The following is a 104077-nucleotide window of genomic DNA, read 5'->3' as shown; positions in this document are numbered from 1 at the left end:
TCCCGAACTCAGCAGTGAAACGATGCATCGCCGATGGTAGTGTGGGGTTTCCCCATGTGAGAGTAGGTCATCGTCAAGATTAAATTCCGAAACCCCTATCTGCGTATGCAGGTAGGGGTTTTGTTTTGTCCGCAGGAAAACTGCCCTGTAGGGTTTCTATGCAATGGCGCGGGGCATGGCTATCATGCGGGCCTCATTGTGAGGCGAGACTTGCATGCTGACATTGTTAAAGCTTCTTAAAGATGGCCGATTCCATTCGGGTCAGGCCTTGGGTGTCGCCTTGGGTGTCAGTCGTAGTGCCGTTTGGAAGCAGCTTCAGCATTTAGAAGCTGAGCTGGGGTTATCCATTCATAAGGTGCGGGGTCGCGGCTATCAACTGGCTGCGCCATTGACGCTGCTTGATCCTGTCGAGATAAGAGAGCAGGCGCCTTCTTGTGATTGGCCCATCCTGGTTTTCGATTCAATTGACTCCACTAATGCCGAGGCTTTGCGCGCCATAGAGCGGGGGCAGGCGGCACCCTTTCTGGTGCTTGCCGAACGGCAAACTGCAGGGCGCGGGAGGCGTGGACGTAAATGGGCGAGTCCATTCGCGGAAAACATCTATTACAGCCTCGTGTTGCGTATTGAAGGTGGGATGCGTCAGCTGGAAGGCTTGAGTCTTGTTGTTGGGCTCGCCGTCATGCAGGCCCTGCGTGAGCTGGGTATTTCGGGGGCTGGATTGAAGTGGCCCAACGATGTTCTGGTTGGTCAGAAGAAGATCGCCGGGATATTGCTCGAGCTGGTGGGAGATCCTGCTGATGTGTGTCACGTTGTGCTGGGTGTGGGAATTAATGTGAACATGCAGATTACCGATGAGGTAGATCAGCAGTGGACGTCTATGCGGCTAGAGTCGGGTAAGGTGTTTGATCGAAATCACTTGGTCGGGGAGTTGGGCGCGATGCTCCAGGCATATCTGTCTCGTCATCAAGTCGACGGATTTTCAGCTATCCAGGCAGAGTGGGAGCAAAATCATCTCTGGCAGGGGCGGGCCGTGTCGTTGATCGCAGGTGTTAACCATATAGATGGCGAAGTGCTGGGTATTGATAGTCAGGGTGCTCTGCGCTTGAAGGTGGGTGGTGTGGAAAAAGTCTTTAGTGGTGGTGAGCTCAGTCTGAGGTTGCGTGATGATTCTTGAGCTCGACTGCGGAAACAGTTTTATCAAGTGGCGTGTGCTCGACGCGGATGTTCGGCGGGTGGTTGGCGAGGGCGTCGTTGATTCGGATCTCGCTTTGTTGGAGAGCTTGAAAACGCTCAAGGGGCTCGCCCTCAAGTTTTGTCGGTTGGTCAGTGTCAGGACCGCAGAAGAGACCGGTGCACTGATTTCTCTGCTGACAGAAGCTTTTGGTGTGTCGGTGGTATGTGCAGCGCCGTCCCGCGAGATGTCCGGGGTTCGTAATGGCTACGAGGAGTTCGAGCGGTTAGGGCTCGACCGTTGGCTAGCGATGCTTGGGGGATTCCAACTGGCTTCGGGTGCGTGCCTTGTGCTTGATTTTGGTACGGCTGTTACTGCGGACTTCATCTCTAGGGATGGAGAGCACCTCGGAGGGTTTATATGCCCGGGAATGCCTCTGATGCGAAACCAATTGCGTACTCACACCCGTAGAATTCGTTATGGCGATCTAGCGGCTGAGCGCGCTCTGGAAAGTCTTGTTCCTGGTCGGACAACTGTCGAAGCGGTCGAGCGGGGATGCTCGTTGATGCTGAGAGGCTTTGTCCTGACACAGCTAGAGTTGGCGCGTAGCTATTGGGGGGATGATTTTGCTGTGTTCCTCACTGGAGGAGATGCAGGCCTGGTTTCCGAGATCGTGCCTGAGGCCAGGGTGGTTCCTGATCTGGTGTTTGTAGGTTTGGCTATGGCGTGCCCCTTGTCGTGAGGTTTTTATGCGTTGGTTGTTTCTGCTGCTGCTTGTTCTCAATGTGTTCTATTACATCTGGCACCAACAAGAGGCTCCTCTGCGTGCGAAGGATGTAACCCCTTTGAATTTATATAGGGGTTCGCAGCAGGATATTCGCTTGTTGAGTGAAACGACTGACGCGGCTCGTGATAAAGGAAAGCCTGCCCAGGCAGACGATGGATGCCTCTATCTTGGCGGTTTTACTCGTCAGGAGGCAGCTCAGGCGGTTGAGCGGCGATTGAGCGGCATGGAAATCAAATTTGAGTCCTTGCTGAGGCCTCCAGCCGACTCTGATGGTTACTGGGTGCGTGTGGCACCAGAAAGCCGGCGTTGGCTGGATGACTCGCAGCTGAAAAACCTTTCTAGAGAATTCAATGAGTTAAAACATAAAATAATGCCGTGCGAGGGGGTTGCGCCCGCCGAATAGTTTGCATAGAATGGCGCCCGCTTCGCAGTGAAGACCTTTAACGGTTAGCACTGCAAGGTGATGTCAACGCAGCTAACCTCAGGTTTTTAATGAGAAAATGCTTGACAGAAGGCTGGCATGATATAGAATGCCGGCTCGCTTAGGAGGGGTTCCCGAGCGGCCAAAGGGATCAGACTGTAAATCTGACGTCTACGACTTCGAAGGTTCGAATCCTTCCCCCTCCACCATTTTTAGCGAGAGCTGCAAGCTCGCGGGTATAGTTTAGTGGTAGAACCTCAGCCTTCCAAGCTGATGATGCGGGTTCGATTCCCGCTACCCGCTCCAAGTTTGCAGATCCTGCGCGGCGTTACGCTCTTGTAGCTCAGTTGGTAGAGCACACCCTTGGTAAGGGTGAGGTCAGCGGTTCAAATCCGCTCAAGAGCTCCATATAACAAGGCAGATATGAAAATATCTGCCTTTGTTTTAATGGCTTGTTTGACCTGCTCAATTCTTCTCCTAGGGGTGATTTTGATGGCTAAGGAAAAGTTCGAACGTAATAAGCCTCACGTCAACGTTGGTACCATTGGTCACGTCGATCACGGTAAAACTACTCTGACTGCTGCTTTGACCCGCGTCTGCTCCGAGGTTTTCGGTTCGGCAAAGGTTGACTTCGACAAGATCGATAGCGCCCCTGAAGAAAAAGCTCGTGGTATTACCATCAACACCGCTCACGTTGAGTACGATTCGGCTGTGCGTCACTACGCGCATGTTGACTGTCCAGGTCACGCTGACTACGTAAAAAACATGATTACCGGTGCTGCTCAGATGGATGGCGCGATTCTGGTTTGCTCGGCCGCAGATGGTCCGATGCCGCAAACCCGTGAGCACATCCTTCTGTCTCGCCAGGTTGGCGTTCCGTACATCGTTGTCTTCCTGAACAAGGCTGACATGGTCGATGATGCTGAGCTGCTGGAGCTGGTTGAGATGGAAGTGCGCGACTTGCTGAGCACTTATGATTTCCCAGGTGATGACACTCCGATCATCATTGGTTCGGCGCTGATGGCGCTGAACGGTCAAGACGACAACGAGATGGGCACTACTGCCGTCAAGAAGCTGGTCGAGACTCTGGATAGCTACATTCCGCAGCCTGAGCGCGCTATTGATAAGCCGTTCCTGATGCCGATCGAGGATGTTTTCTCGATCTCCGGTCGCGGTACTGTTGTGACTGGTCGTGTTGAGCGTGGCATTGTCCGCATTCAGGAAGAAGTTGAGATTGTTGGTCTTCGTGACACTGTCAAAACTACTTGCACTGGTGTTGAGATGTTCCGCAAGCTGCTCGACGAGGGTCGTGCTGGCGAGAACTGCGGCGTATTGCTGCGCGGTACCAAGCGTGATGATGTTGAGCGTGGCCAGGTACTGGTCAAGCCGGGCACTGTCAAGCCGCATACCAAGTTCACCGCTGAAGTTTACGTTTTGAGCAAGGAAGAGGGTGGTCGTCATACGCCATTCTTCAAAGGCTACCGTCCACAGTTCTACTTCCGGACCACTGACGTGACCGGTAACTGCGAACTGCCGGAAGGCGTTGAAATGGTGATGCCAGGTGATAACGTCCAAATGACGGTCACTCTGATCAAAACCATCGCAATGGAAGATGGTCTGCGTTTCGCCATTCGTGAAGGCGGTCGTACCGTCGGTGCTGGTGTCGTTGCTAAGGTTATCGAGTAAATTGTTGTAATGTCTTTTTCGGGCCGGCATAATGGTCGGCCTGATTTTGTTTTAGGTCAGTAGCTCAATTGGCAGAGCGACGGTCTCCAAAACCGTAGGTTGGGGGTTCGATTCCCTCCTGACCTGCCAGATTCACTTGGTGTGTCTGGCTTTCTTTTCACAGGATCTTCATAGATGACTCCTAAAGCTGAAGCTCAAGGCTCTCGCTTCGATCTGCTCAAGTGGCTAGTAGTAGTTGCTTTGGTGGTTGTTGGCGTTGTTGGCAATCAGTATTACTCTGCTTCGCCGATCCTGTACCGCGTACTTGCTTTGCTCGCCATTGCTGCTGTAGCTGCCTTTGTAGGCCTGCAGACGGTCAAGGGCAAGTCTTTCTTTGTACTGGTTAAGGAAGCTCGCACCGAGATTCGTAAAGTCGTATGGCCAACTCGCCAAGAAACCACGCAGACCACGTTGATTGTTGTGGCTGTTGTTCTGGTTATGGCGTTGCTGTTGTGGGGGCTTGATTCCCTGCTCGGCTGGCTTGTTTCCTTGATTGTCGGCTAAGGGTGTCCCGTGGCTAAGCGTTGGTACGTTGTGCATGCTTACTCCGGTTACGAGAAGCATGTCATGCGCTCGTTGGTAGAGCGCGTAAAGCTGGCTGGCATGGAAGATGGCTTCGGCGAAATTCTGGTTCCCACTGAAGAAGTGGTTGAAATGCGTAATGGCCAGAAACGCAAAAGCGAGCGCAAGTTCTTCCCAGGTTATGTGCTGGTTCAGATGGACATGAATGAGGGTACTTGGCACTTGGTCAAGGATACTCCTCGGGTGATGGGTTTTATCGGCGGTACTGCTGATAAGCCTGCACCTATTACAGATAAAGAGGCAGAAGCGATTCTGCGTCGCGTTGCTGATGGTAGCGACAAGCCGAAGCCGAAGACGTTGTTCGAGCCAGGTGAGTCGGTACGCGTCAATGACGGTCCGTTTGCCGACTTTACCGGCACGGTCGAAGAAGTTAACTACGAGAAGAGCCGGATCCAAGTGGCGGTGCTCATTTTCGGTCGCTCTACTCCGGTAGAGCTAGAGTTCAGCCAGGTCGAAAAAGTCTAGCTGAGCAAGCATCCCAACCCCGCAGCCCTAGGCTGTGGGGTTTTGTCGTCACTGGGATAAACGCGCAAGTAACCGGGGAGCCTTTCGAGGCGTTCGAACCCGTAATTGGAGTGCCTCATGGCCAAGAAGATTACCGCTTACATCAAGCTGCAAGTGAAGGCCGCTCAGGCTAACCCAAGCCCACCTGTTGGTCCTGCTCTGGGTCAGCACGGCGTGAACATCATGGAATTCTGCAAGGCTTTCAACGCCCGTACTCAGGGTATTGAACCAGGTCTGCCGACTCCAGTGATCATCACTGTCTACAGCGACCGTAGCTTCACTTTCGAAACCAAATCCACACCTGCTTCGGTTCTGCTGAAGAAAGCTGCTGGCCTGACTAGCGGTTCCGCTCGTCCGAACACAGTTAAGGTTGGCACCGTTACCCGTGCTCAGCTGGAAGAAATCGCGAAAACCAAAAACGCGGATCTGACTGCAGCTGATATGGACGCGGCCGTGCGTACTATCGCCGGTTCTGCTCGTAGCATGGGCCTTAACGTGGAGGGTGTGTAATGGCTAAGTTGACCAAGCGTCAAAAGGCTATCGCCGGCAAAATCGAAGCAGGCAAGTCCTACAACTTTGTAGACGCTGCTGCTCTGCTGGCTGAGCTGTCGACCGTCAAGTTCAGCGAGTCGTTCGACGTTGCTGTAAACTTGGGTGTTGACCCGCGTAAATCCGACCAGGTCGTTCGTAGCGCTACTGTGCTGCCACACGGCACTGGCAAGACCGTTCGCGTTGCTGTGTTCACTCAGGGTCCAGCTGCTGAGGCCGCTTTGGCTGCCGGCGCTGACCGTGTAGGTATGGACGATCTGGCTGCCGAAATGAAAGGCGGCGACCTGAACTATGACGTAGTTATCGCATCCCCGGATGCAATGCGCGTTGTTGGTCAGTTGGGTCAGATCCTGGGCCCACGTGGCCTGATGCCTAACCCTAAAGTCGGCACCGTAACGCCAGACGTAGCTACCGCGGTTAAGAACGCCAAGGCTGGTCAGGTTCGTTATCGCACCGACAAAAACGGCATCATCCACACCTCCGTTGGCAAGGTTGGCTTCGACGCCGTCAAGCTGAAGGAAAACGTTGAAGCCCTGATCGCTGATCTGAAGCGTATCAAGCCTGCTTCCTCGAAAGGTATTTACGTCAAGCGCGTTACCCTGAGCACCACCATGGGTCCAGGTCTGGTCATCGACCAAGGCTCGCTCGACGCGTAAGACACAGGTTGGCGCAAGCGATTGCGCCAATTGAAAGATTGGGGTCCCTGCCTGGCGGGGGCTATCCAAGACCGTAGGCGACGCAAGTCTTAAACCTCAAGCCTACGCAGATGGTGCTCCCGGTTCCTTACCGAATCAGACACCAAAACGACATCTGGCCTCGGTTGGATGAAACGGTAACAAGCAGGAGTTTTTCCCGTGGCAATTAAACTTGAAGACAAGAAGGCCATCGTCGCTGAAGTCAACAAGGCTGCCCAAGTTGCTCTGTCCGCTGTCGTGGCTGATGCCCGTGGCGTAACAGTAGGCGCTATGACCGGACTCCGTAAAGAGGCTCGTGAAGCTGGCGTTTACGTACGTGTTGTACGTAACACCCTGCTCAAGCGCGCCGTTGCTGGCACTCAATATGACGTGCTCAACGACGTGTTCACCGGCCCGACCTTGATTGCATTCTCCAAAGATCATCCGGGCGCTGCTGCTCGTATCTTCAAAGAGTTCGCAAAAGGTCAGGATAAGTTCGAGATCAAGGCAGCTGCGTTCGAGGGCAAGTTCCTCGCAGCTAATCAGATCGACGTACTGGCAAGCCTGCCGACCCGTGACGAAGCAATTTCTCAGCTGATGAGCGTGATTCAAGGCGCAACCAGCAAATTGGCTCGTACTCTGGCGGCTCTTCGCGACCAGAAAGAAGCTGCCGCAGCCTAAGGCTGAGCGACTCCTTTCAGCGTTTATTGTTTATTTCGATGGCCGCGTAGGCTGTCACCCCAATACAGGAATTTATAGTCATGTCTCTGACTAACGACCAAATCATCGAAGCAATCGGCGAAAAATCCGTTCTGGAAATCGTTGAGCTGATCAAGGCCATGGAAGAGAAGTTCGGCGTTTCCGCTGCCGCTGCTTCCGCTGGTCCAGCTGCTGTCGCTGCCGTTGTTGAAGAACAAACTGAATTCAACGTCATGCTGCTGGAAGCTGGCGAGAAGAAAGTTAACGTGATCAAGGCAGTACGTGAACTGACCGGTCTGGGCCTGAAAGAAGCCAAGGCTGTAGTTGACGGCGCTCCTGGCGTTGTTCTGGAAGCTGTTTCGAAAGACGCAGCTGACAAAGCAAAAGCCACTCTGGAAGAAGCAGGCGCTAAAGTCGAGCTGAAGTAAGCATCGACTTTGCGTCTCCAGCCCGAGCGTTAAGCGAAAGGCTGATGGCTGGTGGCTCTTGCCACCGGCCTTTTTCCGTTATTGGCAGCCGACTGGGTCGGTGCTGATAACGAGCTGTAACCACCCGATGCGGTGGCGCAAACCATGGGGTTTGCACGATTTTCTGGCTGCTCCCGTCGGGAGGGGCCAAACAAGCAGGTGACCAAGCTGGGGAACGCTGATGGCTTACTCATATACTGAGAAAAAACGTATCCGCAAGGACTTTAGCAAGTTGCCGGACGTCATGGATGTGCCGTACCTCCTGGCCATCCAGCTGGATTCGTATCGTGAATTCTTGCAAGCGGGAGCGACTAAAGATCAGTTCCGCGACGTGGGCCTGCATGCGGCCTTCAAATCCGTTTTCCCGATCATCAGCTACTCCGGCAATGCTGCGCTGGAGTACGTCGGTTATCGCCTGGGCGAACCGGCATTTGATGTCAAAGAATGCGTATTGCGCGGTGTAACTTACGCCGTACCTTTGCGGGTAAAAGTGCGCCTGATCATTTTCGACAAAGAATCGTCGAACAAAGCGATCAAGGACATCAAAGAGCAAGAAGTCTACATGGGTGAAATCCCCCTGATGACTGAGAACGGTACCTTTGTAATCAACGGTACCGAGCGTGTAATCGTTTCCCAGCTGCACCGTTCCCCGGGCGTGTTCTTCGACCACGACCGTGGCAAGACGCACAGCTCCGGCAAACTGTTGTACTCGGCACGTATCATTCCTTACCGCGGTTCGTGGTTGGACTTCGAGTTCGACCCGAAAGACTGCGTATTCGTGCGTATCGACCGTCGTCGCAAGCTGCCTGCATCGGTACTGCTGCGCGCGCTCGGTTATACCACTGAAGAAGTGCTCGACGCGTTCTACACCACCAACGTCTTCCACGTGCAAGGTGAAAATCTCAGCCTGGAACTGGTGCCTCACCGCCTGCGTGGTGAAATTGCTGTCCTGGATATCCTGGATGACAAAGGCAAGGTTATTGTCGAGCAAGGTCGTCGTATCACTGCTCGCCACATTAACCAGCTGGAAAAAGCCGGGATCAAAGAGCTGCAAGTGCCTCTGGACTACGTCCTGGGTCGCACTACCGCCAAGGTCATCGTGCATCCGGCAACCGGCGAAATCCTGGCAGAGTGCAACACCGAGCTGAACACCGAGATCCTGGCGAAAATCGCCAAGTCCCAGGTTGTTCGCATCGAAACTCTGTACACCAACGATATCGACTGCGGTCCGTTCGTTTCCGACACTCTGAAGATCGACTCCACCAGCAACCAATTGGAAGCGCTGGTCGAGATCTATCGCATGATGCGTCCAGGCGAGCCGCCAACCAAAGACGCAGCCGAGACTCTGTTCAACAACCTGTTCTTCAGCCCTGAGCGCTATGACCTGTCTGCGGTCGGCCGGATGAAGTTCAACCGTCGTATCGGTCGTACCGAAATCGAAGGTTCGGGCGTGTTGTGCAAGGAAGACATCGTCGCGGTTCTGAAGACTCTGGTCGACATCCGTAACGGTAAAGGCATCGTCGATGACATCGACCACCTGGGTAACCGTCGTGTTCGCTGCGTAGGCGAAATGGCCGAGAACCAGTTCCGCGTTGGCCTGGTACGTGTTGAGCGTGCGGTCAAAGAGCGTCTGTCGATGGCTGAAAGCGAAGGCCTGATGCCGCAAGACCTGATCAACGCCAAGCCAGTGGCTGCGGCGGTGAAAGAGTTCTTCGGTTCCAGCCAGCTTTCCCAGTTCATGGACCAGAACAACCCGCTGTCCGAGATCACCCACAAGCGTCGTGTTTCTGCACTCGGCCCTGGCGGTTTGACTCGTGAGCGTGCTGGCTTTGAAGTTCGTGACGTACACCCGACTCACTACGGTCGTGTATGCCCGATTGAAACGCCGGAAGGTCCGAACATCGGTCTGATCAACTCCCTGGCCGCTTATGCGCGCACCAACCAGTACGGCTTCCTCGAAAGCCCGTACCGTGTGGTGAAAGACGCTCTGGTCACCGACGAGATCGTGTTCCTGTCCGCCATCGAAGAAGCTGATCACGTGATCGCTCAGGCTTCGGCCACGATGAACGACAAGAAAATGCTGATCGACGAGCTGGTAGCTGTTCGTCACTTGAACGAGTTCACTGTCAAGGCGCCGGAAGACGTCACTTTGATGGACGTTTCTCCGAAGCAGGTAGTTTCGGTTGCAGCGTCGCTGATCCCGTTCCTCGAGCACGATGACGCCAACCGTGCGTTGATGGGTTCGAACATGCAGCGTCAAGCTGTACCAACCCTGCGCGCTGACAAGCCGCTGGTCGGTACTGGCATGGAGCGTAACGTAGCTCGTGACTCCGGCGTTTGCGTCGTGGCTCGTCGTGGTGGCGTTATCGATTCCGTCGACGCCAGCCGTATCGTGGTTCGTGTTGCTGATGATGAAGTTGAAACCGGTGAAGCTGGTGTCGACATCTACAACCTGACCAAATACACCCGCTCCAACCAGAACACCTGCATCAACCAGCGTCCGCTGGTGCGTAAAGGTGATCGGGTTCAGCGTAGCGACATCATGGCTGACGGCCCGTCCACCGACATGGGTGAACTGGCGCTGGGTCAGAACATGCGCATCGCGTTCATGGCCTGGAACGGTTACAACTTCGAAGACTCCATCTGCCTGTCGGAACGAGTTGTTCAAGAAGACCGCTTTACCACGATCCACATTCAGGAACTTACCTGTGTGGCACGTGACACCAAGCTTGGGCCAGAGGAAATCACTGCAGACATCCCGAACGTGGGTGAAGCTGCACTGAACAAACTGGACGAAGCCGGTATCGTTTACGTAGGTGCTGAAGTTGGCGCAGGCGACATCCTGGTTGGTAAGGTCACTCCGAAAGGCGAGACCCAGCTGACTCCGGAAGAAAAACTGCTGCGTGCCATCTTCGGTGAAAAAGCCAGCGACGTTAAAGACACCTCCCTGCGCGTGCCTACCGGCACCAAGGGTACCGTCATCGACGTACAGGTCTTCACCCGCGACGGCGTTGAGCGTGATGCTCGTGCACTGTCGATCGAGAAGACTCAACTCGACGAGATCCGCAAGGACCTGAACGAAGAGTTCCGTATCGTTGAAGGCGCCACTTTCGAACGTCTGCGTTCCGCTCTGGTCGGCCACAAAGCCGAAGGCGGCGCCGGTCTGAAGAAAGGTCAGGAAATCACCGACGAAGTTCTCGACGGTCTTGAGCATGGTCAGTGGTTCAAACTGCGCATGGCTGAAGATGCTCTGAACGAGCAGCTCGAGAAGGCTCAGGCCTACATCGTTGATCGCCGCCGTCTGCTGGACGACAAGTTCGAAGACAAGAAGCGCAAGCTGCAGCAGGGCGATGACCTGGCTCCAGGCGTGCTGAAAATCGTCAAGGTTTACCTGGCAATCCGTCGCCGCATCCAGCCGGGCGACAAGATGGCCGGTCGTCACGGTAACAAAGGTGTGGTCTCCGTGATCATGCCGGTTGAAGACATGCCGCACGATGCCAATGGCACCCCGGTCGACGTCGTCCTCAACCCGTTGGGCGTACCTTCGCGTATGAACGTTGGTCAGATCCTTGAAACCCACCTGGGCCTCGCGGCTAAAGGCTTGGGTGAGAAGATCAACCGGATGATCGAAGAGCAGCGCAAAGTCGCTGAGCTTCGTAAGTTCCTCGACGAGATCTACAACCAGATCGGCGGTCGTAACGAAGATCTGGATAGCTTCTCCGACCAGGAAATCCTGGATCTGGCGAAGAACCTGCGTGGCGGCGTTCCAATGGCCACTCCAGTGTTCGACGGCGCCAAGGAAAGCGAAATCAAGGCCATGCTGAAACTGGCAGACCTGCCAGAAAGCGGCCAGATGCAGCTGACCGACGGCCGTACCGGCAACAAGTTCGAGCGCCCGGTTACTGTTGGCTACATGTACATGCTGAAGCTGAACCACTTGGTAGACGACAAGATGCACGCTCGTTCTACCGGTTCGTACAGCCTGGTTACTCAGCAGCCGCTGGGTGGTAAGGCGCAGTTCGGTGGTCAGCGTTTCGGGGAGATGGAGGTCTGGGCACTGGAAGCATACGGTGCTGCTTACACTCTGCAAGAAATGCTCACAGTGAAGTCGGACGATGTGAACGGCCGTACCAAGATGTACAAAAACATCGTGGATGGCGATCACCGTATGGAGCCGGGCATGCCCGAGTCCTTCAACGTGTTGATCAAGGAAATTCGTTCCCTCGGCATCGATATCGATCTGGAAACCGAATAACACGTGACGCGAATCGAGAGCGGGGCAGGATTGCCCGCTCTCTGCTCCGCCAGGAGGAAAGGCCTTGAAAGACCTACTGAATTTGCTGAAAAACCAGGGTCAAGTCGAAGAGTTCGACGCCATCCGTATTGGATTGGCATCGCCTGAGATGATCCGTTCGTGGTCGTTCGGTGAAGTTAAAAAGCCGGAAACCATCAACTACCGTACGTTCAAACCTGAGCGTGACGGCCTGTTCTGCGCCAAGATCTTTGGCCCGGTAAAGGATTACGAGTGCCTGTGCGGTAAGTACAAGCGCTTGAAGCACCGCGGTGTGATCTGCGAGAAGTGCGGCGTTGAAGTCGCGCTGGCCAAAGTTCGTCGTGAGCGCATGGCGCACATCGAACTGGCTTCCCCGGTTGCCCACATCTGGTTCCTGAAATCGCTGCCGTCGCGTATCGGCTTGCTGATGGACATGACCCTGCGTGATATCGAACGCGTTCTCTACTTCGAGAGCTATGTCGTTATCGATCCAGGCATGACCACCCTTGAAAAAGGTCAGCTGCTCAACGACGAGCAGTACTTCGAAGCGCTGGAAGAGTTCGGCGACGATTTCGATGCCCGCATGGGTGCCGAAGCTGTCCGTGAACTGCTGCACGCTATCGACCTGGAACACGAGATTGGCCGTCTGCGTGAAGAAATTCCGCAAACCAACTCCGAAACCAAAATCAAGAAGCTGTCCAAGCGTCTGAAGTTGATGGAAGCCTTCCAGGGTTCCGGCAACCTTCCAGAATGGATGGTGCTGACCGTTCTGCCGGTTCTGCCGCCAGATCTGCGTCCACTGGTCCCGCTGGATGGCGGTCGCTTCGCGACTTCCGACCTCAACGATCTGTATCGTCGAGTGATCAACCGTAACAACCGCTTGAAGCGCCTGCTTGATCTGTCCGCTCCGGACATCATCGTGCGCAACGAAAAGCGTATGTTGCAGGAAGCTGTCGATGCACTGCTCGATAACGGTCGTCGTGGCCGCGCTATCACCGGTTCCAACAAGCGTCCTCTGAAATCCCTGGCTGACATGATCAAGGGTAAACAAGGTCGTTTCCGTCAGAACTTGCTCGGTAAGCGTGTTGACTACTCCGGTCGTTCGGTAATTACCGTAGGTCCGACCCTGCGTCTGCACCAGTGCGGTCTGCCGAAGAAGATGGCTCTCGAGCTGTTCAAGCCGTTCATTTTCGGCAAGCTGGAAATGCGTGGTCTCGCTACCACCATCAAAGCTGCCAAGAAGATGGTCGAGCGCGAGCTGCCAGAGGTTTGGGACGTTCTCGCTGAAGTGATCCGTGAACACCCGGTTCTCCTCAACCGTGCACCGACCCTTCACCGTCTGGGTATCCAGGCGTTTGAACCGGTACTGATCGAAGGTAAGGCTATCCAGCTGCACCCGTTGGTCTGTGCTGCGTACAACGCCGACTTCGACGGCGACCAAATGGCCGTGCACGTACCGCTGACACTGGAAGCCCAGTTGGAAGCGCGTGCGTTGATGATGTCGACCAACAACATTCTGTCGCCAGCCAACGGTGAGCCAATCATCGTTCCGTCGCAGGACGTTGTATTGGGTCTGTACTACATGACTCGTGAAGCGATCAACGCCAAGGGCGAAGGTCGTGTGTTCGCGGATCTGCAAGAAGTTGACCGTGTGTTCCGTGCCGGCGAAGCCGCACTGCACGCTAAAGTCAAAGTGCGGATCAACGAAACCGTCAACGACCGTGATGGCGGCAGCGTGAGCGGCACTCGTATCGTCGACACCACTGTCGGCCGTGCGCTGTTGTTCCAGGTTGTTCCACCTGGCCTGTCGTACGACGTCGTCAACCAGCCGATGAAGAAAAAGGCGATCTCCAAGCTGATCAACCAGTGCTACCGCGTGGTTGGTTTGAAAGAGACCGTGATCTTCGCTGACCAGTTGATGTACACCGGTTTTGCCTATTCGACCATTTCCGGCGTTTCCATCGGTGTTAACGACTTCGTTATCCCGGATGAAAAAGCCCGCATCATCAATGCTGCTACTGATGAAGTGAAAGAGATCGAAAGTCAGTACGCCTCCGGCCTGGTAACCCAGGGCGAGAAGTACAACAAAGTAATCGACCTTTGGTCCAAGGCGAACGACGAAGTTTCCAAGGCGATGATGGCCAACCTCTCGAAAGAGAAAGTCATCGACCGCCATGGCGTCGAAGTCGACCAAGAGTCTTTCAACTCGATGTACATGATGGCCGACTCGGGCGCACGGGGTTCTGCTGCGCAGATCCGTCAGCTCGCCGGTATGCGTGGCCTGATGGCCAAGCCGGACGGTTCCATCATCGAAACGCCGATTACTGCGAACTTCCGTGAAGGTTTGAGCGTACTTCAGTACTTCATCTCGACTCACGGTGCTCGTAAAGGTTTGGCGGATACCGCGTTGAAAACTGCGAACTCCGGTTACCTGACTCGTCGTCTGGTAGACGTGGCGCAGGATCTGGTAGTGACCGAGATCGATTGCGGCACCGAGCATGGCCTGGTAATGACTCCGCACATTGAAGGCGGTGACGTTGTTGAGCCGCTGGGTGAGCGCGTATTGGGTCGTGTTATTGCCCGTGACGTGTTCAAGCCAGGTACCGAAGAAATCATCGTTCCTGCCGGCACACTGGTAGACGAGAAGTGGGTCGAGTTCATCGAGCTGAACAGCATCGATGAAGTGATCGTGCGTTCGCCGATCAGCTGCGAAACCCGCTACGGCATTTGCGCCAAGTGCTACGGCCGTGATTTGGCTCGTGGTCACCAGGTGAACATCGGTGAAGCGGTCGGCGTTATCGCTGCCCAGTCCATCGGTGAGCCGGGTACCCAGTTGACCATGCGTACGTTCCACATCGGTGGTGCGGCAAGCCGGACCTCCGCAGCCGACAGCGTTCAGGTGAAGAATGGCGGTACCGTCCGTCTGCACAACCTGAAGCACGTTGAGCGAGTGGATGGTTGCCTGGTTGCTGTGTCCCGTTCCGGTGAGCTGGCAATCGCTGATGACTTCGGTCGTGAGCGCGAGCGTTACAAGCTGCCGTACGGTGCTGTGATTTCGGTTAAAGAAGGTGACAAGGTCGACGCTGGCGCAATCGTGGCCAAGTGGGATCCGCACACTCACCCAATCGTTACCGAAATGAAAGGTACCGTGACCTACGTGGGCATGGAAGAAGGCATCACGATCAAGCGTCAGACTGACGAATTGACCGGTATGACCAACATTGAAGTACTCGACGCCAAAGACCGTCCAGCTGCCGGTAAAGATATCCGTCCTGCTGTGAAGATGGTTGATGACAACGGCAAGGATCTCTTGCTGCCGGGTACCGACGTAATTGCTCAGTACTTCCTGCCTGCTAACGCCCTGGTCGGTGTAGCGGACGGTGCGAAAATCGCGATCGGTGATGTTATCGCTCGTATTCCGCAAGAGACTTCGAAGACCCGTGACATCACCGGTGGTCTGCCGCGTGTTGCCGACTTGTTCGAAGCCCGTCGTCCGAAAGAAGCCTCGATTCTGGCTGAAGTCAGCGGCACCATCGCGTTCGGTAAAGAGACCAAAGGCAAACGCCGTCTGGTTATCACTCCGAACGACGGCACCGATCCGTACGAAGAGCTGATTCCGAAGTGGCGTCACCTGAACGTCTTCGAAGGCGAACAGGTAAACCGCGGCGAAGTTATCTCCGACGGCCCGAGCGATCCACACGACATCCTGCGTCTGCTGGGTGTGAGTGCGCTGGCCAAGTACATCGTGAACGAGATCCAGGACGTTTACCGTCTGCAAGGCGTGAAGATCAACGACAAGCACATCGAGACCATCCTGCGTCAGATGTTGCGTAAGGTTGAAATCGCTGAATCCGGCGACTCGACTTTCATCAAGGGTGACCAGATGGAGTTGACTCACGTTCTGGTAGAGAACGAGCGTCTGGCTGGCGACGAGAAATTCGTTTCCAAGTTCACTCGCGTGCTGTTGGGTATCACCAAGGCGTCGTTGTCCACTGAATCGTTCATCTCGGCGGCTTCCTTCCAGGAAACCACTCGCGTTCTGACCGAAGCGGCGGTAACCGGCAAGCGCGATTACTTGCGCGGCCTGAAAGAAAACGTGGTCGTGGGTCGTCTGATCCCGGCTGGTACCGGTCTGGCTTATCACAGCGAGCGCAAGCGCCGCCGTGATGCTGACAAACCGTTGCGCGTAAGCGCCAGTGAAGTGGAAGCTGCACTGACCGAAGCGCTGAACTCGAGCGGTAACTGAGTTCTGCGATAAATGAGCGTAAGGCCCTGGCCGTCCCGTTCATCGAATCGAGACAATTTGTCGAGGTTCGATGAGCGGGGAGGTCGGGGCCTTGCCTTGACTGGGGGCAAGATCCTCTTTAGACTCTTGTACCCCTAAATTTGGCGGGAATTCGTTCCTGCCATTTTGCTTTTCTTGCAAGACAATAGCGTCGCAAGACAACAGTGGAGCTAGTAGATGGCAACTATCAACCAGCTGGTACGTCAGCCGCGTAAGCGTATCGTCGAGAAATCCGACGTGCCTGCGCTGCAGAACTGCCCGCAACGTCGTGGCGTATGCACCCGTGTGTATACCACCACGCCGAAAAAACCTAACTCGGCACTGCGTAAAGTATGCCGTGTGCGTCTGACCAACGGTTTCGAGGTTTCCTCGTACATCGGCGGTGAAGGCCACAACCTGCAAGAGCACAGCGTGGTACTGATCCGCGGCGGTCGTGTAAAAGACTTGCCAGGTGTTCGTTACCACACCGTACGCGGTTCGTTGGATACTTCCGGCGTTAAAGGTCGTAACCAGGGTCGTTCGAAGTACGGTACCAAGAAGCCTAAGTAGTAGTGGCTTTTTGTAAAAACTGATTTTCTATTTTTCTGAGTCGATAAGAGTAAGGTCGGAGGCGTCCCGAAAGGGCACCGATTCCGAGCGAACCTGAAGACCGTTTGAGGGCTTATCCATGCCAAGAAGACGCGTAGCAGCCAAGCGCGAAGTGCTTGACGATCCAAAATACGGCAGCCAGATCCTGGCCAAGTTCATGAACCACGTGATGGAAAGCGGCAAGAAAGCCGTTGCCGAGCGTATCGTTTATGGCGCGCTGGAAAAAGTTAAAGAGCGCAAGAACAGCGATCCCCTGGAAATCTTCGAGAAAGCTCTCGACGCCATCGCTCCGCTGGTCGAAGTAAAGTCGCGCCGTGTAGGCGGTGCTACTTACCAGGTTCCGGTCGAAGTTCGTCCGTCCCGTCGTAACGCTCTGGCAATGCGCTGGTTGGTAGACTTCGCCCGCAAGCGCGGCGAGAAGTCTATGGCTCTGCGTTTGGCTGGCGAACTGCTGGACGCCGCTGAAGGCAAAGGTGCTGCAGTTAAGAAGCGTGAAGACGTGCACCGTATGGCTGAAGCCAACAAGGCTTTCTCGCACTACCGCTTCTAATTTTAGCGTCACTAATTTTGCGAGGGCTTTATGGCTCGTACTACACCGATTAATCGCTACCGTAACATTGGTATCGTTGCTCACGTGGATGCTGGTAAAACCACCACCACCGAGCGCGTCCTTTTTTACACTGGCAAAAGTCACAAGATGGGCGAGGTGCATGACGGCGCCGCGACCACAGACTGGATGGTGCAGGAGCAGGAGCGTGGTATTACCATTACTTCTGCTGCTATTACCGCCTTCTGGCAGGGTTCCGAGAAGCAGCACAAGGACCAATACCGCTTCAACGTTATTGATACCCCGGGCCACGTTGACTTCACTATTGAAGTTGAACGTTCCCTGCGTGTACTCGATGGCGCGGTCGTTGTGTTCTGCGGCACCTCGGGCGTTGAGCCTCAGTCGGAAACCGTATGGCGTCAAGCCAACAAATACGGCGTTCCACGTCTTGTTTACGTAAACAAGATGGACCGTGCTGGTGCGAACTTCCTGCGCGTGATCGGTCAGATCAAGCAGCGTCTGGGTCACACCCCGGTGCCAATCCAGTTGGCTATCGGTTCCGAAGACAACTTCCAGGGTCAGATCGATCTGATGGCAATGGAAGCTGTTTACTGGAATGACTCTGACAAAGGCATGGTTCCAGTTCGCAAGCCTATCCCTGCTGAACTGCAGGAATTGGCTGACGAATGGCGCGGCAACATGGTTGAAGCTGCGGCTGAAGCCAGCGAAGAGCTGATGAACAAGTACCTCGAAGGTGAAGAGCTCACCAACGAGGAAATCAAGGCCGCTCTGCGTCAGCGTACTATCGCTGGTGAGATCGTTCTGGCTGTTTGCGGTTCTTCCTTCAAGAACAAGGGTGTTCCCCTGGTTCTCGACGCCGTTATCGACTACCTGCCTGCTCCAAGCGACATTCCTGCCATCAAGGGTACTGACCCGGATGACGAGACCCAGGAAATGGAGCGTCACGCAGACGACAGCGAGCCGTTCTCGGCTCTGGCGTTCAAGATCGCTACCGACCCATTCGTGGGTACCTTGACCTTTGTTCGGGTTTACTCGGGCGTGTTGGCCTCCGGCGACGGCGTGATCAACTCGGTTAAAGGCAAGAAAGAGCGCGTGGGTCGTATGGTGCAAATGCACGCAAACGCCCGTGAAGAAATCAAGGAAGTGCGCGCTGGTGACATCGCGGCCTTGATCGGCATGAAGGACGTCACCACTGGTGAAACTTTGTGCAACGCTGACAAGCCAATCATCCTGGTTCGCATGGACTTCCCGGAGCCGGTTATTTCGGTTGCCGTAGAGCCTAAGACCAAGGACGACCAGGAAAAAATGGGTATCGCTCTGGGCAAGCTTGCTCAGGAAGATCCATCTTTCCGCGTCAAGACTGATGAAGAGACTGGTCAAACGATCATCTCCGGCATGGGCGAGTTGCACCTGGACATCCTGGTTGACCGGATGCGCCGTGAGTTCAACGTCGAAGCCAACATCGGTAAGCCTCAAGTTTCGTACCGTGAGCGCATCACGAAGAGCTGCGAAATTGAAGGCAAGTTCGTTCGTCAGTCCGGCGGTCGTGGCCAGTTCGGTCATTGCTGGATTCGTTTTGCTCCTGCTGACGAAGGTCAGGAAGGTCTGCAATTCCTGAACGAAGTAGTGGGTGGTGTGGTTCCTAAGGAATACATCCCGGCTATCCAGAAGGGTATCGAAGAGCAGATGAAGAACGGCGTTGTTGCCGGCTATCCGCTGATCGGCCTGAAGGCTACCGTGTTTGATGGTTCCTACCACGACGTCGACTCCAACGAGATGGCGTTTAAGGTGGCTGCTTCCATGGCAACCAAGCAACTGGCCCAGAAGGGTGGTGGTGAGTTGCTTGAGCCGATCATGGCGGTAGAGGTTGTTACACCTGAAGACTATATGGGTGACGTGATGGGCGACCTTAACCGTCGTCGCGGCATGATCCTGGGTATGGAAGACACGGTTTCCGGCAAAGTGATTCGCGCTGAGGTTCCGTTGGGTGAGATGTTCGGTTACGCAACCGACGTTCGTTCCATGTCCCAAGGTCGCGCAAGCTACTCTATGGAATTCAAAAAATACAATACAGCTCCGTCGCATATCGTCGAAACTGTTACCAAAAAACAAGGCTGATTCAGCCCCTTTAGGCTAGGAGTTAATTGTCGTGGCTAAAGAAAAATTTGACCGTACCCTCCCGCACGTCAACGTTGGCACCATCGGTCACGTCGACCACGGTAAAACCACGCTGACCGCTGCTCTGACTCGCGTCTGCTCCGAAGTTTTCGGTTCGGCCGTTGTTGCTTTCGACAAGATCGACAGCGCTCCGGAAGAAAAAGCTCGTGGTATCACCATCAACACCGCGCACGTTGAATACAACTCGCTGATCCGTCACTACGCTCACGTTGACTGCCCAGGTCACGCTGACTATGTGAAGAACATGATCACCGGTGCTGCTCAGATGGACGGCGCTATTCTGGTTTGCTCGGCCGCTGATGGTCCGATGCCACAAACCCGTGAGCACATCCTGCTGTCCCGTCAGGTTGGCGTTCCGTACATCGTTGTCTTCCTGAACAAGGCTGACATGGTTGACGACGCTGAGCTGTTGGAACTGGTTGAGATGGAAGTGCGCGATCTGCTGAGCACTTACGACTTCCCGGGTGACGACACTCCGATCATCATCGGTTCGGCTCTGATGGCTCTGAACGGCCAAGACGACAACGAAATGGGCACCACTGCCGTTCGTAAACTGGTTGAGACTCTGGATAGCTACATCCCGGATCCGGTCCGTGTTATCGACAAGCCGTTCCTGATGCCAATCGAAGACGTATTCTCGATCTCCGGTCGCGGTACTGTTGTAACTGGCCGTATCGAGCGCGGTATCGTCAAGGTTCAGGATCCACTGGAAATCGTTGGTCTGCGTGACACTACCGTCACCACCTGCACCGGTGTTGAAATGTTCCGTAAGCTGCTCGACGAAGGTCGTGCTGGCGAGAACTGCGGCGTGCTGCTGCGCGGCACCAAGCGTGACGACGTTGAGCGTGGCCAGGTTCTGGTCAAGCCAGGTTCGGTTAAGCCGCACACTACCTTCGAAGCTGAAGTGTACGTGTTGAGCAAAGAAGAAGGCGGTCGCCACACTCCGTTCTTCAAAGGCTACCGTCCACAGTTCTACTTCCGGACCACTGACGTGACCGGTAACTGCGAACTGCCGGAAGGCGTTGAAATGGTAATGCCAGGCGACAACATCAAAATGGTTGTCACCCTGATCAAAACCATCGCAATGGAAGATGGTCTGCGTTTCGCTATTCGTGAAGGCGGTCGTACCGTCGGCGCTGGCGTCGTAGCCAAAATCATCGCTTAATAAGTGATGACTTGAAAAAGCCCCCGCCTAGCGGGGGCTTTTTTATTGGGTTGACACTGTAGTAGCCCGTCTATAGAATTGCGCCTCCTTTTAACGGGCGTATTGCGCTCGCTGGGAATAGCAGCCGGAGTCTGAAATCCAATGCAAAATCAGCAAATCCGTATCAGGTTGAAGGCTTTTGACCATCGCCTGATCGACCAATCCACCCAGGAAATCGTGGAAACCGCGAAACGTACTGGTGCTCAAGTGCGTGGTCCAATTCCACTGCCTACCCGTAAAGAGCGGTTCACCGTTCTGGTCTCCCCGCACGTCAACAAAGACGCGCGTGACCAGTATGAGATCCGTACTCATAAGCGCGTTCTGGACATCGTCCAGCCAACGGATAAAACCGTTGATGCTCTTATGAAGCTTGATCTTGCGGCCGGTGTGGAAGTGCAGATCAGCCTCGGCTAAGACTCGGTCTTAGTCGTGTAACGCTCTGAAATGGGCGGCCATAGCGGGTGAAAGCCCCGTACACTCATGAGGTTTACAACATGACTATTGGTGTAGTCGGTCGTAAATGCGGTATGACCCGTATTTTCACCGAAGAAGGTGTCTCCATTCCGGTCACGGTCATTGAGATCGAACCGAATCGCGTCACCCAGTTCAAAACTGAAGAGACCGATGGCTATCGTGCAGTGCAAGTCACTGTAGGCGAGCGTCGTGCTTCGCGTGTTACAGCTGCTCAAGCTGGCCACTTCGCTAAAGCGAACGTTGCCGCTGGTCGTACCGTAATGGAATTCCGTCTTGAAGAAGGCGAGTACCAGGCCGGCGATCTGATCAACGCTGAAATCTTCGCCGCTGGCCAACTGGTTGATGTAACCGGTCAGTCCAAAGGTAAAGGCTTCCAGGGTACGATCAAGCGTTGGAATTTCCGCGGGCAAGATAATACCCACGGTAACTCCGTATCCCACCGCGTTCCAGGCTCTATCGGCCAGTGCCAGACTCCTGGTCGTGTATTCAAGGGCAAAAAAATGTCCGGTCATATGGGCGCTGAGCGCGTGACCGTGCAGTCCCTCGAAGTAGTGCGCGTGGACGCTGAACGCAATCTGTTGTTGGTCAAGGGCGCTGTTCCTGGCGCTACTGGCGGCAACTTGGTTGTACGTCCAGCAGCCAAGGCTCGCGGTTAAGGGGAAGCTGACATGCAATTAAATGTAAATGACGCTCAAGCGATCGAAGTTTCCGAACTGACATTTGGCGGCGAATTCAACGAGACGCTGGTTCACCAAGCAGTCGTGGCCTACATGGCCGGCGGCCGTCAAGGTAGCAAGCAGCAAAAGACCCGTTCCGACGTTCGTGGTGGCGGTAAGCGCCCATGGCGTCAGAAAGGTACTGGCCGTGCTCGTGCCGGTACTATCCGTAGCCCAATCTGGCGTGGCGGCGGTACCACTTTCGCAGCTCGTCCTCAGGATCACACCCAGAAGCTGAACAAGAAGATGTATCGCGCAGCAATGCGCTCCATCCTTGCTGAGCTGGTGCGTACTGATCGTCTGGTTGTGGTTCAGGACTTCGCTGTTGATGCACCGAAGACCAAAGATCTGCTGAACAAACTGACCGGCATGGGCCTGACTGACGTCTTGATCGTGTCTGAAGTGGTTGATCAGAACCTGTACCTGGCTGCTCGTAACCTGCCACACGTTGATGTACGTGACGTGCAAGGTTCCGATCCAGTTAGTCTGATCGCATACGACAAGGTGTTGATCACCGTGTCGGCCGTGAAGAAATTCGAGGAGCTGCTGGGATGAACCAGGAACGCGTATTTAAAGTTCTGCTTGGCCCGCACGTTTCCGAGAAGGCTACGGTTCTGGCTGACAAGAAAGGCCAGTTCGTTTTCAAGGTTGCAACTGACGCAACCAAGCTGGAAATCAAGAAGGCCGTCGAAAGCCTGTTCAGCGTGAAAGTAGAGCGTGTTACTACCCTGAATGTTCTGGGTAAGAGCAAGCGCACTGCTCGCGGTCTGGGCAAGCGTAATGACTGGAAGAAGGCAGTTATCTCCCTTCAGCCAGGCCAAGATCTCGATTTCAGCAGCAGTGCTGAGTAAGGAAGGGGTGCATCATGGCAATCGTTAAATGCAAACCGACTTCCCCTGGCCGCCGTTTTGTGGTCAAGGTGGTCAACCAGGAGCTGCATAAAGGCGCTCCTCACGCACCGCTGCTCGAGAAAAAATCGAAGACTGGTGGTCGTAACAACAATGGTCGTATTACCACTCGTCACATCGGTGGTGGCCATAAGCAGCATTATCGTCTGGTCGATTTCCGTCGCAACGACAAAGATGGCATCTCTGCCACTGTCGAGCGTATTGAATACGATCCAAACCGTACTGCTCACATCGCTCTGCTGCTGTACGCAGATGGCGAGCGTCGCTACATCATCGCCCCTAAAGGCGTGAGTGCTGGCGACCAGCTGATCGCAGGTGCTCTGGCACCGATCAAGCCGGGCAACGCTCTGCAACTGCGTAACATTCCAGTTGGTAGCACCGTACACGGCATCGAATTGAAGCCAGGTAAAGGCGCGCAAATCGCTCGTTCCGCTGGTGCTTCGGCTCAGCTGATCGCTCGTGAAGGTGTCTACGTGACCCTGCGTCTGCGTTCTGGTGAGATGCGTAAAGTGCTGGCTGAATGCCGCGCGACCCTGGGTGAAGTCTCGAACTCCGAGCACAGCCTGCGTTCGCTGGGTAAAGCTGGTGCCAAACGCTGGCGTGGCGTTCGCCCAACCGTTCGTGGTGTTGCCATGAACCCGGTTGACCACCCACATGGTGGTGGTGAAGGTCGTACCTCTGGTGGTCGTCATCCGGTATCGCCATGGGGCTTCCCGACTAAGGGCGCGAAGACTCGTGGTAATAAGCGTACCGACAAAATGATCGTCCGTCGTCGCAAGTAAATAGAGGGATACGACAGTGCCACGTTCTCTGAAAAAAGGTCCTTTTATTGATCTTCACCTACTGAAGAAGATCGAAGTGGCGGCGGAAAAGAACGATCGCAAACCAGTTAAAACCTGGTCGCGTCGTTCGATGATCCTGCCACAAATGGTCGGTTTGACCATTGCAGTGCATAACGGTCGTCAACATGTTCCAGTTCTCGTGAACGAAGACATGGTCGGCCACAAACTGGGCGAGTTTGCCGGTACCCGCACATATCGTGGGCACGTGGCAGACAAGAAAGCCAAGCGTTAAGGGGTAAGGAACGATGGAAGTAGCCGCTAAGTTGTCGGGCGCTCGAATCTCCGCCCAGAAAGCCCGCTTGGTCGCCGACCAGATCCGCGGGAAGAAGGTGGGCGAAGCGCTCAACCTGTTGGCTTTCAGCAGTAAGAAAGCCGCCGAGATCATGAAGAAAGTGCTGGAGTCGGCCGTAGCCAACGCCGAGCATAACGAAGGCGCAGACGTTGATGACCTTAAAGTCAGCACCGTTTTCGTCAACGAAGGGCGTTCGCTGAAGCGAATCATGCCACGTGCCAAAGGCCGTGCTGATCGCATCGTCAAGCGGTCTTGCCATATCACTGTCAAGGTTGCTGACAAGTAACGGAGTCGAAGAGATGGGTCAGAAAGTACATCCCATTGGCATTCGCCTGGGAATCGTCAAGGAGCACACCTCCGTCTGGTACGCAGACGGTCGGACTTATGCGGACTATTTGTTCGCTGATCTGAAGGTGCGCGAGTATCTCCAAGACAAACTAAAAAGCGCGTCCGTAAGCCGTATCGATATCCATCGTCCGGCTCAGACTGCACGTATCACCATCCACACCGCTCGTCCAGGTATCGTTATCGGGAAGAAAGGTGAAGATGTTGAGAAACTGCGTCAGGACCTGACCAAGCAAATGGGTGTGCCTGTGCACATCAATATCGAAGAGATCCGCAAGCCGGAACTCGACGGTATGCTGGTTGCGCAGAGCGTAGCTCAGCAGCTGGAGCGTCGTGTAATGTTCCGTCGCGCTATGAAGCGCGCTGTTCAGAACGCCATGCGCATTGGTGCCAAAGGCATCAAAATCCAAGTGAGCGGTCGTCTCGGCGGTGCTGAAATCGCACGTACTGAATGGTATCGCGAAGGTCGTGTGCCACTGCACACCCTGCGTGCCGACATCGACTATGCCAACTACGAAGCTCACACCACTTACGGTGTGATCGGTGTAAAGGTTTGGATCTTCAAAGGCGAAGTAATTGGTGGTCGCCAAGAAGAACTGAAACCACAAGCACCAGCGCCTCGTAAAAAAGCTGCTAAGTAAGGGGTACGCCAAATGTTGCAACCAAAGCGTACGAAGTTCCGCAAGCAGATGACAGGCCACAACCGTGGTCTGGCACAGCGCGGTAGCAAAGTCAGCTTCGGCGAGTTCGCGCTGAAGTCTGTAGCTCGTGGTCGTCTCACCGCTCGTCAGATCGAGTCAGCGCGTCGTGCTCTGACCCGTCACGTTAAACGTGGCGGCAAGATCTGGATCCGTGTATTCCCGGACAAGCCTATTTCCAAAAAGCCACTCGAAGTTCGGATGGGTAAAGGTAAGGGTAGTGTGGAGTACTGGGTTGCCCAGATTCAGCCAGGCAAAGTCCTGTATGAAATCGAGGGTGTTACTGAAGAGCTGGCGCGTGAGGCTTTTGCCTTGGCTGCTGCAAAGCTGCCGCTCGCCACTGCCTTCGTTAAACGGACGGTGATGTGATGAAAGCGAACGAACTTCGTGAAAAAGACGCGCCGCAGCTTAACGAGCAACTGCTCGGCCTGCTGCGCGACCAGTTCAATCTGCGCATGCAGAAAGCAACTGGCCAGTTGGGGCAGTCTCACCTGCTCCGGCAAGTTAAGCGTGACATCGCTCGCGTGAAGACTGTGCTCAAACAGCAGGCAGGTAAGTAATCATGGCTGAAGCCGAAAAAACCGTCCGTACGCTGACTGGCCGTGTTGTCAGCGACAAAATGGACAAGACCATCACCGTTCTGATCGAGCGTCGCGTTAAGCACCCGATCTACGGTAAATACGTTAAGCGTTCGACTAAGCTGCACGCGCACGACGAAACCAATCAGTGCCACATCGGCGACAAAGTCACTATTCGTGAAACTCGTCCTTTGGCCAAGACCAAGTCTTGGGCGCTGGTTGATGTTCTCGAACGCGCTGTGGAAGTCTAAGGACTAGGGGTCGGAGAAATTATATGATTCAGACTCAATCCATGCTCGATGTGGCCGATAACAGCGGCGCTCGCCGTGTTATGTGCATCAAGGTGCTGGGTGGCTCCCATCGTCGTTACGCTGGTATCGGTGACATCATCAAAGTTACCGTGAAGGAAGCAATTCCTCGCGGTAAAGTGAAAAAAGGCCAAGTGATGACTGCTGTTGTAGTCCGCACTCGTCACGGCGTACGCCGTGCTGATGGCTCCATTATCCGCTTTGATGGCAACGCTGCTGTTCTTCTGAACAACAAGCAAGAGCCGATCGGCACCCGTATCTTTGGGCCAGTGACCCGTGAACTTCGTACTGAGAAGTTCATGAAGATCGTCTCGCTCGCCCCAGAAGTGCTGTAAGGAGATCCGACATGCAAAAGATTCGTCGTGACGACGAGATCATCGTGATCGCCGGCAAAGACAAAGGTAAGCGCGGTAAGGTGCTTAAGGTTCTCGCTAATAACCGTCTGGTTATTGGTGGTCTGAATCTGGTTAAGCGTCATACCAAGCCTAACCCGGCGTCGGGCGTACAAGGCGGTATCGTCGAAAAAGAAGCTCCACTGGACGCTTCTAACGTCGCCATTTTCAACGGCGAAACCAACAAGGCTGACCGCGTTGGTTTCAAAGTAGAAGACGGCAAGAAAATTCGTGTCTTCAAGTCGACCCAAAAAGCGGTTGATGCTTGAACACTGCTAGGTAGAAGACCATGGCACGACTAAAAGAGATTTACTGGAAGGAAATCGCACCGAAGCTTAAGGAAGAACTTAAGCTTTCGAACGTGATGGAAGTTCCACGCGTTACAAAAATCACCCTGAACATGGGTCTGGGCGAAGCGGTCGGTGACAAAAAAGTCATCGAGCACGCTGTTGCCGACCTGGAAAAGATCACCGGCCAGAAAGTCGTTGTGACCTACGCTCGGAAATCCATCGCTGGCTTTAAAGTCCGTGAAGGTTGGCCGATCGGCGTCAAAGTGACCCTGCGCCGTGAGCGTATGTACGAGTTCCTGGATCGTCTGCTGTCGATCTCCCTGCCTCGGGTTCGCGACTTCCGCGGCCTGAATGCCAAGTCCTTCGATGGTCGTGGTAACTACAGCATGGGCGTTAAAGAGCAGATCATCTTCCCGGAAATCGACTACGACAAGATCGATGCTCTCCGCGGTCTGGACATTACCCTGACCACCACTGCCAAGAACGATGATGAAGGTCGCGCCCTGTTGCGTGCTTTCAAATTCCCGTTCCGCAACTGATTGGAGTAGGAAAATGGCCAAGATGAGCATGAAAAACCGCGAGCTGAAGCGTCAGCTCACGGTTGCCAAGTACGCCAAAAAGCGTGCAGCACTGAAAGCTATCATCGTTGATCTGAACGCAAGTCCAGAAGCGCGTTGGGAAGCTACAGTAGCTCTGCAGAAGCAGCCACGTGACGCAAGCGCCTCGCGCATGCGTAACCGCTGCCGCCTGACCGGTCGTCCACACGGCGTTTACCGCAAGTTCGGCCTTGGCCGTAACAAACTGCGTGAAGCTGCAATGCGTGGTGACGTACCTGGTCTGGTTAAAGCCAGCTGGTAAGCACTATCAAAGTCTCGGTGTTCGGGGTCGCAAGATCCTGACCACCGGTGACCTTGAACTTGAATCAAGCCCCTTTTGGGGCTTGATTCATTTGTGGGGTGTGTCTAGAATACCCGGCTCGCCTGAGCCCGTGCTTTTTCCGCATGGATGAGCTCGGCGACAAGTAGTAGCCGCAAGGCTAATTTTTTTGTATTAGGAGCGTCTAGCCCATGAGTATGCAGGACCCGTTAGCGGACATGCTAACTCGAATCCGTAATGCCCAGATGGCTGAAAAGTCCGTCGTAAGCATGCCATCTTCTACTTTGAAGGTAGCTGTTGCCAAAGTCCTGAAGGACGAAGGTTACATTGCGGGTTATCAGATCAGCAGCGAAATCAAACCACTGCTGTCCATCGAGCTGAAGTACTTCGAAGGCCGTCCGGTCATCGAAGAAGTGAAGCGCGTTAGCCGTCCAGGCCTGCGTCAGTACAAGTCCGTCGATGATCTGCCAAAAGTTCGTGGCGGTCTCGGTGTGTCTATCGTCTCCACCAACAAAGGTGTGATGACGGATCGTGCTGCGCGCGCTGCCGGTGTCGGCGGCGAAGTTCTTTGCACTGTGTTCTAAGGGGGGATAAGCATGTCACGCGTCGCTAAGAACCCCGTTAAGCTGCCAGCCGGTGTCGAAGTCAAATTCGCAGGCCAACAGCTTTCGGTGAAGGGTGCCAAGGGCACTCTCGAACTGAACATCCATTCGTCCGTTGAGATCGTTGAAGAAGCTGGTGAGCTGCGTTTCGCTGCTCGCAATGGCGATCAACAAACTCGCGCAATGGCTGGTACCACTCGTGCGTTGGTAAACAACATGGTCCAAGGCGTAAGCCAAGGCTTCGAGCGCAAGCTCCAGCTGGTCGGTGTTGGTTACAAAGCGCAAGCAAAAGGCACAGTGCTGAACCTGGCTCTTGGCTTCTCGCACCCAGTGGATTATGAACTGCCGGAAGGCATCACCGCTGAGACTCCTAGCCAGACCGATATCCTGATCAAGGGCATCGATAAGCAGCTGGTAGGTCAAGTGGCCGCCGAGATCCGCGACTTCCGTCCACCAGAGCCGTACAAAGGCAAAGGTGTGCGCTACGCGGACGAAGTCGTCCGTCGTAAAGAAGCCAAGAAGAAGTAGGGCATAGCAAATGACCGACAAAAAAGTTACTCGACTGCGTCGCGCTCGCAAAGCACGCCTGAAAATGCACGAACTCGAAGTCGTGCGTCTCTGCGTGTTCCGCTCGTCGCAGCACATCTACGCCCAGGTCATTTCGGCCGACGGCAACAAAGTCCTGGCATCTGCCTCGACTTTGGATAAAGAACTGCGTGATGGCGCCACTGGCAACATCGACGCGGCCACTAAGGTTGGCCAGCTGGTCGCTACGCGTGCTAAAGCCGCTGGCGTCTCGCAGGTGGCTTTCGACCGCTCTGGCTTCAAGTACCACGGCCGCGTCAAGGCGCTGGCTGATGCTGCTCGTGAAGCTGGGCTGGAGTTCTAAGTTATGTCAAATAACGACCAAAAGCGCGACGAAGGCTACATCGAGAAGCTGGTTCAAGTTAACCGCGTAGCCAAAACCGTTAAAGGCGGCCGTATCTTCACTTTCACCGCGTTGACCGTGGTTGGTGATGGTAAAGGGCGTGTTGGCTTCGGCCGTGGCAAGTCGCGTGAAGTGCCTGCTGCGATCCAGAAGGCAATGGAAGCTGCTCGCCGCAACATGATCCAAGTTGACCTGAACGGCACCACTCTGCAGTACGCAATGAAGTCCGGTCACGGCGCTTCGAAGGTGTACATGCAGCCTGCTTCTGAAGGTACCGGTATCATCGCTGGCGGCGCTATGCGTGCTGTCCTCGAAGTTGCTGGCGTTCAGAACGTTCTGGCCAAGTGCTACGGCTCGACTAACCCGGTAAACGTGGTTCACGCCACTTTCAAAGGTTTGAAAGCTATGCAGTCTCCTGAATCCATTGCCGCCAAGCGTGGCAAAAGCGTCAAGGAGATCTTCTGATCATGGCTACCGTTAAAGTTACGCTGATCAAAAGCATGACCGGCCGCATCCCTAACCACAAACTGTGCGTTAAGGGTCTGGGTCTGCGTCGCATCGGTCACACTGTAGAAGTACTTGATACTCCCGAGAATCGCGGGATGATCAACAAGGCTTACTACATGCTGCGTGTCGAGGGTTAATCGATGAAACTCAATGATCTGAGTCCAGCGCCGGGTTCCCGTCGCGAAAAGCATCGTCCGGGCCGTGGTATCGGTAGTGGTTTGGGCAAGACCGGTGGCCGTGGCCACAAAGGTCAGTCCTCCCGCTCCGGTGGCACCATTGCTCCAGGCTTTGAAGGTGGTCAACAGCCGCTGCATCGTCGCCTGCCGAAGTTCGGTTTCGTTTCCCTGAAAGCCATGGACCGCGCAGAAGTGCGTTTGTCCGAGCTGGCTAAAGTGGAAGGCGACATCGTCACCGTGCAGTCCCTGAAAGATGCCAACGTGATCAACGTCAACGTACAGCGTGTGAAAATCATGCTGTCCGGCGAAGTTACTCGCGCTGTTACCATCGGAAAGGGAATCGGCGCCACCAAAGGTGCGCGTGCGGCTATCGAAGCAGCTGGCGGCAAGTTCGAGGAATAAATGGCTAAGCAAGGTGCTCTCTCTGCGCTCGGCAAAGGCGGTATGTCTGAACTCTGGGCTCGTCTGCGTTTTCTATTCTTGGCGATTATCGTCTACCGAATAGGCGCACACATCCCGGTTCCAGGTATCAACCCGGACCGACTCGCGGACCTGTTTCGACAGAATGAGGGGACCATTCTTAGCTTGTTCAACATGTTTTCCGGCGGTGCGCTGGAACGGATGAGCATCTTTGCACTGGGGATCATGCCGTACATTTCGGCATCGATCATCATGCAGCTGATGACCGCCGTCAGCCCGCAGCTGGAACAGTTGAAGAAGGAAGGTGAAGCTGGGCGTCGCAAGATCGCTCAGTACACCCGCTACGGCACTGTCGTCCTCGCTCTCGTTCAGGCAATTGGCATGTCCATTGGTCTGGCAGGGCAGGGCGTTGCGTTCACTGGTGACTTTGGCTTCCATTTCGTCGCGGTATCCACTTTTGTGGCTGGTGCGATGTTCATGATGTGGCTGGGTGAGCAGATTACTGAGCGTGGTGTTGGCAACGGTATCTCGATGTTGATTTTCGCAGGTATCGTCGCCGGTCTTCCGAGAGCGATCGGGCAGTCTTTCGAGTCTGCGCGTCAGGGTGATATCAACATTTTTGCCTTGGTTGCCATCGGTTTGCTGGCAGTAGCGATTATCGGTTTCGTGGTGTTCATTGAGCGTGGTCAGCGTCGTATTGCTGTTCATTACGCCAAGCGTCAGCAGGGCCGTAAGGTCTTTGCTGCGCAGACTAGCCACTTGCCGTTGAAGGTGAACATGGCCGGTGTTATTCCGGCCATTTTCGCGAGCAGCATTTTGCTGTTCCCGGCTTCGTTGGGTACCTGGTTTGGTCAGTCTGAAGGTATGGGCTGGCTGCAGGACATCTCGCAGTCGATCGCTCCTGGTCAGCCGTTGAATATTCTGCTGTTTAGTGCAGGGATTATTTTCTTCTGCTTCTTCTATACGGCGTTGATGTTCAATCCGAAAGACGTAGCGGAAAACCTGAAGAAGTCCGGTGCCTTTATTCCGGGCATCCGTCCAGGTGAGCAGTCTGCGCGCTACATTGATGGCGTTCTGACTCGTTTGACCCTGTTCGGTGCTCTATATATGACGGCCGTGTGCCTGTTGCCCCAGTTCCTGGTGGTTGCAGCAAACGTTCCGTTCTACCTTGGCGGGACCTCGTTGCTGATCGTCGTCGTGGTTGTGATGGACTTCATGTCCCAAGTACAATCGCACCTCGTTTCGCACCAGTACGAATCCCTGATGAAGAAAGCCAACCTGAAGGGTTACGGCAGCGGCATGTTGCGCTGAGTACCCATAAGGTTCGAGGAGTTGGTGATGAAAGTTCGTGCATCGGTGAAAAAGCTGTGCCGTAACTGCAAGATTATTCGCCGCGAAGGTGTTGTTCGAGTAATTTGCAGCGCGGAACCGCGTCACAAACAGCGCCAAGGCTGAGTGTGATTGTGCTTCAAGCCCGGCAGCTAGTGCGCTGCCGGGTTGATTATTTGTTATTACAGCGATATTATCTCGCGCCCTATTTCTTGGCTTCCGGGGCGTAGGTAGCTGTCAATTGGAGTCCCACTGAATGGCCCGTATTGCAGGCGTTAACATTCCAGATAACAAGCATACTGTTATCTCGCTGACCTACATCTATGGTGTTGGTCGCACTACTGCACAGAAGATCTGTGCAGTGACTGGGGTAAACCCAGCCGCAAAGATCAAAGATCTGAGCGACGAGCAGATTGAACAGCTGCGTGGCGAAGTGGCGAAGTTCACCACTGAAGGTGACCTGCGTCGCGAAATCAACATGAAAATCAAGCGTTTGATGGACCTCGGTTGCTATCGCGGTCTGCGTCATCGTCGTGGTCTTCCAGTGCGCGGTCAGCGTACCAAGACTAACGCGCGTACCCGTAAAGGTCCGCGTAAGCCGATCCGCAAGTAATCGCCCCAGCGAATCGACAGGAAATTAATCATGGCTAAACCTGCTGCTCGTCCTCGTAAAAAAGTTAAAAAGACAGTGGTTGATGGCATCGCCCACATCCATGCATCTTTTAACAACACAATCGTGACCATCACCGACCGTCAAGGCAACGCTCTTTCCTGGGCTACCTCCGGTGGTTCGGGTTTCCGCGGTTCCCGCAAGTCCACCCCGTTTGCTGCTCAAGTAGCTGCTGAACGTGCTGGTCAAGCTGCGCTGGAATACGGCCTGAAAAACCTCGACGTTAACGTCAAAGGTCCAGGTCCAGGTCGTGAATCTGCAGTCCGCGCTTTGAACGGCTGTGGCTACAAGATCGCCAGCATCACCGACGTGACGCCAATCCCGCACAACGGGTGCCGTCCGCCGAAGAAGCGCCGCGTGTAATCCAGGAGATTGTAAAGAATGGCTCGTTACATTGGTCCAAAATGCAAACTCGCTCGTCGCGAAGGCACCGATCTCTTCTTGAAGAGCGGCGTGCGCGCGATCGAATCGAAGTGCAACATTGAAGCAGCACCTGGTATCCACGGCCAACGCCGCGGTCGCCAGTCCGATTACGGCACCCAACTGCGTGAAAAGCAGAAGGTCCGTCGTATCTACGGCGTTCTCGAGCGTCAATTCAGCGGCTACTACAAAGAAGCTGCTGGCAAGAAAGGCGCAACTGGCGAAAACCTGTTGCAACTGCTCGAATGCCGTCTGGACAACGTTGTATACCGTATGGGTTTTGGCTCTACTCGTGCCGAATCCCGTCAGCTGGTATCGCACAAATCCGTAAGCGTTAACGGTCAGACCGTAAACGTGCCGTCGTACCAGGTTCGTGCTGGTGACGTGGTCGCGATTCGCGAGAAAGCAAAGAACCAACTTCGCATTGTCCAAGCTCTCGATCTGTGTGCCCAACGTGGCCGCGTAGAATGGGTAGAAGTAGACACTGAGAAGAAGTCGGGCGTTTTCAAGAACGTTCCTGCTCGCAGTGATCTGTCCGCCGACATCAACGAAAGCCTGATTGTCGAGCTCTACTCCAAGTAAGGGCTAGAAAATAGGTGCATCCATGCAGATTTCGGTAAATGAGTTCCTGACACCCCGCCATATTGATGTGCAGGTTGTCAGTCCAACCCGCGCCAAGATCACCCTCGAGCCTCTCGAGCGTGGTTTTGGCCACACCCTGGGCAACGCGCTGCGCCGCATCCTGTTGTCCTCAATGCCCGGCTGCGCAGTAGTCGAGGCCGAGATTGACGGTGTGCTCCATGAGTACAGCGCCATCGAAGGTGTACAGGAAGACGTAATTGAAATCCTGTTGAACCTTAAAGGTCTGGCTATCAAGCTGCACGGCCGTGACGAAGTTACGCTGACCTTGTCGAAGAAGGGTTCGGGGGTGGTTACCGCTGCCGATATTCAGCTGGATCATGATGTCGAGATCGTTAACCCCGATCACGTAATCGCTAACCTGGCGTCTAACGGCGCCCTGAACATGAAGCTCACCGTAGCTCGTGGTCGTGGTTATGAACCGGCAGACTCGCGTCAGAGCGATGAAGACGAAAGCCGCAGCATCGGTCGCTTGCAGCTTGACTCTTCGTTCAGCCCGGTTCGCCGTATCGCATACGTGGTGGAAAACGCCCGTGTCGAACAGCGTACTAACCTGGACAAGCTGGTTATTGATCTGGAAACCAACGGTACTCTGGATCCTGAAGAGGCTATTCGCCGCGCTGCAACCATTCTGCAACAGCAGTTGGCTGCGTTCGTCGACCTCAAAGGTGACAGTGAGCCAGTGGTTGTCGAGCAGGAAGACGAGATCGATCCGATCCTGCTTCGCCCGGTTGACGATCTGGAACTGACTGTACGTTCGGCTAACTGCCTTAAGGCGGAAAACATCTACTACATCGGTGACCTGATTCAGCGTACCGAAGTAGAGCTGTTGAAGACTCCGAACCTTGGCAAGAAATCCTTGACTGAAATCAAGGACGTTCTGGCCTCCCGCGGTCTGTCCCTCGGCATGCGCCTCGACAACTGGCCGCCTGCAAGTCTTAAGAAGGACGACAAGGCGACTGCCTGATCGTCGTAATCACCGAACGTTGTGTTTGGTAAGGAATGAACCATGCGTCATCGTAAAAGTGGTCGTCACCTGAGCCGCACTAGCTCGCACCGCAAGGCCATGTTTCAAAACATGGCAGTGTCGCTGTTCGAGCACGAGCTGATCAAAACTACACTGCCGAAAGCTAAAGAACTGCGTCGCGTTGCTGAGCCGCTGATCACTTTGGCCAAGACAGACAGCCTGGCTAACCGCCGTCTGGCTTTCGATCGTACTCGTTCGAAAGCTATCGTTGGTAAGCTCTTCAACGACCTGGGCAAGCGTTACGCTACCCGTGAGGGTGGCTACCTGCGCATCCTCAAGTGCGGTTTCCGCACTGGCGACAACGCGCCTATGGCGTACGTCGAGTTGGTTGATCGTCCTGCCGGTGGTGAAGCTGTATCCGCTGAGTAAGACGTCAGTCTGAAACGAAGAACCGGGCCTAGTGCCCGGTTTTTTGTGCGCGCTCGAAAAGTATCGAAAAGCCTAGGCGACAAAGCTTCATTAGTATTTATCTATCGATTCTCACAATTTAATGAATTTGATGGTGTCATGTGGATGGTCAATACTCCCTCAAAGCCGATTAGCCGGCAGTAGGAAAGACTGACAGAGGAAGACATCGCATGAGCCAAAGTAAAACACTTACCACCGCCAGTGGCGCTCCTGTCGCTGATAACCAGAATTCCCGTTCCGCTGGCCCTCGTGGCCCGCTGCTGCTCGACGACTTTCACCTGATTGAGAAGCTTGCCCACTTCAACCGTGAAAACATCCCTGAGCGCCGCGTACACGCCAAAGGTTCGGGTGCTTACGGTACGTTCACCGTAACTCGGGACATCACCGAGTACACAAGTGCCAAACTGTTTGAGTCTGTCGGCAAGCAAACCCCAACCTTCCTGCGGTTTTCCACCGTTGGCGGTGAGCGTGGTTCGGCCGACACCGAGCGCGATCCACGTGGTTTCGCTCTGAAGTTCTACACCGAAGAAGGTAACTGGGACATCGTCGGCAACAACACGCCAGTGTTCTTCATCCGTGATCCTTTGAAATTCCCGGACTTTATTCACACTCAGAAACGTCTGCCGCAAAGCAACCTGAAAAGCGCGCAAATGATGTGGGACTTCTGGTCGCACTCACCTGAGGCGCTGCACCAGGTCACCATTCTGTTCTCGGACCGTGGCATCCCCGATGGCTACCGTCACATGCACGGCTTCGGCAGTCACACCTACAGCCTGATCAACGCCAGTGGCGAACGTCACTGGGTGAAATGGCACTACAAGACCAAGCAAGGGATTAAAAACCTGGCGCCATCAGAAGCGGCACGCCTGGCCGGTACCGATCCTGATTACGCACAGCGTGATCTGTTCGGCGCGATCGAGCGCGGTGATTTTCCGAAATGGCGCGTGTGCATCCAGATCATGACTGAGGCTCAGGCCGCAGAGCACTACGAGAACCCGTTTGACGTGACCAAAACCTGGTCGCAGAAAGAGTTTCCGCTGATCGAAGTGGGCGAGCTGGAGCTTAACCGCAACCCGCAGAACTATTTTGCTGAAGTCGAGCAAGCGGCGTTCGGGCCGAGCAACATGGTCCCAGGTGTCGGCTTGTCGCCTGACCGCATGCTGCAAGGTCGAGTGTTCGCTTACGCAGATGCTCACCGCTACCGCATTGGCACCAACCACCAGCAGCTGCCGGTGAACGCGCCTCGCAGTCCGGTAAACAGCTATCAGCGCGACGGTTCGATGGCGTTTGGCAGCAACGGCGGTGCAACACCTAACTACGAGCCGAACAGCTACATCGAATCGCCGAAACAAGCGCCTCGCTATGCAGAGCCAGCACTGGCGCTGAGTGGTGCAGCTGATCGTTACAATCATCGCGAAGATACTGACTACTACAGTCACGCGGGTGCGCTGTTCCGTCTGATGAGCGATGCGCAGAAAACGCTGCTGATCAACAACATTGCCGGCGCGATGGCAGGGGTTTCCAGCGACGTGATTGATCGTCAATTACAGCATTTCTTCAGGGCCGACCCGGCGTACGGAGAAGCAATCGCAACGGCGTTGGGCGTACAGCTTAACGAAGTCTAAACGAGAAGCAGAACCGCCCTCACTTGGGCGGTTTTTGCGTTATTTAAACTACTTTTCTCAGAATATCTTCGCTTTTATCGCGCAAGCAGAGTGACCAAACAGTCTGCTTGGTTCAAACTACAGACTTTCAAGCAGGGAGATGTAGGGCGATGCAAGGCCACCCAGACGTAATCGATTACCTCAACACGTTGCTGACCGGCGAACTGGCGGCGCGTGATCAATATTTCATCCATTCGCGGATGTACGAGGACTGGGGTTTCACCGAGCTCTACGAACGTATCAACCACGAGATGGAAGAAGAGGCCGGGCACGCTGATGCCCTGATGCGCCGAATTCTGATGCTCGAAGGTACGCCGCGCATGCGTCCGGACGACCTTGATATCGGCACTACCGTGCCGGACATGCTCGCCGCTGACCTGCGGCTGGAATACAAAGTCCGCGCCGCGCTCTGCAAGGGCATAAAGCTCTGCGAACAGCACAAGGACTATGTCAGTCGCGAGATGCTGCGGGTTCAATTGCATGACACCGAAGAAGACCACACCTACTGGCTTGAAAAGCAGATGGGTCTGATCAAGTTGATCGGTCTCGAGAACTACCTGCAATCTCACGCCTGATTGCACCGATACAAAAAGCCCCTGTCGCTGAGCAAGTGACAGGGGCTTTTTTGTGCGCTGAATTCAGGCCCGATCGCGCTCCAGCAGCGGCTTGAGGTAGAAGCCTGTGTGAGATTGCTTCATCTCCGACACTTCTTCCGGCGTACCGACGGCAATGATCTGGCCGCCCTTGGAACCGCCTTCCGGCCCCAGGTCCACCAGCCAGTCGGCCGTCTTGATAACGTCCAGGTTGTGCTCGATCACCACCACAGTGTTGCCGTGGTCGCGCAGTCGATGCAATACGTCGAGCAGTTGCTGAATATCCGCGAAGTGTAGGCCGGTCGTCGGCTCATCGAGGATATACAGCGTCTTGCCGGTATCGCGCTTGGACAGTTCACGGGACAGTTTCACTCGTTGGGCTTCTCCACCAGACAGCGTGGTCGCTGACTGCCCGAGCTTGATGTACGACAGGCCGACATCCATCAGCGTCTGAAGCTTGCGCGCCAGGGCCGGAACCGCGTCGAAGAACACCCGCGCCTCCTCGATCGTCATCTCGAGGGTTTCGTGGATGCTCTTGCCCTTGTACTTGATCTCCAGAGTCTCGCGGTTGTAGCGCTTGCTCTTGCAGACGTCGCATGGGACATAGATGTCCGGCAGGAAGTGCATTTCCACCTTGATCAGGCCATCGCCCTGACACGCTTCGCAACGCCCGCCCTTCACGTTGAAGGAGAAGCGTCCAGGACCATAACCGCGGGAGCGGGACTCCGGCACACCGGCGAACAGTTCGCGAATCGGTGTGAACAACCCGGTATAGGTCGCCGGGTTGGAGCGCGGAGTTCGGCCGATCGGGCTCTGGTCGATGTCGACAACCTTGTCCAGATGCTCCAGACCTTTGATGCTGTCGTGAGCGGCAGCCTCCAGGGTTGTTGCGCCGTTGAGTGCTGTAGCGCTCAAAGGAAACAGCGTGTTGTTGATCAGCGTCGACTTGCCCGAGCCGGACACGCCGGTCACGCAGGTCAGCAGGCCGATCGGAATGTCCAGATCGACATCGCGCAAGTTGTTGCCACGAGCGCCCTTGAGGGACAGCGACAACTTCTTGTTGCGCGGCGTGCGTTTGGCCGGGACTGCAATCTTCACCCGGCCCGACAGGTATTTGCCGGTCAACGAATCAGGGTGAGCCATGACTTCGGCCGGTGTACCTTCGGCGACGATATGCCCGCCATGCACGCCCGCACCTGGACCGATATCCACCACGTAGTCAGCCAGGCGAATCGCATCTTCGTCGTGCTCGACCACAATCACCGTATTGCCGATGTCCCGCAGGTGCTTGAGCGTACCGAGCAGCCGATCGTTGTCCCGTTGGTGCAAACCAATTGACGGTTCGTCGAGGATGTACAGAACGCCCACCAGGCCGGCGCCAATCTGGCTGGCCAGACGGATACGCTGCGCTTCACCACCGGACAAGGTGTCCGCACTGCGATCCAGCGACAAGTAGTCCAGGCCTACGTTGACCAGGAACTGCAGTCGCTGGCGAATTTCCTTGAGAATCTTGTCGGCAATTTCGCCACGTCGGCCGGTGAGTTTCAGCACGCCGAAATACTCACAGGCATCGCCAATCGGCAGATTGGTCACCGCCGGCAGCGTCTTCTCGCCAACCCACACATGCCGCGCCTCACGACGCAGACGAGTACCACGGCAATCCGGGCAAGGCTGGGTGCTGAGGAACTTGGCCAGCTCTTCACGCACCGAGGCGGATTCGGTTTCACGGTAGCGACGGTCCAGATTCGGCACGATGCCTTCGAACGGGTGCGAGCGTTTGACGATGTCGCCGCGGTCGTTCAGGTATTTGAAGTCGACGTTTTGCGACCCGCTGCCGTGCAGGATGAACTTCTGCTGATCGGCCGTCAGTTCGTTGAATGGCACTTCCAGGCTGAACTTGTAGTGCGAAGCCAACGACCCGAGCATCTGGAAGTAATAGACGTTGCGCCGGTCCCAGCCACGAATCGCGCCCTCGGCCAGCGTCAGTTCACCATTGACCAATCGCTTGATGTCGAAGAACTGCTTAACACCCAGGCCATCACACGTCGGGCAAGCGCCGGCCGGATTGTTGAAGGAGAACAGCTTGGGTTCCAGCTCGCTGATGGCATGGCCGCAGATCGGGCAGGCGAAGCGCGCGGAGAAGATGATCTCTTCGCCGGGCTCGTCGTCCATCGGTGCGACCAGGGCGATGCCGTCCGCGAGCTTCAAAGCGGTCTCGAACGATTCGGCCAAACGCTGTTGCAGGTCGGCGCGCACCTTGAAGCGGTCGACCACCACATCGATCGAGTGCTTCTTCTGCTTATCCAGCTTCGGCAATTCGTCCAGCTCGCAGAGCCGTCCGTTGACCCGGGCCCGCACAAAGCCTTGGGCGCGCAGTTCTTCGAAGACTGAAAGGTGTTCGCCTTTACGCTCGCGGATTACCGGGGCCAGCAGCATAAGCTTGCTGCCCTCCGGTTGGGCGAGGACCAGGTCGACCATCTGGCTGACGGTCTGGGCTTCCAGCGGAATGTCGTGATCCGGGCAACGCGGAATACCCACGCGAGCGTAAAGCAGGCGCAGATAGTCGTAGATTTCGGTGATGGTGCCGACCGTCGAACGCGGGTTGTGCGAGGTCGATTTCTGCTCGATGGAAATGGCTGGCGACAAACCTTCAATGGTGTCGACGTCAGGCTTTTCCATCATCGACAAAAATTGCCGCGCGTAGGCCGACAGCGATTCGACGTAGCGGCGCTGGCCTTCGGCGTACAGCGTGTCGAATGCCAGGGATGATTTTCCGGAGCCGGACAGGCCGGTGATGACGATCAGTTTGTCCCGTGGCAGGGTCAGGTCGATGTTCTTCAGGTTGTGGGTTCGGGCCCCACGAATCAGGATCTTGTCCAAAGTGGCCTCGCTCGGCGGGCGTCGAAAACGTAGGAGTATACGGCCAAATACTGGATGGATGCACACTATCGAATGAGCGGGTTGCAGCCTTACATGAAGAGTCTGTCAGCAGAGCGCGTCAAAGCGTCGCGATATACCCCGTCAATCGATGGGACTGGTAGAATCGCCGCCGGTTCACATGAGGTTTTTCCATGCACGATCCCCACAGCGAACGCATGAGTGGCAGTGAGACCCGCGCAGCAAGCGGTCTGGCCCTGGTGTTCGCCTTCCGTATGCTTGGCATGTTCATGGTGTTGCCGGTACTGGCGACCTATGGGATGGATCTGGCAGGAGCGACCCCGGCCCTTATCGGGCTGGCGATTGGCGCTTACGGCCTGACCCAGGCGATCTTTCAAATTCCCTTCGGCTTCATTTCCGACCGCATCGGCCGTCGTCCGGTGATTTACCTGGGGCTGATCGTCTTCGCCCTCGGTAGCGTGCTGGCGGCCAATGCCGACTCGATCTGGGGCGTGATCGCCGGACGAATCCTGCAAGGCGCCGGGGCGATTTCCGCGGCGGTGATGGCGTTGCTGTCAGACCTGACCCGCGAACAGCATCGGACCAAAGCCATGGCCATGATCGGCATGACGATCGGTCTGTCGTTCGCTGTCGCGATGGTTGTAGGACCGTTGCTGACCCGCGCCTTCGGCCTGTCCGGGTTGTTCCTCGCCACGGGCGGCATGGCGCTGTTCGGCATCGTGATCGTGATGTTCATGGTGCCGCGCTCTACCGGGCCGTTGCAGCACCGCGAATCCGGTGTGGCGCGCCAGGCGCTGATACCGACGCTCAAGCATCCAGACCTGCTGCGCCTGGACCTGGGCATTTTTGTGTTGCACGCGATGTTGATGTCGAGCTTCGTTGCGTTGCCTTTGGCGCTGGTGGAAAAAGCCGGGCTGCCTAAAGAGCAGCACTGGTGGGTCTACCTCATTGCGCTGCTGATTTCCTTCTTCGCCATGATCCCGTTCATTATCTACGGCGAGAAGAAACGCAAAATGAAACGAGTTTTACTCGGCGCCGTCGCGACGCTGATGCTCACTGAGCTATTCTTCTGGCAGTTCGGCGATAGCTTGCGAGCTCTGGTGATCGGGACGGTGGTGTTCTTTACCGCGTTCAACTTGCTGGAAGCTTCGCTACCATCGCTGATCAGCAAGGTTTCACCGGCAGGCGGCAAGGGTACGGCGATGGGGGTTTATTCCACCAGCCAGTTCCTCGGTTCGGCACTGGGCGGCATCCTCGGCGGCTGGTTGTTCCAGCATGGCGGTCTGTCGGTTGTGTTCCTTGGATGCGCCGGTCTGGCTGCCCTCTGGCTGGCCTTTGCTGTTACCATGCGCGAACCTCCCTACGTGACGAGCCTGCGCTTGCCGTTGTCGCCCGAGGCGATCCGCGAAGCGGGTCTGGTCGAGCGCCTGAAGGCCGTCGTAGGGGTAACAGATGCAGTGATCGTCGAAGATGAAGCGGCGATTTACATCAAATTGGACACAGAACTATTGGATCGCACCACCCTTGAACGCCTGGTGAACAACCCGGCCGGGGCAGCGTGCGTAGCCTAGGAGAACGTTATGGCCCGTGGGGTTAACAAAGTCATATTGGTCGGCACTTGCGGCCAGGATCCCGAAGTTCGCTACTTGCCTAACGGTAACGCCGTGACCAACCTGAGTCTGGCGACCAGCGAACAGTGGACCGACAAGCAAACCGGTCAAAAGGTCGAGAAGACCGAATGGCACCGTGTGTCGATGTTCGGCAAGGTTGCCGAAATCGCCGGCGAGTACCTGCGTAAAGGTTCGCAGGTCTACATCGAAGGCAAGCTGCAGACCCGCGAGTGGGAAAAAGACGGTATCAAGCGTTACACCACTGAAATCGTGGTCGACATGCAAGGCACCATGCAACTGCTGGGCGGCCGTCCACAGCAGGGCGATCAACAAGGCGGGGGCAATAACTACCAGCAGTCCGCCCCAGCCCCACGCCAACAGGCTCCACGTCCGCAACAGTCGGCACCGCAACAGTCGCGTCAGGCTCCGGCTCCACAGCAGGCCGCTCCACAGCCGGCTCCGGATTTCGACAGCTTTGATGACGATATTCCGTTCTAAAAAGCAGCTATCCAGTCAGTAACAAAAAAAGCGAAGCCATCTGGCTTCGCTTTTTTGTTGGCGCTATTAACTGGATAACGCGGTCACATTGGCCCGTGCCGAGTGCAGTTTCTTGTAGCTATCGATCAACCGCAGGTGCCTGTCGAGCCCCTCCAGTTTGATGCTGGTCGGCGTCAAGCCATGGAAGCGCACGCTGCCATCGACCGAGCCGATCACTGCATCCATTCGTTCGTTGCCAAACATCCGGCGGAAATTGGCCTCGTAGTCTTCCAGTTCCAGGTCTTCGTCCAGCTTCATCTCCAGCACCGCGTTGACGGCTTGGTAGAACAAGCCGCGCTCAACCGTGTTGTCGTTGTACTGCAGGAACATCTCCACTGCCTCTTTCGCCTCTTCAAATTGTTGCAAGGCGAGATAAATCAGCAGCTTCAACTCCAGGATCGTCAGCTGACCCCAGGCCGTATTGTCGTCAAATTCGATGCCGATCAGGGAGGTGATGTCGGTGTAGTCATCCAGCTCACTTTCCACCAGGCGCTCAACCAGCGCTTGCAGTTCGTCGTCGTCCAGGCGATGCAGGTTCAGGATATCGGCGCGGAAGAAAAGCGCTTTGTTGGTGTTATCCCAGATCAGGTCGTCCACGGGATAGATTTCCGAATAGTCCGGCACCAGGATGCGGCATGCCGTCGCGCCGATATGCTCGTAGACCGCCATGTACACTTCCTTGCCCATGCCTTCGAGAATGCCGAACAAGGTCGCGGCTTCTTCGGCATTCGAGTTTTCACCCTGGCCGGAGAAGTCCCACTCCACGAATTCGTAATCGGACTTGGAGCTGAAGAAGCGCCACGAAACCACGCCGCTGGAATCGATGAAGTGCTCGACGAAGTTATTCGGCTCGGTCACCGCATGGCCTTCAAACGTCGGCTGGGGCAAGTCGTTGAGGCCTTCGAAGCTGCGGCCCTGGAGCAGTTCGGTCAGGCTGCGCTCCAGCGCCACTTCCAGGCTCGGGTGCGCGCCGAACGAGGCGAACACACCGCCGGTACGCGGGTTCATCAACGTGACGCACATCACCGGGAATTCACCGCCCAGGGATGCATCCTTCACCAATACGGGGAACCCTTGCTCTTCCAGGGCCTGAATACCGGCCAGTATCCCGGGGTACTTCGCCAGCACATCGGCGGGCACATCCGGCAGTGCAAATTCACCTTCGATGATTTCGCGTTTTACCGCACGCTCGAAGATCTCCGACAGGCATTGCACCTGGGCTTCGGCCAGCGTGTTGCCGGCACTCATGCCGTTGCTCAGGAACAGGTTTTCAATCAGGTTGGACGGGAAATACACCACTTCGCCGTCCGACTGGCGCACGTATGGCAGCGAGCAGATGCCGCGCTCTTCATTGCCCGAGTTGGTGTCGATCAGGTGGGAGCCACGCAACTCGCCGTCGCGGTTGTAAATCTTCAGGCAGTACGCGTCGAGGATTTCGGCCGGCAGTTCATCTTTACGGCCAGGCTTGAACCAGCGTTCGTCCGGGTAATGAACAAACGGCGCGTTGGCGATCTCTTCGCCCCAGAACTGATCGTTGTAGAAGAAGTTGCAGTTGAGTCGCTCGATAAACTCGCCCAACGCCGACGCCAGCGCGCCTTCCTTGGTTGCGCCCTTACCGTTGGTAAAACACATCGGCGAGTGCGCATCGCGGATATGCAGCGACCACACGTTGGGAACGATATTGCGCCACGAGGCGATTTCAATCTTCATGCCCAGGTCCGCCAGAATGGCCGACATGTTGGCGATGGTTTGCTCCAGCGGCAGATCCTTGCCCGCAATATAGGTGTGCGCCTCTGAGGCAGAAGCAGGCATCAGCAACGCTTGGGCATCGGCGTCGAGGTTTTCCACCTCTTCGATCACAAACTCAGGCCCGGCCTGGACCACTTTTTTCACGGTACACCGGTCGATGGAACGCAGGATGCCCTGGCGGTCCTTGTCGGAAATATCCGCCGGTAACTCGACCTGGATCTTGAAAATCTGGTTGTAGCGGTTTTCCGGGTCAACAATATTGTTCTGTGACAGACGGATGTTATCCGTGGGGATATTGCGCGTGCTGCAGTACAACTTCACGAAATAAGCCGCACACAACGCCGACGAAGCCAGGAAGTAGTCGAATGGACCCGGTGCCGAGCCATCGCCCTTGTAGCGGATAGGTTGATCGGCCACCACCGTGAAGTCGTCGAACTTGGCTTCAAGTCGAAGGTTGTCGAGAAAGTTGACCTTGATTTCCATGGGGGATTACCAGAATAACGGCTAGACGATTTGGCCGCCATTATCCGGCATTTCAGCTATAAGTCTTGCGGGCATCGTACTTATGTCCACACCGGCGATGGATGGATCAGTCGAGTATCAGGTGCGGCAAAAACCGGCTCGAATCCTTGGTGATCAAACTGTTGTCTTCCCGCACGCCGATCCCTGCTGCCTGGTCGCCGATCACCCAAGAGCCAATCAGCGTAAAGCTGTCGCCAAACTTCGGCAGCGGGGCGAACTCCTGAAGGATAAAAGGTGCGTCGGTGTAGGGGCCGTCCTCTTTCACGATCAGACCGTCAGCGGTTTGCAGTTCGATGTTGGCGCCTTCTCGAGAAAAAAACGGTTTGCGCACCCAACCTTTGGGTACCGCTTTGCCCGGGTCGGTATCCAGGTGCGCCGCGAGCAGATTCGGGTGACCTTTGTTGAACTCCCACAGCAGCGGCAGGATGCCCTTGTTGGAAATGATCGATTTCCAGGCCGGTTCGAAAAATTGCGTATCGCTCTGGGCAATCGCTGCGCCGAACGGTTCGTGGAAGATGAACTCCCAGGCGTGCAGCTTGAACAGGTGAGGAATCCAGCGATCTTCCAGATCGACGAAGCGTCCGTCAGTGGTGAGGCCGATGTCTTCGATGTCGATGTGGCGTGATTCTATTCCGACTTTTTCGGCAATCAGGCGCAGGTAATCGGTGGTGCCCTTGTCCTCGACCGAGTCTTTCATCGAGGCGAAATAGAACGGCTGTGTGAGCTGCAGTTGAGCGAAGGCCTGATGCAGTTTGGTGTCGATGCTATTGAACTGGTCGGTGTGCTTGGGCAGCAGGCCACGTTCGATGCATTGTTCCAGCCAGCCCCATTGGAACGCGGCCGCCTCATAGAGGCTGGTCGGCGTGTCGTAGTTGAGCTCCAGCAACTTGGCCGGCCCGGTGCCGTTGTAAGAGAAATCCATGCGTCCATATAGGTGCGGGTGGCCTTCGAGCCATGAAGTGCGAACCATGTCGAAGAATGGCGCCGGAATGCTCAGGCGCTCCAGCAGCTCCTCGCTCTTAACCACGCGGGCCACCAGGTCCATGCACATCTCATGAATCTCGGTGGTTGGGTCTTCGAGATCGTTCTCGATCTGTTTGAGCGTGAACTGGTAATACGCGCTCTCGTCCCAATAGGGTTCGTCGTCGATGGTATGGAACAGAAAGCCGAGACTTTCGGCGGTCTGTTTCCAGTCATGACGCTCTGCGCAGAGGATTTTCTTCATGGCTCTGTTCCCTTAGCTGCTCGAACCGCCAGAACTCTTGCTCGATCCACCCCAGCCACTGCGTGCGCTGGCTTGGCTGCCGAAGCCGCCACGGGAGGTGGACGATGCAACGGACACCGGCTTGCTGCGGGTGATGTTGTCGGTGTAACTGCTGCTACTACCGTAGCGTGCCTGGTTGGACCTGTTGAAGGTCGAGCCTGACGAGACCCGTTGGCTGAGTGTCGAGGACGAATAGCTGCCGCGATCATCGCGATAGCGGTAGACCGGTTCGGAGTAGTAACTGTTGCGGTTGTTGCTGAGCATGTTGCCGATCAGGAGTCCCGTCAGCAGGCTACTGCCGGAGAAGCCCGAGCCTGCGGCGTTCGCTTCCGACGCGGGCAGTTTGGCCTTGGCCGCGTCCACTTCGGCTTGCGTGACCTCGCCATCGGCGCTCAGCTCGAAACCGCCGAGCTTGGGGATGAATTTTCCGGCGGAATCCTGCTGGCACCAGTCGGCAACGAAGTCGGCGTCGCAATCGGCCTTGTTGTCATACACCGGCGCAATGCTTCGATGCTGAGTCATGGCCTTCATGTAGGCATCAGAACAGATATCGACCGGGAGCTTTTCATCGGCGCACTGCTGAACGGACTGAAAGTTGTACTTTTTGTGTATCTCGTAGGTTTCTTCCGTCGCCCCGCAGCCAGAGATCGCCATTGCGACCGATGCGGCCAGGGAGAGCTGAACGTACTTGCTTCGTTTCATCGGAATCTCCTTGGCGCAATCAGTTCGGGGAAGGGGTCATGCACGCGGCGTTCAGCATGCCAACGCTAATGGCCACTGCCGCGATATAGATACCCGCGGCGATTTCACCCTTTTTAATGCGTTCAGAGGCGCCTTTAAGCACCAGGCTGGTCACCAGGAAAGCCAGCAGTTGTACGAAAGCGGCGATCACTGCCCAGACGACGAAGTCCAGAATGCTGATCGAGTAGGCAATCACATTGCTGGCTGGAATGGCGAAACCGATGATGGCGCCTCCCAGCGCGATCGCGGCTGCAACGTTGCCCGAGCGGATCAGTTCGAACTCCCTGTGCGGCGTGATTCGGGTGTAGATGAACTGGAACAGCGCGAACAGCACGGCGGCGCCGAGGATGTACGAAACAAACCCGAGCACGGCAGCTTTGTTCAGGGAGATGGAGAGCGCTTCAAGCATGGACTTCTTCCTTGTTTAAAAAGTGTTCAGGTCAGTGGTGTACAGCGAAATGCCCAGCGAAGTGCTCAAGCTGACGGTGCCTTCGGCGTCTTCTTCGACGGAAAACAGCAGGAATTCACGGCGATCGGTCAGGCCGGTTTCGCGGGCGTACAGCATCGAACGGTGCTCGATGCGGTAGGACTCATCCGGGTTTTTCAGGTGTTCGCTCAGCGCCACCAGTTCTGTCTGGCCTGCCTCGGTGCCCCATTCGCGGGTGTACTCGACACCGTTGTGGTTGTAGGTCGGCAGCCCGATCAGGCTCTGAGGGCCGGCCAGCCGACTCAGCTCCGCTTCACTGTTGATGGTGACGTAACTGAGGTAATTGAACAGGATCACCGACTCGACCTGTCCGGCGATGTCGCCGGTGGTGTGCACTTGCAGCCAATAGTCTTCGTCGTTCATGTAATAGCGTGACAGCCAGGTCGACTGCCCGAGATCAACAGTGCCAGCGCTCCAGATCTGTTGGGCGCCAGGGATGACCACTGTGGTGTTACCGTCGAGCAACAACTTCAGGGTGGTGTCGAACATCACCTCTTTGCCCAATGCCAGGCCCAGCGGACCGATGGCGGGCAGGGTTTCGTTGGCTGTCCATTTCGATTCTGTATTCGCTTTCGGGGCCTCAAGCCCCATCAACTGTTTAAACCATCCCATTGGTGATGTCCTTGAGGCGAGTGGAGGCGATGTAGAAGAGTTCGCCGCCCTCAACACGAGTGGCGCCGGGCGGGTTGATCGAAGGGTGTCGGGCGCCTTTGGCGCGGTAACCGATAAGGGTCGCGTTGTGATGCTCTTTCATCTGTACATACAGATCGCCGAATGTTGCTTCAAAAGCCTCGGGCAGCTTCATCAGGTACTGGGTGGCGCCTTGACCCACGCACAGCAATTCATTGATGACTACTGACGAGCCCGGATCCTGAGAGGCGCGCACCAACATCTCGATGGCCATGCTTGAGGTGCACTCCAGGCTGGGCGCGTAGGCGCTGGCGAGCGCGGCGATTTCACTGTCATTGAAGTGGGCGACCACATGCCCGACAGGGCTCAGTTGATTGATCGCCAGCACGGTGGCCAGGGTCAGATCGTCTGAATGGGTTCGCACCAGGACGCGCTCGGCACCGGGAACGCCGGCACGCAGCAAAAGCGCGGCAGAGGACAGACTTTCGCCTTTGATAAAGTCTGCTTTGCCCGGCATGGGGTTTTCTTCGAGGTCGCAATCGCAAATGACGATCAAGTTGTCATTGGACGTTTCGTCCTGCAGCAGTAATTCAATGACCCGCTCGCTGGACGCACCTTCCCAGCCGATGAGAACGGTGTGACCGACCTTGCCGGTGAAATCACCTTTGCCCTTCATGCTTTTTCTCCATACATCAATGACGCTGCTGGTGGTTTTGCCGATGGCTGCCGTCAGCAGCGCAATGCCCCCGAGCATGACCCAGGTAGCCACGAAAACCCGTCCCGCCGAGGTTTGGGGCGCAAGATCGCCGTAACCGACCGTCAGCGTGGTGGTGAGGTAGAAATAGGTAAATGTGGCGGGGGCGGTGAGGTGTTGTTCGCCCAGAAGCACCAGGCCGATATAGGCCGTGCTCAGGTGGATGCACAAGGCAATCGCCAGTCCCGCCCAGCCGAAACGGTGGAAGAAGGACGAGGCGTACGTGCGCAATAAAAGGAAAATCGACATTACATCCCTGACTCCATGGGGGGCTCATTCCTGGCGACGTAATCGCTCTGGCGTCTGAGTGCTCAAATGCGGTTACCGGGCGGCATTAAACCTGCTGCGCGGCGTAGATAACAGTACCTTGGCTGCAATAAATCCGGCGATCGCACCAAAGATATGCCCTTCGAAGGACATGCCCTGGCGAGGAAAGAAGCCAAAAATCAGGCCGCCATAGAGCAGGACCACGATACTGGCCGTTATCAGGTTGCTCCAGCTCCTCTGGAACCAGGCGCGCGACAGGAGGTACGCCCACAGCCCGAATACCCATCCGCTGGCACCGATGTGTACACCTGCAAAACCGAACAGCCAGACCAGCGTACCGCCCAGCAGAATAATGATGGCGCTGACGGCCATGAACCGGTTGAGCCCTTCGATAATGACCAGGGTACCGAGGATCAAAAAGGCAATCAGGTTGGCGCTCAGGTGCGCAAAGGACCCGTGCAAGAAAGGCGAGGTGATGATGCCGACCAGTCCCTGCAGTGTTCTCGGAACCAGGCCGAAGGCAGTAAGGCTGTAGCCGGTCGCAACATTGAGCAGTTGTAGCGCGACCATGAAAATGGCCACGCCTGCGATTGTCTTGAAACCCTTCAGGGCATCCATCCGTGACCTCGACTCGAAGGGCAGTGAATGCCCGTTACTTAATCGCAACCCATGTGGGAGCGGCGGTGCGACGATTCGACTTGCTCGCGAAGGCAGTGTGTCAGGCAACATTGATGTCGACTGACACTCCCTCTTCGCGAGCAAGCCCGCTCCCACAGGTTCCGCAGCTCGGCATTAAATGCCCTTCCTGCTGCTGTGTTGCTTACTCAGCCGATTTTTTCTTCAGGCGTTCCAGAATCGCATTGGCGCTGCCTTCGTTTGGCGTGATGCCGGCTTCGCGCAGTTTGCGTTCCAGATCAGTGCCGGTCGATGCATCGGCCAGTTGATCCTGGGCTTCCAGTTCAGCGGCGCGTTGCTGCTGCTTGGCTTGCAGGCGGTTCAGTGTACCGACGGCGGTTTCCAGCTTGCCGTTGGCGCCGCCACTGGCGATCGAAGCGCTGACCTGGGCTTTCTGTACGCTTTCGCGGGCCTTGGCCATGTCCACTTGCTGACGCAGGCTTTTGATGCGGCTTTCGGCCTTGGTGATGTCTTTGCGCATGTTGTCCGCGTAACCGCCGAATTCGGTGGCCTGCTTTTGCTCGACATCAAGCTCATTGGTCAGGGTCGAAATGGCTTCGGCCACTTCCAGCGCCAAGTCTTCGCGGTTGGCCTGAATCGCGGCCATGGCCTTGGATTCGAGGTCCTTGATCTTGGCGTTGTACTCGGCTACACGATCAGCCGACAGCTTGTGCTTGGCCATGATGGTGACCAACTCACGCTTGGCATTGGCCAGGGCGCTGTCAGCATCGCGGATTTCCTGGTCGAGGATGCGCAGGGCCTGTTGGTCGACGATCGATTCGCCGACTTCATTGGCACCGCCACGCAGCGCGGTGAACAATTTGCTCCAGATGGACTGAGTCATTGGATATTTCCTGTTCCCGAAAAATTAGATGAAGAATCGTTCAAAGGCTTCGCTGGCGCGCTGGACGTTGTCGACGAGGGTTTTGACCTCGGTCACGACGTTGGTCAGGCTGGAGTCGGAGCTCAGTGCGCCGAACATGTTGTAAACGATCTGCCCGTTGGGCATGGACTCGATACCGATCGAGGACAGCGGGAACATTTCCCGGCTGCGCAGAACGGCATCGTTGAATGCCGGTACGTCGTTGATGGACTCGACATCAACCAGAACGGTATCCACGATGACCTGATCGCCAACCACGGCGATGTAAATCGGCAGGCCACCGAAATCGTTCATTTCCAGCTTGATGCTGGACTCGGAGCCTTGAACGAGGGAGAGGGTGATGTCGTTCGAAACCACTTCGTCGAGGGCCTGAAGGGCGCTGTAGAGGCGATCGATGTTCCAGTTGTTACCTGCGCTCATGTAATTCTCCGACATGAATGAGCCAGCCAGGATCGGTTGGCGTAGCTGTTTCTCCATCTGCTTGAGCAGGCTTCGGTTTTCGGGAAGCACCCAAGTCTCGTGTTTCACATAACCGGCGGCACCCAGGCCCGCGCGCATCTGCTTCATGTAGAAGCTCGACGGTTTTTTCGCAGACGGTTTCGAGCGCTCTCCCTTGCTGCTCGCGGTATCAGGCTCGGCAGGCGGACCTGATGGAGAGCGGCTTTTCATACTGGTGACTCCGTTGTGAAATCTCACGCGTGAGAAACACTACAGTGATTTTTTACACCTCTCAATAGCTCACGCGTGAGATTTTTAGCGACCGGAAACGCAAAGGCCCGCAACGCGAAAGCGCAGCGGGCCTTTTGTTTATCGAGTTGTTTCAGGGGGGTGTTAGCGCCTGGCCGCGAGAAATTCGTCGGCGGACACCACGCTGGCGTAGGCAAAACCCAGGGCCGACATGAAGGCGGCATGCACGTGGGCTGCCGGAACGGTGACGCCGTTGAACTCCAGATCACGGGTAGCGCAGGCGTCATGAATCACCGTAACGGTGTAGCCAAGATCGGCGGCGGCACGGGTGATGCCGTCGACACACATGTGGCTCATGCTGCCGACGACGACCAGTTCCTTGATGCCTTGCTCGTCGAGGATTGACTGTAGTTCGGTTTCGCGGAACGAGTTGACGAAGTGTTTGAGCACGACCGGTTCGTCGGCGCGATTGAGGACTTTAGGGTGCAGCTTCGCGCCCTCGGAGCCCGGAGTGAAAAAGGGCGCTTCGTCGGAAGTGAATTCGTGACGGATGTGCACCACCGAATCACCCGCATCGCGGAAGGCTTTGAGCAGACGAACGGCGTTGTCCGCGGCGGCATCGGCGCCGACCAGCGGCCACTTGCCTTGGGGGAAGTAGTCGTTTTGGATATCAACTACGATGAGTGCTTGCTTGGCCATGACTGTTTCCTCGAAGTGCTTGTTGGTGTGGAATGAAGTATTGGGTCTGGCAGGCCGTCCGAGGATTGGCCGCACCGACAATAGAAGGGGGAAAACTGACAATGGACGCAGAAAGGCCAATCGCCGAGTTGGGCGTGCTGATCTATCCCGGTGCGCAGATGGCGGCGGTGCATGGATTGACGGACTTGTTCGGGGTGGCGAACCGGATTGCCGCCGAGCATCAGGCGGCGCAGTTGCCGTTGGTGCGGGTCAGCCATTGGCAGGTTGATGGCGATCAGGCGCCCGAGCGGGTCTACGACAGTCATCCCGCTGCGGACGGTGCGTTGGTGGCGGTGTTGATCCCGCCGTCGATTGCCGGTTTTTCCGAAGGTCTGGCACCGCAGGGGCTGATTCGCTGGCTGCGTCAGCAACACGCCAATGGCGCGACACTAGGCGGGGTTTGTGTGGGGTCGATTCTGTTGGCCGAGAGCGGCCTGCTCGACGGTCGTAGCGCCACCACCCACTGGACCTCGGCCAAAGCCTTCGCCGAGCGTTACCCGGCGATCAAGCTCAAAGCCGACACCCCCATCGTTGACGACGGCGACCTGATCACGACCGCCGGGCTGATGGCCTGGTCTGAACTGGGCTTGCGTCTGGTCAACCGTCTGCTGGGGCCGAGCATCGCCACCAGTACCGCGCGGTTTTTGGTGGTGGAACACAGCGACAGCGCGAGTGAATGCGGCAGCAATTTTTCACCCATTCTTAGCCATGGCGACGCCTCGATTCTCAGGGTCCAGCATTGGCTGCAAACCACCGGAGCGACCGATGTGTCACTGGCGACGATGGCCGAGCGGGCAGGGCTGGAAGAGCGCACGTTCTTGCGTCGATTTCGTGCGGCAACCGGACTCAAACCCACTGAGTACTGCCAGCACCTGCGGGTCGGCAAGGCCCGGGAAATGCTGGAGTTCACCAACGGCACCATCGATCACATTGCCTGGACGGTGGGTTATCAGGATCCGAGTGCCTTTCGGGCGACGTTCAAGAAGATTACCGGGTTGGCGCCAAGTGATTACCGGACACGGTTTGGGGTAGGAGCGAGTCAGGGGTGAGCGTCAGTCGTGCAAAATGCCAGAGTTGAAACCCTTGTCGTGCAGAATCAAACAGGCAGGGTGCCATCACGTTTTTCGTAACTGGCTGATTTGAAAAACGTTTGTCTTCGGCCCCCCTTGGCCTGATCTCTGCACCCTTTCAACTACATTCATCAAGCGCAGATTGAAGGGGGACGCATGACCCCAGCAAACCGCAAGAAACTGGTGGTCGCCCACTCCGTGCGCCCCGAGGCTCCGTTGCACGAAGTAGAAACCAATCGTGCGCTGGCGCGTTGGCTGGCACAGATACTGGGGCTTAAATACGGTGGCAGTTACGACCCGGAACTGCACAACGGTCGAGACCTGTATCTGTTGCCGACCCAGACGCTTGTTGGCGCTGCTGCTGCCCGGCAATTGGGCGTCAAAGGGCCTGAGGATTTGTGGGGCGGTTACGTCGACCATGATTTCATCTGCACCAAAGCCATCAGTCACGGGTTGCACAACAAAAATGCTTACGCTCCGGAAGGTTGGTCACCGTTGTTTTCCGAGCGCGTGCGCAGCGTGGTGCTCGACGGTCTCAGTGTTTTTTCCATGGACGATGCGCGTCCTGCGGCGGAGCATCTGCTCTATAGCGGCCCGATTCGCATCAAGCCTATTCATGCCTGCGCCGGACGCGGTCAGGAAGTGATCAAAAGCCTCGACCAGTTCGATGCCATCCTCGCCAAACCCGAGGCCAAAGCGCTGTTCACCGAAGGCGTGGTGCTGGAGCAGGACCTGGACCACGTGATCACCCACAGCGTCGGTCAGAGCTTTATCGGCGACACGGTGCTGAGTTATTGCGGTGATCAATACTTGACCGAAGACGGTCAGGGCGAGCAGGTTTATGGAGGGTCCAACTTGCTGGTTGTGCGGGGTCACTACGACGATTTGCTCGAACTGGAATTGCCGGACGATGTTCAGCTGGCGATCCGTCAGGCGCAAGTGTTCGACCGTGCCGCGGATGAGGCTTATCCCGGTTTCTACGCCTCTCGGCGCAACTACGACATCGCCCAAGGCGTGGACAGCAACGGCAAACAGCGCAGCGGTGTGCTCGAGCAGTCCTGGCGGATGGGCGGTGCCAGCAGCGCCGAAGTCGCCGCCTTGCAGAGCTTCGTCAACGACCCGGGGATGCGCGCGATTCGCGTGTCTTCGGTCGAGACCTACATCGACCAGCCGCTGCCGGCGGACGCCATCGAGGTGTATCGCGGGCCGGCGCAAAACAGTGACTTTCTCCTCAAGTACGTAACGGTTAAATCCTATGACGGCTAGAAGCGAAACCATTCAAATCGACATCGACGATGAACAGATGATCGGGACCTTTCTCAGCCCCAAATCGAAAGTCCCCGGCGTGCTCTTTGTGCACGGTTGGGGCGGCAGTCAGGAGCGGGACCTGGAGCGGGCGAAAGGCATCGCCGGTCTGGGTTGCGTGTGCCTGACGTTCGACTTGCGCGGGCACACCGGCGGCAGGGGAATTGCGCTGAGTCGAGTGACGCGCGAAGACAACCTGCGCGACCTGTTGGCGGCGTATGACCGCTTGCTCGCGCACCCGGCGCTCGATACATCGGCGATTGCCGTGGTCGGCACCAGTTATGGCGGTTACCTGGCCTCGATCCTGACGTCATTGCGTCCGGTGCGCTGGCTGGCGCTGCGGGTGCCGGCGCTGTATCGCGATGATCAATGGCACACGCCCAAACGTGACCTGGACAAGCTCGATTTACGTGATTACCGCAGCACGTTAGTGCGCGCCGACAGCAATCGTGCGCTGCATGCCTGTTCGCAATTTACCGGGGATGTGCTGCTTGTGGAGTCCGAGACCGACGACTATGTGCCCCACTCAACCATCATGAGTTACCGCGCTGCGTGTCAGCAGACCCACTCGCTGACCCATCGGATTATCGACGGCGCCGATCACGCCTTGAGCGAACCTGTTTCGCAACAGGCATACACCTCGATCCTGGTGGGCTGGATCACTGAAATGGTGGTGGGCGAGCGGTTGAGCATCATTCAGTCATCGTAAAAACATCGGCTGTTAATGCCTAATTCCAATCAGTTAAGCCAAAACGCGATCCGTAGCAGCAGGCTTCGCCAGCTGCTACGGATTGTGTCGTTCCTTAACTGACTGGCATTGCTGTTAATGCCTCGGTTTCTTCTCGATCCGCAACGACTTGGCCTTGGCTTCCACGATCAAGTACATCACCAGGGTAATCAGTAGCGGCAAGATGAAATAAATCGCCCGATAGGCCAGCAATCCGGCCACCAGGCTGCCTCGGGACGCTTGATGTTGCAGCAGCGCCACGAATACCGCTTCCAACACGCCAAGCCCGGCGGGGATGTGCGTGATGACCCCGGCAATCGCGCTGATCAGCAATACCCCAAGCACCAGTGGGTAATCCAGCTTGCTCGGCAGCAAGGTGAAAATCACCGCCGCCATCAGCGACCAGTTCAGCGCCCCGAGGGCCAGTTGCAGCACTGCCATGCGCAGGGACGGCAGGTTGATTTCCACCCCGCGTATTGCCCACTCCCGCCGCCTGGAAAACTGACACGCTGCCAGATACCCCGCGCTCACCAGCAGCAACAACACGCCCACACCTTGCAACGCATCAGTGCTCAGCTTCCAGCCTGGCGGCATTCGCACCAATCCGCTGCTGAACACCGCACCGGCAATCACCATGTAACCGAACCAGTTGGTCGCCAGGCTCAACCCGAGAATTTTCGCGATGTTGCCCTTGCTCACCCCGAGTCGCGAATACAGCCGATAACGCATGGCAACACCGCCGACCCAAGCGCTCAGATTGAGGTTGAAGGCATAGCTGATAATCCCCACCGGCAGGATCTGCTTCCACGTCAGGTCCTGGCGAATGTAGGTACGGCCGATCAGGTCGAAGCAGGCGTAGACCAGAAAACTCACCAAGGTCAGACCGGACGCGATGATCAGCGTGCGCACCTTGAAATCTGCGAGGTTGTCGAACACTTCATCCCATTCGATGCGCTGGGCAAGCATCGTGAACAGCACGATCAGCGCCAGGAAAAACAGCATCGTCAGCGGCCGTTTCCAGCGGCTCCAGCGGGATTTGGGCGGGGTGTCGGCGTGGGCCGCCGGTTGTGTATCCGAGTGGCTCATCAGGTGTCACTCCCGGCGGAATGGGAAAAAGGTTTCAGGCGCGGTTTGTGCGCCGGCAGCCAACCGGCCCAGGCCGGGAAGTGCCGCAGAAAGTGAAACACCAGAAAACCGACGGTCATGTGCCAGACCCGCCCACGCGGGGACTTGTCTGCGGACATGACCTTGCAATGGTTGTTACTCAGGTCTTCGAGGCGCTCGAACAGGTCGCGGTTGAAGGCGCGATCACGGATCAACACATTGGCTTCCAGGTTCAAGGACAGGCTCAACGGGTCGAGGTTGCTCGAACCGACCGTGCTCCAATCCTCATCCACCAGCGCGACTTTGCCGTGCAGCGGACGGTCGCAATATTCGTAAATCTGCACGCCGGATTTGAGCAGGTAGTCATAGGTCATGCGCGCGGCGAGTTTGGCCGCCAGCATATCGGGCTGACCTTGCAGGATCAGCCGCACATCGACGCCGCGGCGGGCTGCGTTGCGGATCTCGCGCAGCAGGCGATAGCCCGGAAAGAAGTAGGCATTGGCGATCACCACCCGGCGCTGGGCACTGCGCAGCACCTGTCGGTAAACCTCTTCGATGTCGGTCGGATGTTCGCCGTTGTCGCGGTACACCAGGCGAACCTGGCCGTCATGATCGGTGAACGCCAGCTCCGAGCGCCGTTGCCTGCGTCGTTGCCACCAGTATTTGGCTCGCGCCGGACGACCGCATTGCAGCAGGGCGAAGTGATGGATGTCGGCCACCGCCGGGCCTTGCACTTCAACGGAATAATCCTGCTTGGCCTCAGGGCCGAAGTCAGCCAAATGGTCGGCCGAAAAGTTGATACCGCCGATGAACGCAATCGTGCCGTCGACCACCACGATCTTGCGGTGCAGGCGGCGGAACCAGTTGGTGCGGATGCCCAGATGTTTGGGCGCCGGGTCGAAAATCTGGATGCGCACGCCGGCCTCGCTCAGGGTGGTGAGGTAACCCGTGCTCAGTTCACCGCAGCCAAAGCCATCGAGACTGGCGCTGATTCGCACGCCGCGTTGAGCGGCAGCGATCAGTACTTCCTGCAGCTCATTGCCGACCTTGTCCTCGAACACAATGAAGGTTTCCAGCAGGATTTCAGTCTTGGCCTGACGCATGGCCTCGAACACCCGAGGGAAATACGCTTCGCCGTTTTCCAGCAGCTCTACGCGGTTGTTACCTTGCCAGCCATATTCGACGTCGACCATGCCCGGCTCTCGGATCGGCGGGGTTGTGGATAAGTGCTCCACGTTGGTTTTATCCATCGATGGGCTGCTCATAGCTCGATCTCCACCGATAGCGGTGCATGGTCGGAAAGGTGTGACCAGGGCCGCGCGGCCAACACTTGCGGCTGGCTGGCCTTGAGGTTGCGCACGTAGATGCGGTCAAGGCGCAGCGCTGGCAATCGCGCTGGAAAACTGCGCGCCGGTTTGCCGTGGAGTTCGGCGAAAACCTCCCGTAGACCGCTGGGTTTGAGCAGCGCGTCGGCACGCTGGCGCCAGTCGTTGAAGTCACCGGCAACGATCACCGGGGCATCGCTGGGCAGTTCTTCGAGACGCTGGGCCAGCAACTTGAGTTGTTCGGTGCGGTGGGTTTCGCGAAGGCCCAGATGCACGCAAATGGCATGCACTTCCTGGCCGTCACCGGGCAGGCGCAGCACGCAATGCAGGATGCCGCGGTTCTCGTGACCGCTGATGGACACGTCGAGGTTGTCGTGGCGAATGATCTGGAATTTCGACAGCAGCGCATTGCCGTGATCGCCCGCCGGATAGACCGCGTTGCGCCCATAGGCGAATTGCGGCCAAAGCGTGTCGGCGAGGAATTCGTATTGCGGCATCGCCGGCCAATTGCTGTAGCGCTGGGGATGACGCTCGTGGGTGCCGTGGACTTCCTGCAAAAACACCACGTCGGCGGACACGCTGCGCACCGCTTCGCGCAATTCCGGCAGGATGAAACGCCGGTTGAGCGCGGTGAACCCCTTGTGCGTGTTGACCGTCAGCACGGTAAAGCGACGCACGGAGGTGATGATGGGTTGCTGTTCGTCGGTGGTGCCGACCGGTTCCGAAATGCTCATGACAGCACTCCTTCGGCGGCCAGTTCACCGGGACGGGTGGCGAGGTCTTTATCCAGATGAAAACGCTCCAGCAAGCGGCGGGCATCGAAGGGCGCGCGGACTTTGATGTCGTTGTCGAAGTAGCAAAACACCTCACGGGACTTGCGCGCCTTGGGCTTTTGCCGGGGCGCGATCAGCTGCGGGTCGGGCGGTTGCTGGCCGTGGTACCAGGCCTCGATCCGGTCACCCCAGCGTTTCAGCGCCTCGGGGGTGTAACCGCTGGCATAGAGTTCTTCGGCACCGTGCAGGCGCAGGTAAACGAAGTCGCTGGTGAGGTCTTCGCGGTACGGCCATTTACCGGCGGTGTCGGCGATAACCAGCGCAGCATTGTGGCGTTTGAGCAGGCGGATGAAGGCGGGGTCGATGAAGCTCTCGTTTCTGATTTCTACGGCATGGCGCAACGGCTTTTTCCCGTAGGCCTTCATGCTGGCGTGACCGTTCACGTGCGAATCATGCTGGCGGGCGAGGGCGGCGGCCTCTTCGGTGTTGTGGGGCAACTGCTCCAGAAAGGTCTCGAACAGCTCGGCATCGAATTTGAAATTGGGCGGGAATTGCCAAAGGATCGGGCCGAGTTTTTCTTTGAGTTCCAGCACCCCGGACGCAAAGAAATTCGCCAGGGGTTTATGGACGTCCCGCAGTCGCCTGATGTGGGTGATAAAGCGCGGGGCCTTGACGCTGAAAACGAAGCCCCTCGGGGTTTCGGCGTACCACTGGGCATAACGTTCGGGCCGTTGCAGGGCGTAAAACGATCCATTGATTTCGATGCTGTTGACCGCCCGTGAGGCGAATTGCAATTCGCGCTTGTGGGTCAGCCCCTTTGGGTAGAAATCCCCCCGCCAGGGCGTGTAGCGCCAGCCTGAAATACCGATATGGATCGCCGCCATGTCGCCTCCCGTCTAATGGTTCTCGGACTGCCCTGTCTTCTGATGACTGCGGGGCGGGCGAGAAAGTTTCGACGGGACTACGGACGGTCAACGTCGGTTTATCAGTCACATCAACATTGAATGTGGCGCCGTCATCGCGGGCAAGCCTTGCTCCTACAAAAGCAATCAGTGACCGGCGACAATGCGCGTCGAGCTCTCTGCATACACCGGACCCAACCGATCAAGACGACCGCTCCACATGGTCAGGGCCAACGCGACCAGCACCACCAGCCCACCAATCCATGCGGTGTGGATCAGCCCCATGTGAGCAACGATCAAGCCGCCACCCCACGCGCCACCGGCGATGCCGAGGTTGAACGCGGCGATGTTCAGGCCCGACGCCACATCCACCGCATGCGGGGTGTGATGTTCGGCCTGACGCACTACATAAACCTGCAGCCCCGGCACGTTGCCGAACGCAACCGCACCCCAGACCAGCACGGTGGCCAGGGCCAGCCATGGGTTGCCAGCGGTAAAGGTCAGAACGAACAACACCGCCGCGAGCAGGGCGAAGATGATTTTCAGGGCGCTGATCGGGCCGCGTTTGTCCGCCAGTTTGCCGCCCCAGATGTTACCGACGGCCACCGAGATACCGTAGACCAGCAGCACCAGGCTGACGGTGCTGGCGCTGAAGCCGGAAATGTCCTGAAGAATCGGTGCCAGGAAGGTGAACGCAATGAACGAGCCGCCGTAACCGACTGCGGTCATGGCGTACACCAGCAACAAACGCGGCTGCTTAAGCACCTGCAATTGCTGCAACAGTGAAGCCGGTTTGCTGTGGGCAATGTTTTTCGGCACGTAAAGCAGGCTGCCGATGAACGCGATCACACCCAGCGCAGACACCGCGAGGAAGGTTTCGCGCCAGCCGAAATGCTGACCAATGAACGTCCCCAGTGGCACGCCGGTGACCAGTGCCACGGTCAGGCCGGTGAACATGATGGCGATCGCGCTGGCGGCTTTTTCCTTTGGCACGAGGCTGGTGGCGATGGTCGAGCCAATCGAGAAAAACACCCCGTGGGCCAGACCGGTGACGATCCGCGCAATGATCAGCGATTCGTAGCTTGGCGCTTTCCAGGCCAGCAGGTTGCCGAGGGTGAACAGCACCATCAGCGACAACAGCAGCATTTTGCGCGGGACTTTGCCGGTGAGGGCGGTCAGCACCGGGGCGCCAATGGCAACGCCCAATGCGTAAAGGCTGACCAACAGGCCGGCGGACGGCAGGCTGACGCCGAGGTCGGCGCCAATGGTGGGTAACAGGCCAACGATGACGAACTCGGTCGTCCCGATGGCGAAGGCGCTGAGGGTCAGCGCGAGCAAGGCAATGGGCATGGCTGCAACTCCGGTGGATTGATTGATGGAGCGCAGTGTCCGGGTTTGGGTTATGCGGAAAAATACAGGGATGGGCATTTGATATTTGCGTTGTGAGCAAAGATCAAAAGCTACCCTAACCCTCCCGAAACGTCGGACCGCCCCAAAGGGGCGAGGGGACTGACCGACGTGTCTTTCGAAATACTGCGACCTGAATATTCGGAGTCGAACTCAGGTCCGGAAAGCCATGGAGATCTGCTCCCTTTCCCCCTCTCCCCACTGGGGAGAGGGTTGGGGTGGGTAAAAACCGGGGACATCCTTTACGTTTGAGACCGGGGACATGGTTTACAGGTATCAATCATGGTCAGGAGGTACTGACCATGCCCTGGAATCGAGAGTCCCCGATGGATCAGCGAGTGAAATTAATCCATGACTGGCTTAGCGGCAGTTACAGCAAGAGCCAACTGAGTCGCTGCAAAACGATGGACTTGCATCGGAGCATTCATCGGTGTTCCTGCCGGATCAGCCGAGAACTCAATAGCCTCACACCGCTGATCGTTCCCATGCTCCGCGTGGGAATGCCTCAACGGACGCTCTGCGTCCGCTCTTGGGACGCGGAGCGTCCCGGGCTGCATTCCCACGCGGAGCGTGGGAACGATCAGTGCCGGATCAGTTTGTTGTGTAGCTCGATAGTCGATTGCTGATCCAGCTCTAACCAGAAATGCTGCTTGCCGGCAATCTCGGCAGCGGCTGGCAGACCATCGCGATACACCAATCGATTACTCGCCAATGCCGGTACTTTTGCACCCGGTAAAAGCGTCCCGGCGAGGTTCAGCGGATCAACCCCGCACACAGCAATCAAACTCCCGTCATGCGGCCGTCGCCGCACCTCGCGCAGTAATGGAATGGCCTCGGGCAACGCAAACTGTTCACCGGCCAAACCACTGACAAACCGCCCGCCGCGAATTTCGCCGCGAGCTTCCAGCCGATGGAAAGTGCGCAGCAATTCCCGCCAGCTCGGCAGCCAATCCGCTTCACGTTCCAGCAAGCGCCAGAACACTACGCCGTAGCGCCGGAGCAAGGTCATGGCGATATGTTCAAGGATGTCGGTCGGTGTCGGTGCCGGACGTTTGTTATCCACAACCGGAGCTTGCGCCCCGCGTCGCAGCAAGGCCCAGCGCCCGGCATCGTCCATCCCGCCAACAAACGCTCCGCGCCCGCGTCGGCTGCTGCGATTCTGGCGTTTGCTGGCTGGAGTAATCAGTGCTCGCAGACCGGCGAAGCTGTCGGCATTCACCAACCCGGCGCCGACCAATTCCTGCAAGGCGATTTCCAGTTCAGAGCGCAGCAGATGAGCTTCGTGAATCAGCTCATCGAAAAACAGCGCGCCGTGTTGGCTCAGGGCTTCGTAAACCTTTTGCGTCTTGGGTGATAGTTCGCTGACTGGCGTCTGCTCGGTCAACCCGCTCCACAACCCGACCTGACTGCGCGGCAATAGCAGAATCGGCGTGCTGCGCAGCGCCGTGCTGGTGCTCTTGTTGCGTGCGGTCAGGCGAGTCCAGACCAGTTTGCCGCTGCGGCACAGGTCATCCAGCCAACTTGCCGAATAGTCTTTGATCCGCGCCGGAAAAATATCGCTGTCCCAGGCCGAAGCAGCGGCGGGGTAGCCTTCGAACTGACCGACTATCGCGGGCAACACTGCGTTGCCCTGACCTTGGGTTGCGGCAGACAGGTGCTGCCAGTCGAACAGGAAACGCATGAAATCCTGCAACGCCACGGGCTCGATTTCCCGCCGCAGACGCTTGACGGTGTAGCGGTGAATCCGCGCCAGCAAATGCCGTTCGCACCATTCTTCTTCAGCCGTGCCAGGCGTGAATTGACCGCGCAGCACATAGCCTTCGCGTTCCAGTTGCGCCAACGCCTGGGTGACTTGAGTCGCCGGCAAACCGAGTGGTTCGGCAATCGCGTTCAGCGGCAACGGACCGAACGCGCTGAGCCGTGCACGAATCACTTCCAGCACCGCTTCGTCCGGTGCCCAGACTTCATCGAACCCGGGCAACGCCTCCAGTGGTGGCTGCAAAATCGCTTGTGGATAAATCGCCCGCAGGCAGGTGAGCCGCTCCAGTGCCAACCACAGCGCTTGCCCTGCATTGACTTGCAAGCGGCTGGCGCGACCGCTGTCGGCCAGGGCGTTCAGCCAATCGAGCCAGTCTGGATGGGCCTGGGCCTCGACGTCGGTGATGCACGCGAGGCTCATCAACGCTTCATGCATTTCATCGATGCCAATCGGCGCTGGCCAGGCTTCCTCGCGCACGGCTTGAATCGCGTCCGCATCCAGCGCGCCGAGATCGTCGGTGGACTGCGGATCGCTCCAGCGGCGGTTGAGCACTGCTTGAGTGCGGCGCTCTTCCAGCGGCGCATCGTCGAGAAAGGTGTAGGGCCGAGCACTGAGAATTTCTGCTGCCAGCGGCGAGGGCGCCGGCAGGTCGCGGCTGATCAGGCGGATGTCGCCACGTTCCATGCGCCGCAACAACGCCAGCCAGCCTTCGCTGTCCATGGCTTCGTGCAGACAGTCGTCGAGGGTTTGTTCTACCAGTGGATGGTCGGGAATTTCCCGTTCGCCAGCGAGGTTTTCCACGCAGGCAATCTGATCGGGAAACACAGTGGCGATCAGGTCTTCGCTTTTCATCCGCTGGATCTGCGGCGGGACTTTGCGTCCGCCACTGTAGCGCGGCAGCGCCAAAGCGACCCCGGCATTCCAGCGCCAGCGCACACCGAACAGTGGCGCATCGAGCACGGCTTGAATCAGGCTGTGCTCGGCGCTGTTGCTGTGCAAATAGCGCCAGACGTCATCGAGTTCAAAACTGTGGCTGGCGGACAGCGACAGGACGATGGCGTCTTCGCTGGCGGCAGCCTGCAATTCGAAGTTGAAGGTGCGGCAGAAACGCTTGCGCAAGGCCAGACCCCAGGCACGGTTGATGCGGCTCCCGAACGGCGTGTGAATGATCAATTGCGTGCCGCCGGACTCGTCGAAAAACCGCTCCATCAGCAGCGTGTCTTGTGACGGCAGGGCGCCCAACGTCAGGCGCGCACGGGCCAGGTAATCGACCAATTGTTCCGCGCTGGCGAGGTTCAGACCGAGGGTGTCGGTCAGCCAGTCGGTCGCGGGCTGCAAGTGACCGGGCGTGGCGCCGAGCAGCTCATCGAGTTGCGCTTGCAGGCGGGCCACGGCAAACGACAGTTCAGCACTGCGCCCCGGCGCTTCGCCGAGCCAGAATGGAATGGTCGGCGGTTGGCCCTGAGCGTCTTCGACCCGGACCTTGCCGGTTTCGACCCGCAGAATCCGGTAGGAGGTGTTGCCCAGTTGGAAGACATCCCCGGCGATGCTTTCCACAGCAAAGTCTTCGTTGACGCTGCCGATGTTCAGCCCTTGGGGTTCGAGTAAAACGCTGTAGTCGGCGTTGTCCGGGATCGTCCCGCCGCTGGTCACGGCCGTCAGTTTGGCGCCCCGACGACCGCGCAAGGTGCGGGTCACGGCGTCGCGGTGCAGGTAAGCGCTGCGGATGCCCAAGCGACCGTTGTAGCCTTCGGCGAGCATCTGCAGCAGCGCTTGATAGTGTTTTTCGTCGAGCTCGCTGTAGGGCGAGGCGTTGCGGAACATCTCCAGCAGCGCCTGCTCCTGCCATTCCTGGCAACTGACCTCGGCGATGATTTGTTGCGCGAGTACATCCAACGGTGCCTTGGGGATCAGCAAGGTGTCGAGTTCGCCACGCCGCACGCAGTCGAGCAGGGCGGCGCACTCGATCAGGTCGTCGCGGGTGGTGGCGAACAAACGGCCCTTGGGCGTGCCGCCGACCTGGTGCCCGGAGCGGCCGACCCGTTGCAGAAACCCGGCAATCGAACGCGGCGAGGCAATCTGGCAGACCAGGTCGACATCGCCGATATCGATCCCCAGTTCCAGGGACGCCGTGGCAATCAGCACCTGCAGCTCGCCGCGCTTGAGCCGCTGTTCGGCGTCGAGACGAAACTCCTTGGCCAGACTGCCGTGGTGGGCGGCCACCGCCTCCTTGCCGAGGCGTTCGCTCAAGTGACGGCTCAGGCGTTCGGCGAGGCGTCGGGTGTTGACGAAAATCAGCGTGGTGCGGTGTTCGCGGGCGAGGGCGGCGAGGCGGTCGTAGACCAGTTCCCAGATGTCGTTGGCCATCACCGCCGACAACGGCACGGGCGGCACTTCGATGTCCAGATCCCGTGGGCGGGCGTGGCCGATATCGATGATTTCGCACGCTCGATCACGGCCCACCAGAAACTGCGAGACGGCTTCGATGGGTTTTTGCGTGGCAGACAGGCCGATCCGCATCAGCGGTTGCGCGCATAACGCTTGCAGTCGCTCGAGGCTCAGGGCCAGGTGACTGCCGCGTTTGCTGGCGGCGATCGCGTGAATTTCGTCGACGATCACCGTGCGGGCGGTACTGAGCATTTGTCGGCCGGAGTCGGAACCGAGCAGCACGTAAAGGGATTCCGGGGTGGTCACCAGGATATGCGGCGCGGTTTTGCGCATCGCCGAGCGGTCTTTTTGCGGTGTGTCGCCGGTGCGCACGGCGGTGTTGATCTGCAATTGCGGCAGGCCCATCTCGCGTAACTGCTTGGTGATGCCGGCCAGCGGGTCTTGCAGGTTGATCTGGATGTCGTTGGACAGGGCCTTTAGCGGCGAAACGTAGACCACCAGGGTTTCATCCGGCAGACGGCCGTCGTTGGCCATTGCGCGGTGGACCAGGTCATCGATGACCGCGAGGAACGCGGTGAGGGTCTTGCCAGAGCCCGTGGGTGCGGCGACCAGTGTCGAACGGTGCTGGCGGATCAACGGCCACGCCCGGGCCTGGGCGGCGGTGACCGTCGGGAAGGTGCTGCTGAACCAGGCGCTGACGGCGGGGTGAAAGCCAGCCAGGGCGCTGTCCGTCGGGATTGGCAGATTCATGTTCTGATTTATGCGGGCGAGTCGGAGAAGTTGCAAGTACCGCTCAAGCCCTCTGGTGGTCATTAGGGCCCCTTCGCGAGCAAGCTCAGCTCCTACAGTGGATTTGTGTACGCAGCAGATCCCTTGTGGGAGCGGGCTTGCTCGCGAAGGGGCCGGAACAGGCGCCGCCGTTCTCAGGTATCTACACTTTACGGATGACGGTTGCGCACTAAACCCGCAAAATGCAACGATTCCGGCAACTATCGACGGCATCGCCCGCGAGCGGTGTCGATAAAGCCATTGTTTCAATCAGACTGGGCCTGCTGACTCTATGCGAATGCGCCTTATGTTACTGGGCGGCGGAAATGCCCTTGGGCAGGCGCTGATTCGCCTCGGTGCGGAGGAAGACATCGGCTTCCTCGCCCCCCGCCCACCGCAAGACGGCTGGGACGCCGCGACCCTGACGCAACTGCTCGACGACACCCGTCCAGACGCGTTGATCAACCTCGCCTATTACTTCGACTGGTTTCAGGCGGAGACGGTCAGCGAACAGCGTCTGGCCGGGCAGGAGCGGGCGATCGAGCGTCTGGCCGAACTGTGCCAGCATCACAACATCGTGCTGCTGCAACCGTCGAGCTATCGAGTGTTCGACGGCTCCCGGGCGACGGCCTACAGCGAAAAAGACGAACCGGTGCCTTTGGGCCTGCGCGGTCAGGCCTTGTGGCGGATCGAACAAAGCGTGCGCGCCACCTGCCCGCAACACGTGTTGCTGCGATTCGGCTGGCTGTTGGATGACAGTCCCGACGGCACCCTCGGGCGTTTCCTCGGCCGCGCCGAACTGCCTGAAGAATTGCTGATGGCCGACGACCGTCGGGGCAATCCGACGCCGGTGGATGACGCCGCCCGGGTGATCATCTCGGTCCTCAAACAACTCGATTGCTCGGCGCCGCTGTGGGGCACCTACCATTACGCCGGGCATGAGGCGACCACGCCGCTGGCACTTGGGCAGGCGATCCTCACCGAAGCACGTGCTCTGCATCCGCTGGCCATCGAAGCGCCGACCGCCCAGGCTCACGCCGCGCGACCGGACGCCGCCGAAGAGCCGCAACACGCGGTGCTGGCCTGCAAAAAAATTCTGCACACTTTCGGGATCAAGCCCCGCGCCTGGCGTGCGGCACTCCCGGGCTTACTGGATAGGTTTTATCGCCATGGCTGACGGCCCTGTTTTAATCACCGGCGGCGCCGGTTTCATCGGCTCGCACCTCACCGATGCCTTACTCGCCAAGGGCCATTCGGTACGCATTCTCGATGACCTCTCCACCGGCAAACGCAGCAACTTGCCGCTGGACAATCCTCGCGTCGAACTGATCGTGGGCGATGTCGCCGATGCCGTGCTGGTCGCGCAGGCGATGGTCGGATGCAGCGCTGTGGCGCACTTGGCCGCGGTCGCGTCGGTGCAGGCGTCGGTGGATGATCCGGTGAAGACTCACCAGAGCAATTTCATTGGCTCGCTGAATGTCTGCGAAGCCATGCGCCAGTCCGGCGTCAAGCGGGTGCTGTACGCGTCCAGCGCAGCGGTCTATGGCAACAATGGCGAAGGCGAGTCGATCGACGAAGACACGCCCAAGGCACCGTTGACGCCCTACGCTTCGGACAAATTGGCGAGCGAGCATTACTTCGATTTTTACCGTCGCCAGCATGGTCTGGAGCCGGTGATTTTCCGTTTCTTCAACATCTTCGGCCCGCGCCAGGATCCGTCCTCGCCGTATTCCGGGGTGATCAGCATTTTCAGCGAGCGCGCGCAGAAGGGCCTGCCGATCACTGTGTTCGGTGACGGTGAGCAGACTCGCGATTTCGTCTACGTCGAGGACCTGGTCGACTTGTTGGTGCAAGCGATCGAGAAACCGCAGGTCGAAGTCGGCGCGGTGAACGTCGGCTGGAACCAGGCCACGACCCTCAAGCAAATGCTTGAAGCCCTTGAAGCGGTGGTCGGTCAATTGCCGCCGGTGAGCTATGGCCCGGCGCGCTCCGGTGACATCCGCCATTCGCGAGCAAACAATCAGCGTTTGCTGGAGCGCTTTACCTACCCGGAGCAGACACCGATGCGTGTCGGCCTGGCGCGGTTGTTGGGGCGCTGATCATCGTTGTGACGCGGAGCGTCCCGGGCTGCATTCCCACGCGGAGCGTGGGAACGATCAAAAAAGGCGCCTTTTGAGGCGCCTTTTTTGTGCGGCAATTTTAGAATTTGTAACCCAGGCCAACCATGTAGATGAACGGGTCTACGTCCACATCGACCTTGGCGCGAGTGCCCTGTGCCACTGCGTTATTTTGCACGGTCGCGGTGGTGTCGATGTCGATGTAGCGCACCTGGGCGTTGATCATGATGCTGTCGGTCAGCATGTAGTCGGCGCCGACCTGGAACGCCATGCCCCAGGAGTTATCCGCCTTGAAGTTGCTGAAGCCGTTGGCGCTGGCTTCGCTGCCAACGTGCTCATCGTAGATCCAGGTGTAGTTGATACCGGCGCCGACATACGGCTGGAACGCGGACTTCGCGTCCAGTGGGTAGTACACAATGCTCAGCGTCGGTGGCAGGTGTTTCAGCGTACCGAGTTTGCCATTGGCCGCGCCGAGGGCGGTGCCTTTGAGCTTCACGTCATGCTCGAACGGCGAGGCCGCCAGCAGCTCGATCCCCCAGTGGCTGTTGAGCATGTAAGCGAAGTTCAGACCCAGTTGCGTGTCGCTGCTCATGGTGGCCTTGCCGCCCAGATCGGCACCCTTCAGCGGACCTTGATCAACCTTGACGCTGGAGCTGTCGGCTTTCGGGTTGACGGTGATTGCACCGGCACGAACGATGATATCGCCGGCTTCGTGGGCGTAGGCTAACGGTGCTGCGAGCGCGAGGGCAAACAGCGAAGCGCTGAGCAAGGACTTGTGCATGGAGGGCTCCAAAGGACGTTAAAAATATTCGATGTCCAATGGTACGGAGGCGTCTGATACGGTCTGTTGACTCAGCTCAATGAAACAGTGATGGCCCTGATTTTTGTACTGTGGCTGATGGCCTTTTCGCGGGCAAGCCTCGCTCCTACAAAGACAACGCTGAACCTGTAGGAGCGAGGCTTGCCCGCGAAGGCGTCCTGTCAGGATTCACTCCGGCAATTCATACACATAAATCTTGTCAGCCTGCATCTGATACCCGGTATCCGCCAACTCGCTGGTCGACGCTTTAACCTGCAATGCACCCTCGATCCAGTACGGCTGATACAACTCATCAAGCTTCACACCCACCTCGCTTTTGACGTGCACGATCTGGTTCGACGGCGGTGGCGGCACGTGGATGCAGGCGCCGAAATAAGGCACCAGCAGAAACTCGGTGGTGCGACCTTCTTCACTCACTTCCAGCGGCACGATGTAGCCCGGCAGCCGAATGTTCTGACCGTCGAGGCTTTTCACCACCGGTGCGTTCGGCATGTCTTGCTTGGCCGCAGGCGCCGATTCGGCGGCCAACGCGTTGCCCATCTGCGACAGGTCGTGCAGCGGCGTCATGTTCGGCACTTCCGGTGCGGCGTCTGGCGGGATCATTTCCGACCAGGTCAGGTCTTTCGGCTCGGCCGCCCACAGGGGCAAGGCGACCAGCATCAACAGCGCAAGCACAGCACGGGGCATGTTCAACGTCCTCATAAACGGATCGACAGGCCATCGGCCAAAGATTGGCGATACGCGCGCCAGGCCGGCACGCTGCCCATCAGCAGCGCGGCGATCAGGATGCCACCGAGCAGCGTCCATTCATATTCGCTCGGCCAGGCGAGCGGTAGATACAAGCCGTAATTCGCCTGAACATAGCCTTGAGCCGCCGCGATGCCCACATACAGCAGCGCCACACCGGCAATCACCCCCGACAGTGCCAGGGCAAATGCCTCCAGCACCAGCAAGGTTGCGATGTGCCACGGTCGGGCACCCACCGAGCGCAGAATCGCCATCTCCCGACGGCGCTCGTTGAGACTGGTGAGGATCGCCGTGAGCATGCCGATCAACCCGGTCAGCACCACGAACAGCGACACCACGAACAAGGCTTTTTCCGCCGTGCTCATCAAACTCCAGAGCTCTTGCAGCGCCACGCCCGGCAGGATCGCCAGCATCGGCTCACCCCGAAACTCATTGATCTCACGCTGTAGCGCGAAGGTCGAAATCTTGCTGTTGAGGCCGAGCATGAACGCGGTGATCGCTTGCGGCGTCAGGTCCATGTTGCGTGCCTGATCGGCAGTGATCCGACCGTTGCCGCGCGCCGGCACGCCGTTGTGCCAGTCGATGTGAATCGCTTCCATCCCACCGAGGCTGATGTGTAACGTGCGGTCCACCGGGGTGCCGGTGCGTTTGAGAATGCCGACCACGGTGAACGGTTTGTCGTCGTGCTTGACCAGGCTGATCACTGCCACGCCGTGGGCCAGCACCAGTTTGTCGCCGAGTTTGTAGTGCAGCGCATCGGCCACTTCGGCGCCGAGTACCACTTCAAACGGGTCGGTGGCGAACGCACGGCCGTCGGCCAGTTCCAGGTGTTGCTGATGACCGTATTGGTAATGCTCGAAGTACGCCTCGGTGGTGCCCATCACCCGATAACCGCGATGGGAATCGCCGAGGGACATAGGGATTGCCCACTTCACTTTCGGGTTGTTGGCGAAGTGCTCGAAGCTGTCCCAACGCATGTTGTTGGTGGCGTTGCCGATGCGGAACACCGAGTACAGCAGCAGGTTCACCGAACCGGAACGTGCGCCGACAATCAGGTCGGTGCCGCTGATGGTGCTGGCGAAACTGGCCTTGGCTTCGGTGCGCACTCGTTCTACGGCCAACAGCAGGCAGACCGACAGGGCAATGGCGAACGCGGTGAGGATCGCGGTGAAGCGGCGGTTAGCCAGGCTGGCCATGGCTAGACGAAACAAATACATCTCAGACCTCGGACGGTGTGGCGGCGCGATTGAGATCGGCCAGCGACAGGTGGCGATCGAACAGCGGTGCCAGGCTTTGGTCATGGCTGACGAACAGCAGGCTCGATCCGGCTTCGCGGCATTCGGCGAACAGCAAGCGAAGGAAGTTCTCGCGGGCGTCGTAATCCAGGGCCGAGGTCGGTTCGTCGGCGATCACCAATTCAGGCTGACCGATCAACGCGCGCGCAGCGGCTACCCGTTGCTGTTGGCCGATGGACAGCGAATCGGCGCGGCGACTGAGGATGCTTTCATCCTTCAGACCCAAGTGGGCGAGCAGGGTGGCCGCCGCCTGGTCGACGCTGCCGTGGCGCTGTTTCGCCCGTTCGGCACGCAGTTTGGAGAAGTGGCAGGGCAGCTCGACGTTCTCGCGTACCGAAAGAAATGGCAGCAAGTTGAACTGCTGGAAGATGTAGCCGGTGTGATCGACCCGGAAGCGGTCGCGAGCGCCGGCCGAGAGTTCGGTCAGCTCCTTGCCCAGCAATCGGATGCTGCCGCGATCAGGCTTCTGCACACCGCCGAGCAGACCGAGCAGGGTGGTCTTGCCGCTGCCACTGGGGCCTTTGAGGAACAGGGTTTCGCCTGGCATAAGGCGAAACGCCGGGATATCCAGCAGCGGCGGATGACCGGGCCAGCTGAAGCCCAGGTCGGACAGTTCGATGAGTGCTTGGGTCATGTGAGCCAATTTCTGTGAGAGTGTCAGAATTTCAGGGCGGCAGCCTTGGCCGTCACTTCTACCCCTTGCTGCCCGCTCGGGCTGATCAGTTGTACCTGAATCTTCTGGGTCGCCGGGAAGGTGTTGAAGATGTTCGCCAGGTCCAGGTTTTTCAGTGCGCCGGGTGCCGAGCAGCTGAATTGATAATGAGCGTGGATTTCGCTGTGGTCGTGGTGATGCTCGTCCTTGCCCGCTTCGTCGTGATCATCATCGGCATCCGGCTTGTCACCGAACAACGGGCTTTCCAGTTCCTGAGTCGCAACCACGCAACCGGCGGCTTTCGGCAGGTTGAACAGCACCAGCGGTTTCTCTAGCTGCGCACGAACCGCGGCGACTTTGGCTTTGTCGGCGTCAGTGGTGGCGGCGTGTTCGAAACCCACCAGGTTCATCGCCGGGCTTTCCAGTTCCAGCTCCAGGGTCTGACCGTCCAGCGCTGCGTTCAGGCGCCCGACACCATGTTCGTGGGCGCTGAGGCTGCCGTGCTCATGGTCATGTTCATCAGCGGCGTGGGCGACGGCCAGCGGCAACAGGGCAAACGGCAGAGCGAGAAGCAGACGGCGCATGGCGGGTCTCCGAAAAGTAAAATGAAGAGTTTGTTATGTAATCTTATAACGTAAGCGCCGAGAGTTTGACCGCCTGCTTGGCGTTGCACAAGTCCCATGGGAGCATGCAAGTCAGAAATGTGCAGGAGCAGACTTATGTTGCGTATACGCGGAAGCATCGGCGACTGGCCGGTGGATTTGACGCTGGAGATGGATGACGGTGACTGGGCACGGCTCGGTGCGCAGTTGCAGGTGGTGAAACCGGAGGCCTGTGCAGCGCCGGCAAAACCGATCAATCAGGATGATGCGCTGTGGCAGATCACCAAGGATTTACTGCGCAAGGCCGGGCAATTGAGCGGGCCGGATTTGCTGGATCAGTTGGAAGGACTGACCGGCAGCGCGGCGTCGGGCAAACGCTTGCTGGTGCGTTTGCGCCACTGCTCGGATGTGAAGGTGACGAGCGGCGGGGATACGCCGCTCTACAGCTGGCAAGAGCCAGCGTAGGAGCACAGCTTGCTTGCGATGGCGTCCCTGAGATCGCCATCGCCGGCAAGCCGTGCTCCTACAAGGTTACTTAGTACAGCGCAGCAAACAACTTGCGGCGGTAGGTGGTCACCAGCGGGTGATCGTTGCCCAGCAGTTCGAACACCTGCAGCAAGGTCTTGTGCGGCAAGCCTTCGCTGTAGCTGCGATTGCGCACGAACAGCTTGAGCAACGCATCCAGCGCCGCGTCGTACTGCTGACGAGCCAGTTGCTGGATCGCCAGTTGATAAACCGCTTCATCGTCCTGCGGATTTTTTGCCAGACGCGCTTTCAGGTCTGCCGCATCCGGCAGGTCCTTGGCCTGACCGAGGAACTGGATCTGCGCCTTGGCGCCGGCCAGGGCGGCCTTGTGCTCATCGCTCGTGACCGCATCGAGCACGATTTGCGCTTCGCCCAGCTCGCCACGTTCGGTGAGGCAGCGGGCGTAGAGAATCAGAGCCTTTGCGTTGGTGTTGTCTTCGCCCAGCAGCACTTTCAGTGTGGCTTCGGCGTCGGCAAAGCGGTTGTCATCAAACAGCGCCTGAGCTTGCTCAAACGGATCGCCAGCAGCCGGTGGTGGCATTTGCACGTGAGGTTCGAGCATGGCGCGCACGGCGGATTCCGGTTGTGCACCGGCGAAACCATCCACCGGCTGACCGTCCTTGAACAGCACCACCGTCGGCAGGCTGCGAATGCCGAAGCGCGACACGATGTCCGGCTCGACGTCGCAGTTGACCTTGGCCAGCAGCAACTCGCCCTGATAGCTCTCGGCGATGGTTTGCAGCATCGGCATCAAGGCCTTGCACGGCGCACACCATTCGGCCCAGAAATCCACCAGCACCGGTTTGTGGAAAGAGTTCTCGATCACCGACTGCTCGAAATCGGCAGTCGTGGCGTCGAAGATATACGGCGTTTCCTGACTCATGGGGGATCTCTTGGAAGCGTGAATGGGCTCACTATAAAGCTTCGCGAGGGGCTGCTGAAAGCCGTAACACTGATCGTTCCCATGCTCCGCGTGGGAATGCCTCTTGTGACGCTCTGCGTCACGCCGTACGAAGGGACGCGGAGCGTCCCGGGCTGCATTCCCACGCAGAGCGTGGGAACGATCAAGCTCGGGTGGCGTGGTAGAGGCTCACATGCCGAAACTCTTCGGGCTCGGCCAGATCCGGCAAGGTCATCGCTTCCAGCATCTCTATGCGTTGATACAACGGGTGGCGAAAATCCCTCACGCGTGAATCGGCCACTAAGGCTTCCTGGCCGCGACTCAAGAATTCATCGAGCAACGGCAGATTCGCCCGGTCGTACAGCACGTCTGCCACCAGAATCAGATCAAACCGATCCGCCTCGGCGAAAAAATCCGTCGAATAGTTGAGGTGTACGTCATTGAGTTCGGCATTCGCCCGACAGGCGGCAATCGCCAGCGGGTCGAGGTCACAGGCCACCACTTCCAGCGCTCCGGCCCTGACTGCCGCAATCCCCGCCACCCCGGAACCAGCACCGAAATCCAGCACCCGTTTGCCTTTGACCCACTCAGGGAATTCGGCGAGATGGCGGGCGACCGCCAGGCCGCTGGCCCAGCAGAAACTCCAATAAGGCGGCTCATGCAGAATCCGCCGGGTTTCTTCCGGGCTGAACGCGCGGTCCATGTTGTCGCCGTCGATCAGCCAAAGCTTCAGGTCGGTGTCCGGCAATTCACAGGCAACCAGCTGTGCGTCACCGAGCAACTCACCCAACGCCTGTTGTAGGTCGAGCGGTGCAATCATGGCGCTTTGACGAATTGCAGCTGACCCAGCACTTGCGTCGTTGGCTGGCTGATGACCTGCGACGGCAGATGCAAAATCAGCTGGCCGGACTGGCTGGCGCGGCCACGCAGTTCAACGCGGGCACCGACTGGGAAGGATTCCGGGTTGAAGCGCAGGTGAAACGGCAGAATCTGGTTGGTGCCGATCAGGCTGGAACTGGCCAGCAATTGTTGCGGACGGTCCTTGTCATCGACCACCAGCAGCGCCAGTTCGACTTCGGCGCCGGCCGGCACGCCTTGCAGGGTGCCGCTCAATTCACGCTGATACGCGGGCAGCGGGCCGAGGTTGGCCGATTCCCTGGCTTTCTTCTGTGCCTGTTGCGGCGCGGGGCCTGGCGTCGGCGGCTGGGGCTTGGGCGCATCGCTGCTGCAGGCCACCAGCAGGCTGAAAAGACTGAGCAAAACGAGCGGTCTTAGGGACATTTTCGGCTCCAGCAAGGTGAAATCCATGGATCTAGCTCTATAGCCCGTCTGTATACCGCAAACCCTATGGCTTGTCTTGCCACGGGGATGCGCTACCATGGCCCTCCCTTTTTTTGTTGCCTGCCACCATGCACTGTCCCTTCTGCGGTGCCAACGACACCAAGGTCATCGACTCGCGTCTGGTCGCCGAGGGCGAACAGGTACGCCGCCGGCGTGAATGCCTGGCCTGCGGCGAGCGTTTCACGACGTTCGAGACGGCCGAACTGGTGTTGCCGCGCCTGATCAAAACCGACGGCAGCCGCCAGCCGTTCGACGAAGAAAAACTCCGCGCCGGCATGCAGCGTGCGCTGGAGAAGCGCCCGGTGAGTGTCGAGCGCCTGGAATCGTCGTTGGTGCACATCAAACACAAACTGCGCGCCACCGGTGAGCGAGAGGTTAAATCCCTTGTCGTCGGTGAACTGGTGATGGCCGAGCTGCAAAAGCTCGACGAAGTCGCCTACATTCGTTTCGCCTCCGTGTATCGACGCTTCCAGGACCTCAACGAGTTCCGCGAAGAGATCGATCGCCTGGCCCGTGAGCCGGTGAAAGAATGACCACCTCTGCCGAACAAGCCATCCTCGACGCCCATTACATGGCCCGTGCCCTGGAACTGGCGCGCAAAGGTCATTACACGACCCACCCCAACCCTCGGGTGGGCTGTGTGATCGTGCGGGACGGGCAGATTGTCGGCGAAGGCTGGCACGTGCGCACCGGCGAGCCCCACGCCGAAGTCCACGCCCTGCGCGCCGCCGGCGAAAAGGCTCGAGGCGCCACCGCTTACGTGACCCTCGAACCTTGCAGCCACCACGGACGTACGCCGCCTTGTGCCGATGCGCTGGTACATGCCGGTGTGGCTCGGGTGGTCGCGGCGATGCAAGACCCGAACCCGTCGGTTGCCGGTCGTGGCATGCAGCGCCTGGCCCAGGCCGGCATCGCTACCGAAAGCGGCGTGCTGGAAGGCGAAGCGCGCAAGCTTAATGAGGGTTTCCTCAAGCGCATGGAGCACGGCGTGCCGTTCGTGCGGGTCAAGTTGGCCATGAGCCTCGACGGCCGTACGGCGATGGAAAGCGGTGAGAGCCAATGGATCACCGGTCCTGCGGCGCGTTCGGCGGTACAACGTCTGCGCGCCCAGGCCAGCGTGGTGCTGACCGGCGCCGACACGGTGCTGGCAGACAACGCCCGTCTCACTGTGCGTGCTGATGAACTGGGCCTGGATCCTGAGCAAACCGCCCTGGCCATGAGCCGTCCGCCGCTTCGCGTGCTGATCGACGGCCGCCTGCGCGTGCCGCTGGATGCACCGTTCTTCAAGGCCGGGCCTGCATTGGTCGCCACGTGCATGGCGATCGAAGAGCAATACGCCAACGGTCCGGAATGCCTGATCGTGGCGGGCGAAGATGGCTTGGTCGACCTGCGCAAACTGCTGGTTGAACTCGCCGCCCGTGGGGTCAACGAAGTACTGGTCGAAGCGGGACCGCGTCTGGCCGGGGCTTTCGCTCAGCAAGGGCTGGTCGACGAATTCCAGATTTTCATCGCGGGCAAGTTTTTAGGTTCGTCTGCGCGGCCGCTGCTGGATTGGCCGCTCGCGCAAATGAAGGATGCGCCTGAACTCAAAATCACCGAAATTCGCGCGGTTGGCGATGACTGGCGAGTCATCGCCATTCCTTCGCCAGCGGCGAGCGTATAATTCCGGGCCTGCGCCACGCGACGGCCCTGTTCTCGAGGAGGACTCCATGTTTACCGGCATCATCGAATCCATCGGCAGTATTCGTGCATTGACCCCAAAAGGCGGAGATGTGCGGGTACACGTAGAAACCGGCAAGCTCGACCTGAGCGACGTCAAACTGGGCGACAGCATCGCGGTCAACGGCGTGTGCCTGACCGCGGTTGAGCTGCCAGGCAACGGCTTTGCGGCGGACGTCAGCCGCGAAACCCTCGACTGCACCGCCATGAATGATCTGAAAAGCGGCAGCCCGGTGAACCTGGAAAAAGCCCTGACCCCGACCACTCGCCTCGGCGGGCATCTGGTCAGCGGGCACGTCGATGGCGTGGGCGAAGTGGTTGCCCGTACCGAGAATGCTCGCGCTGTGGAGTTCCGCATCCGCGCTCCCAAAGAGCTGGCCAAGTACATCGCCCATAAAGGCTCGATCACCGTCGACGGCACCAGCCTGACCGTGAACGCGGTCGATGGCGCCGAGTTCTTGCTGACGATCATTCCGCACACCCTGAGCGAAACCATCATGGCGTCGTACCAGCCAGGTCGCCGGGTGAATCTTGAAGTTGACTTGCTGGCACGTTATCTGGAGCGCCTGTTACTAGGCGACAAGGCCGCAGAGCCCAGCTCTACTTCTAAAGAGCCCAGTAACATCACCGAAAGCTTTCTGGCCGCCAACGGCTACCTCAAATCCTGACCCAAGGGGGTGCCTTGTGGCGCTCAATAGCATCGAAGAACTGGTTGAAGACATCCGCCAAGGCAAGATGGTCATCCTCATGGATGACGAAGATCGCGAGAACGAAGGCGACCTGATCATGGCCGCCGAGTGCTGCCAGCCTGAACACATCAACTTCATGGCCAAGCACGCCCGTGGCCTGATCTGCATGCCGATGAGCCGCGAGCGCTGTGAACTGCTGAAGCTGCCCTTGATGGCGCCGCGCAACGGTTCCGGTTTCGGCACCAAGTTCACCGTGTCCATCGAAGCGGCCACCGGCGTGACCACCGGCATTTCTGCCGCCGACCGTGCGCGTACCGTGCAAGCCGCTGCAGCGAAAGACGCCAAGGCTGAAGACATCGTCAGCCCCGGCCACATCTTCCCGCTGATGGCTCAGGCCGGCGGCACCCTCGCTCGCGCCGGCCACACCGAAGCGGCGTGCGATCTGGCGCGCATGGCCGGTTTCGAGCCGAGCGGCGTGATCTGCGAAGTGATGAACGACGACGGCACCATGTCCCGCCGCGCGGAACTGGAAGCGTTTGCTGCCGAACACAACATCAAGATCGGCACCATCGCCGACCTGATTCACTACCGGATGATCCACGAACGTACCGTTCAGCGGATTGCCGAGCAGCCGCTGGACAGCGAACTGGGCCAATTCAACCTGGTGACCTATCGTGATTCCGTGGAAGGCGACGTGCACATGGCCCTGACGCTGGGCACCGTGTGCGCCGAAGAGCCGACCCTGGTTCGGGTGCACAACATGGACCCGCTACGCGACCTGTTGATGGTCAAGCAGCCTGGCCGCTGGAGCCTGCGCGCCGCGATGGCCGCGGTTGCCGAGGCTGGCAGCGGTGTGGTGCTGTTGCTCGGTCACCCGCTTGATGGCGACGTGTTGCTGGCGCATATCCGCGAAACCGCGGAGCACGTACCAGCGAAAAAACCGACCACCTACAGCATCGTCGGTGCCGGTTCGCAGATCCTTCGGGATCTGGGCGTGCGCAAAATGCGCCTGATGAGTGCGCCAATGAAATTTAATGCGATATCCGGTTTCGATCTGGAAGTTGTAGAATACGTGCCCTCCGAATAATGACCGGTTGTTTCCAGTCCTTGATTCGCGGTTAACACATCACTGAGGGACGCGTAGAAAACGCGTCCCGGCTCTTTAAGAGATCTAACGAATGACCCTGAAGACCATCGAAGGTACCTTCATCGCCCCTAAAGGCCGCTACGCTTTGGTAGTAGGCCGTTTCAACAGCTTCGTCGTTGAAAGTCTGGTCAGCGGTGCAGTTGATGCCCTGGTTCGCCACGGCGTGAGCGAAAGCGACATCACCATCATCCGCGCACCTGGCGCCTTCGAAATCCCGCTGGTTGCGCAGAAAGTCGCTCAGAAGGGCGAATACGCGGCAATCATCGCCCTGGGCGCGGTCATTCGTGGCGGTACTCCGCACTTCGAATACGTGGCTGGCGAATGCACCAAGGGCCTGGCCCAGGTGTCCATGGAGTTCGGCGTTCCAGTCGCATTTGGCGTGCTGACCGTTGATTCCATCGAGCAAGCCATCGAACGTTCCGGCACCAAGGCCGGTAACAAAGGTGCTGAAGCTGCCCTGTCCGCTCTGGAAATGGTCAGCCTGCTGGCGCAGTTGGAGGCCAAGTGATTAGCGACGAAAGCGATCGTTTCAACCCGCGCGATCCAAAGCCTGCGGATGCCGGCAAGCCATCGAAAAGCGTCAAGCGTCGCGAAGCCCGTCAGCTCGCGACTCAGGCGCTGTACCAGTGGCACATGGCCAAGCAATCTTTGAACGAGATCGAAGCGCAGTTCCGGGTCGATAACGATTTCAGCGATGTCGATGCCGCCTACTTCCACGACATCCTGCACGGCGTTCCGGCTCACAAGCCTGAGATCGACGCTGCACTGACGCCGTGCCTGGACATCACGATCGAAGAGCTGGACCCGGTTGAACTGGCCGTTCTGCGCCTGTCGACCTGGGAACTGCTCAAGCGCGTCGACGTGCCGTACCGCGTTGTGATCAACGAAGGTATCGAGCTGGCGAAAGTCTTCGGTTCCACCGACGGCCACAAGTTCGTCAACGGTGTACTCGACAAGCTGGCCCCGCGTCTGCGTGAAGCTGAAGTGAAGGCGTTCAAGCGCTAATCCGCGCTTGCAGTGTCCTGTCTCGCCGATACGTTCGTTTTTTAGCGAGTGGCTGGTGTTGCCAGACAAGGCGCCGCGACGAGTCATAGCTGGCTATGGCGAGGAGCGGCAACGCAGTATGGCGACACCAGACGCCGCTAAAAAATGAACAGTATTGGTGAGACAGGACACCCAATGGGCGAGTTTGAGCTGATCCGCAATTTCTTCGCCGCCGCGCCCTGTGCGCAAGGCGGCGAAGGCGTTGCCCTCGGGATTGGCGATGACTGCGCCTTGCTGGCTGTTCCCCCTGGGGAGCAGTTGGCCATTTCCACCGACACACTGGTTGCCGGTGTGCATTTCGCAGATCCTTGCGACCCGTTTCTGCTCGGTCAGCGTTCGCTGGCTGTGGCCGTCAGCGATCTGGCTGCCATGGGCGCCACTCCCGTTGCCTTTACCCTTGCCCTGACCTTGCCGACGGTGACCGCCGATTGGCTGGACGCCTACGCCCGTGGTTTGAACCTCATGGCGCAAAGCTGCGGTGTGGCGCTGGTGGGCGGTGATACCACCCGTGGGCCGTTGAGCCTGACGATGACCGTGTTCGGTCGTGTGCCGGCAGGTTTGGCGTTGACCCGCAGCGGTGCGCAGCCAGGCGACTTGCTGTGCGTTGGCGGTGAACTTGGCAACGCGGCGGGGGCATTGCCGCTGGTGCTCGGTCAGCAGACGGCTGAAGCCGCCATCGCCGATCCGCTGCTGGCACATTACTGGTCGCCGCAGCCGCAACTCGCGTTGGGTCAGGCGCTACGCGGCAAAGCCACCTCGGCGCTGGACATCTCCGACGGCCTGCTCGCCGACTGCGGGCATATTGCCCTCGCATCGAAAGTCGGCATTCAGGTTGAACGGGACACGCTGCCATTATCGAACGCTTTAGTCGCCTTCCTCGGTCAATCGGGTGCAGAAGTCGCGGCCCTGAGCGGCGGTGATGATTACGTGCTGGCCTTTACCTTGCCGTCCGTCGAGCTGCCGCAATTGTTGAGCGACGGCTGGCCGATCCATGTGGTCGGCCGTGTTGTGACGGGGCAGGGCGTGGTGCTGCTGGACGCCGATGGACAAGACATCACCCCGCAAGCCCGGGGCTATCAACATTTTCGGGAGACACCGTGACAGATCATCCCAAACAGGTCCCGGCGGAATTCGTACCGCCGTCGGTCTGGCGCAATCCGTGGCATTTCCTGGCGTTCGGATTCGGCTCGGGCACCTTGCCAAAAGCACCGGGCACCTGGGGTTCGTTAGTTGCGCTACCGTTTATCCCGCTGTGGCAGATGCTGCCCGACTGGGGCTACTGGCTGATGCTCGGCATCACCATGCTGTTCGGCTTCTGGCTGTGCGGCAAGGTCGCCGACGATTTGCGGGTGCACGACCATGAAGGCATCGTCTGGGACGAAATGGTCGGGATGTGGATCACCTTGTGGCTGGTGCCGGAAGGTTGGTACTGGTTGCTGGCGGGGTTTTTGATGTTCCGCTTCTTCGACATCCTCAAGCCGTGGCCGATTCGCTGGATCGACCGGCATGTTCATGGTGGCGTCGGGATCATGCTCGATGACGTATTGGCCGGGGTGTTTGCGTGGTTGGCGATGCAGGGGCTGGTATGGATTTTTGCCTGACGGGCGGCTACGACTTTCAGGATTACCTGCCCAACGTACGCCGCTATAACGAAGTCATGCGGCGTACCGGGATTTTGTCGACCCCAAAGGCTCGCGCCCTGATGGCGCTGTTCGATCAGCGTATGGAGCAATTGGTGAAAAGCGGCCAGCTGAAACCGATCTTCGAGCGCTGGAAACAACCCTATCCGTTCGACTCAAACTGAACACAAACCCTGTGGCGCTTCATTAACCTTGTGGGAGCGAGCCTGCTCGCGATGACGGTGTATCAGTCGACATCAATGGTGAAAGACAGTCCGCTATCGCGAGCAAGCTCGCTCCCACAGGGTGAAGTGGCGCACCTGAGATCTAACTTTTTGATTGTTATGCCCCATAATTCAGCCTAAGCGTCTGTCGGAACGTGCTGTTACAATGCCGCCTCTGCGAATCTCCAGTACTTATTGATCAGGAGCACACCGGTGCCTGTCGTTTTTGTCGCCGCTTCCAAGCTGCCAACGCCTTTTGCGCAATTCACCATGCACGGCTTTCTCGATGAAGAAAACGGGCGCGAGCACGTTGTGCTGAGCCTGGGTGAGTTCGTCGACGGTGCCCCGGTACTCGGCCGGTTGCACTCCGAATGCCTGACCGGCGATGCCTTGTTCAGCCAGCGTTGCGACTGTGGCTCGCAACTTGAAGCAGCCTTGCAGGCCATCGCCCGTGAAGGCCGTGGCGTGTTGCTGTACTTGCGTCAAGAAGGTCGTGGCATTGGCCTGCTGAACAAGATCCGCGCCTATGAATTGCAGGATGGCGGCGCCGATACCGTTGAAGCCAACGAGCGTCTGGGCTTTGCCGCCGACCAACGTGACTACGCCATGTGCCTGCCGATGCTGGAGCACCTGGGCGTGAAATCCCTGCGTTTGATGACCAATAACCCACGCAAGGTCAAAGCCTTGACCGACATGGGCATCGTGGTCGCCGAGCGCGTGCCGCTGCACACCGGCCACAACCCGCACAACAAACTCTACCTGGCCACCAAGGCCAGCAAGCTCGACCACATGATGGGTAACGAGCACCAGGGTGAGGCTGACCGGGCGTGACCCGCGGTCAGGTCCGGCGGCGACTGTCCGTCAATTGGTGGCAATACCTGGCGCTGGCCTTGGTGCCGCTGTTCGTGATCAACGGCGTATTTGGCCAGAGCGAGGCGATCCTGCCGGTGCTGGCAATGCCGTTGTTCATCGCAGGTGTGGCGTCGATGTTTGTCAGCCTGAAATTCTTTGGCGGCTACAAACACGCACTGATCGCCACTCAAAAAGCCCTCGACACCCCTGAAGAACCTGCTGCCTGGATCGCCCTGGCTGCCAAGCGTCGCACGGCATTCCTGGCTGCCGGCCTGCCGGCCTGGATCGGCGCGCTGGCGGTATTCGTCGGTCTCGAAGCCGTGCCGTTGATGCTGCTGTCGCTGTCGACCCTGGTGCTGTTTTACCTCTACCGTATTCCGCGTCAACTCGGCTGATGCGACCCGTCTGGCTGGCGGTTTTGCTGCTGGCCATCAGCGGCCCGGCGGCTGCGGTCGAACGCGTTGTCAGCCTCGCGCCGTCTCTCTCTGAAATCGTTGTTGAGCTGGGTTCAGCCGACTTGCTGGTGGGTGTGCTGGATGCCGGTGAGCGCCCTGCCAAGCTCAAAGATCTGCCTTCGGTTGGCCGCTACGGCCAGTTGGACATGGAGCAGCTGCTCAGTCTCAAACCCGATCTGCTGTTGCTCTGGCCCGGCAGCGTTGGCCCGGCCCAGCGTGAACAGCTCAAGCGGTTGGACATCCCGACCTACGTTGCTGAACCCCACAGCCTCGAACAACTCACGTCGCAGATTGAGGCGATTGCCTCACAGCTCGGCCGTCCGGAACGTGGCGTTTCATTGGCTGAAAATTTGCGTCAGCGACTGGATTCGCTGCGCCAGCGTTATCGTCGGGATGTGCCATTGCGGGTGTTTTATCAGGTCTGGGATCGGCCGCTGTACACCGTTGGCGGCGGGCAGATCATCAGCGATGCGCTTGAGGTGTGCGGGGCGCGCAATGTGTTTGCCGACCTGACGTTGCCAGCGCCGCAGGTCAGTATTGAGGCGGTATTGCAGCGTAATCCGGACGTGATTCTGGCCAGTGACCAGGCGCAGCTCGATGCGTGGAAAGCTTGGCCGCAGGTTGCAGCAGTGGCGCAGGGGCAATTGCTGTTGGTGGCGGATAAGGGGCTGGAACGGCCGAGTGGGCAGATGATCGATGCGACCGCAAAGTTGTGCCAGTTGATCGCACCCGACCGCTGAGACCGAGGTGCTTTCATCGCGGGCAAGCCTTGCTCCTACAGGTTTCGCGTGAACGCCGAAATTGGCGTACGCCACAAACTCTGTAGGAGCAAGGCTTGCCCGCGATGGCGTCAGCCTGGACAACAAATATTTTTGGCTATAGCTCCGGCGTCCACGTCACCCCAAACATCCACGCCCGACCTTCCTCGCGATACCCATACTGACTGCCATCATGGCTGTACAGCGCCCGGCTATAACCCTTGTCCAGCAGGTTATCGACCTTCAGCTCAAACTTGATCTCACGATTCAATTCCCAGCTGCTGCGCAACCCCAGCAACGCGTACCCGCCCAACGGCTGCTGATTGTTCTCATCGTCATAGCTGCTGCTCACCGCTTGCCAGCTGGCGCCGAGCCCTAGCCGGTCAAACTGCCGATCCAGATCCAGGCTCAAGGTCCGCCGCGCGCGCCGAGCCAGGGTGTGCCCACTGTCACGATCCCGCGGGTCGATGATCGCCACGCCGAGGTTGCCCTGCCAGCCGAACAGTTCCTGTTTCAAAGCCGCTTCGAATCCGTTGATCCGTGCCGAGGCCACGTTCTGCGGCCGTGAGTTACTACCGAAAATAATCGCGTCTTCCAGGTCCGTACGGTACAGAGATGCTTCCAGGCGAGCGGTGTCGGTCAGTTGACTGCGCCACTGCAGCTCATAGCTTTTCGAGGTCTCGGGTTTCAGATACGGATTGCTGAAATCGGGGTAATACAGATCATTGAACGTCGGCGCGCGGAAACCTTCGCTGTAGGTCAGCAGCACATCGTTGTCCGGATTCAGCGGCAGGGTGAAAGTGCCGCTCCAGCTGTTCTGACCGCCGAACTGCTGGTTCTGATCCCGGCGCAGGCCCAGCTCGGTGGAGAAGCTGTCCGCCTGGTAATGATGCTGAATGAACGCCGCACGGTTCCAGCGGCTGTCCTCGTCGAATGGCGTGCTGCTGTTGATTCGGTCCTCGTACCAGTCGCCGCCGAGGATCAGGCTGTTGCGCTCGTCGAAGGTCAGGTCGTTCTGCCAGTTCACCGAGTCGCGATACGTGTTGAACACACTGCGTTCGTCACTGAGCTTGTCGAGCGTCTTCTCGCGGTTTTCACTGTGGCCGAACTCGACGCGGGTTTTCCACAGGTCACTGATACGCGCATCGACGTAACTACTGACGCTGCTCACTGCAAAGTCGCTGTAGGGCTGCTGCTGGACTGACTCGAACGTGTCCATGTCGAAGCGGCCGAACGGGTTGTCGAACTCACTTTTGCCACGGTTATCCAGCAGGTTGGCGCCGATTTCGATGTCATCGGTGAGGGCGTGACTCAGGCTCAAGCTCATCGATTTGTTGCGGTATTCATCATGATCGCCGTCGCTGGGATAGGACTCGCGGGTGCGATTGATTCCGGCGGATTCATCAAGGCTGGCGCCGAGATTGAATCGGGTCTGCTCGTCGCCGCCGGACAGCCCGAGGCTGCGTTCCCAGGTCTGGTTGCTGCCAAAGCCCACGTGCATTCGCGGTTGCAAACCTTGCTCGCCGCCGCGACGAGTGAAGATCTGGATCACCCCGCCAATCGCATCACTGCCATAGATCACCGAGCGGGAACCGCGCAGCACTTCCACGCGCTCGACCTGTTCGATGTTGATGTGTTGCAGCTTGCTGTCGCCGGAGGTGGAGTTGCCGATGCGCTGGCCATCGACCAGCACCAGACTCTGGGCTGATTTGGTGCCCCTTATGTAAATCCCCGGCAGACTCCCGCGCCCGCCGGTTTGTCCGACCTGCACACCCGGCACACGACGCAGCAAGTCAGTGACACTGCTCGGTTGCAGACGATCAATGTCTTCGCGGGTGAACACGGTGTTGGCGGCGCTGCTGTCATTGCGCGCTTCGACCTGACGGTTGGCGCTGATCAGCACGTCGGGAAGCTTCAGGGCCTGGTCGCGTTGGAAGGTGTCGGCCAGCAGTTGGCCGGCCGGCAGCAGGGTCAGCGTCAGGGCGAGGGGAGAGAGTTTCATCGGCAGTCCGTTGGCGCTTTAAAGCGAACACAAATTTTGAAAGGTACAGAAAACCAATGTGGGAGCGGGCTTGCTCGCGAATGCGGTGTGTCAGTCAACACTTATGCTGATTGATACACCGCATTCGCGAGCAAGCCCGCTCCCACAAGGGGTTTTGCATAAGCCTGAGGTTTAGATGTTCAGCAGTTGCAAACGCTCACGAACCGAAGCCTCGATCCCGGCCTCATCCAGCCCGCACTCGGCCAGCATTTGCGCAGGCTTGGCGTGCTCGACGTAACTGTCCGGCAGGCCCAGGTGCAGCATCGACTTGAGGATGTTTTCGCGGGCGAGAAACTCGCTGACGGCGCCACCGGCACCGCCCATGATCGCGTTCTCTTCGATGGTCACCAGCAGCTCGTGGCTGCTGGCGATATCGCGAACCAGTGCTTCATCGAGCGGCTTGACGAAGCGCATGTCGACCACGGTTGCATCCAGCGTCTCGGCGACTTTCAGCGCCTCGGCCAGTTGCACGCCGAACACCAGCAGGGCGACTTTGCTGCCCTGACGACGAACCACACCCTTGCCGATTTCGATCGGTTCGAGGTCTTTCTCGATCTTCGCGTTCGGGCCAGAGCCGCGCGGATAACGCACCGCCGCCGGGCCGTTGAACAGGTGGCCGGTGGTGAGCATTTTGCGCAGTTCGTTTTCGTCGCTCGGGGTCATCACCAGCATGCCGGGGATGCAGCGCAGGAACGACAGGTCGAAGCTACCCGCGTGAGTCGGGCCGTCTTCGCCCACCAGGCCCGCGCGGTCGATGGCGAACAGTACGTCGAGGTTTTGCACCGCGACGTCATGAATCAATTGATCGTAGCCACGTTGCAGGAACGTCGAATAAATCGCCACCACCGGCTTCGCGCCTTCGCAGGCCATGCCGGCAGCGAGGGTCACGGCGTGTTGTTCGGCAATTGCCACATCGAAATAGCGCAGCGGGAAACGCTCGCTGAAGGCCACCAGATCGGAGCCTTCCTTCATCGCGGGAGTGATGCCGACCAAGCGCGGATCAGACGCGGCCATGTCGCACAACCACTCACCGAACACACCGGAATACTTCGGCCCGCCAGCTTTCTTCGGCGCGGCGGCCGGAGCGTCCAGCGGTTCGAGTTTGGTGATCGCGTGGTAACCGATCGGGTCGACTTCCGCCGGGGCGAAGCCTTTGCCTTTCTTGGTGACGACGTGCAGGAACTGCGGGCCTTTCAGATCGCGCATGTTGCGCAGGGTGGCGATCAGGGTCGGCAGGTCGTGGCCATCGATCGGGCCGATGTAGTTCCAGCCCAGCTCTTCAAACAGCGTGCCGGGAACCAGCATGCCTTTGGCGTATTCTTCGGTGCGACGGGCGATTTCCCAGGCGCCGGGCAGGCGCGACAGGACCTTTTTGCTGCCTTCACGCATGCTCGCGTAAGTGCGGCTGGAAAGGATCTTCGCCAGGTAATTCGACAGCCCGCCGACGTTGCGCGAGATCGACATGTCGTTGTCGTTGAGAATCACCAGCATGTTGGCGTTCACTTCCGGCGCATGGTTCAGCGCCTCGAAGGCCATGCCGGCGGTCAGTGCGCCATCGCCGATCACGGCAATCGCCTTGCGATCACTGTTTTGCAGGCGGGCGGCAATGGCCATGCCCAGCGCTGCGCTGATCGACGTGCTGGAGTGGCCGACGCCAAAGGTGTCGTACTCGCTCTCGGAACGACGCGGGAAGGCCGCGACGCCGTCCTTCTGGCGCAGGGTGCCCATGCGCTCGCGACGGCCGGTGAGGATTTTGTGCGGATAGGCCTGATGACCCACGTCCCACACCAGCCGGTCGTCCGGGGTGTCGAAGACGTAATGCAACGCGATAGTCAGCTCGATGACGCCCAGGCCGGCACCGAAATGCCCGCCGGTCTGACCGACCGTGTAGAGCAATTCCAGGCGCAACTCATCGGCCAGGGTTTCCAGCTCGGCTTCGCCTAACCGGCGCAGGCCGTCCGGCGTGTTGGCACGGTCGAGCAGGGGCGTGGTCGGGCGCTTGCGGGGAATCTCATGAAACGTCGTGGGCATCAGGCGAATCGTTATAGGTATAAAAGATGCGGCAGTTTACCTGATGCATCGCCCCCTGCCCACGCGTTGCTTTTAACTTGGCGGATACGCCGTCAGCTGCGCCGGTCGACGATATAACGGGCCAGGTCGCGCAACGGCTCGGCCGCCGCGTCAAACGGTCGCAGCGCATGCAGGGCTTGATCGCGCAGTTCCAGGGCGTAGGCCTTGGCGGCGTCGAGGCCGAGCAGGGCCGGATAGGTCGGCTTGTCGCGTGCGATGTCGGCGCCCTGGCGTTTGCCGAGGGTTTCGGTATCGCTTTCGACGTCGAGAATGTCGTCCTGCACCTGGAACGCCAGGCCGATGGCCTGTGCATAAGTCTGCAGGGACTTCAGTTCGTCCTTCTCGGCACGGCCGCTGGCCAGGGCGCCGAGTTTGACGCTGACCTCGATCAGCGCGCCGGTCTTGTGCCGGTGCATGTATTCGAGGGCTTTTTGATCGAGCTTCAGACCGACCGAACCGAGGTCGATGGCCTGACCGCCGACCATCCCTGCCGGGCCTGCGGCCAATGCGAGAGCACTGACCATTTGCAGGCGGATTTCAGCGTCAGAGTTGCTCAGGCGAGGGTCGAGCAGGGCGCTGAAGGCCAGGCTCTGCAAGCCATCGCCGGCCAGAATCGCGCAAGCTTCATCGAATTTTTTGTGAGTGGTCGGCTGGCCGCGACGCAGGTCGTCGTCGTCCATGGCCGGCAAATCGTCATGCACCAGGGAATAAGCGTGAATCAGCTCCACCGCGCACGCTGCGCCGTTGGCTTGCTCAGCCTTGCCGCCCAGCGCTTCACACGCGGCGTAGGCCAGCAGCGGGCGGACCCGTTTGCCGCCATTCATCACGCTGTAGCGCATGGCTTCGTACAGACGCGCGAGCTCAGGGCTCGGCGCGTTGAACAGGGTTTCCAGTGCAGCGTTGACGCGGGCCTGGCTGGTCGCCGAATACGCTGCAATCATTCTGGCTGATCCGCGTCGAAGGGTTCCTCGGCCAGCTCGCCATCACGCTCGAGCAGCACTTGAACCTTTTGCTCGGCCTGGGCCAGCGCCGCCTGGCAATCGCGGGTCAGACCGATGCCTTGCTCGAAAGCTGTCAGCGAGTCTTCCAGCGACAATTCGCCGTTCTCCAGACGCTCCACCAGCGTTTGCAGGTCAGCGAGAGATTGTTCGAAATCCAGTGCAGCTTTTTTGCGGGCCATGGCGGCTATTTCCGGTTGACGTTAAACCGGCGCGACACTAGCAGACATGGGGGTTATGGGCAAATGAGGGCCGCGTTTCGGCCACTGTTTTCAGCAACGACACACGCTATGTAGCAGCTGGCGAAGCCTGCGTCCGGCTGCGCAGCAGTCGTCAATACTGCGTGCACGGTATGCCTGATGTACCGCGAGTTCTGGTTTTACGACCGCTGCGCAGTCGAACGCAGGCTTCGCCAGCTGCTACAGATCGCGGTTTGGTTCAATTAAAGTGGTGAGACATCGGAGTAGTTGATCTGGTATCGAGTACTGCGCCCGCCACCGGGCAGACGTATGAGGCATCCTTTCTCCAACAACTCGGCCAAATGACGGGTGGCGGTAGCTTTGGATACCTTCGCCACAGCCTGATACTGCGCTGCGCTAATGCCATCCACAAAGCCGCGCTCCCCGCCATCAAGCAAGCGATTGAGGACCTTGATCTGGTCAGCCGACAGCGATGACATCCTGTGCGCCTGCCAGAAGCGCGCCTTGCCCAGCACGCTTTCGATCCGGGCCATGGCCTGTTGCAAGCTGCGCAGCAGGGTTTGCAGAAACCATTCCAGCCACTCGGTGATATCCAGAGTGGCTTTCTGGCAGGTTTCGAGCACTCGATAATAGCCGGACCGGTCTTCGAGAATACTCGCCGACATGGCATAGAAACGGATGGCTTGATCTTCACCCTGGGCCAATGCCAGGTCGGTGATCGTGCGCGTCAGGCGCCCGTTGCCATCGTCGAAAGGGTGCAGAGTGACAAACCAGAAGTGCGCGATGCCGGCCCGCAGCAATGGATCGAGTCCCGCCTGATTTCGGCTGGCGGTAAACCAGGTGAGGAAGGTGTCGAGCTGTCGCTCAAGGCCCTGACGAGGCGGGGCTTCGAAGTGAACGGTTGGTCTGTCGAGTCGACCAGACACCACTTGCATCGGATCATCGCCACGTAATGCGCCGACACGGATCGGTCGGGCAGCGAGATCGGTCTCTTGCTCGGGAAACAGCCATTCGTGCCAATCGAGTAATCGCTCCAACGTCAGCGGTTCAGCGAAATGCTGAGTGGCGTCGAGCATCAATTGCGCCAGCCCTTCACTGCGCTGGCTGACATTGTTGCCATCGACCAGCTCCAGCCCCAACCGCCGCGCCAATGACGAGCGAACCGAACCTACATTCAGCTGCTCACCCTCAATGGCGGATGAGGTCACGATGTTCTGCAACAGCGCATCCAGTTCGCTCTGAGCGCTCAGCGAACTGCCCACTGAGCTCGCCATGCCCATCAATCGCCCTTGTGCTTGGACACACTCGCGCAAAAACGGTCCCAACCGCTCTGCTTGCCAGTTGAAATTGGGCCAGTCGGGCTGCTGCCAGATCCAGTGAGGTGCCATGAACTCGGTGCTCTTGGAGTGGGTGAGCCGAATAGAAACGTTATTCGGCTCATATGGTGAGCCGAATATGACGCCTATTCGGCTCACCGTCCACCTGCCAGCGTGAATCCCACCGCAAATATAGATGTATCCGATTGTTAAAAAACCGCCGAATGGCTAATCTTCGCGGCTTCTACGACCCGAAAGTCATGGGTCTTTCTGACGAAACGCAGTTTTTGGATCTGTAACGCGCCGAGGATCGGGCGCAAGGTTTCGTTATGCATGGCAGGAGGCGTCACATGCGTTCATTTCTTCTATTGCTGATGGGGCTCGTCTGCGCGACCGCGGCGTTGGCCGAGCCTTCGGCCGAGGTGTCGGAACCGGTGGGTGGCTGGCGTTATTCCGGCCTGCTGGACCGCAGTGAACATCCTCAAGTCGCCTATCCCACGCCACCCATTGATCGCGGTGTGCAGCGCAATCGCACCATGATCCAGGGCCAACTCAAGGCCATCGGCACTCAGCGAGGGCCGCACACCCTGGCCGTCAACGGCAATCCGCTGAATCTGTACACCGACGACCAGGGGCGTTTCGCCCGGCCGTATGCGTTCGGCGCCGGTTCCAACAGCGTTGAAGTGCGCAGCTCTGAAGGCCAATCGCTCAAGCGCGTTCAATTCTATGAAGCCAACAACCTGCGCACCCCGGCGCGGATTCGCGTGGTGCTGGGTTGGGACGACCCGAAAGCCGAACTCGACCTGCACATCATTACTCCCGACGGCCAACACGCGTTCTGGGCTCGCCCGGCGATGAGCAACGGCGGCGGTCTGGACCCGGACGGCGTCGATGGTCCCGGTCCGGAAATGTTCACCATGACCGCGCCGATGCATGGCACCTATCTGGTTTACGTGAACTATTGGGGCAACTTCGGCAGTGGCGGCTATAACTTCGATGAGACCAGCAACCAGAACGAGGTGATCACCTCGCAGATCAACCTGGTGCTCAACGAAAACACCGTCGACGAAAAACGCGAGACCTTCATCGTGCCCCTGCGGGCCATCGGTGACCTGCTGCTGGTCAAGACTTTCAACTATTAAGCATCCCGCTCCACGGATGACATCGGGTTTTGTGAACATGAGCGATAACACTGTTTCTCCGGCCGCCGAAACGCCAGCAGCCAAAACTCCTCGCCGCTGGCCGGCACTGCTGGTCGGGCTGGCCCTGGTGGCCGGCGTCGCGGCCGGGTTGGGCTGGTTCATGCACAAACCCAAGGCGCCACCGGCGGAGTTGGCCAGCGACAAACTGGGCATGAGCCGGCCGGACGGTCTGCTCGAAACCCACTCCTTGAGCCAGTTGCCCAAGGATTTGCTGGCGGTGCCGTTCCTCAAGGAAACCCTGACCGAAGATTTCGTCTTCTATTACGAAGCGCATGCCGATCGCCTCGGCTTGATCGGCAGTCTGCGGCGGATCATTTACGAACATGACCTGAAGTTGCAGGACAGCCTGATCGAACAGCTCTTCGATCAACCGGCGGATGTGGCGCTGTGGCGTGGGGCGGATGGTCGCCTGAAAGACTTTTTGTTGGTGATGGATCGCGGTGGGCTGGCCAAGGTGCTGGAGCCTTTGGCCAAAGTCGCGCTGGATGATTCGCAGCTGACCAAGCTCGGTGACGTGAAAGTCGGCGCTGACGATGTGGCGCTCTATCAACTCAACTACAACGCCAGCAAAGCCCTGGTGTTCGCCTCCCACGGCGACAAACTGGTGGTGCTGTCCAACCCGACCAAACTCTACGATGCGCAAAGCGGCTCATCGGAAGAGCCCGGCAGCGTTTCGACCAAGGCCATCGCCGCGTTGCTCAATGGCGACAAACTGTTCCCCGAAGCCTTCGGCCTGCCACCCCGCGCGCCAGAGGTGAAGCAACGTCTCTCGGTGAATTCCAGCGTCCTGGCCATGGGATACCAGCGCTTCATCCCGAACTTCGCCGGCCTGCGCTTCGACATGGACGACAAGGGCTGGCACAGCTTCCTGGCCATGGACGAACTGGACGACCAGCCGGACTTCGATTTTAAGCCGATCTGGCAAGCCATGCCGATGGGCGCCAGTGCCTGTGTCGCCTTACCGCTCGCCGCCGAGCAGCAAAAACCATTGCTGGTAAAACTCGGCGCCGAAGAGTCTGTTGCCCAGGCCCTGACCGAACACATGGCCGGTGCCGCCGGCCTGTGCTGGTACGCCGATTCGCGGTTGTACACGCCGTTGCTGGTGGCCAGCCTGAACGATGATGACAGCGCCAAACTCGACGGCGATCTGGGCAACCTGTTCGGCTCGATGGTCGGTGCCTACGAAGGCAACATCGAAGAGCACGCGTTCCCGGTGGTCGAGAAACAGGAAGGCCCAACCCACCAATGGCAGCGCCAGGTCAGCTCCAACTTCGGTCCTTACAAGGCCAAGGACGCCGAGCAACCGGACGCGATCACCGGCAAGGCGTTCATGAAAGTCAGCCTGGCACGCCACGGTTCGACGCTGCTGTTCTCCCTCGACGACAAGCTCGTGGACAAGGCCCTCGATACTCTCGACAAACGCTTCCCGCCGATGGCCGACGTGGTACCAAAAGACCTGCTGATGCCGGTCTACTTCGGCCCGGATTCGATGGCGCAACTGATGCAACAGGAAACCCTCGACAGCCTGCCGCAGGACATGGAGCCAGTGTTCTACAACGCCGCGCAAACCTACCTGATCCCGAAACTGCGCAAGCTCGGCGGCTACGGCAAATATGCGCTGACATTGCCGGAAGGCAGCGAACCCGACGGCCACTGGCAATGGCTGCCGCTGGAATGGAAAGCCCTGTGACAGCACTCATCCGAGGCCTCGGACTGCTGGCATTGCTGCTGGGCACCCGGGCATTTGCCACTGAGGCGCCGCCGCTGGACGTGCAGCAATCCCAGGTGTTCCGTGCCTGGTTCGTGCGCATCGCCCAGGAACAACTGACCCAAGGTCCCAGCCCGCGCTGGTATCAGCAGGACTGCGCGGGACTGGTACGTTTCGCCGCCAACGAAGCGCTGAAAGTTCATGACGATAAATGGCTGCGCAGCAATGGCCTGTCCAACCGCTACCTGCCGCCAGAGCTGCAACTGAGCGAGGCCCAGCGCGGCCTCGCCCAGCAATGGCAGCAGGGCGGCGGCAAGGTCGGGCCGTACGTCAACGCGATCAAACTGATTCAGTTCAACAGTCATTTGGTCGGCCGCGATCTGGCGCAAGCCCGGCCCGGCGACCTGATGTTTTTCGATCAGGGTGACGACCAGCACCTGATGATCTGGATGGGCCGCTACATCGCCTATCACACCGGCACCACCACCCCGACTGACAACGGCATGCGCTCCGCAAGCCTGCAGCAACTCATGACATGGAAGGACACCCGATGGATACCCGACGCAGCCAACCCCAACTTCATCGGCGTCTATCGACTGAACTTTCTCTCCCAATGATCGGTGCCTGCATGCTGCGTTTTCTGCCTCTGCTGTTGGTCTTGGTGTTGCCTTTTTCGGCGGTCAACGCCGAAGACACCGTCGAGCCAAGCGGCTACACGCCGGTGGCCGGTGAAAGCTTTTTCCTGCTGGCCGACAGCAGTTTTGCCAGCGACGAACAGGCGATGGTTCGCCTCGAAGCGCCGGGCCGCGATTATCGTCGGTACCGCATGGAGCCTTACGGCGGCGCCGACATTCGCGTGTACCGCATCGACAAACCGCTGGATTTCCTCAAGCGCCAGAAGAACCTGCACCGCGTGGTCAGCGACGGCCAGTTCAAGGGCGAAGGCCTGTCGAACACCCTCGCGTACCTGTGGGACAACTGGTACCGCAAATCCCGTCGCGTGATGCAGCGAGCGTTCTCCTACGAATCGCGCAAGCAAGTCACCGAGGAAGTGCCGGAACTGAAGATGGGCGCCGCGATGGCTGCGCCAACGCCTTACGACGCTCAGCCGCAATTCGCGCTGATTCCGGGCTTGCCGGTGGTCAGTCAATTCCGTTATCCGCTGTGGCAAGCCAAACCGATCCAGCCGCCTGAAGGCGTGAACCTGGCCGGTTCTTCCAGCGAGTTCGTCAGTGTCTCGCCGGGCAACGTTTACATTCCTTTGGGTAACCTGAAGCCGGGCCTGTACCTGGTGGAAGCGCTGATCGGCAAGTACCGTGCGACCACCATGGTCTTCGTGTCCAACACCGTGGCCGTGAGCAAGATTGCCGGTGATGAATTGCTGGTGTGGGCCGCGCGCAAACACCAAGGCAGTTCGGTGCCGAAGGTGAATGTGCTGTGGACCGATGGCCTCGGCGTGATGAGCAGTGGCGCCACCGATGCCGATGGTTTGCTGCGTCTGAAACACGTCAGCCCCGAGCGTTCGTTCGTGATTGGCGAGGACGAAGAGGGCGGGGTGTTTGTCTCCGAAAACTTCTATTACGACAGCGAAATCTACGACACCAAACTCTACGCCTTCACCGACCGGCCATTGTATCGGCCGGGGGATTGGGTGTCGCTGAAGATCGTCGGTCGTGAGTTCAAGAACGCCCGCGACTCTGTGCTGCCGACGGCAGCTGACGTCAACGTGACCGTGCTCGATGCCACCGGTACGGCGCTGCAATCGTTGGCGCTGAAACTCGATTCCAAGGCGGGCACTCAAGGTCGGTTCCAGTTGCCGGACAACGCGGTGGCGGGCGGTTATGAGCTGCGTTTCAGCTACAAGGATCAGGCCTACAGCAGCGCCTTCCGTGTCGCCGAATACATCAAGCCGCACTTCGAAATTTCCCTGAACCTGGCCAAGCAGGACTACCGCACCGGCGAACCGGTGAAGGGCAGCCTGGTGCTGCTTTACCCGGACGGCAAACCGGTGGCCAACGCCAAGTTGAGCCTGAGCCTGCGCGCCCAACAACTGTCGATGGTCGACAACGAACTGCAATACCTCGGGCAATTCCCGGTGGAATTGACCAGCACCGAACTGACCACCGATTCCAAGGGCAACGCGACGCTGGATCTGCCGGCTGCCGAGAAGCCGAGTCGCTACATGCTCACCGTGTTCGCCAGCGATGGTGCGGCGTATCGGGTCAAGACCACCAAGGAAATCCTCATCGACCGCGGCGCGGCGAGTTTCAGCCTGCGTGCGCCGCAGCGATTCAGTGCGGTGGGTGACAAGGTTGCGTTCAGTTACTTGAATGAAGGCGGCAGCGAGCAAAGTAAAGCCGTCACGCCAGGTAGCTACAGTTGGGTGCGTCTGGAAGACCAGAGCACCGGCGAAGGCAAACTGGCCGCGAAAGATAAAGGCTTCACCTTGGCCTTCGATCGTCCGGGTACTTATAACCTGACGTTGAAGGATGACCATGGCCGCGTGGTGGGTGCCACCGGGCATTCGGTCACTGGAGACGGCGTCAAAGCCGTGCCGGGCACCGTGGAAATCGTCCTCGATAAACCCGAGTACAAGGCTGGCGACGAAGCCCTCGCATTGATCACGTTCCCTGAACCGATCACCGATGCACTGCTGTCGCTGGAGCGTGACAAGGTCGAGGCCACAGCGCTGCTGTCCAAGGGCGGCGACTGGCTGAAGATGGAAAAACTCAGCGAGACCCAATACCGCGCGCGGATCCCGGTGAAGGACAATTTTGCGCCGAACCTGACGTTCTCGGTGCTTTACACCAAGGGCGGTCAGTACAGCTTCCAGAACGCCGGCATCAAGGTGATCGCGCCGCAAATCGACGTGGCGATTGCCACGGACAAAGAGTCGTATCAGCCGGGCGATACCGTGTCGGTGGACTTGACCACGCAGTTCGCTGGCAAGCCTGTTCCAGCGCACCTGACGGTCAGCGTGGTGGACGAAATGGTCTACGCGTTGCAACCGGAAGTTGCGCCGACCATCGACCAGTTTTTCTACCACCCGCGCCGCAACAACGTGCGCACCAGCGCCAGTCTGTCGTTCATCAGCTACGACGTGGCATTGCCGGGCAGCCCTGGCGCGCCGGGCAAAGCCAACCGTAGCGAGCGGGGCGTGAAAGTGCTGGAGCGGCCGCGTCGTGAAGACGTCGACACTGCCGCGTGGCAGCCGGAATTGATCACCGACGCCAACGGCAAAACCCGTTTCACCTTCAAGATGCCGGACTCGCTGACCCGCTGGCGCATCACCGCCCGGGCCATCGCCGATGACGGTCAGGTCGGGCAGAAGAAGCAATTCGTACGCTCGGAAAAACCGCTGTACCTGAAGTGGAGTGGCCCAACCAAATTCCGCACAGGCGACAAACCTGATCTGGGTGTGTTTGCTTTCAGCCAAGCGGAAAAACCGGCCAAGGCTGAGCTGGTGATTCATTACGCAGGCGCCGAACAACGCGTCCCCGTGACGCTGAATAACGGCATCAACTACATCGCGCTTCCAGCGTTCGCGTTGGCCAGTGGCGAGTGGACAGCGGAGTTGGTGCAGGACGGCAAAACGGCTGATGCCTTGGCTGTGCGGCTGACTGCGACCGGCGAAGGCTGGCAGGTGACCCAGAGCCAAAGCCTGGACGTGGCCAGCGGTGATACGCCGCTGACCTTGCCGGCAGATGCCACGGATATTCGCCTGCGTCTGGATGACAGCCCGCAAGCGCTGTTCCGCTCGGCACTCGACGATCTGTTGAGTTATCCGTACGGCGGCGTCGAACAAACGGCCAGTCGTTTGCTGCCGCTGAGCATCGCGTATCCGACTTTGTCGTCGAACCCGCAAATCCGCGATCGCTTGCGCTTGATCATGCAGAACAGCCGTCTGCGCCTGGTGCAAATGGCCGGGCCTTCGGCGAGCTTCACCTGGTGGGGCATGGACGGTGAGCCGGATGCGTTCCTCACCGCTTACGCGTATTACGCCGACTGGCACGCCAGCAAAGCCTTGGAACTGAGCCTACCGCCGGAGCATTGGCAGCGGGTGCTGGAGGTCTATTCGAAACAGGCCAAAAACACGCCGCTGTTGCAGCGGGCGCTGATCCTGTCGTTCGCCAAACAGATGCAATTGCCGGTGAATACCTTGCTCAGCGGTTTGATGGATGATCTGTCGAAAGCGGGCGAGGGCGATGCGGCGAACCTGATGGACGATGGCGAAGACAGCATCGTCATGAGCGATCCGGATTCGGCGCTCGGTCTGGCTGCTGCTCGAGCGTTGACTGCCTCGTTGGCTAAGCAATCGAAGGTGACTCTGCCGGACGCCTTCAATCGTCAATTGCCAGACGCGCAACAACGATTGGCGGCCAGTTCGCAGCCGTTTGCCGAAGCCTTGAACCTGTCGCTGCAAGCCTTTGATCAGGCTCACGCGCAGGCGTTGTTGCAACGATTGTTGCCACAGCAATCGACCCTGGAGCGCGCATTGGCGCTGACCTGGTTGCAACGCAGCATCGAGCAGGCTTCGCCCACCCTCTTACTGGCACCGGGTGAAGGCTGGAAGAAAAAATACGGTGATACCGGTGAGACTTATTGGACGTGGCAGGGTGCTGCGCCAGTGCCTGCGGTGCTGTCGCTGACCGGTGCGCAAGAGCGTCCATTGCGAGCAGCTTTGAGCTTCCAGACCAAACAACCGCTGGTTGATCCGATGGCCGTGACCATCACCCGTCGCCTGTCGCGTCTGGTGCCGGGCGACGAAGCCTTCACCTTCAAACTGGAAGCGGTCGGCACCAAGCCGTTGTCCAGCGACAGCCTGTATCTGGACGAAGTGATCATCACCAGCAAAGCGGCCAAACCGCTGCGCTACGGCATGCTCGAAGTGCCGCTGCCACCGGGTGCCGATGTCGAGCGCACCACATGGGGCATCAAGCTCATGGGCAAGGCTGGCACCGAACCGTCCGCGTTGGAGAAAGCGCGTTTCGAGCCGGGGCAAATGGCTTATGCGATTCCGGTCGATGCCTTGAGTGGTGAATTGCGTCTGCGTCATTTGGTGCGTTTCTCGCAGAAAGGCCAGTTCAACCTGCCGCCGGTGCGTTTCACTCAGGTCTATGCGCCACAGCATCAGGCTCAGGAACAGAAACCGGCCCTCGGCCAGGTCACGGTCAACTGACATGACCCGGCGTTTGCTCTGGTGGTGGCTGTGCTTGATCCCTGCGCTGGCGACAGCGCAGGAGGAGCCGCTACGGCTGGCTTTTAAAGGTGAGTTGCTGTCGTTGAGCCGGACTCAGGTGATCGCGCGCGAGCCGTTGCCTGCTGATTTGCAGATTCCGCTGGGCAGTGTGTGGAAGTTGTTTGTGTACGGCTGGCTGGTGGATACCAACGCCCATGAGCCGGCTTACGAATGTCGCGGTCAGTCGAAAGACGAAGTTTATTGCTGTACGGCGGGCGGCAAAATTGAGCGCGATCAGGCCTTGGTGAAGTCATGCGGTTTGTATTTTGAACCGCAGCGGTTGAGCATTGCTGGCGCTGACTGGCGCACGTATTGGCAGGCGCGGCAGGCACCGGAGTGGTTGCTGGATTTGGCTTCGTTGCAGCCTTCGACGCGAGTTTCAGTGAATGAGTTGCTGCGAATGCTGGCCGCGATGCCGGCGCAGGATCAAGCGCGGCGGGTGTTGCTGGATGTGGTGTTGAATGCGGCTGACGGCAATGTCGTGGGCGAACTCGGTGGCCGGTTGCGGGTGAAAACCTGGAGCTGGTTGGGGGATCAGGACCCTTCGTCGCGTCAGGGCGGTTTTGCCGGTTGGTTGGCGGATGGCTCGCCGGTGTGGGCCGGTGGGCGTGGGACCAGTCAAATGGTCTTGCGTCACTACGGTGGGGCGTTGGCTTCGGTGTTGCCAGTGAATTGGCCTTTGGAGGCGGGACGGTGTGTCGAGGTGGGGCTGTTTTCACGCTATCCCATCGGGCGCGTTCTGGCGGGGGATCGTGTTGTTGAGTCCGGACCCTTGCAGGGTGACTACCGCGTCGAATTCACCAACGGCAACCAACTCGATATCCACAGCGACGGCGAACTCTTTCTGCTCAAAGACAAGCTGGTCGCCCGCCTGGACCGCGAAGAATATGTCGCCCGCGTCCTCCAGCGCGAAGCCAGACCCGAACCCGCCGAAGCCGCCAAAGCCCTGGCCGTCGCGATCCGCACGTACCTGCTGCAAAACGCTACTCGCAACGGCGACTGCCTGAGCATCGACGACAGCAGCAGCCGGCAACGCGTCGCCCCACGTCCAGCTACCGCCGAATCACGCAACATCGCCGCCTGGACCAGCGACCTGGTCCTCGCCGGCAGCACCGTCACCTACCACTCCGATCAGCCCGGTCCGGACAAGCTCTCCTGGCAGCAAGCCGTCGAACAAGCCAACGCTGGCCAACGCTACGACGCCATCCTGCTCCACGCCTATCCGCGTGCCAGCCTCAGCCGCTGGGACAATCCAGTCGCTTCCTGCGAAGCGCTCCCCACCGCGCAAGACTGGCTGCTGAACCAACGCCGCGGCTGGCGTCCTCGGTTGGAAAGCGAAGTCGGCTACAACGAAGTCAGCACCTTCGCCGTCTGCCGCCTGGCCTTCGGTCGCCCCTACGTCGACCGCGAACGCCAGCGCATTTACGTGCGCGGCGTGTTGTCGCTGCAAGACCGCCTCGACCTGACCCACGAATACCTGCACCTGGCCTTCGAAGCACATCCCAACGGCCAGGATGAAACCTACATCGAAGGGCTCGCCCGCCACCTCTTGCTGGAATAGGCCATGAAACTCCGTTATCCACAGGTCTTCCTGTTCCTCTGCTCATTTTGCGTATGGCCGACGATGTTCGCCGCCGAAAGCGCCGCCAAACTCGACACACCCGTAGGCGGCTGGCGCACCGGTGCGCCTGAAGGCGAAGGCGAAAGCTTTCGACAGATCGTTAACTACCCGGCCTCCTCAGTGAACACCCCGATCGGGCAGGCCAACACTGCACGCATCACCGGTCAGATCAACGCCACACCCAAGTCTGGTGAGCCCGGCCGGTTGATCGTCAACGGCGTCAGCATGCCGCTGAAGATTGACCCCGCTGGTCGCTTTGATCGTCCGTTCTCATTTCCGAATGGCAGCAACAGCGTCGAAGTCCGAAGCCCAGATGGCCAGCAGCGCCATCGCACGCAATTCCTGAACGCCAGCGGCGGGGCCACTCCGGCGAAGTTGCGGGTGCTACTGGCTTGGGACAGTGACGGCACCGATCTCGACTTGCACCTCATCACCCCCGACGGCGCCCACATCTGGTACGGCGACCGCGTTGTTCCTAATGGTGCTGCGCTCGATGTTGACGTGACGACGGGATACGGCCCGGAAATCTTCGCCATGCCGGCGCCGATCAAAGGCCAATACCTCGTTTATGTGAATTACTTTGGGGGCGGGTATCGCAGTGACGATGAGGGGCAGGAGGAGGCGGTTCAGCCGCTGACGACGGCACAGGTAACGGTGATTACGGAGGAAGGGACGCCGAACGAGAAAATGGAAACGTTCCTGGTGCCGATGCGGGCGGTGGGGGAGTTGACGTTGGTTAAGGGGTTTAGTTATCCGTGAGGGAGGTGATTGTCCAACGGGTTGTTGGACAATCACCTGCGATCGAATTTTCTAAAGATGACCAATCAATGGGCTGTTGAAGTTAACAGGCAGCCATTTCTGGCTTGAAACTACTGCTGGTAAGACGTTTGAGTGCAATATCAAGCGCCGAATCGTCGAACAGCCTGCTCTTGCGAGCAGCAGCACCGGCTCCGCCGTCCCAATGTTTCAACGCTTCGCGTACGGCAGGAACTGTCGGGGATACCTTCTCCTGACTCAGCAACCAATCGACCGTCGCCAGCAACTCCATGCCGAAGGGCGACTCAAAGCCGTCGATTAACTCAGCAGTGCGCTCCAAGGCTTGGGAGTACTCCTTGGCCTCTGTCTTTAGATATGTTTGCAAAAAGGCTTTGCGCTCTTGGTCAAACCAGATCACATCACTGATACCCGCATCACTGATGCGCTTGTCACAATGCAAATAGCTGCCATCCAGGTTATTGAGCAGATGCTCCAACCGATTGGCATACGGCCCATATTTATGAGCAACAAACTTAAGATTCAGTGGGTTTTCAGTGTCCGGTAGCTTCTCAATAGCACGCTCCAGGAACCAGGCCAGTTTCTGAATCTCAAGCAGGCTGCATTCCATACCCAAAACCCAATAGCGTCGAACCAGTTCCGCAATGAGTGCGCGAGCAGGCGTAAGCTTTTCCACGCCACTACGTTTGGCGACATTCAGATACTGGTTGGAAGGCTCGAATACCAACACATCGACATCCAGATCACTCAGGACATCAACAATCTGTTCGCGAACTTCTGGCCATTTCAAACCACCGTTGCCCGCACCAAGCGGTGGAACTGCCACGGACTTAACGTCGTTTTCAATCAGGAAACGACGCAGATCGTGCAAGCCTTCGGTAATCCATGCCATCTGCGACGGCGATCGCCAATGACGTTTGGTAGGGAAGTTTACGATCCAGCGAGGACCGTCGAGCTCATTGACTGTCGTTACGTGAACCTTGCCTGTCTCTACCGCGCCAGCCTTGCAGGCCGCCGAATACAGACGGTAGTTCTCCGCGAAGCGCTCTTTGAACATCAGTGCGATACCTTTACCCATCACACCTACGGTATTCACCGTGTTGACGAGGGCTTCGGTTTTGGCTTCCAGGAGGTTGCCTTGGGTAAACCTGATCATTGGAAATACCATCCCGGACGCGCATGAACAGACAACGTCAGGCCTCTAGCGGCCACGTCCTGCTCTATGCGTTCTTTCATTGCATCGGTGTAGCACATGATGCCAAGGAGTCCTGTAATCGGTAGGTGATGGTGAATCAGCGCTTCGGCCTGATAACGCTCCATCTTTCGAGGGTCATCAGGGTCACGTTTGAAGTCGCGTCGTTGAAGGATAGACCAATCGATCTCGCCGAGATTCTCCAGATCGCTGTAATAGTCTGTCCAGTCCGGGTAGGCATGTGCGTTTGTGAAGACAAACGGTAGGCCAAGCTGTTCGACGCGGTACAGGCTGGAGACCAAAATCACGATCTCGTCGTTGCTGCGTTGCTGAACGCCCCATCCGGAGCGAATGTTTTTCATCATCACAGAGAAGGGTGTGAAATAGAAGGGTACGTAGTCAGCCAAAAAACCCTCTGGTGCGATAGGTACACGGCGAGATCGGCGCTTGTCGATCAAATCGACATTGCCGATATCCACGTACTGGGGGGCGAGCACCTTCGAGTTCGCGCAATGCAGCCCATTGTCCAGAATCCACGGAAGGTTATCGCGATGGACGATCCGCCAAATCAGAGCCTTCTCTGGATTCAGACTGGTGTAGTTCATTGATAAAACATTCTCTGATTCGCGCCGGTGAGTACATTAACACCGGCCTCGTGCATTTTAGCCACGCAGAGTGCTTCGACCTCCTCGTTAGGAGTGAAGATTTTGAAGAAGGCGTTTGGTTTCACAACGCCAGGCGCCAAGCATTCCGCCATGCAGATGCTTTTGCAGTGTGCGTCGTGATACTCCCGGCTGTTCATGACCTCCCACTCGATGGCTTCGAAACCCTCGTCGTAATCGAGTAACTGAATTGAATCATTTGCCAGAGGGTGGCGAGGAATGACTTTCCAACCGTTTTGTTTCGCGATAGTCCTGTAAACGGAGATCAGGACGAATTTCACATCAGGGTTGTTACGTTGCACACTTCCGTCAAATGGATTTGCAGCGAACCAGTGAAAGGGCACATAGCTGTCAAGCTCAAGGGCTTTGCGCTTCTTCAGAATTTCACTGTCAGCTACATCTTTGAAGTCAGTGAGTTCAGCGCGAGGCTTTAGACCTCCCTGAAAAATGCCATCCAGGTTTTCAACCGAAGTGAGGTGGTATAGAAGCTTTTGTTCCTTGATATTTCTGACGTCTGGCATCGCGGTCTCCTTGACCTGCACAACTATCTAAACCCGCTTTAGCCCTATCTCTTCTGCGCGTTAACCGCGACCTTCCAAGTCGGGCGTACTTCGTGATTCTAGTGTGCCATCACCTTAGGCCACAAGCGTTGGGGGGAAGTGGCCGGTTTGCCCAAAACCGATCTCTCACTCTTCGTCAAAATAATCACGATCCAACGCCGGCAATCGCAACAGTCGCGATGTAACACCCACTTCATGATCCATCATCAGATGCACCAGTCGTGTGCCATCCACCAGCACAATCCCGTCCACCGATTTAGCAAAGTCGACAGCGTGTGCCGTGAAACCAGAGGTTGTGATGAACACCCCGCGCTTAGCCTTTTGCCCGGCGAGTGCGCCGTAGAAAGCCTGCAGCTCAGGGCGGCCTACCGTGTTCTGCCAACGCTTGGCTTGGACATAAACCTTCTCAAGCCCCAGCTTATCGAGCGAAATGATGCCATCAATGCCGGCATCCCCAGACCCACCGACACGCTGCAGGTCATTGCGGCTAGCGCCGTATCCCAGGCGATGAAGCACATCCAGTACGATCACTTCGAAGCGGTTGGGGCTGACCTGTAACAAGTTATCTAATAGATCGGCTGCTGTGGCGTCACGCAATTCCTGGAGGGCTTGCTCGAGCCGATCATCCGGGCTAGCAGTTGCGGAGGTGACGTCAGGTTCAACAGGTGTTTCGTCATCAAGCGGTGCTGCGTCAGGTGCAACCTTCAGCTTCACATTCATATAGCCAATGGCTAAATGTTCCACTGCGCCGGCCGGCATGGGGGCTGGATGTTCCTTGGCGTAGGCCACACCCGCGTCAGTCAATTTCCAGTACCCGCGTTTGGCACTACTGGAAAGGCCGGCGCGCTTGAGCCGATCGTGCGCCCAGCCCGCTCTGTTCTTATAGGTCGTCTGCCCACTGGCGATCAGTTCTTCACGCTGCTCTAAAGTCAGTTGCAACATTTTTGCTGCAGCTTCATAGGCATCCCGAGCGGGAACTCCATCGGGTTTCGTGGCGAGAAAACGCAAGATTGGCTCGATGAACTGATCGTAAGTTGGAACGGACATGGACGCTTCCCTGTGATAGCGCGTTTTTGACTGATCGGCGGGCGAGTATAAATTAACGCTCACTCAGATATCCCGCAGGGGGAGTCGCTGTCGCTGATAAAACGTAAGTCGCTGTGTATAGCAAAGGCTTTGTCCTACGGAACATCCCTGCGCAATAAATTCCGCCGTCTGGCATACGCAATCTTTGCTCAGGCGCTATCATCCCCAACTTTTTAGCGCCTGCTCAGCGGGCGCGTGAGCTATGGGATACCAGACTCAAACAGTTTTCGAGTTCATTTACGGTGAGCTTTCTCAGCGGTCTCGCCCTCCTATTCCTCCCTTATGCGTCGAGCACAACGGATTTAAAAAGCCCGAAAGTGGCTGTGACCATTGATCTAGCAAAGGTGCAGAGGACTTCAAAAGTTGAGAATAGCTTTCTCTCAGGCATTAAAAAGCCGGCTTGTGGCCGGCTTCTCGGGGACTGGCTTGGTTCATTTTTGGTAAACCGCGCCAGCCTTCAAAACGTACACCCGGATCTTGCGTCCGGCTGTGGGACTTGGCGAGAAAGTCATCTGCCTTGTCGGTGCGATCTGACGCCGTGGGGCGGGTCGATGCGCAAATGTGGGGCGCAGCATACTGATTTTTTGGGGGAATTCCCAGCGTGGCGTGCGACCTAGAGCGATTGCGGTTACGTGTAGCAGCTGGCGGAGCCTGCGTTCGGCTGCGGAGCAGTCGTCAATCCTGCAGGCACGGTCTGTCTGATTCTCCGCGTTGCATGGTTTTACGACTGCTGCGCAGCCGAACGCAGGCTTCGCCAGCTGCTATGTATGGACTCGCCCCCACTGTCTACCCGCTTTTAAAAAAACTGCCGCCCCGTTGCATCTATGTATCAGGCCTACTCGAGGAAGCCGTCGTCGGCTTCTGGCCAAAATTGGAAGAGCTCGTGGCATGCCGATTACAGTCAGGCCTCGAAGGCCACTAGCAGCTTAGGCATCAATCCACGCCGGTCTTACCAGGGGTCAATGTTTTTTCAGCAACAGGTTGGTCAGTAGGTACCTCGGTGGCAGAACTCGGTGGATCAGTGGCTCATCGTCGCTTGCTGGCCGTCGGCGGGCTGGCGACGATAAGTCTGGTCATTCTGTAACAGCACCCAGACGATGCGCAGGTTGCGATTGGCCAACCTGACCGCTGCGTCCTTGCGGCCCAATCGGCTC

Annotated in this window: 105 protein-coding genes, 4 tRNA genes and 2 pseudogenes; 76 read left to right on the top strand and 35 right to left on the bottom strand. The window is 58.1% G+C overall.

Annotated features, from left to right (window positions below; translation table 11 throughout):
- The first annotated feature begins 214 nt into the window (after positions 1-214).
- The 50 genes from birA to bfr all read left to right on the top strand — a co-directional run bounded on the left by birA (position 215) and on the right by bfr (position 36759).
- Complete coding sequence (gene birA, locus CKW16_RS24930; RefSeq protein ID WP_095131485.1) at positions 215-1174, top strand: bifunctional biotin--[acetyl-CoA-carboxylase] ligase/biotin operon repressor BirA; 960 nt, start codon at positions 215-217, stop codon at positions 1172-1174.
- Positions 1164-1913 carry a pantothenate kinase gene (locus tag CKW16_RS24925; RefSeq protein ID WP_095131483.1) on the top strand — a complete coding sequence of 250 codons (750 nt, stop codon included), beginning with the start codon at positions 1164-1166 and terminating at the stop codon, positions 1911-1913. The genes birA and CKW16_RS24925 overlap by 11 nt, the downstream gene beginning before the upstream one ends.
- Before the next feature lie 7 nt (positions 1914-1920).
- Complete coding sequence (locus tag CKW16_RS24920; RefSeq protein WP_095131481.1) at positions 1921-2361, top strand: hypothetical protein; 441 nt, start codon at positions 1921-1923, stop codon at positions 2359-2361.
- 142 nt (positions 2362-2503) lie between these two features.
- Positions 2504-2588 (top strand) — tRNA-Tyr (locus tag CKW16_RS24915).
- 23 nt (positions 2589-2611) lie between these two features.
- Positions 2612-2685 (top strand) — tRNA-Gly (locus CKW16_RS24910).
- Between the two features lie 26 nt (positions 2686-2711).
- Positions 2712-2787: transfer RNA gene (locus CKW16_RS24905), tRNA-Thr, on the top strand.
- Positions 2788-2871: 84 nt separating this feature from the next.
- A complete protein-coding gene (tuf, locus tag CKW16_RS24900) occupies positions 2872-4065 on the top strand; it encodes an elongation factor Tu (protein ID WP_007896619.1) in 1194 nt (397 codons plus the stop codon).
- 53 nt (positions 4066-4118) lie between these two features.
- A tRNA-Trp gene (locus CKW16_RS24895) sits at positions 4119-4194 on the top strand.
- Positions 4195-4239: 45 nt separating this feature from the next.
- Positions 4240-4608, top strand: coding sequence for a preprotein translocase subunit SecE (gene secE / locus CKW16_RS24890; RefSeq protein WP_008145488.1), 369 nt, complete (start codon positions 4240-4242; stop codon positions 4606-4608).
- Between the two features lie 9 nt (positions 4609-4617).
- Complete coding sequence (gene nusG, locus CKW16_RS24885; protein ID WP_007896622.1) at positions 4618-5151, top strand: transcription termination/antitermination protein NusG; 534 nt, start codon at positions 4618-4620, stop codon at positions 5149-5151.
- A 117-nt stretch (positions 5152-5268) separates the two neighbouring features.
- On the top strand, positions 5269-5700 hold the full coding sequence (gene rplK / locus CKW16_RS24880) for a 50S ribosomal protein L11 (RefSeq protein WP_003210097.1): 432 nt from the start codon (positions 5269-5271) through the stop codon (positions 5698-5700).
- Positions 5700-6395 (top strand): 50S ribosomal protein L1, encoded by a 696-nt coding sequence (gene rplA, locus CKW16_RS24875; RefSeq protein ID WP_007896626.1) that lies wholly within the window; start codon positions 5700-5702, stop codon positions 6393-6395. Before rplK ends, rplA begins: the two co-directional genes overlap by 1 nt.
- Before the next feature lie 198 nt (positions 6396-6593).
- Positions 6594-7094, top strand: a complete 501-nt coding sequence (gene rplJ, locus CKW16_RS24870; RefSeq protein WP_008145489.1) for a 50S ribosomal protein L10 — start codon at positions 6594-6596, stop codon at positions 7092-7094.
- Positions 7095-7174: 80 nt separating this feature from the next.
- Positions 7175-7540, top strand: coding sequence for a 50S ribosomal protein L7/L12 (gene rplL / locus CKW16_RS24865; RefSeq protein ID WP_008145490.1), 366 nt, complete (start codon positions 7175-7177; stop codon positions 7538-7540).
- A 220-nt stretch (positions 7541-7760) separates the two neighbouring features.
- Positions 7761-11834 (top strand): DNA-directed RNA polymerase subunit beta, encoded by a 4074-nt coding sequence (rpoB, locus tag CKW16_RS24860; protein ID WP_095131480.1) that lies wholly within the window; start codon positions 7761-7763, stop codon positions 11832-11834.
- A gap of 64 nt (positions 11835-11898) precedes the next feature.
- Complete coding sequence (gene rpoC, locus CKW16_RS24855) at positions 11899-16098, top strand: DNA-directed RNA polymerase subunit beta' (protein ID WP_046047315.1); 4200 nt, start codon at positions 11899-11901, stop codon at positions 16096-16098.
- Between the two features lie 216 nt (positions 16099-16314).
- On the top strand, positions 16315-16686 hold the full coding sequence (gene rpsL / locus CKW16_RS24850) for a 30S ribosomal protein S12 (protein ID WP_002555494.1): 372 nt from the start codon (positions 16315-16317) through the stop codon (positions 16684-16686).
- 118 nt (positions 16687-16804) lie between these two features.
- Positions 16805-17275 (top strand): 30S ribosomal protein S7, encoded by a 471-nt coding sequence (gene rpsG, locus CKW16_RS24845; RefSeq protein WP_002555493.1) that lies wholly within the window; start codon positions 16805-16807, stop codon positions 17273-17275.
- A gap of 30 nt (positions 17276-17305) precedes the next feature.
- On the top strand, positions 17306-19411 hold the full coding sequence (gene fusA, locus CKW16_RS24840; RefSeq protein ID WP_046047316.1) for an elongation factor G: 2106 nt from the start codon (positions 17306-17308) through the stop codon (positions 19409-19411).
- A 31-nt stretch (positions 19412-19442) separates the two neighbouring features.
- Complete coding sequence (tuf, locus tag CKW16_RS24835) at positions 19443-20636, top strand: elongation factor Tu (RefSeq protein ID WP_008145495.1); 1194 nt, start codon at positions 19443-19445, stop codon at positions 20634-20636.
- Positions 20637-20777: 141 nt separating this feature from the next.
- The gene (gene rpsJ / locus CKW16_RS24830; protein ID WP_003186070.1) at positions 20778-21089 is read left to right on the top strand and encodes a 30S ribosomal protein S10; all 312 of its coding nucleotides are present in this window, start codon (positions 20778-20780) and stop codon (positions 21087-21089) included.
- 80 nt (positions 21090-21169) lie between these two features.
- Positions 21170-21805, top strand: a complete 636-nt coding sequence (gene rplC, locus CKW16_RS24825) for a 50S ribosomal protein L3 (RefSeq protein ID WP_003186059.1) — start codon at positions 21170-21172, stop codon at positions 21803-21805.
- Between the two features lie 12 nt (positions 21806-21817).
- Entirely contained in the window at positions 21818-22420 is a 603-nt protein-coding gene (gene rplD, locus CKW16_RS24820; protein WP_007896707.1) for a 50S ribosomal protein L4, read from the top strand.
- Positions 22417-22716 carry a 50S ribosomal protein L23 gene (rplW, locus tag CKW16_RS24815; RefSeq protein WP_002555488.1) on the top strand — a complete coding sequence of 100 codons (300 nt, stop codon included), beginning with the start codon at positions 22417-22419 and terminating at the stop codon, positions 22714-22716. Before rplD ends, rplW begins: the two co-directional genes overlap by 4 nt.
- Positions 22717-22730: 14 nt before the next feature.
- Entirely contained in the window at positions 22731-23555 is an 825-nt protein-coding gene (gene rplB, locus CKW16_RS24810; RefSeq protein ID WP_003176423.1) for a 50S ribosomal protein L2, read from the top strand.
- 16 nt (positions 23556-23571) lie between these two features.
- On the top strand, positions 23572-23847 hold the full coding sequence (rpsS, locus tag CKW16_RS24805; protein WP_002555486.1) for a 30S ribosomal protein S19: 276 nt from the start codon (positions 23572-23574) through the stop codon (positions 23845-23847).
- Positions 23848-23860: 13 nt separating this feature from the next.
- Positions 23861-24193, top strand: coding sequence for a 50S ribosomal protein L22 (rplV, locus tag CKW16_RS24800; RefSeq protein WP_003103908.1), 333 nt, complete (start codon positions 23861-23863; stop codon positions 24191-24193).
- A gap of 13 nt (positions 24194-24206) precedes the next feature.
- On the top strand, positions 24207-24893 hold the full coding sequence (rpsC, locus tag CKW16_RS24795) for a 30S ribosomal protein S3 (RefSeq protein ID WP_003176422.1): 687 nt from the start codon (positions 24207-24209) through the stop codon (positions 24891-24893).
- 12 nt (positions 24894-24905) lie between these two features.
- On the top strand, positions 24906-25319 hold the full coding sequence (rplP, locus tag CKW16_RS24790; protein WP_008145497.1) for a 50S ribosomal protein L16: 414 nt from the start codon (positions 24906-24908) through the stop codon (positions 25317-25319).
- Positions 25319-25510: a 50S ribosomal protein L29 gene (rpmC, locus tag CKW16_RS24785; protein ID WP_008030901.1), complete on the top strand. Its 192-nt coding sequence runs from the start codon at positions 25319-25321 to the stop codon at positions 25508-25510. The genes rplP and rpmC overlap by 1 nt, the downstream gene beginning before the upstream one ends.
- A gap of 2 nt (positions 25511-25512) precedes the next feature.
- The gene (rpsQ, locus tag CKW16_RS24780) at positions 25513-25779 is read left to right on the top strand and encodes a 30S ribosomal protein S17 (RefSeq protein ID WP_003176419.1); all 267 of its coding nucleotides are present in this window, start codon (positions 25513-25515) and stop codon (positions 25777-25779) included.
- A gap of 23 nt (positions 25780-25802) precedes the next feature.
- The gene (gene rplN, locus CKW16_RS24775; protein ID WP_002555479.1) at positions 25803-26171 is read left to right on the top strand and encodes a 50S ribosomal protein L14; all 369 of its coding nucleotides are present in this window, start codon (positions 25803-25805) and stop codon (positions 26169-26171) included.
- Positions 26172-26182: 11 nt separating this feature from the next.
- The gene (gene rplX / locus CKW16_RS24770) at positions 26183-26497 is read left to right on the top strand and encodes a 50S ribosomal protein L24 (protein WP_008145498.1); all 315 of its coding nucleotides are present in this window, start codon (positions 26183-26185) and stop codon (positions 26495-26497) included.
- Positions 26498-26517: 20 nt separating this feature from the next.
- Positions 26518-27057, top strand: a complete 540-nt coding sequence (gene rplE, locus CKW16_RS24765) for a 50S ribosomal protein L5 (RefSeq protein ID WP_003176415.1) — start codon at positions 26518-26520, stop codon at positions 27055-27057.
- 13 nt (positions 27058-27070) lie between these two features.
- Entirely contained in the window at positions 27071-27376 is a 306-nt protein-coding gene (rpsN, locus tag CKW16_RS24760; RefSeq protein WP_003176414.1) for a 30S ribosomal protein S14, read from the top strand.
- Between the two features lie 209 nt (positions 27377-27585).
- Positions 27586-27978, top strand: a complete 393-nt coding sequence (gene rpsH / locus CKW16_RS24755) for a 30S ribosomal protein S8 (protein WP_003186040.1) — start codon at positions 27586-27588, stop codon at positions 27976-27978.
- Positions 27979-27990: 12 nt separating this feature from the next.
- Complete coding sequence (rplF, locus tag CKW16_RS24750; protein ID WP_003176412.1) at positions 27991-28524, top strand: 50S ribosomal protein L6; 534 nt, start codon at positions 27991-27993, stop codon at positions 28522-28524.
- Between the two features lie 10 nt (positions 28525-28534).
- Positions 28535-28885, top strand: a complete 351-nt coding sequence (gene rplR / locus CKW16_RS24745; RefSeq protein ID WP_003186037.1) for a 50S ribosomal protein L18 — start codon at positions 28535-28537, stop codon at positions 28883-28885.
- A 3-nt stretch (positions 28886-28888) separates the two neighbouring features.
- On the top strand, positions 28889-29389 hold the full coding sequence (rpsE, locus tag CKW16_RS24740; RefSeq protein ID WP_007943782.1) for a 30S ribosomal protein S5: 501 nt from the start codon (positions 28889-28891) through the stop codon (positions 29387-29389).
- Between the two features lie 2 nt (positions 29390-29391).
- The gene (rpmD, locus tag CKW16_RS24735; protein ID WP_003186033.1) at positions 29392-29568 is read left to right on the top strand and encodes a 50S ribosomal protein L30; all 177 of its coding nucleotides are present in this window, start codon (positions 29392-29394) and stop codon (positions 29566-29568) included.
- A gap of 3 nt (positions 29569-29571) precedes the next feature.
- Positions 29572-30009, top strand: coding sequence for a 50S ribosomal protein L15 (gene rplO, locus CKW16_RS24730; RefSeq protein ID WP_007896782.1), 438 nt, complete (start codon positions 29572-29574; stop codon positions 30007-30009).
- Positions 30010-31338: a preprotein translocase subunit SecY gene (gene secY / locus CKW16_RS24725; protein WP_007896784.1), complete on the top strand. Its 1329-nt coding sequence runs from the start codon at positions 30010-30012 to the stop codon at positions 31336-31338.
- A 27-nt stretch (positions 31339-31365) separates the two neighbouring features.
- A complete protein-coding gene (rpmJ, locus tag CKW16_RS24720; protein ID WP_002555468.1) occupies positions 31366-31482 on the top strand; it encodes a 50S ribosomal protein L36 in 117 nt (38 codons plus the stop codon).
- A gap of 130 nt (positions 31483-31612) precedes the next feature.
- Positions 31613-31969: a 30S ribosomal protein S13 gene (rpsM, locus tag CKW16_RS24715; RefSeq protein ID WP_003186020.1), complete on the top strand. Its 357-nt coding sequence runs from the start codon at positions 31613-31615 to the stop codon at positions 31967-31969.
- Between the two features lie 30 nt (positions 31970-31999).
- Positions 32000-32389 carry a 30S ribosomal protein S11 gene (rpsK, locus tag CKW16_RS24710; protein ID WP_002555466.1) on the top strand — a complete coding sequence of 130 codons (390 nt, stop codon included), beginning with the start codon at positions 32000-32002 and terminating at the stop codon, positions 32387-32389.
- A gap of 18 nt (positions 32390-32407) precedes the next feature.
- On the top strand, positions 32408-33028 hold the full coding sequence (gene rpsD, locus CKW16_RS24705; protein ID WP_003210056.1) for a 30S ribosomal protein S4: 621 nt from the start codon (positions 32408-32410) through the stop codon (positions 33026-33028).
- Positions 33029-33050: 22 nt separating this feature from the next.
- Positions 33051-34052 carry a DNA-directed RNA polymerase subunit alpha gene (gene rpoA, locus CKW16_RS24700; protein ID WP_003186012.1) on the top strand — a complete coding sequence of 334 codons (1002 nt, stop codon included), beginning with the start codon at positions 33051-33053 and terminating at the stop codon, positions 34050-34052.
- Between the two features lie 42 nt (positions 34053-34094).
- Positions 34095-34481 carry a 50S ribosomal protein L17 gene (gene rplQ / locus CKW16_RS24695; RefSeq protein WP_008145500.1) on the top strand — a complete coding sequence of 129 codons (387 nt, stop codon included), beginning with the start codon at positions 34095-34097 and terminating at the stop codon, positions 34479-34481.
- A 209-nt stretch (positions 34482-34690) separates the two neighbouring features.
- Positions 34691-36145, top strand: coding sequence for a catalase (locus CKW16_RS24690; protein WP_095131478.1), 1455 nt, complete (start codon positions 34691-34693; stop codon positions 36143-36145).
- 149 nt (positions 36146-36294) lie between these two features.
- Entirely contained in the window at positions 36295-36759 is a 465-nt protein-coding gene (gene bfr, locus CKW16_RS24685; protein WP_095131476.1) for a bacterioferritin, read from the top strand.
- A gap of 63 nt (positions 36760-36822) precedes the next feature.
- Here bfr and uvrA read toward each other — a convergent pair whose 3' ends face one another.
- The gene (uvrA, locus tag CKW16_RS24680) at positions 36823-39657 is read right to left on the bottom strand and encodes an excinuclease ABC subunit UvrA (protein WP_095131474.1); all 2835 of its coding nucleotides are present in this window, start codon (positions 39655-39657) and stop codon (positions 36823-36825) included.
- Between the two features lie 191 nt (positions 39658-39848).
- Between uvrA and CKW16_RS24675 the strand changes: the two genes are divergently transcribed.
- The gene (locus CKW16_RS24675; protein ID WP_095131472.1) at positions 39849-41246 is read left to right on the top strand and encodes an MFS transporter; all 1398 of its coding nucleotides are present in this window, start codon (positions 39849-39851) and stop codon (positions 41244-41246) included.
- Positions 41247-41255: 9 nt separating this feature from the next.
- Positions 41256-41783, top strand: coding sequence for a single-stranded DNA-binding protein (locus CKW16_RS24670; RefSeq protein WP_016969466.1), 528 nt, complete (start codon positions 41256-41258; stop codon positions 41781-41783).
- Between the two features lie 66 nt (positions 41784-41849).
- Here CKW16_RS24670 and CKW16_RS24665 read toward each other — a convergent pair whose 3' ends face one another.
- From CKW16_RS24665 to CKW16_RS24620, 10 genes are all read right to left on the bottom strand, one after another.
- The gene (locus CKW16_RS24665) at positions 41850-44054 is read right to left on the bottom strand and encodes an OsmC domain/YcaO domain-containing protein (RefSeq protein ID WP_095131470.1); all 2205 of its coding nucleotides are present in this window, start codon (positions 44052-44054) and stop codon (positions 41850-41852) included.
- Between the two features lie 106 nt (positions 44055-44160).
- Entirely contained in the window at positions 44161-45318 is a 1158-nt protein-coding gene (locus CKW16_RS24660) for a glutathionylspermidine synthase family protein (RefSeq protein WP_095131468.1), read from the bottom strand.
- Between the two features lie 12 nt (positions 45319-45330).
- Positions 45331-46059, bottom strand: coding sequence for a DUF1190 domain-containing protein (locus CKW16_RS24655; RefSeq protein ID WP_095131466.1), 729 nt, complete (start codon positions 46057-46059; stop codon positions 45331-45333).
- Positions 46060-46078: 19 nt separating this feature from the next.
- Complete coding sequence (locus tag CKW16_RS24650; RefSeq protein ID WP_095131464.1) at positions 46079-46507, bottom strand: DUF350 domain-containing protein; 429 nt, start codon at positions 46505-46507, stop codon at positions 46079-46081.
- A gap of 15 nt (positions 46508-46522) precedes the next feature.
- Positions 46523-47197: a DUF2491 family protein gene (locus tag CKW16_RS24645; protein ID WP_095131462.1), complete on the bottom strand. Its 675-nt coding sequence runs from the start codon at positions 47195-47197 to the stop codon at positions 46523-46525.
- Entirely contained in the window at positions 47184-48218 is a 1035-nt protein-coding gene (locus CKW16_RS24640; RefSeq protein WP_095131460.1) for an ion channel, read from the bottom strand. Before CKW16_RS24640 ends, CKW16_RS24645 begins: the two co-directional genes overlap by 14 nt.
- Before the next feature lie 72 nt (positions 48219-48290).
- Positions 48291-48854: a rhomboid family intramembrane serine protease gene (locus CKW16_RS24635; RefSeq protein ID WP_095131458.1), complete on the bottom strand. Its 564-nt coding sequence runs from the start codon at positions 48852-48854 to the stop codon at positions 48291-48293.
- Positions 48855-49056: 202 nt separating this feature from the next.
- A complete protein-coding gene (locus CKW16_RS24630; RefSeq protein WP_095131456.1) occupies positions 49057-49755 on the bottom strand; it encodes a PspA/IM30 family protein in 699 nt (232 codons plus the stop codon).
- 24 nt (positions 49756-49779) lie between these two features.
- Positions 49780-50361: a YjfI family protein gene (locus tag CKW16_RS24625; RefSeq protein ID WP_088500343.1), complete on the bottom strand. Its 582-nt coding sequence runs from the start codon at positions 50359-50361 to the stop codon at positions 49780-49782.
- A gap of 264 nt (positions 50362-50625) precedes the next feature.
- Entirely contained in the window at positions 50626-51180 is a 555-nt protein-coding gene (locus CKW16_RS24620; protein ID WP_095131453.1) for a cysteine hydrolase family protein, read from the bottom strand.
- A gap of 101 nt (positions 51181-51281) precedes the next feature.
- On the opposite strand from CKW16_RS24620, the gene CKW16_RS24615 reads away from it, so the two are divergent.
- The 3 genes from CKW16_RS24615 (at position 51282) to CKW16_RS24605 (ending at position 54303) form a co-directional block, all read left to right on the top strand.
- Complete coding sequence (locus CKW16_RS24615; protein ID WP_095131451.1) at positions 51282-52268, top strand: GlxA family transcriptional regulator; 987 nt, start codon at positions 51282-51284, stop codon at positions 52266-52268.
- Between the two features lie 177 nt (positions 52269-52445).
- A complete protein-coding gene (locus tag CKW16_RS24610; RefSeq protein WP_095131449.1) occupies positions 52446-53555 on the top strand; it encodes a DUF3182 family protein in 1110 nt (369 codons plus the stop codon).
- Positions 53545-54303 (top strand): S9 family peptidase, encoded by a 759-nt coding sequence (locus tag CKW16_RS24605; RefSeq protein ID WP_095131447.1) that lies wholly within the window; start codon positions 53545-53547, stop codon positions 54301-54303. The genes CKW16_RS24610 and CKW16_RS24605 overlap by 11 nt, the downstream gene beginning before the upstream one ends.
- A gap of 114 nt (positions 54304-54417) precedes the next feature.
- Here the strand turns inward: CKW16_RS24605 and CKW16_RS24600 are convergent, their stop codons facing one another.
- The 6 genes from CKW16_RS24600 to CKW16_RS24570 form a co-directional block, all read right to left on the bottom strand.
- A complete protein-coding gene (locus CKW16_RS24600) occupies positions 54418-55407 on the bottom strand; it encodes a lysylphosphatidylglycerol synthase domain-containing protein (RefSeq protein WP_095131446.1) in 990 nt (329 codons plus the stop codon).
- Complete coding sequence (gene clsB / locus CKW16_RS24595; protein ID WP_095131444.1) at positions 55407-56690, bottom strand: cardiolipin synthase ClsB; 1284 nt, start codon at positions 56688-56690, stop codon at positions 55407-55409. The genes CKW16_RS24600 and clsB overlap by 1 nt, the downstream gene beginning before the upstream one ends.
- Positions 56687-57484, bottom strand: coding sequence for an endonuclease/exonuclease/phosphatase family protein (locus CKW16_RS24590; protein WP_008145514.1), 798 nt, complete (start codon positions 57482-57484; stop codon positions 56687-56689). Before CKW16_RS24590 ends, clsB begins: the two co-directional genes overlap by 4 nt.
- Entirely contained in the window at positions 57481-58407 is a 927-nt protein-coding gene (locus CKW16_RS24585) for a DUF72 domain-containing protein (protein ID WP_095131440.1), read from the bottom strand. Before CKW16_RS24585 ends, CKW16_RS24590 begins: the two co-directional genes overlap by 4 nt.
- 165 nt (positions 58408-58572) lie before the next feature.
- Positions 58573-59775, bottom strand: a complete 1203-nt coding sequence (locus CKW16_RS24580) for an MFS transporter (protein WP_095131438.1) — start codon at positions 59773-59775, stop codon at positions 58573-58575.
- A 637-nt stretch (positions 59776-60412) separates the two neighbouring features.
- Positions 60413-64729: a DEAD/DEAH box helicase gene (locus CKW16_RS24570; protein ID WP_095131434.1), complete on the bottom strand. Its 4317-nt coding sequence runs from the start codon at positions 64727-64729 to the stop codon at positions 60413-60415.
- 310 nt (positions 64730-65039) lie between these two features.
- Here CKW16_RS24570 and CKW16_RS24565 point away from each other — a divergent pair, with 310 nt between their 5' ends.
- Together CKW16_RS24565 and CKW16_RS24560 are read left to right on the top strand one after the other, a co-directional pair.
- Positions 65040-65924 carry a sugar nucleotide-binding protein gene (locus CKW16_RS24565; RefSeq protein ID WP_046053235.1) on the top strand — a complete coding sequence of 295 codons (885 nt, stop codon included), beginning with the start codon at positions 65040-65042 and terminating at the stop codon, positions 65922-65924.
- Positions 65917-66846 (top strand): NAD-dependent epimerase/dehydratase family protein, encoded by a 930-nt coding sequence (locus tag CKW16_RS24560; RefSeq protein ID WP_095131432.1) that lies wholly within the window; start codon positions 65917-65919, stop codon positions 66844-66846. Before CKW16_RS24565 ends, CKW16_RS24560 begins: the two co-directional genes overlap by 8 nt.
- Before the next feature lie 100 nt (positions 66847-66946).
- Here the strand turns inward: CKW16_RS24560 and CKW16_RS24555 are convergent, their stop codons facing one another.
- The 5 genes from CKW16_RS24555 to CKW16_RS24535 form a co-directional block, all read right to left on the bottom strand.
- On the bottom strand, positions 66947-67645 hold the full coding sequence (locus CKW16_RS24555) for an OmpW family protein (RefSeq protein WP_095131430.1): 699 nt from the start codon (positions 67643-67645) through the stop codon (positions 66947-66949).
- 207 nt (positions 67646-67852) lie between these two features.
- Positions 67853-68371 carry a DUF3299 domain-containing protein gene (locus CKW16_RS24550; protein WP_095131428.1) on the bottom strand — a complete coding sequence of 173 codons (519 nt, stop codon included), beginning with the start codon at positions 68369-68371 and terminating at the stop codon, positions 67853-67855.
- A gap of 11 nt (positions 68372-68382) precedes the next feature.
- Entirely contained in the window at positions 68383-69648 is a 1266-nt protein-coding gene (locus tag CKW16_RS24545) for an ABC transporter permease (RefSeq protein ID WP_095131426.1), read from the bottom strand.
- Position 69649: 1 nt separating this feature from the next.
- Complete coding sequence (locus CKW16_RS24540) at positions 69650-70360, bottom strand: ABC transporter ATP-binding protein (protein WP_095131424.1); 711 nt, start codon at positions 70358-70360, stop codon at positions 69650-69652.
- Positions 70361-70383: 23 nt separating this feature from the next.
- Positions 70384-70962: a DUF2796 domain-containing protein gene (locus CKW16_RS24535; protein WP_095131422.1), complete on the bottom strand. Its 579-nt coding sequence runs from the start codon at positions 70960-70962 to the stop codon at positions 70384-70386.
- A 135-nt stretch (positions 70963-71097) separates the two neighbouring features.
- Here CKW16_RS24535 and CKW16_RS24530 point away from each other — a divergent pair, with 135 nt between their 5' ends.
- Positions 71098-71445, top strand: a complete 348-nt coding sequence (locus CKW16_RS24530) for a hypothetical protein (RefSeq protein ID WP_095131420.1) — start codon at positions 71098-71100, stop codon at positions 71443-71445.
- A 70-nt stretch (positions 71446-71515) separates the two neighbouring features.
- Here CKW16_RS24530 and trxA read toward each other — a convergent pair whose 3' ends face one another.
- The 3 genes from trxA to CKW16_RS24515 form a co-directional block, all read right to left on the bottom strand.
- On the bottom strand, positions 71516-72388 hold the full coding sequence (gene trxA / locus CKW16_RS24525) for a thioredoxin (RefSeq protein WP_095131418.1): 873 nt from the start codon (positions 72386-72388) through the stop codon (positions 71516-71518).
- A 181-nt stretch (positions 72389-72569) separates the two neighbouring features.
- A complete protein-coding gene (locus CKW16_RS24520; RefSeq protein ID WP_095131416.1) occupies positions 72570-73226 on the bottom strand; it encodes a methyltransferase in 657 nt (218 codons plus the stop codon).
- Complete coding sequence (locus CKW16_RS24515; protein WP_095131487.1) at positions 73223-73687, bottom strand: YbaY family lipoprotein; 465 nt, start codon at positions 73685-73687, stop codon at positions 73223-73225. Before CKW16_RS24515 ends, CKW16_RS24520 begins: the two co-directional genes overlap by 4 nt.
- A 128-nt stretch (positions 73688-73815) precedes the next feature.
- On the opposite strand from CKW16_RS24515, the gene nrdR reads away from it, so the two are divergent.
- From nrdR to CKW16_RS24455, 12 genes and pseudogenes are all read left to right on the top strand, one after another.
- Entirely contained in the window at positions 73816-74280 is a 465-nt protein-coding gene (gene nrdR / locus CKW16_RS24510) for a transcriptional regulator NrdR (RefSeq protein WP_003228656.1), read from the top strand.
- Positions 74277-75410 carry a bifunctional diaminohydroxyphosphoribosylaminopyrimidine deaminase/5-amino-6-(5-phosphoribosylamino)uracil reductase RibD gene (ribD, locus tag CKW16_RS24505; protein ID WP_095131414.1) on the top strand — a complete coding sequence of 378 codons (1134 nt, stop codon included), beginning with the start codon at positions 74277-74279 and terminating at the stop codon, positions 75408-75410. Before nrdR ends, ribD begins: the two co-directional genes overlap by 4 nt.
- 46 nt (positions 75411-75456) lie before the next feature.
- A complete protein-coding gene (locus tag CKW16_RS24500) occupies positions 75457-76134 on the top strand; it encodes a riboflavin synthase (protein ID WP_095131412.1) in 678 nt (225 codons plus the stop codon).
- A 16-nt stretch (positions 76135-76150) separates the two neighbouring features.
- A complete protein-coding gene (gene ribBA, locus CKW16_RS24495; protein WP_033059428.1) occupies positions 76151-77242 on the top strand; it encodes a bifunctional 3,4-dihydroxy-2-butanone-4-phosphate synthase/GTP cyclohydrolase II in 1092 nt (363 codons plus the stop codon).
- A gap of 91 nt (positions 77243-77333) precedes the next feature.
- Positions 77334-77810, top strand: a complete 477-nt coding sequence (gene ribE / locus CKW16_RS24490; protein ID WP_003185938.1) for a 6,7-dimethyl-8-ribityllumazine synthase — start codon at positions 77334-77336, stop codon at positions 77808-77810.
- Positions 77807-78307 (top strand): transcription antitermination factor NusB, encoded by a 501-nt coding sequence (nusB, locus tag CKW16_RS24485; RefSeq protein ID WP_008153530.1) that lies wholly within the window; start codon positions 77807-77809, stop codon positions 78305-78307. Before ribE ends, nusB begins: the two co-directional genes overlap by 4 nt.
- Positions 78308-78481: 174 nt before the next feature.
- A complete protein-coding gene (gene thiL, locus CKW16_RS24480; protein WP_095131410.1) occupies positions 78482-79447 on the top strand; it encodes a thiamine-phosphate kinase in 966 nt (321 codons plus the stop codon).
- Positions 79444-79947 (top strand): phosphatidylglycerophosphatase A, encoded by a 504-nt coding sequence (locus CKW16_RS24475; RefSeq protein WP_003228639.1) that lies wholly within the window; start codon positions 79444-79446, stop codon positions 79945-79947. The genes thiL and CKW16_RS24475 overlap by 4 nt, the downstream gene beginning before the upstream one ends.
- A 5-nt stretch (positions 79948-79952) precedes the next feature.
- A pseudogene (locus CKW16_RS24470) lies at positions 79953-80150 on the top strand (ABC transporter substrate-binding protein); the annotation flags it as partial.
- A gap of 252 nt (positions 80151-80402) precedes the next feature.
- Positions 80403-81020 carry a GTP cyclohydrolase II gene (gene ribA, locus CKW16_RS24465; RefSeq protein WP_033059420.1) on the top strand — a complete coding sequence of 206 codons (618 nt, stop codon included), beginning with the start codon at positions 80403-80405 and terminating at the stop codon, positions 81018-81020.
- Positions 81017-81436, top strand: a complete 420-nt coding sequence (locus tag CKW16_RS24460) for an MFS transporter (RefSeq protein WP_095131408.1) — start codon at positions 81017-81019, stop codon at positions 81434-81436. Before ribA ends, CKW16_RS24460 begins: the two co-directional genes overlap by 4 nt.
- Entirely contained in the window at positions 81436-82236 is an 801-nt protein-coding gene (locus CKW16_RS24455) for a cobalamin-binding protein (RefSeq protein ID WP_095131407.1), read from the top strand. Before CKW16_RS24460 ends, CKW16_RS24455 begins: the two co-directional genes overlap by 1 nt.
- A 136-nt stretch (positions 82237-82372) precedes the next feature.
- Here the strand turns inward: CKW16_RS24455 and CKW16_RS24450 are convergent, their stop codons facing one another.
- The 5 genes from CKW16_RS24450 to CKW16_RS24430 form a co-directional block, all read right to left on the bottom strand.
- Entirely contained in the window at positions 82373-84256 is a 1884-nt protein-coding gene (locus CKW16_RS24450) for a TonB-dependent receptor domain-containing protein (RefSeq protein ID WP_095131406.1), read from the bottom strand.
- 171 nt (positions 84257-84427) lie between these two features.
- Complete coding sequence (dxs, locus tag CKW16_RS24445; protein ID WP_095131405.1) at positions 84428-86326, bottom strand: 1-deoxy-D-xylulose-5-phosphate synthase; 1899 nt, start codon at positions 86324-86326, stop codon at positions 84428-84430.
- Between the two features lie 92 nt (positions 86327-86418).
- A complete protein-coding gene (gene ispA / locus CKW16_RS24440) occupies positions 86419-87306 on the bottom strand; it encodes a (2E,6E)-farnesyl diphosphate synthase (RefSeq protein ID WP_095131404.1) in 888 nt (295 codons plus the stop codon).
- Positions 87303-87545, bottom strand: coding sequence for an exodeoxyribonuclease VII small subunit (locus CKW16_RS24435; RefSeq protein ID WP_007894317.1), 243 nt, complete (start codon positions 87543-87545; stop codon positions 87303-87305). The genes ispA and CKW16_RS24435 overlap by 4 nt, the downstream gene beginning before the upstream one ends.
- Before the next feature lie 260 nt (positions 87546-87805).
- A complete protein-coding gene (locus CKW16_RS24430; RefSeq protein ID WP_095131403.1) occupies positions 87806-88951 on the bottom strand; it encodes a Fic family protein in 1146 nt (381 codons plus the stop codon).
- Positions 88952-89229: 278 nt separating this feature from the next.
- Between CKW16_RS24430 and CKW16_RS24425 the strand changes: the two genes are divergently transcribed.
- Genes CKW16_RS24425 through CKW16_RS24400 form a run of 6 tightly spaced genes read left to right on the top strand, consistent with a single transcriptional unit; the run spans position 89230 to position 99408 of the window.
- Positions 89230-90021 carry a YfaP family protein gene (locus CKW16_RS24425; RefSeq protein WP_095131402.1) on the top strand — a complete coding sequence of 264 codons (792 nt, stop codon included), beginning with the start codon at positions 89230-89232 and terminating at the stop codon, positions 90019-90021.
- Between the two features lie 37 nt (positions 90022-90058).
- Positions 90059-91771: a DUF2138 domain-containing protein gene (locus tag CKW16_RS24420; protein WP_095131400.1), complete on the top strand. Its 1713-nt coding sequence runs from the start codon at positions 90059-90061 to the stop codon at positions 91769-91771.
- On the top strand, positions 91756-92406 hold the full coding sequence (locus tag CKW16_RS24415; protein ID WP_095131398.1) for a DUF1175 domain-containing protein: 651 nt from the start codon (positions 91756-91758) through the stop codon (positions 92404-92406). Before CKW16_RS24420 ends, CKW16_RS24415 begins: the two co-directional genes overlap by 16 nt.
- On the top strand, positions 92403-96968 hold the full coding sequence (locus CKW16_RS24410) for an alpha-2-macroglobulin (RefSeq protein WP_095131396.1): 4566 nt from the start codon (positions 92403-92405) through the stop codon (positions 96966-96968). The genes CKW16_RS24415 and CKW16_RS24410 overlap by 4 nt, the downstream gene beginning before the upstream one ends.
- Position 96969: 1 nt before the next feature.
- On the top strand, positions 96970-98589 hold the full coding sequence (locus CKW16_RS24405) for a DUF2300 domain-containing protein (RefSeq protein WP_095131394.1): 1620 nt from the start codon (positions 96970-96972) through the stop codon (positions 98587-98589).
- Positions 98590-98592: 3 nt separating this feature from the next.
- Positions 98593-99408: a YfaP family protein gene (locus tag CKW16_RS24400; RefSeq protein ID WP_095131392.1), complete on the top strand. Its 816-nt coding sequence runs from the start codon at positions 98593-98595 to the stop codon at positions 99406-99408.
- Positions 99409-99490: 82 nt separating this feature from the next.
- Here the strand turns inward: CKW16_RS24400 and CKW16_RS24395 are convergent, their stop codons facing one another.
- From CKW16_RS24395 to CKW16_RS32710, 5 genes and pseudogenes are all read right to left on the bottom strand, one after another.
- Complete coding sequence (locus tag CKW16_RS24395) at positions 99491-100579, bottom strand: macro domain-containing protein (protein WP_095131390.1); 1089 nt, start codon at positions 100577-100579, stop codon at positions 99491-99493.
- Positions 100576-101220 (bottom strand): DUF4433 domain-containing protein, encoded by a 645-nt coding sequence (locus tag CKW16_RS24390; RefSeq protein ID WP_095131388.1) that lies wholly within the window; start codon positions 101218-101220, stop codon positions 100576-100578. The genes CKW16_RS24395 and CKW16_RS24390 overlap by 4 nt, the downstream gene beginning before the upstream one ends.
- Positions 101217-101798, bottom strand: a complete 582-nt coding sequence (locus CKW16_RS24385; protein WP_095131386.1) for a DarT ssDNA thymidine ADP-ribosyltransferase family protein — start codon at positions 101796-101798, stop codon at positions 101217-101219. Before CKW16_RS24385 ends, CKW16_RS24390 begins: the two co-directional genes overlap by 4 nt.
- A gap of 165 nt (positions 101799-101963) precedes the next feature.
- Complete coding sequence (locus CKW16_RS24380; protein ID WP_095131384.1) at positions 101964-102884, bottom strand: restriction endonuclease; 921 nt, start codon at positions 102882-102884, stop codon at positions 101964-101966.
- A 1057-nt stretch (positions 102885-103941) separates the two neighbouring features.
- A pseudogene (locus tag CKW16_RS32710) lies at positions 103942-104077 on the bottom strand (IS110 family transposase); the annotation flags it as partial.

The organism is Pseudomonas sp. Irchel s3h14, assembly GCF_900187425.1.
Lineage (GTDB): Bacteria > Pseudomonadota > Gammaproteobacteria > Pseudomonadales > Pseudomonadaceae > Aquipseudomonas.
Note: the sequence above shows the minus strand (reverse complement) of the source record. Positions and strands in the feature narration are given on the sequence as shown.

Excerpts from the sequence above, each read along its gene's own strand:
- rpmC (WP_008030901.1), top strand. The coding sequence starts at position 25,319 with ATGAAAGCGAACGAACTTCGTGAAAAAGACGCGCCGCAGCTTAACGAG.
- secY (WP_007896784.1), top strand. The coding sequence starts at position 30,010 with ATGGCTAAGCAAGGTGCTCTCTCTGCGCTCGGCAAAGGCGGTATGTCT.
- CKW16_RS24380 (WP_095131384.1), bottom strand. The coding sequence starts at position 102,884 with ATGTCCGTTCCAACTTACGATCAGTTCATCGAGCCAATCTTGCGTTTT.
- CKW16_RS24425 (WP_095131402.1), top strand. The coding sequence starts at position 89,230 with ATGCGTTCATTTCTTCTATTGCTGATGGGGCTCGTCTGCGCGACCGCG.
- rpmD (WP_003186033.1), top strand. The coding sequence starts at position 29,392 with ATGGCTACCGTTAAAGTTACGCTGATCAAAAGCATGACCGGCCGCATC.
- tuf (WP_007896619.1), top strand. The coding sequence starts at position 2,872 with ATGGCTAAGGAAAAGTTCGAACGTAATAAGCCTCACGTCAACGTTGGT.
- CKW16_RS24415 (WP_095131398.1), top strand. The coding sequence starts at position 91,756 with ATGGAAAGCCCTGTGACAGCACTCATCCGAGGCCTCGGACTGCTGGCA.
- rplB (WP_003176423.1), top strand. The coding sequence starts at position 22,731 with ATGGCAATCGTTAAATGCAAACCGACTTCCCCTGGCCGCCGTTTTGTG.
- ispA (WP_095131404.1), bottom strand. The coding sequence starts at position 87,306 with ATGATTGCAGCGTATTCGGCGACCAGCCAGGCCCGCGTCAACGCTGCA.
- ribE (WP_003185938.1), top strand. The coding sequence starts at position 77,334 with ATGACCCTGAAGACCATCGAAGGTACCTTCATCGCCCCTAAAGGCCGC.
- CKW16_RS24500 (WP_095131412.1), top strand. The coding sequence starts at position 75,457 with ATGTTTACCGGCATCATCGAATCCATCGGCAGTATTCGTGCATTGACC.
- rplK (WP_003210097.1), top strand. The coding sequence starts at position 5,269 with ATGGCCAAGAAGATTACCGCTTACATCAAGCTGCAAGTGAAGGCCGCT.
- CKW16_RS24420 (WP_095131400.1), top strand. The coding sequence starts at position 90,059 with ATGAGCGATAACACTGTTTCTCCGGCCGCCGAAACGCCAGCAGCCAAA.
- rplC (WP_003186059.1), top strand. The coding sequence starts at position 21,170 with ATGACTATTGGTGTAGTCGGTCGTAAATGCGGTATGACCCGTATTTTC.
- CKW16_RS24535 (WP_095131422.1), bottom strand. The coding sequence starts at position 70,962 with ATGCGCCGTCTGCTTCTCGCTCTGCCGTTTGCCCTGTTGCCGCTGGCC.
- rpsL (WP_002555494.1), top strand. The coding sequence starts at position 16,315 with ATGGCAACTATCAACCAGCTGGTACGTCAGCCGCGTAAGCGTATCGTC.
- rpsM (WP_003186020.1), top strand. The coding sequence starts at position 31,613 with ATGGCCCGTATTGCAGGCGTTAACATTCCAGATAACAAGCATACTGTT.
- trxA (WP_095131418.1), bottom strand. The coding sequence starts at position 72,388 with ATGAGTCAGGAAACGCCGTATATCTTCGACGCCACGACTGCCGATTTC.
- clsB (WP_095131444.1), bottom strand. The coding sequence starts at position 56,690 with ATGAGCAGCCCATCGATGGATAAAACCAACGTGGAGCACTTATCCACA.
- CKW16_RS24660 (WP_095131468.1), bottom strand. The coding sequence starts at position 45,318 with ATGAAGAAAATCCTCTGCGCAGAGCGTCATGACTGGAAACAGACCGCC.
- rplR (WP_003186037.1), top strand. The coding sequence starts at position 28,535 with ATGACCGACAAAAAAGTTACTCGACTGCGTCGCGCTCGCAAAGCACGC.
- CKW16_RS24585 (WP_095131440.1), bottom strand. The coding sequence starts at position 58,407 with ATGGCGGCGATCCATATCGGTATTTCAGGCTGGCGCTACACGCCCTGG.
- rpsD (WP_003210056.1), top strand. The coding sequence starts at position 32,408 with ATGGCTCGTTACATTGGTCCAAAATGCAAACTCGCTCGTCGCGAAGGC.
- rplP (WP_008145497.1), top strand. The coding sequence starts at position 24,906 with ATGTTGCAACCAAAGCGTACGAAGTTCCGCAAGCAGATGACAGGCCAC.
- secE (WP_008145488.1), top strand. The coding sequence starts at position 4,240 with ATGACTCCTAAAGCTGAAGCTCAAGGCTCTCGCTTCGATCTGCTCAAG.
- rpoA (WP_003186012.1), top strand. The coding sequence starts at position 33,051 with ATGCAGATTTCGGTAAATGAGTTCCTGACACCCCGCCATATTGATGTG.
- rpoB (WP_095131480.1), top strand. The coding sequence starts at position 7,761 with ATGGCTTACTCATATACTGAGAAAAAACGTATCCGCAAGGACTTTAGC.
- rpsE (WP_007943782.1), top strand. The coding sequence starts at position 28,889 with ATGTCAAATAACGACCAAAAGCGCGACGAAGGCTACATCGAGAAGCTG.
- CKW16_RS24570 (WP_095131434.1), bottom strand. The coding sequence starts at position 64,729 with ATGAATCTGCCAATCCCGACGGACAGCGCCCTGGCTGGCTTTCACCCC.
- CKW16_RS24605 (WP_095131447.1), top strand. The coding sequence starts at position 53,545 with ATGACGGCTAGAAGCGAAACCATTCAAATCGACATCGACGATGAACAG.
- CKW16_RS24690 (WP_095131478.1), top strand. The coding sequence starts at position 34,691 with ATGAGCCAAAGTAAAACACTTACCACCGCCAGTGGCGCTCCTGTCGCT.
- CKW16_RS24640 (WP_095131460.1), bottom strand. The coding sequence starts at position 48,218 with ATGTCGATTTTCCTTTTATTGCGCACGTACGCCTCGTCCTTCTTCCAC.
- birA (WP_095131485.1), top strand. The coding sequence starts at position 215 with ATGCTGACATTGTTAAAGCTTCTTAAAGATGGCCGATTCCATTCGGGT.
- CKW16_RS24435 (WP_007894317.1), bottom strand. The coding sequence starts at position 87,545 with ATGGCCCGCAAAAAAGCTGCACTGGATTTCGAACAATCTCTCGCTGAC.
- CKW16_RS24555 (WP_095131430.1), bottom strand. The coding sequence starts at position 67,645 with ATGCACAAGTCCTTGCTCAGCGCTTCGCTGTTTGCCCTCGCGCTCGCA.
- CKW16_RS24600 (WP_095131446.1), bottom strand. The coding sequence starts at position 55,407 with ATGAGCCACTCGGATACACAACCGGCGGCCCACGCCGACACCCCGCCC.
- CKW16_RS24925 (WP_095131483.1), top strand. The coding sequence starts at position 1,164 with ATGATTCTTGAGCTCGACTGCGGAAACAGTTTTATCAAGTGGCGTGTG.
- rplL (WP_008145490.1), top strand. The coding sequence starts at position 7,175 with ATGTCTCTGACTAACGACCAAATCATCGAAGCAATCGGCGAAAAATCC.
- CKW16_RS24670 (WP_016969466.1), top strand. The coding sequence starts at position 41,256 with ATGGCCCGTGGGGTTAACAAAGTCATATTGGTCGGCACTTGCGGCCAG.
- CKW16_RS24395 (WP_095131390.1), bottom strand. The coding sequence starts at position 100,579 with ATGATCAGGTTTACCCAAGGCAACCTCCTGGAAGCCAAAACCGAAGCC.
- bfr (WP_095131476.1), top strand. The coding sequence starts at position 36,295 with ATGCAAGGCCACCCAGACGTAATCGATTACCTCAACACGTTGCTGACC.
- CKW16_RS24560 (WP_095131432.1), top strand. The coding sequence starts at position 65,917 with ATGGCTGACGGCCCTGTTTTAATCACCGGCGGCGCCGGTTTCATCGGC.
- rpsK (WP_002555466.1), top strand. The coding sequence starts at position 32,000 with ATGGCTAAACCTGCTGCTCGTCCTCGTAAAAAAGTTAAAAAGACAGTG.
- CKW16_RS24550 (WP_095131428.1), bottom strand. The coding sequence starts at position 68,371 with ATGCCCCGTGCTGTGCTTGCGCTGTTGATGCTGGTCGCCTTGCCCCTG.
- CKW16_RS24920 (WP_095131481.1), top strand. The coding sequence starts at position 1,921 with ATGCGTTGGTTGTTTCTGCTGCTGCTTGTTCTCAATGTGTTCTATTAC.
- CKW16_RS24540 (WP_095131424.1), bottom strand. The coding sequence starts at position 70,360 with ATGACCCAAGCACTCATCGAACTGTCCGACCTGGGCTTCAGCTGGCCC.
- CKW16_RS24385 (WP_095131386.1), bottom strand. The coding sequence starts at position 101,798 with ATGCCAGACGTCAGAAATATCAAGGAACAAAAGCTTCTATACCACCTC.
- dxs (WP_095131405.1), bottom strand. The coding sequence starts at position 86,326 with ATGCCCACGACGTTTCATGAGATTCCCCGCAAGCGCCCGACCACGCCC.
- CKW16_RS24520 (WP_095131416.1), bottom strand. The coding sequence starts at position 73,226 with ATGATTGCACCGCTCGACCTACAACAGGCGTTGGGTGAGTTGCTCGGT.
- CKW16_RS24390 (WP_095131388.1), bottom strand. The coding sequence starts at position 101,220 with ATGAACTACACCAGTCTGAATCCAGAGAAGGCTCTGATTTGGCGGATC.
- CKW16_RS24400 (WP_095131392.1), top strand. The coding sequence starts at position 98,593 with ATGAAACTCCGTTATCCACAGGTCTTCCTGTTCCTCTGCTCATTTTGC.
- CKW16_RS24655 (WP_095131466.1), bottom strand. The coding sequence starts at position 46,059 with ATGAAACGAAGCAAGTACGTTCAGCTCTCCCTGGCCGCATCGGTCGCA.
- CKW16_RS24620 (WP_095131453.1), bottom strand. The coding sequence starts at position 51,180 with ATGGCCAAGCAAGCACTCATCGTAGTTGATATCCAAAACGACTACTTC.
- rplW (WP_002555488.1), top strand. The coding sequence starts at position 22,417 with ATGAACCAGGAACGCGTATTTAAAGTTCTGCTTGGCCCGCACGTTTCC.
- rpsJ (WP_003186070.1), top strand. The coding sequence starts at position 20,778 with ATGCAAAATCAGCAAATCCGTATCAGGTTGAAGGCTTTTGACCATCGC.
- CKW16_RS24590 (WP_008145514.1), bottom strand. The coding sequence starts at position 57,484 with ATGAGCATTTCGGAACCGGTCGGCACCACCGACGAACAGCAACCCATC.
- rplE (WP_003176415.1), top strand. The coding sequence starts at position 26,518 with ATGGCACGACTAAAAGAGATTTACTGGAAGGAAATCGCACCGAAGCTT.
- CKW16_RS24545 (WP_095131426.1), bottom strand. The coding sequence starts at position 69,648 with ATGTATTTGTTTCGTCTAGCCATGGCCAGCCTGGCTAACCGCCGCTTC.
- rplA (WP_007896626.1), top strand. The coding sequence starts at position 5,700 with ATGGCTAAGTTGACCAAGCGTCAAAAGGCTATCGCCGGCAAAATCGAA.
- CKW16_RS24610 (WP_095131449.1), top strand. The coding sequence starts at position 52,446 with ATGACCCCAGCAAACCGCAAGAAACTGGTGGTCGCCCACTCCGTGCGC.
- rplV (WP_003103908.1), top strand. The coding sequence starts at position 23,861 with ATGGAAGTAGCCGCTAAGTTGTCGGGCGCTCGAATCTCCGCCCAGAAA.
- CKW16_RS24580 (WP_095131438.1), bottom strand. The coding sequence starts at position 59,775 with ATGCCCATTGCCTTGCTCGCGCTGACCCTCAGCGCCTTCGCCATCGGG.
- CKW16_RS24515 (WP_095131487.1), bottom strand. The coding sequence starts at position 73,687 with ATGTCCCTAAGACCGCTCGTTTTGCTCAGTCTTTTCAGCCTGCTGGTG.
- rpsN (WP_003176414.1), top strand. The coding sequence starts at position 27,071 with ATGGCCAAGATGAGCATGAAAAACCGCGAGCTGAAGCGTCAGCTCACG.
- CKW16_RS24430 (WP_095131403.1), bottom strand. The coding sequence starts at position 88,951 with ATGGCACCTCACTGGATCTGGCAGCAGCCCGACTGGCCCAATTTCAAC.
- nrdR (WP_003228656.1), top strand. The coding sequence starts at position 73,816 with ATGCACTGTCCCTTCTGCGGTGCCAACGACACCAAGGTCATCGACTCG.
- fusA (WP_046047316.1), top strand. The coding sequence starts at position 17,306 with ATGGCTCGTACTACACCGATTAATCGCTACCGTAACATTGGTATCGTT.
- CKW16_RS24530 (WP_095131420.1), top strand. The coding sequence starts at position 71,098 with ATGTTGCGTATACGCGGAAGCATCGGCGACTGGCCGGTGGATTTGACG.
- CKW16_RS24410 (WP_095131396.1), top strand. The coding sequence starts at position 92,403 with ATGATCGGTGCCTGCATGCTGCGTTTTCTGCCTCTGCTGTTGGTCTTG.
- thiL (WP_095131410.1), top strand. The coding sequence starts at position 78,482 with ATGGGCGAGTTTGAGCTGATCCGCAATTTCTTCGCCGCCGCGCCCTGT.
- CKW16_RS24450 (WP_095131406.1), bottom strand. The coding sequence starts at position 84,256 with ATGAAACTCTCTCCCCTCGCCCTGACGCTGACCCTGCTGCCGGCCGGC.
- CKW16_RS24635 (WP_095131458.1), bottom strand. The coding sequence starts at position 48,854 with ATGGATGCCCTGAAGGGTTTCAAGACAATCGCAGGCGTGGCCATTTTC.
- CKW16_RS24665 (WP_095131470.1), bottom strand. The coding sequence starts at position 44,054 with ATGGAAATCAAGGTCAACTTTCTCGACAACCTTCGACTTGAAGCCAAG.
- CKW16_RS24625 (WP_088500343.1), bottom strand. The coding sequence starts at position 50,361 with ATGAAGCAGATGCGCGCGGGCCTGGGTGCCGCCGGTTATGTGAAACAC.
- rplD (WP_007896707.1), top strand. The coding sequence starts at position 21,818 with ATGCAATTAAATGTAAATGACGCTCAAGCGATCGAAGTTTCCGAACTG.
- rplF (WP_003176412.1), top strand. The coding sequence starts at position 27,991 with ATGTCACGCGTCGCTAAGAACCCCGTTAAGCTGCCAGCCGGTGTCGAA.
- rpsC (WP_003176422.1), top strand. The coding sequence starts at position 24,207 with ATGGGTCAGAAAGTACATCCCATTGGCATTCGCCTGGGAATCGTCAAG.
- ribD (WP_095131414.1), top strand. The coding sequence starts at position 74,277 with ATGACCACCTCTGCCGAACAAGCCATCCTCGACGCCCATTACATGGCC.
- CKW16_RS24675 (WP_095131472.1), top strand. The coding sequence starts at position 39,849 with ATGCACGATCCCCACAGCGAACGCATGAGTGGCAGTGAGACCCGCGCA.
- rpsH (WP_003186040.1), top strand. The coding sequence starts at position 27,586 with ATGAGTATGCAGGACCCGTTAGCGGACATGCTAACTCGAATCCGTAAT.
- CKW16_RS24405 (WP_095131394.1), top strand. The coding sequence starts at position 96,970 with ATGACCCGGCGTTTGCTCTGGTGGTGGCTGTGCTTGATCCCTGCGCTG.
- CKW16_RS24615 (WP_095131451.1), top strand. The coding sequence starts at position 51,282 with ATGGACGCAGAAAGGCCAATCGCCGAGTTGGGCGTGCTGATCTATCCC.
- CKW16_RS24630 (WP_095131456.1), bottom strand. The coding sequence starts at position 49,755 with ATGACTCAGTCCATCTGGAGCAAATTGTTCACCGCGCTGCGTGGCGGT.
- CKW16_RS24650 (WP_095131464.1), bottom strand. The coding sequence starts at position 46,507 with ATGCTTGAAGCGCTCTCCATCTCCCTGAACAAAGCTGCCGTGCTCGGG.
- rpmJ (WP_002555468.1), top strand. The coding sequence starts at position 31,366 with ATGAAAGTTCGTGCATCGGTGAAAAAGCTGTGCCGTAACTGCAAGATT.
- CKW16_RS24645 (WP_095131462.1), bottom strand. The coding sequence starts at position 47,197 with ATGGGATGGTTTAAACAGTTGATGGGGCTTGAGGCCCCGAAAGCGAAT.
- CKW16_RS24565 (WP_046053235.1), top strand. The coding sequence starts at position 65,040 with ATGCGAATGCGCCTTATGTTACTGGGCGGCGGAAATGCCCTTGGGCAG.
- rpsG (WP_002555493.1), top strand. The coding sequence starts at position 16,805 with ATGCCAAGAAGACGCGTAGCAGCCAAGCGCGAAGTGCTTGACGATCCA.
- rplN (WP_002555479.1), top strand. The coding sequence starts at position 25,803 with ATGATTCAGACTCAATCCATGCTCGATGTGGCCGATAACAGCGGCGCT.
- rpsQ (WP_003176419.1), top strand. The coding sequence starts at position 25,513 with ATGGCTGAAGCCGAAAAAACCGTCCGTACGCTGACTGGCCGTGTTGTC.
- CKW16_RS24455 (WP_095131407.1), top strand. The coding sequence starts at position 81,436 with ATGCGACCCGTCTGGCTGGCGGTTTTGCTGCTGGCCATCAGCGGCCCG.
- rplO (WP_007896782.1), top strand. The coding sequence starts at position 29,572 with ATGAAACTCAATGATCTGAGTCCAGCGCCGGGTTCCCGTCGCGAAAAG.
- rplX (WP_008145498.1), top strand. The coding sequence starts at position 26,183 with ATGCAAAAGATTCGTCGTGACGACGAGATCATCGTGATCGCCGGCAAA.
- rplQ (WP_008145500.1), top strand. The coding sequence starts at position 34,095 with ATGCGTCATCGTAAAAGTGGTCGTCACCTGAGCCGCACTAGCTCGCAC.